The sequence below is a fragment of the Methanosarcina sp. DH2 genome, assembly GCF_020804225.1.
Classification (GTDB): Archaea; Halobacteriota; Methanosarcinia; order Methanosarcinales; family Methanosarcinaceae; genus Methanosarcina.
On the sequence record NZ_WJBI01000016.1, the window covers coordinates 1 to 115,343 of the forward strand.

95 protein-coding genes and 1 pseudogene (1 of these 96 running past the window's edge) are annotated in these 115,343 nt (G+C 42.3%); 50 read left to right on the forward strand and 46 right to left on the reverse strand.

What is annotated here, in order from left to right; all coding sequences use genetic code 11:
• The 7 genes from FXV91_RS15475 to FXV91_RS15505 form a co-directional block, all read left to right on the forward strand.
• Positions 1-472, forward strand: a 472-nt coding sequence (locus tag FXV91_RS15475) for a transposase (protein WP_229391583.1), incomplete at its 5' end; no start/stop codon positions are given.
• 101 nt (positions 473-573) lie between these two features.
• Entirely contained in the window at positions 574-1,593 is a 1,020-nt protein-coding gene (locus tag FXV91_RS15480) for an S-methyl-5-thioribose-1-phosphate isomerase (protein WP_229391696.1), read from the forward strand.
• Positions 1,594-2,109: 516 nt separating this feature from the next.
• A complete protein-coding gene (locus FXV91_RS15485) occupies positions 2,110-2,277 on the forward strand; it encodes a preprotein translocase subunit Sec61beta (protein ID WP_229391584.1) in 168 nt (55 codons plus the stop codon).
• 24 nt (positions 2,278-2,301) lie between these two features.
• The gene (locus FXV91_RS15490) at positions 2,302-3,276 is read left to right on the forward strand and encodes an acetylxylan esterase (protein ID WP_229391585.1); all 975 of its coding nucleotides are present in this window, start codon (positions 2,302-2,304) and stop codon (positions 3,274-3,276) included.
• Between the two features lie 62 nt (positions 3,277-3,338).
• The gene (locus FXV91_RS15495; protein ID WP_229391586.1) at positions 3,339-5,462 is read left to right on the forward strand and encodes an endonuclease MutS2; all 2,124 of its coding nucleotides are present in this window, start codon (positions 3,339-3,341) and stop codon (positions 5,460-5,462) included.
• A gap of 672 nt (positions 5,463-6,134) precedes the next feature.
• Positions 6,135-8,324, forward strand: a complete 2,190-nt coding sequence (ppk1, locus tag FXV91_RS15500; RefSeq protein ID WP_229391697.1) for a polyphosphate kinase 1 — start codon at positions 6,135-6,137, stop codon at positions 8,322-8,324.
• Positions 8,325-8,803: 479 nt separating this feature from the next.
• A complete protein-coding gene (locus tag FXV91_RS15505) occupies positions 8,804-10,435 on the forward strand; it encodes a Ppx/GppA phosphatase family protein (RefSeq protein WP_229391587.1) in 1,632 nt (543 codons plus the stop codon).
• Positions 10,436-10,572: 137 nt separating this feature from the next.
• Here the strand turns inward: FXV91_RS15505 and FXV91_RS20285 are convergent, their stop codons facing one another.
• On the reverse strand, positions 10,573-13,212 hold the full coding sequence (locus FXV91_RS20285) for a CHAD domain-containing protein (protein ID WP_229391588.1): 2,640 nt from the start codon (positions 13,210-13,212) through the stop codon (positions 10,573-10,575).
• Positions 13,213-13,953: 741 nt separating this feature from the next.
• On the opposite strand from FXV91_RS20285, the gene FXV91_RS15515 reads away from it, so the two are divergent.
• Complete coding sequence (locus FXV91_RS15515; protein ID WP_229391589.1) at positions 13,954-15,075, forward strand: ORC1-type DNA replication protein; 1,122 nt, start codon at positions 13,954-13,956, stop codon at positions 15,073-15,075.
• 296 nt (positions 15,076-15,371) lie between these two features.
• Here the strand turns inward: FXV91_RS15515 and thsB are convergent, their stop codons facing one another.
• On the reverse strand, positions 15,372-17,018 hold the full coding sequence (thsB, locus tag FXV91_RS15520) for a thermosome subunit beta (protein ID WP_229391590.1): 1,647 nt from the start codon (positions 17,016-17,018) through the stop codon (positions 15,372-15,374).
• An 889-nt stretch (positions 17,019-17,907) separates the two neighbouring features.
• Between thsB and FXV91_RS15525 the strand changes: the two genes are divergently transcribed.
• From FXV91_RS15525 to FXV91_RS15535, 3 genes are all read left to right on the forward strand, one after another.
• Positions 17,908-18,354, forward strand: a complete 447-nt coding sequence (locus FXV91_RS15525; protein WP_229389261.1) for a hypothetical protein — start codon at positions 17,908-17,910, stop codon at positions 18,352-18,354.
• Positions 18,351-19,052: an IS1 family transposase gene (locus FXV91_RS20290; protein ID WP_229391591.1), complete on the forward strand. Its 702-nt coding sequence runs from the start codon at positions 18,351-18,353 to the stop codon at positions 19,050-19,052. The genes FXV91_RS15525 and FXV91_RS20290 overlap by 4 nt, the downstream gene beginning before the upstream one ends.
• 252 nt (positions 19,053-19,304) lie before the next feature.
• Positions 19,305-20,603 (forward strand): TrpB-like pyridoxal phosphate-dependent enzyme, encoded by a 1,299-nt coding sequence (locus FXV91_RS15535; protein WP_229391698.1) that lies wholly within the window; start codon positions 19,305-19,307, stop codon positions 20,601-20,603.
• A 295-nt stretch (positions 20,604-20,898) separates the two neighbouring features.
• Here FXV91_RS15535 and FXV91_RS15540 read toward each other — a convergent pair whose 3' ends face one another.
• The 3 genes from FXV91_RS15540 to hisD form a co-directional block, all read right to left on the reverse strand.
• Positions 20,899-21,306 carry a DUF1699 family protein gene (locus FXV91_RS15540; protein WP_229391592.1) on the reverse strand — a complete coding sequence of 136 codons (408 nt, stop codon included), beginning with the start codon at positions 21,304-21,306 and terminating at the stop codon, positions 20,899-20,901.
• Positions 21,307-21,812: 506 nt separating this feature from the next.
• Complete coding sequence (locus FXV91_RS15545; RefSeq protein ID WP_229391593.1) at positions 21,813-22,226, reverse strand: DUF1699 family protein; 414 nt, start codon at positions 22,224-22,226, stop codon at positions 21,813-21,815.
• Between the two features lie 100 nt (positions 22,227-22,326).
• Complete coding sequence (gene hisD, locus FXV91_RS15550) at positions 22,327-23,628, reverse strand: histidinol dehydrogenase (protein ID WP_229391594.1); 1,302 nt, start codon at positions 23,626-23,628, stop codon at positions 22,327-22,329.
• Between the two features lie 558 nt (positions 23,629-24,186).
• On the opposite strand from hisD, the gene FXV91_RS15555 reads away from it, so the two are divergent.
• On the forward strand, positions 24,187-24,444 hold the full coding sequence (locus FXV91_RS15555) for a hypothetical protein (RefSeq protein WP_229391595.1): 258 nt from the start codon (positions 24,187-24,189) through the stop codon (positions 24,442-24,444).
• Here the strand turns inward: FXV91_RS15555 and FXV91_RS15560 are convergent.
• Together FXV91_RS15560 and FXV91_RS15565 are read right to left on the reverse strand one after the other, a co-directional pair.
• Positions 24,431-26,623, reverse strand: coding sequence for an ATP-dependent DNA helicase (locus FXV91_RS15560; protein ID WP_229391596.1), 2,193 nt, complete (start codon positions 26,621-26,623; stop codon positions 24,431-24,433). The genes FXV91_RS15555 and FXV91_RS15560 overlap by 14 nt on opposite strands.
• Positions 26,624-26,927: 304 nt before the next feature.
• Positions 26,928-28,694, reverse strand: coding sequence for a ribosome biogenesis/translation initiation ATPase RLI (locus FXV91_RS15565; protein ID WP_229391597.1), 1,767 nt, complete (start codon positions 28,692-28,694; stop codon positions 26,928-26,930).
• Between the two features lie 288 nt (positions 28,695-28,982).
• Between FXV91_RS15565 and FXV91_RS15570 the strand changes: the two genes are divergently transcribed.
• The gene (locus tag FXV91_RS15570) at positions 28,983-29,123 is read left to right on the forward strand and encodes a hypothetical protein (RefSeq protein ID WP_229391598.1); all 141 of its coding nucleotides are present in this window, start codon (positions 28,983-28,985) and stop codon (positions 29,121-29,123) included.
• Positions 29,124-29,270: 147 nt separating this feature from the next.
• Here the strand turns inward: FXV91_RS15570 and FXV91_RS15575 are convergent, their stop codons facing one another.
• Positions 29,271-29,684 (reverse strand): hypothetical protein, encoded by a 414-nt coding sequence (locus FXV91_RS15575; RefSeq protein ID WP_229391599.1) that lies wholly within the window; start codon positions 29,682-29,684, stop codon positions 29,271-29,273.
• Between the two features lie 354 nt (positions 29,685-30,038).
• Positions 30,039-31,058, reverse strand: a complete 1,020-nt coding sequence (locus FXV91_RS15580; protein ID WP_229391600.1) for an MBL fold metallo-hydrolase — start codon at positions 31,056-31,058, stop codon at positions 30,039-30,041.
• Positions 31,059-31,456: 398 nt separating this feature from the next.
• On the opposite strand from FXV91_RS15580, the gene FXV91_RS15585 reads away from it, so the two are divergent.
• From FXV91_RS15585 to FXV91_RS15595, 3 genes are read left to right on the forward strand one after another with little or no spacing between them, the layout of a single operon-like run.
• Positions 31,457-33,187: a class I SAM-dependent DNA methyltransferase gene (locus tag FXV91_RS15585; protein ID WP_229391601.1), complete on the forward strand. Its 1,731-nt coding sequence runs from the start codon at positions 31,457-31,459 to the stop codon at positions 33,185-33,187.
• Entirely contained in the window at positions 33,180-34,547 is a 1,368-nt protein-coding gene (locus FXV91_RS15590; protein WP_229391602.1) for a restriction endonuclease subunit S, read from the forward strand. The genes FXV91_RS15585 and FXV91_RS15590 overlap by 8 nt, the downstream gene beginning before the upstream one ends.
• A gap of 10 nt (positions 34,548-34,557) precedes the next feature.
• Positions 34,558-37,716: a type I restriction endonuclease subunit R gene (locus FXV91_RS15595; RefSeq protein ID WP_229391603.1), complete on the forward strand. Its 3,159-nt coding sequence runs from the start codon at positions 34,558-34,560 to the stop codon at positions 37,714-37,716.
• A 171-nt stretch (positions 37,717-37,887) separates the two neighbouring features.
• Here the strand turns inward: FXV91_RS15595 and FXV91_RS15600 are convergent, their stop codons facing one another.
• Both FXV91_RS15600 and FXV91_RS15605 read right to left on the reverse strand, forming a co-directional pair.
• Positions 37,888-38,064, reverse strand: coding sequence for a hypothetical protein (locus FXV91_RS15600; protein ID WP_229391604.1), 177 nt, complete (start codon positions 38,062-38,064; stop codon positions 37,888-37,890).
• Positions 38,065-38,148: 84 nt separating this feature from the next.
• Positions 38,149-38,397, reverse strand: coding sequence for a hypothetical protein (locus FXV91_RS15605; RefSeq protein ID WP_229391605.1), 249 nt, complete (start codon positions 38,395-38,397; stop codon positions 38,149-38,151).
• 862 nt (positions 38,398-39,259) lie between these two features.
• Here FXV91_RS15605 and FXV91_RS15610 point away from each other — a divergent pair.
• The 3 genes from FXV91_RS15610 to FXV91_RS15620 all read left to right on the forward strand — a co-directional run bounded on the left by FXV91_RS15610 (position 39,260) and on the right by FXV91_RS15620 (position 42,092).
• Positions 39,260-39,838: a TetR/AcrR family transcriptional regulator gene (locus FXV91_RS15610; RefSeq protein ID WP_229391606.1), complete on the forward strand. Its 579-nt coding sequence runs from the start codon at positions 39,260-39,262 to the stop codon at positions 39,836-39,838.
• 143 nt (positions 39,839-39,981) lie between these two features.
• The gene (locus FXV91_RS15615; protein WP_229391607.1) at positions 39,982-40,836 is read left to right on the forward strand and encodes a DUF1638 domain-containing protein; all 855 of its coding nucleotides are present in this window, start codon (positions 39,982-39,984) and stop codon (positions 40,834-40,836) included.
• A 374-nt stretch (positions 40,837-41,210) separates the two neighbouring features.
• Positions 41,211-42,092, forward strand: a complete 882-nt coding sequence (locus tag FXV91_RS15620) for a DUF1638 domain-containing protein (RefSeq protein ID WP_229391608.1) — start codon at positions 41,211-41,213, stop codon at positions 42,090-42,092.
• Positions 42,093-42,225: 133 nt separating this feature from the next.
• Here FXV91_RS15620 and FXV91_RS15625 read toward each other — a convergent pair whose 3' ends face one another.
• From FXV91_RS15625 to folP, 6 genes are all read right to left on the reverse strand, one after another.
• Complete coding sequence (locus tag FXV91_RS15625) at positions 42,226-42,633, reverse strand: DUF1699 family protein (protein WP_229391609.1); 408 nt, start codon at positions 42,631-42,633, stop codon at positions 42,226-42,228.
• A gap of 661 nt (positions 42,634-43,294) precedes the next feature.
• Positions 43,295-43,561 (reverse strand): thioredoxin, encoded by a 267-nt coding sequence (gene trxA / locus FXV91_RS15630; protein ID WP_048141242.1) that lies wholly within the window; start codon positions 43,559-43,561, stop codon positions 43,295-43,297.
• A 269-nt stretch (positions 43,562-43,830) separates the two neighbouring features.
• The gene (gene cofE / locus FXV91_RS15635) at positions 43,831-44,652 is read right to left on the reverse strand and encodes a coenzyme F420-0:L-glutamate ligase (protein WP_229391610.1); all 822 of its coding nucleotides are present in this window, start codon (positions 44,650-44,652) and stop codon (positions 43,831-43,833) included.
• 941 nt (positions 44,653-45,593) lie between these two features.
• Positions 45,594-46,472, reverse strand: a complete 879-nt coding sequence (locus FXV91_RS15640) for a methylenetetrahydrofolate reductase (protein WP_229391611.1) — start codon at positions 46,470-46,472, stop codon at positions 45,594-45,596.
• Positions 46,473-46,496: 24 nt separating this feature from the next.
• Positions 46,497-47,111, reverse strand: coding sequence for a methylenetetrahydrofolate reductase C-terminal domain-containing protein (locus FXV91_RS15645; protein WP_229391612.1), 615 nt, complete (start codon positions 47,109-47,111; stop codon positions 46,497-46,499).
• Between the two features lie 2 nt (positions 47,112-47,113).
• Positions 47,114-48,340, reverse strand: coding sequence for a dihydropteroate synthase (folP, locus tag FXV91_RS15650; RefSeq protein WP_229391613.1), 1,227 nt, complete (start codon positions 48,338-48,340; stop codon positions 47,114-47,116).
• Between the two features lie 340 nt (positions 48,341-48,680).
• Here folP and FXV91_RS15655 point away from each other — a divergent pair, with 340 nt between their 5' ends.
• Together FXV91_RS15655 and FXV91_RS15660 are read left to right on the forward strand one after the other, a co-directional pair.
• On the forward strand, positions 48,681-48,881 hold the full coding sequence (locus tag FXV91_RS15655; RefSeq protein WP_229391614.1) for a hypothetical protein: 201 nt from the start codon (positions 48,681-48,683) through the stop codon (positions 48,879-48,881).
• A gap of 1,076 nt (positions 48,882-49,957) precedes the next feature.
• Positions 49,958-50,197, forward strand: a complete 240-nt coding sequence (locus tag FXV91_RS15660; RefSeq protein WP_229391615.1) for a hypothetical protein — start codon at positions 49,958-49,960, stop codon at positions 50,195-50,197.
• Between the two features lie 330 nt (positions 50,198-50,527).
• On the opposite strand, the gene FXV91_RS15665 is transcribed toward FXV91_RS15660, so the two are convergent.
• The 4 genes from FXV91_RS15665 to FXV91_RS15680 form a co-directional block, all read right to left on the reverse strand.
• On the reverse strand, positions 50,528-51,391 hold the full coding sequence (locus FXV91_RS15665; RefSeq protein WP_229391616.1) for a bifunctional methylenetetrahydrofolate dehydrogenase/methenyltetrahydrofolate cyclohydrolase: 864 nt from the start codon (positions 51,389-51,391) through the stop codon (positions 50,528-50,530).
• A gap of 24 nt (positions 51,392-51,415) precedes the next feature.
• Entirely contained in the window at positions 51,416-52,654 is a 1,239-nt protein-coding gene (gene glyA / locus FXV91_RS15670; RefSeq protein WP_229391617.1) for a bifunctional serine hydroxymethyltransferase/L-allo-threonine aldolase, read from the reverse strand.
• 680 nt (positions 52,655-53,334) lie between these two features.
• Positions 53,335-53,943 (reverse strand): phosphoribosylglycinamide formyltransferase, encoded by a 609-nt coding sequence (purN, locus tag FXV91_RS15675; RefSeq protein WP_229391618.1) that lies wholly within the window; start codon positions 53,941-53,943, stop codon positions 53,335-53,337.
• A 374-nt stretch (positions 53,944-54,317) separates the two neighbouring features.
• Complete coding sequence (locus FXV91_RS15680) at positions 54,318-55,304, reverse strand: transcriptional regulator (protein WP_229391619.1); 987 nt, start codon at positions 55,302-55,304, stop codon at positions 54,318-54,320.
• 155 nt (positions 55,305-55,459) lie between these two features.
• Between FXV91_RS15680 and FXV91_RS15685 the strand changes: the two genes are divergently transcribed.
• Positions 55,460-56,752: a tRNA(Ile)(2)-agmatinylcytidine synthase gene (locus FXV91_RS15685; RefSeq protein WP_229391620.1), complete on the forward strand. Its 1,293-nt coding sequence runs from the start codon at positions 55,460-55,462 to the stop codon at positions 56,750-56,752.
• A gap of 159 nt (positions 56,753-56,911) precedes the next feature.
• On the opposite strand, the gene FXV91_RS15690 is transcribed toward FXV91_RS15685, so the two are convergent.
• A complete protein-coding gene (locus tag FXV91_RS15690; RefSeq protein ID WP_229391621.1) occupies positions 56,912-57,682 on the reverse strand; it encodes an NAD+ synthase in 771 nt (256 codons plus the stop codon).
• Positions 57,683-58,381: 699 nt separating this feature from the next.
• Between FXV91_RS15690 and FXV91_RS15695 the strand changes: the two genes are divergently transcribed.
• From FXV91_RS15695 to FXV91_RS19975, 6 genes are all read left to right on the forward strand, one after another.
• Positions 58,382-60,736, forward strand: coding sequence for a CDC48 family AAA ATPase (locus tag FXV91_RS15695; protein WP_229391622.1), 2,355 nt, complete (start codon positions 58,382-58,384; stop codon positions 60,734-60,736).
• A 147-nt stretch (positions 60,737-60,883) separates the two neighbouring features.
• Positions 60,884-61,138 carry a PRC-barrel domain-containing protein gene (locus FXV91_RS15700; protein WP_229391623.1) on the forward strand — a complete coding sequence of 85 codons (255 nt, stop codon included), beginning with the start codon at positions 60,884-60,886 and terminating at the stop codon, positions 61,136-61,138.
• 559 nt (positions 61,139-61,697) lie between these two features.
• A complete protein-coding gene (locus FXV91_RS19965) occupies positions 61,698-61,829 on the forward strand; it encodes a hypothetical protein (protein ID WP_255680659.1) in 132 nt (43 codons plus the stop codon).
• Entirely contained in the window at positions 61,816-62,406 is a 591-nt protein-coding gene (locus tag FXV91_RS15705) for a methyltransferase domain-containing protein (protein ID WP_229391624.1), read from the forward strand. Before FXV91_RS19965 ends, FXV91_RS15705 begins: the two co-directional genes overlap by 14 nt.
• Positions 62,390-62,749, forward strand: a complete 360-nt coding sequence (locus FXV91_RS19970; protein ID WP_345945530.1) for a GrpB family protein — start codon at positions 62,390-62,392, stop codon at positions 62,747-62,749. The genes FXV91_RS15705 and FXV91_RS19970 overlap by 17 nt, the downstream gene beginning before the upstream one ends.
• 62 nt (positions 62,750-62,811) lie before the next feature.
• A complete protein-coding gene (locus FXV91_RS19975; protein WP_345945531.1) occupies positions 62,812-62,889 on the forward strand; it encodes a hypothetical protein in 78 nt (25 codons plus the stop codon).
• 151 nt (positions 62,890-63,040) lie between these two features.
• Here FXV91_RS19975 and FXV91_RS15715 read toward each other — a convergent pair whose 3' ends face one another.
• The gene (locus FXV91_RS15715; protein ID WP_229391625.1) at positions 63,041-63,181 is read right to left on the reverse strand and encodes a hypothetical protein; all 141 of its coding nucleotides are present in this window, start codon (positions 63,179-63,181) and stop codon (positions 63,041-63,043) included.
• 270 nt (positions 63,182-63,451) lie between these two features.
• Between FXV91_RS15715 and FXV91_RS15720 the strand changes: the two genes are divergently transcribed.
• Positions 63,452-63,802, forward strand: coding sequence for a cupin (locus FXV91_RS15720; RefSeq protein ID WP_229391626.1), 351 nt, complete (start codon positions 63,452-63,454; stop codon positions 63,800-63,802).
• A gap of 541 nt (positions 63,803-64,343) precedes the next feature.
• The gene (locus FXV91_RS15725) at positions 64,344-69,299 is read left to right on the forward strand and encodes a PKD domain-containing protein (protein WP_229391627.1); all 4,956 of its coding nucleotides are present in this window, start codon (positions 64,344-64,346) and stop codon (positions 69,297-69,299) included.
• Between the two features lie 355 nt (positions 69,300-69,654).
• On the opposite strand, the gene FXV91_RS15730 is transcribed toward FXV91_RS15725, so the two are convergent.
• Entirely contained in the window at positions 69,655-70,179 is a 525-nt protein-coding gene (locus tag FXV91_RS15730) for a hypothetical protein (RefSeq protein WP_229391628.1), read from the reverse strand.
• A gap of 134 nt (positions 70,180-70,313) precedes the next feature.
• On the opposite strand from FXV91_RS15730, the gene FXV91_RS15735 reads away from it, so the two are divergent.
• Positions 70,314-70,943: a transglutaminase family protein gene (locus FXV91_RS15735; protein ID WP_229391629.1), complete on the forward strand. Its 630-nt coding sequence runs from the start codon at positions 70,314-70,316 to the stop codon at positions 70,941-70,943.
• A gap of 58 nt (positions 70,944-71,001) precedes the next feature.
• On the opposite strand, the gene FXV91_RS15740 is transcribed toward FXV91_RS15735, so the two are convergent.
• Positions 71,002-71,682, reverse strand: a complete 681-nt coding sequence (locus FXV91_RS15740; RefSeq protein WP_229391630.1) for a phosphoglycolate phosphatase — start codon at positions 71,680-71,682, stop codon at positions 71,002-71,004.
• A 176-nt stretch (positions 71,683-71,858) separates the two neighbouring features.
• A complete protein-coding gene (radA, locus tag FXV91_RS15745; RefSeq protein WP_229391631.1) occupies positions 71,859-72,836 on the reverse strand; it encodes a DNA repair and recombination protein RadA in 978 nt (325 codons plus the stop codon).
• A 286-nt stretch (positions 72,837-73,122) separates the two neighbouring features.
• Between radA and FXV91_RS15750 the strand changes: the two genes are divergently transcribed.
• From FXV91_RS15750 to FXV91_RS15760, 3 genes are all read left to right on the forward strand, one after another.
• Positions 73,123-73,587, forward strand: coding sequence for a phosphopantetheine adenylyltransferase (locus tag FXV91_RS15750; protein ID WP_229391632.1), 465 nt, complete (start codon positions 73,123-73,125; stop codon positions 73,585-73,587).
• 109 nt (positions 73,588-73,696) lie between these two features.
• On the forward strand, positions 73,697-74,029 hold the full coding sequence (locus FXV91_RS15755) for a hypothetical protein (RefSeq protein ID WP_229391633.1): 333 nt from the start codon (positions 73,697-73,699) through the stop codon (positions 74,027-74,029).
• Positions 74,030-74,197: 168 nt separating this feature from the next.
• Positions 74,198-75,031 carry a deoxyribonuclease IV gene (locus tag FXV91_RS15760; RefSeq protein WP_229391634.1) on the forward strand — a complete coding sequence of 278 codons (834 nt, stop codon included), beginning with the start codon at positions 74,198-74,200 and terminating at the stop codon, positions 75,029-75,031.
• 140 nt (positions 75,032-75,171) lie between these two features.
• Here FXV91_RS15760 and FXV91_RS15765 read toward each other — a convergent pair whose 3' ends face one another.
• The 9 genes from FXV91_RS15765 to FXV91_RS15805 form a co-directional block, all read right to left on the reverse strand.
• Positions 75,172-76,212: a methionine synthase gene (locus FXV91_RS15765; RefSeq protein ID WP_229391635.1), complete on the reverse strand. Its 1,041-nt coding sequence runs from the start codon at positions 76,210-76,212 to the stop codon at positions 75,172-75,174.
• Positions 76,213-76,698: 486 nt separating this feature from the next.
• Positions 76,699-76,998, reverse strand: a complete 300-nt coding sequence (locus tag FXV91_RS15770; RefSeq protein ID WP_229391636.1) for a DUF378 domain-containing protein — start codon at positions 76,996-76,998, stop codon at positions 76,699-76,701.
• A 318-nt stretch (positions 76,999-77,316) separates the two neighbouring features.
• Complete coding sequence (locus tag FXV91_RS15775) at positions 77,317-78,678, reverse strand: ATP-binding cassette domain-containing protein (protein WP_229391637.1); 1,362 nt, start codon at positions 78,676-78,678, stop codon at positions 77,317-77,319.
• An 11-nt stretch (positions 78,679-78,689) separates the two neighbouring features.
• Positions 78,690-79,472: a cobalt ECF transporter T component CbiQ gene (cbiQ, locus tag FXV91_RS15780; protein ID WP_229391638.1), complete on the reverse strand. Its 783-nt coding sequence runs from the start codon at positions 79,470-79,472 to the stop codon at positions 78,690-78,692.
• Positions 79,473-79,587: 115 nt separating this feature from the next.
• Positions 79,588-79,929 (reverse strand): energy-coupling factor ABC transporter substrate-binding protein, encoded by a 342-nt coding sequence (locus tag FXV91_RS15785; protein ID WP_229391639.1) that lies wholly within the window; start codon positions 79,927-79,929, stop codon positions 79,588-79,590.
• Positions 79,926-80,633, reverse strand: coding sequence for an energy-coupling factor ABC transporter permease (locus FXV91_RS15790; protein ID WP_229391640.1), 708 nt, complete (start codon positions 80,631-80,633; stop codon positions 79,926-79,928). Before FXV91_RS15790 ends, FXV91_RS15785 begins: the two co-directional genes overlap by 4 nt.
• A gap of 880 nt (positions 80,634-81,513) precedes the next feature.
• The gene (locus FXV91_RS15795) at positions 81,514-81,975 is read right to left on the reverse strand and encodes a YqaA family protein (RefSeq protein WP_229391641.1); all 462 of its coding nucleotides are present in this window, start codon (positions 81,973-81,975) and stop codon (positions 81,514-81,516) included.
• A gap of 534 nt (positions 81,976-82,509) precedes the next feature.
• Positions 82,510-85,119 carry an S-layer protein domain-containing protein gene (locus FXV91_RS15800; protein ID WP_229391642.1) on the reverse strand — a complete coding sequence of 870 codons (2,610 nt, stop codon included), beginning with the start codon at positions 85,117-85,119 and terminating at the stop codon, positions 82,510-82,512.
• Positions 85,120-85,474: 355 nt separating this feature from the next.
• Positions 85,475-86,194, reverse strand: a complete 720-nt coding sequence (locus FXV91_RS15805; RefSeq protein WP_229391643.1) for a queuosine precursor transporter — start codon at positions 86,192-86,194, stop codon at positions 85,475-85,477.
• 614 nt (positions 86,195-86,808) lie between these two features.
• On the opposite strand from FXV91_RS15805, the gene cca reads away from it, so the two are divergent.
• Together cca and FXV91_RS15815 are read left to right on the forward strand one after the other, a co-directional pair.
• A complete protein-coding gene (gene cca / locus FXV91_RS15810; RefSeq protein ID WP_229391644.1) occupies positions 86,809-88,173 on the forward strand; it encodes a CCA tRNA nucleotidyltransferase in 1,365 nt (454 codons plus the stop codon).
• Between the two features lie 160 nt (positions 88,174-88,333).
• The gene (locus FXV91_RS15815) at positions 88,334-91,672 is read left to right on the forward strand and encodes a HEAT repeat domain-containing protein (protein ID WP_229391645.1); all 3,339 of its coding nucleotides are present in this window, start codon (positions 88,334-88,336) and stop codon (positions 91,670-91,672) included.
• Positions 91,673-91,730: 58 nt separating this feature from the next.
• On the opposite strand, the gene FXV91_RS15820 is transcribed toward FXV91_RS15815, so the two are convergent.
• From FXV91_RS15820 to FXV91_RS15850, 7 genes are all read right to left on the reverse strand, one after another.
• Positions 91,731-92,579 (reverse strand): DNA-3-methyladenine glycosylase, encoded by an 849-nt coding sequence (locus FXV91_RS15820; protein ID WP_229391646.1) that lies wholly within the window; start codon positions 92,577-92,579, stop codon positions 91,731-91,733.
• The gene (locus tag FXV91_RS15825) at positions 92,566-94,050 is read right to left on the reverse strand and encodes an ADP-dependent glucokinase/phosphofructokinase (RefSeq protein ID WP_229391647.1); all 1,485 of its coding nucleotides are present in this window, start codon (positions 94,048-94,050) and stop codon (positions 92,566-92,568) included. Before FXV91_RS15825 ends, FXV91_RS15820 begins: the two co-directional genes overlap by 14 nt.
• 48 nt (positions 94,051-94,098) lie before the next feature.
• Complete coding sequence (pfkC, locus tag FXV91_RS15830; RefSeq protein ID WP_229391648.1) at positions 94,099-95,574, reverse strand: ADP-specific phosphofructokinase; 1,476 nt, start codon at positions 95,572-95,574, stop codon at positions 94,099-94,101.
• A gap of 379 nt (positions 95,575-95,953) precedes the next feature.
• Complete coding sequence (gene argJ, locus FXV91_RS15835; protein ID WP_229391649.1) at positions 95,954-97,141, reverse strand: bifunctional ornithine acetyltransferase/N-acetylglutamate synthase; 1,188 nt, start codon at positions 97,139-97,141, stop codon at positions 95,954-95,956.
• Positions 97,142-97,158: 17 nt separating this feature from the next.
• Positions 97,159-97,623 carry a CBS domain-containing protein gene (locus FXV91_RS15840; RefSeq protein ID WP_229391650.1) on the reverse strand — a complete coding sequence of 155 codons (465 nt, stop codon included), beginning with the start codon at positions 97,621-97,623 and terminating at the stop codon, positions 97,159-97,161.
• A 73-nt stretch (positions 97,624-97,696) separates the two neighbouring features.
• A complete protein-coding gene (argC, locus tag FXV91_RS15845) occupies positions 97,697-98,710 on the reverse strand; it encodes an N-acetyl-gamma-glutamyl-phosphate reductase (protein ID WP_229391651.1) in 1,014 nt (337 codons plus the stop codon).
• A 192-nt stretch (positions 98,711-98,902) separates the two neighbouring features.
• Entirely contained in the window at positions 98,903-99,403 is a 501-nt protein-coding gene (locus FXV91_RS15850; protein ID WP_229391652.1) for a type IV pilin, read from the reverse strand.
• 232 nt (positions 99,404-99,635) lie between these two features.
• Between FXV91_RS15850 and FXV91_RS15855 the strand changes: the two genes are divergently transcribed.
• The 9 genes and pseudogenes from FXV91_RS15855 to FXV91_RS15895 all read left to right on the forward strand — a co-directional run bounded on the left by FXV91_RS15855 (position 99,636) and on the right by FXV91_RS15895 (position 106,976).
• Positions 99,636-100,058, forward strand: a complete 423-nt coding sequence (locus tag FXV91_RS15855; RefSeq protein WP_229391653.1) for a nucleoside 2-deoxyribosyltransferase — start codon at positions 99,636-99,638, stop codon at positions 100,056-100,058.
• A gap of 444 nt (positions 100,059-100,502) precedes the next feature.
• Positions 100,503-100,670, forward strand: a complete 168-nt coding sequence (locus FXV91_RS15860) for a hypothetical protein (RefSeq protein ID WP_229391654.1) — start codon at positions 100,503-100,505, stop codon at positions 100,668-100,670.
• A gap of 374 nt (positions 100,671-101,044) precedes the next feature.
• Positions 101,045-101,470, forward strand: a complete 426-nt coding sequence (locus FXV91_RS15865) for an N-acetyltransferase (RefSeq protein WP_229391655.1) — start codon at positions 101,045-101,047, stop codon at positions 101,468-101,470.
• A 56-nt stretch (positions 101,471-101,526) separates the two neighbouring features.
• Positions 101,527-101,667: a hypothetical protein gene (locus FXV91_RS15870; RefSeq protein ID WP_229391656.1), complete on the forward strand. Its 141-nt coding sequence runs from the start codon at positions 101,527-101,529 to the stop codon at positions 101,665-101,667.
• Between the two features lie 39 nt (positions 101,668-101,706).
• Positions 101,707-102,735: a hypothetical protein gene (locus FXV91_RS15875; RefSeq protein WP_229391657.1), complete on the forward strand. Its 1,029-nt coding sequence runs from the start codon at positions 101,707-101,709 to the stop codon at positions 102,733-102,735.
• A gap of 558 nt (positions 102,736-103,293) precedes the next feature.
• Positions 103,294-104,348 (forward strand): annotated as a pseudogene (locus FXV91_RS15880) (DUF3387 domain-containing protein).
• A gap of 183 nt (positions 104,349-104,531) precedes the next feature.
• A complete protein-coding gene (locus FXV91_RS15885) occupies positions 104,532-104,816 on the forward strand; it encodes a 2'-5' RNA ligase family protein (protein ID WP_229391658.1) in 285 nt (94 codons plus the stop codon).
• A 94-nt stretch (positions 104,817-104,910) separates the two neighbouring features.
• Entirely contained in the window at positions 104,911-105,714 is an 804-nt protein-coding gene (locus tag FXV91_RS15890; RefSeq protein WP_229391659.1) for a metallophosphoesterase, read from the forward strand.
• 803 nt (positions 105,715-106,517) lie between these two features.
• The gene (locus FXV91_RS15895; protein ID WP_229391660.1) at positions 106,518-106,976 is read left to right on the forward strand and encodes an Hsp20/alpha crystallin family protein; all 459 of its coding nucleotides are present in this window, start codon (positions 106,518-106,520) and stop codon (positions 106,974-106,976) included.
• A gap of 665 nt (positions 106,977-107,641) precedes the next feature.
• On the opposite strand, the gene FXV91_RS15900 is transcribed toward FXV91_RS15895, so the two are convergent.
• The 3 genes from FXV91_RS15900 to pgk form a co-directional block, all read right to left on the reverse strand.
• A complete protein-coding gene (locus FXV91_RS15900; protein ID WP_229391661.1) occupies positions 107,642-108,877 on the reverse strand; it encodes an MFS transporter in 1,236 nt (411 codons plus the stop codon).
• Positions 108,878-109,146: 269 nt separating this feature from the next.
• Entirely contained in the window at positions 109,147-109,746 is a 600-nt protein-coding gene (locus FXV91_RS15905; protein ID WP_229391662.1) for a TIGR00296 family protein, read from the reverse strand.
• A gap of 403 nt (positions 109,747-110,149) precedes the next feature.
• The gene (gene pgk, locus FXV91_RS15910) at positions 110,150-111,400 is read right to left on the reverse strand and encodes a phosphoglycerate kinase (protein ID WP_229391663.1); all 1,251 of its coding nucleotides are present in this window, start codon (positions 111,398-111,400) and stop codon (positions 110,150-110,152) included.
• A gap of 318 nt (positions 111,401-111,718) precedes the next feature.
• On the opposite strand from pgk, the gene FXV91_RS15915 reads away from it, so the two are divergent.
• From FXV91_RS15915 to FXV91_RS15935, 5 genes are all read left to right on the forward strand, one after another.
• Positions 111,719-112,312, forward strand: coding sequence for a uracil-DNA glycosylase (locus tag FXV91_RS15915; protein WP_229391664.1), 594 nt, complete (start codon positions 111,719-111,721; stop codon positions 112,310-112,312).
• A 190-nt stretch (positions 112,313-112,502) separates the two neighbouring features.
• Positions 112,503-112,799 carry an Hsp20 family protein gene (locus tag FXV91_RS15920; RefSeq protein WP_229391665.1) on the forward strand — a complete coding sequence of 99 codons (297 nt, stop codon included), beginning with the start codon at positions 112,503-112,505 and terminating at the stop codon, positions 112,797-112,799.
• Positions 112,800-112,944: 145 nt separating this feature from the next.
• Entirely contained in the window at positions 112,945-113,139 is a 195-nt protein-coding gene (locus FXV91_RS15925) for a ferredoxin family protein (protein ID WP_229391666.1), read from the forward strand.
• A gap of 140 nt (positions 113,140-113,279) precedes the next feature.
• Positions 113,280-113,474: a ferredoxin family protein gene (locus FXV91_RS15930; protein ID WP_229391667.1), complete on the forward strand. Its 195-nt coding sequence runs from the start codon at positions 113,280-113,282 to the stop codon at positions 113,472-113,474.
• Positions 113,475-113,859: 385 nt separating this feature from the next.
• A complete protein-coding gene (locus FXV91_RS15935; protein ID WP_345945532.1) occupies positions 113,860-114,426 on the forward strand; it encodes a hypothetical protein in 567 nt (188 codons plus the stop codon).
• On the opposite strand, the gene FXV91_RS15940 is transcribed toward FXV91_RS15935, so the two are convergent.
• On the reverse strand, positions 114,416-115,343 hold the 3' portion of the coding sequence (locus tag FXV91_RS15940; protein ID WP_229391699.1) for a HEAT repeat domain-containing protein. Its footprint extends 554 nt past the window's final position; 928 of the gene's 1,482 nt are visible here — the last part of the coding sequence; its start codon lies beyond the right edge, outside the window — the gene reads right to left on this strand; the stop codon is at positions 114,416-114,418. The genes FXV91_RS15935 and FXV91_RS15940 overlap by 11 nt on opposite strands.

Sequence of the window (115,343 nt, forward strand, 5' to 3'; positions counted from 1 at the left end):
TAAGCTTGCTAAACTGCACGAACTAATCTCAACTCAAAGACATGACTTCCAACACAATGTCTCAAAAAAGCTCATAAGCRATAACCAAGCAATAGCTGTTGAGACATTGAATATCAAGGGAATGATGAAAAACCACAATCGTGCTCAATCAACCGGAGATGCAGGTTGGTATAGTTTTGTCCTGAAATTACAGTATAAAGCAGAATGGTTAGGAAAAACTATATTGAAGATAGGACAATGGGAACCTTCATCAAAGACCTGTAACATTTGTGGATACAAATATCAAGATCTAACTGAAGAAATAAGAGAGTGGCAGTGTCCCGATTGCCGAACTAACCACGATCGAGACATTAATGCCGCTATTAATATCAAAAAATTTGCACTCTTGGGACAAGAGGTAGAGCCTGTGGACTCGCAGAGGTTGCTCTGGAGAATGAAGCAGGAAGCAACTCCCAAAAGCTTGAGCCATTAGGCCAGAGCTTTAGGGAGGGGTAGTTCACCGGATGGGTTGCTTGAAATAGAAGTCGGAAGATTTTCCGGCAGAACCTGATGTTCACATCGGAAAGTGATTTAATGAGGACAATTGACTGGAACGAAGAGTCCAATTCTGTGGTTCTGGTAGACCAGACCTTACTCCCGCAAGAGTACAGAGTAATAGAGTGCAAAACCCTGAGTTCACTATGTGAGGCTATAAAATCTCTCAGGATCAGGGGTGCGCCTGCACTCGGTGCTGCAGGAGGCTTTGGAATTGCCCTGGCAGCTTCCCTTAGCGGGGCAAAAAATATCGAATCCATAACCAGAGACCTCGAGGCTGCGGCAAAAACACTTAAATTAACCCGCCCTACGGCCGTAAACCTTGCATGGGGTGTGGACAGGGTCTTAAAAGCAATTTCGGATGCCTTCGATGTTCAAGGAGTGCGGGATATCACGCTCCAGGAAGCCAGGGATATTGCAGAAGAGGATATCGAAACCAATAAGTTGATAGGCAAATACGGAGCAAAATTCCTGAAAGATGGAGATACCGTACTCACACACTGCAATGCAGGAAGGCTTGCCTGTGTTGATTGGGGTACAGCTCTCGGAGTTGTACGTTCGGCTATTGCCGATGGCAAAAATATCAAAGTTATTGCCTGCGAGACAAGACCTCTGAACCAGGGGAGCAGGATCACTGCCTGGGAACTCATGCAGGACAAAATCCCTGTAACCCTTATTGCAGATTCCATGGCTGGCTGGGCAATGCGCCAGGGACTTGTAAACAGCGTGCTCGTAGGAGCTGACAGAATTACCCAGGATGTTGTTTTTAACAAGATAGGTACCTATACCCACTCTATCCTTGCAAAAGAGCATGAAATTCCTTTTTACGTGGCAGCCCCGGTTTCTACATTCGATTTCAAAGGCTGGGAAGGAAGTGTAAAGATTGAAATGCGAAATCCTGACGAACTGCGGTTCTCAGGCTGTGAACAGCTTGCCCCGAGAGATGTTGAGGTTTACAACCCTGCTTTTGATGCAACTCCCATGGAAAACGTGACTGCAGTAATCACTGAAAGAGGCGTATTTTATCCGCCTTTCCTGCTGGATGAGGTTCTCGTCTGAGTCCTTCGTCCCTGATTTTTCGGATTCTTAAGATTACAGGCTTCATTTCCTGGCGCAGGACTTATCAGAATAAGACTTATCCTGAATAGCTCTGCAGGATTTATATATGAGAAATGTAAATTATATGAAAACTGTAAATTATCTGGTAACTATCTAATGAGTAATTCAAATTAATGAATAATTCAAAACAAGCGATAAATTTATAGTTAAGTTATATTTCCTAATCTCAAGATAATATTTCAAAAACAAATATTCCAAAAATAATATTCCGTATAATTATTACAGATTAATTATTACAGATTAATTATTACAGATTAATTATTACAGATTAATTATTACAGATTTACCAACAACGAATATTAATGTCGGACATTGAAACTTAATATTGATACCGAATATTGATATTGCGAATATAAATATTAAATCAAATTTCTAATTGAACTCAATTTCCAATCAAGAACGCAGCTTTTAATCAATTAATCAACATCACATTGCATTCGTAAAGGTGTTTTACTTATGGCTAAAAAATCAGGTTCCGGACTTCAGTCCTCAGCAGGGCTCATGCGCTACTACGAAGCTGACAAAAACGCGGTTCATATTCAGCCCAAAACAGTGCTGATTGTCGGCGCCCTTGCCGGCATAGCAGTATTATTCTTAAGTGCTGTAAACGGCTTCTGGCCGTAACTACAGTTTTCTGGCAGGGTTCCCTTGAGCAGTCATAGTTCTGGAAAAAAAGAGATCAAAAATACGAAGAGACTTTCTTCAGGCTCCAGAACTTCGAAACCCGCAATTTTTCTCCTGGGCTTTCTCCTGATAGTCGTGGGTATCTTCGGGGTCCTGTATAATCCTTCCAATTCCATAAAAGAAACTCTTCCGTGGGAGATTTCGGAGGCAGGCACATTATCTTTTTCCCAGAGAGAAGAGCCTGTTTTTACGGTTCAGGAAATTGAAGACCTCTATTCTCCTGAAGATCCGGATATTCTAAAAATGGTATCTTTTGAGAGCAATGGCGAAAAAGTCCAGGCGCTATTGAGGATTCCTGCAAGCCCTTCTCCCCCTGGCATCGTTCTGCTTCCGGGAGCAGGAGTTAGCAAAGAAGGTGAACAGGGACTGGCTGCAGAGCTCTCTAAAATGGGATATGCAACCCTTACCCTTGACCAGCGCAATCAGGGTTCAGTAAATGTTGAAAAAGACCTCGAACTTTTCAGGGCAGGTCTTGAACCTGTTGAATACCTTATGGTTTATGACGCCCTCAAAGCCGCAGACGTACTTTCCATCCAGCCGGAAATAGATTCCGAAAGACTTGCGATCCTCGGGGAAAGTAATGGCGGCAGATTTGCAATTATTGTCTGCGCCCTTGATCCTTCCCTTAGAGGAGTTATAGGAATCAGCACTTCAGGGTACGGCACTGAAGAGATTGGTTCTGCCGGGGTAGCTGACTCTGAAGCTTATCGGTTCTACCGTTCAATTGACCCGGACACTTATCTGAGTGCTCTGCCGCCTTCAAGGCTTGTGCTGATACACTCTTTTAATGATACTGTAATCTCCCACGAACTGGCACTCAGGACTTTTGACCTTGCAAAAGAGCCAAAGGCAATGTATAATGCTACTGAAGAAGCGCACGGATATACAGCTTCCATGCGTCTCTACCTTGAAAAAGAACTTGCTCTTCTCCTGAAATAAAAAAATACAAAAATACGGTTTTAACCCTGAACTCAATTAATCTGATTAAAAGTGTTTTGAATATGGCATCTTCTCAGCAACTCTCAGGATTACGGGAACTTCATGGAATAGGTGAGCGAGTAGCCGGCAGGCTTGTCGAGCACTTCGGGAGCGAGGACACAGCTCTCCAGGCAATCCTTGAAGGAGATATAGCTTCGCTTTCTGAGGTCAACGGGGTCAGTCATGCGTTTGCCCTTTCTCTTGCCAGGGATGTCAGGGCTCGGGCTGAAGGGTGTGCAATTTCAGATTTTCTGAAAACAAAAGAAGCCCTTGACCTGTACTCTCGCCTGCTTGAGCTGATAAAAACGTTTGCTCACACTTCGCATGCGAGGGACAAGCTGGACCTCTTTTACCCGTTTCCTGCATCCCGCATGGACCTTATTCAGGAGAGGAGGGCTTTTGTAGGAGAGTATCTGGAGCTGGCGGACGTCCTCTCTGCGGATACGGTGTTTCTGAATCTCCTTTCCAGTGTGAAAAAGCTCAGGTCGATACCTGGAAACTTGAGGGTAAGAGACAGGATTATCCTTTCCGGGGACCAGAAAATTCTGGACGCAGCTAAGGAAAGATTTCAGGCATTTTTACCTATCCAGGCAGTAGAGAATTTTTCCGAGTTCGTAGATCTCGCGAGAGGTTACTCTAACGTGATTGTTTTTGATGATACTTATCTTAGCTTTGACCTTCCTGAAGACCTTGAGCCCGAGTTCTTCCAGGACCCTTCAAGAGCGGAATTCTGGCAGATCCTGCCAGAAGTAGAGCTGGCTTTTTTTGCAAGAAACCTGGACTGCATTCTTGCATGTCTGAATATAGCATCAACTCTGCGGTCTGCAGGCTTCGATTTCTTTGAGGAACTCTCAGAAGAAGATCTTGAGGCTCTTAAAACAGCCCTCCTAAAAGTGGGAGATAATGAAAAGCCTGCTGAAGGTTTTGATCCCGAACTTGACAGGCTTGGGGCTGCCCTGAAAAACCTCGATCCCGTACTGACCTTTGCCTTAAACGAGGCAAACCAGCGTATGAACCGGACTCTCGAAGCAAGCTCCCTTACCCTGAGCGGGCAGGAACTCATAAAGCTTGTGAGTGGGGGAATGGAAATTAAAGATCTGCTTGCAAAAGAACTTCATAGGGTCTATACGGGTGAGATTGAAGCTGTGAAAGAGGAACTTGCAGAAAAGCTCAATTTCCAGAAACAGGAAAAACTGATGCTTGACTCCCTTTTTTCCGACGAAATCTCTTATCCCCTCAAGGCAGAACAGGCTCAGCTGCAGCTTTTCAGGCAAAAATTGAATATGTCCCTCGGAAAAGTAAGGCTTTCCCGCAAAAGGGAACTTGCAAAAGGTCTCTCAATCTTCCGCCAGCCTGTAGAAAGGCTTGTCAGGAAGGTCCTTGACTTTGACCTTGGTTTTTCCATAGCCTGCTTTGCCGCGCAATTCCGGCTAAACATGCCGGAGACAGTCCCTGAAGCCGGAATTGGTTTTGAAAAGGGAGAAAACCTTTTCCTGAAAGCCAGGTACGGAGAGATTGACCCTGTCAGTTATTCCATCGGGAGAACAAGCTTTTCACCGGAAGGTCTGGAAAGCCGGGTTGTGCTTTTGAGCGGTGTGAATTCTGGAGGCAAAACCTCCCTGCTTGAACTGTTAGCTCAGTGCGTAATCCTCGGGCATATGGGATTTCCTGTCCCTGCAAAAAGACTTGAGCTGGGGTCTGTAGAAGAGCTTTATTACTTCGGGAAGTCAAAAGGGACTCTTGATGCAGGAGCCTTTGAAACCACCCTCAAGCAATTTTCGGTGCTTTCCGAAGCTTCCGGAAAACTTGTGCTTGCCGATGAGCTGGAATCAATTACCGAACCAGGAGCTTCAGCCCGAATCATAGCAGGGATTCTTGAATACCTCGCCCGGAGCGAAGAGAGCCTTGGGGTTTTTGTCTCCCACCTTTCGGAACTGATTCTTGAAAATACCGGGACAGATATCAGGGTGGACGGAATAGAGGCCGAGGGTCTGGATTCCAGCCTGGAACTGATAGTAAACCGAAACCCTGTATACAATCGCGTGGCAAGAAGCACTCCCGAGTTAATTGTGGAAAGATTGCTGAGGAAGACCACGGGAAAAGAGCAGGAGTTTTATGCCCATTTAAAAGACAAATTTAAAAGTTAAAAAGCAATTTGAATCTTAACGGACTTTTAAATCTTAACGGACTTTTTTAAAGTTAAAATCTATAATTTATATAGATTTATATTTCATGTTCCACTATCAGGATAATTTCTAAATTTCTTTCAAAATAACTTGATCTCGAGCAAATGAAGCATTTTCTGCTATTTTTACGGCTTTTCCTGATAATATCTGTTATTTCCGTTTTTGTAAATACCCTATATTCTTTTTTTGTTTATTTTTTTCTGTTTTCTAAGAGATAATATTATAAATCTTTAGTACTATATATCAATAAATAGTAGTGAGTTGGCTAAGGTTTCGGACAGTTCTTACATTTCTGTTAATCCAAAAGTCTATATACGTCTTAGTGTCAATGCATCTCCGATCACTTTATAAGAAGATGTGCCCTACCTTGGATAGGAAACTGAAAACTCCAGCCGGCTAAATGGTTATTGAAAGGGTTGATACGCAGTTCAGGGAAAATTTTCCCGAAAACTGACTATTTTGGCTGTTGAGTGGATTCGAAGCTGTCTTCTTTTCAACCCTTATAATTATACTGAACAAACATCTGGTAATAATGTCAAATAATAAAACAGGCAAAAATCTTATATTTCGATCTTCTTATATTTTTGAGGATGGATCTGAACAAACACAAAACCCAGGCCACGCGTGATAGGAATGGAGCGGAACTTCCCAATTCAGTGTGCAGATTTTGATAGATTGGTTACGGATAGTGTTGATGGGCTCCGGGTTGAAATATCAGGCATGCCTGACCTGAGCGACCCGTGTCTTTATGCGGACCGGGAATACAGCTGGCTACAGTTCAACGACAGAGTACTTGAAGAAGCTCTGGATGAACGCAATCCTTTGCTTGAGAGAGTCAAGTTTCTTTCAATCTTTGGGAGCAACCTTGACGAGTTCTTCATGGTCAGGGTTTCCGGAGTCCAGAAACGTATTACAGAAGGGACGAAAGAAGACCGTACAGACATACTGGCTCAGGAACAGCTGCAGGTTATCCGGGAAGAACTTCTAAGGCAGCTTCCTCTCAATGATAGCTGCTGGAATGAAGTGCTCGAACCTGCCCTAAGGGAAAAAGGAATTCAAGTCCTTAATTACTTTGAGCTTTCCGGAGAAGATCGGGAAAAACTCAGGGACTATTTCGAAAGAAATATTTTTCCGCTACTGACTCCCCTTGGTTTCGATTCCGGACATCCTTTCCCCCATATTTCAAATCTCAGTCTTAACCTTGCCGTGCTTATCGACGACCCGGACTACGGAGAACGTTTTGCCAGGGTCAAGATTCCTCCTATGTTCACAAGGTTGATAGTAGTTCCCGAAGAAGGCCAGGAAAAAATAATTTCCAGTTTTGAAGAACTAAAATCAGGGCGCTTTGTATGGCTCGAACAGTTGATTGCTGCAAACCTTGATTTGCTGTTCCCCGGACAGCGCATCCTTGGAGCCTATCCATTCAGGATCACGCGGGATGCGGATCTTGGCTTTGATGAAGATGGGGATAAAGATCTTCTGACTGCTGTTAAGCAGAGGGTAGGCAGAAACTATTTCGGACCTGCTGTCAGGCTTGAAACCGATTATACGATGCCTGATAGAGTCTCTAATATCCTCCTTAAGAACCTGGAGCTAACCTCTCCTCTTATGTTCAGGTCAGCATCGCCTCTGGGCCTCTCAAGCCTTATGAAGCTTGCTCAAATTAACCGCCCTGAGCTTAAATACGAACCTTTTAAGCCGAGTAAACATTCTCGGATGGCTGATAAAGAAAACATTTTTGCAGCCTTAAAAAAGAAAGATATCCTTCTCTACCATCCTTATGACAGTTTTGAATCGGTAACCGATCTGGTGGAAGAAGCCGCTGATGATCCTGATGTCCTGGCGATCAAAATGACATTATACAGGGTAGATGATAATTCCAGGATTATCCAGGCTCTTATGAAAGCTGCGGACCGGAACAAGCAGGTTGTAGTCCTTGTTGAACTTAAAGCCCGTTTTGACGAAGAGAATAACATTGGCTGGGCAAAGGAACTCGAACGTAAAGGTGTTCATGTAGCCTACGGCTTTCCAGGACGCAAAACCCATGCCAAGATGTGCCTGATTGTAAGAGCCGAAAAAGAAGGAGGCATCAGGTACTACGTTCATATGAGCACGGGAAACTATAATGCTGTCACAGGAAAGCTCTATACCGACTTCGGCTACCTCACAAGCGACTCATTCATAGGCAAAGATATATCTGACCTTTTCAATGCCCTTACAGGGTATTCAAGGAAGGACCATTATATCAAGCTCCTGGTAGCTCCACAAAATATGAGGCATCAGATCCTTGAACGCATCAGGCGCGAGATTGATATGCACGAGAAATTTGGGGATGGTCACCTGCTCTTCAAGATGAATTCCCTTGTGGATTACCAGTGCATCAGGGAACTTTACAGGGCTTCACGGATTGGAGTAAAGGTAGACCTCATTGTCAGGGGCATCTGCTGCCTCAGGCCTGGCATTTACGGGTTGAGCGAAAATATCAGAGTCATTTCCATAGTCGGGCGTTTTCTCGAGCACTCAAGGGTATACTACTTCAGGAACGGTGGAAAAGAAGAGATCTTTATGGGCAGTGCTGACCTTATGCCCCGCAACCTTGACAACCGGGTTGAAGTCCTCTTTCCGGTATCCTCGGAATACATTCCTGTCGTTCGCGACATCATCCTCGGTACCCATCTGAAAGATAACATAAAAGCCCGCCTTCTCCTCCCTAACGGCAGGACTGAAAGGATTTACCCGCAGCCCGAAGAAGAAGAACTGGATTCTCAGCTCTGGATGCTTGAGAACAGAGAAGCCTGGGAGCTTAAAACGGAAAAAAGCTAAAGAAGACTTTCATTTTCTTTTTTCTTTTTCCTTCTTTTTTGATTTCCCTCCTCTTTTTCTCTTTATTTCTTCCTTTTCTCCTTTTTTAATTTCTCTCTTCTTTTTCTCTTTATTTCTTCCTTTTCTCCTTTTTATTTTCCTTCCTTTGTTGTTTTTCTCTTCTTTTTTCTCTTTATTTCTTCCTTTCCTCTCTTTTTTCTCTTTTCTTCCCCCTTTTTATTTTTCCTTTCTTTGGTTTGTTATGTTATCTTTTTCTACCTGAAGTTTTACTTAAAGCTTTTATACTGCTCTCCAGAGTTTCACATGGGCAGGGTTTTTGAACTTACAATTTTACATATATAGAAAGATAGAAATCAGAAAAATGAGAGACCGAAAAACAAATATCAAATAGAATAAAAATGTGAACTGATATGGTGAAGCTTATAAAGCTCTCGAATTCTTCTAGAAAAACGAAAGGCAGGGCTTTCAGGTGGTTGTGAATGGAACCCGAGAAAATTTCCGAAGGCAGGGTTGTCGCGTTTATTGATATAGGGACTAACTCGGTCAGGCTCCTTCTGGTCCGGATCAATCCCAACGGGTCTTACCAGCCCCTGACCAAGCAGAAGGAAACGGTGCGGCTTGGAGAAAAGGAGTTTATAGACAGGATCCTGCAGCCAAAAGCAATGGAGCGGGCAACGGTTGTCTGTAAAAAATTCATGGAGCTTGCAAGGGCTTACAGGGCAGAAGAGATTATAGCGGTGGCAACCTCTGCAACCCGGGACGCGAGCAATAAGGTCCAGTTTCTTGAAATGATTAAAAAGGAATCAAACCTTGAGGTCTGCACGATTTCAGGGTCCGAAGAAGCCCGTCTGATTTACCTGGGAGTCTCAAGCGGGCTCCGCCTTGGCTATTCAAAAGCTCTTTTTATTGATATCGGCGGCGGAAGCACTGAAGTATCCGTGGGGGACCAGAGCCAGTGTTATTTCCTTCACTCCCTTAATCTCGGGGCAATTCGCCTGACAAATATATTCCTTCCTGATGAAACAGGCCCTGTTTCCGAGGAGCGTTATGAGCAGATCAAGTCACATATCAAGCGCAAAAGTGCGGATATAATAAAAGAGCTTTCCAGGTACAGGGTAGGATGTGCGGTTGGAAGCTCGGGTACTATCGAAAATCTTGCAAAAATCGCTTTTGTTTATTTACATAAGACAACCCATGAAAGCTTCGAGAAGCTGGAATACGAAGACCTGAAGAAAATTGTCAGGGCAATGTGCGCTCTATCTCTCGAAGAAAGGCGCAAATTCCCGGGGATAAACTCTCAAAGGGCAGACATCATTCTTGCAGGCGCTGCAATTATCGAGACTCTCATGGAGGAGCTCGAACTTTCAGAGATTACGGTCAGCAAGCGCGGGCTCAGGGAAGGGCTGCTCGTAGATTATATTTCAAAGAGTGAGTTCTCTTACATGGTCACGCAAATGTCGGTAAGAAAACGCAGCATTATGCAGCTTGGCCTTGCCTGCAACTTTGATGAGGAGCATGCCCATATAGTTACCAGACTCGCCCTTGAACTCTTTGACAGCATTCAGGCTCTTGGGGTCTATGAGTTTCAGGAGAGTGAAAGAGAGCTTCTCGAATACGGCGCAACCCTGCATGACATAGGGACATTTCTCTCATACGATACACATCAGGCACACGCCTATCACCTCATAAGAGAGAGCAGTCTTCCTGGCTTCCAGCCTGAAGAGATCGAAATCATTTCAAACCTTGCGTATTTCCACAGGAAAAACACCCCTAAAAAGAAGCATCCCAACCTTGCAGGGCTCAGCAAAGAAGCTGTGAAAAGTGTGAGGCTGCTCAGTGCCCTGCTCCGTATTGCCGAAGGGCTTGACCGTTCCCATACAGGAGTTATCTCTCACGTCCGCTTTTATATTGCCTCCACTGAGAGCCTTGTGCTTGAGATGCATGCCCAGCGGGAATGTCAGCTCGAAATCTGGGAGGTTGAAAAACAGAAGAGGTACTTCAAAAAGATGTTTGGGTATTCTCTCCAATCCAAAGTTCTTATAGAACAGGCTGCGGGTGCCCCCTTAGTTTTTGAAGGAAGTGTCGAGGTTGAGGAAGTCCCACGGGACTGAAGTCCTTTAAAAATCAAATTCTTCTTTAAAAATCAAATTTTTCTTTAAAGATAATGTTTTCTTCAAGAGTTTTATCTCATTCAAAAATCGGAGCTTCTTCAAATTTAAATTGATTTTTAAAGCAAATTGAAAGTCTGTCAGAGGCTCTCATATAGGCTTCGGACTGAACTTTCAATTCTCTTTCTAAACTCTTCGGTTCGGACTTTTTCCCAGGCGTCCGGAAAAGTGTTGAGCAGGGTTAAGAGTTCTTCTTCCCTGTACTCAAGGTAGGCTTCCACTCCTCCAGGTCTTTGGGAAATTTGCGTTTCGCTCGATACCTTTTCATTTTCCGAAGGTTCCCAGGTCCCTGTCCTCAGGTAAGAACCCAGCATTCCGGTTGCAACTGCTGCATCATGGAGATCTCCAAGGTGGTCCTGCAAAACTTTGAAATCTTTGATTAAGGTCTCAGCATCTTTCCCGAGTACGCTCTCAAAGAACTCCAGAGTATAACGCAGCCCTTTGGCTGCAATTCTGAGCCTGTGTAACCTCTCAACCGAAACATATGGCCCTTCCACCCATTCTGAGTAAGCATTTATGTCGGCTAAACGGGCATATAGAATCGAAGGAAGCACATCCTTTACCCTGTGAGGCAGAGAGTCATGTTTCTCTGTAGTTGTGGGGAGAGCCCAGGTTTCCGGAAAATCAAGAAATTCCGAAAAGTCTTTCTTAAAACGGCTGTATTTTTCACTGTCAAGGTAATCAAGCATGTTTTCCCTGGCTTTTTCTCTCTCCTCTGAAAGTGTAATAAAAAGGGGGTCAAGGTCATGTTCATGCCCCGAAGGCAGGGTTTTCAGGTAATTTTCCGCTTTTTCGCGGAAAACGTCCAGGTCCCGGACTCCTCCCAGAGCACCAAGGGTTCTCCTGAGTCCTTTAAGGTGAGGTTCCAGTTTTTCGGATTCAAGGTATTCATCAAAAACTATTGCTGCCGCCCTCAGCCTGCGGACTGCAACGCGCATGTCATGCAATTCTTCGATGTCCCCTCCTTTTCGGGCTCCTTTTTCATGGGCGAGCATCTGGGAGAACTGGTATGCAAAGATCCTGTGCGCAACAAAAGCCATCGAATCTTCCGGGCTGACGGTGAATTTCTGAGTTTCTTTTCTTTTTTTCCTCTCAATTTTTTTTTCAACTTTGTCCTCAATTTTTTTCTGGGTTTTTCCCTCTCCCTTTTCTTCAGCTTCTTCTTGTTGTTGTGTTTTTTCTGAAGCTCTTTCTGAGCCTTCGGATTCGTGAGATTCCCTGGCCTGTGTAAACCGTAGTTCGGTGCTGAAGAGATATTCCCAGAGCTCGCTTCTTTTTTCCGCCTTTTTTGCAGTTTTTTCTGCATCAGGTCCCAGAAGTTCTATCTCAACTGATCCAGCAAGCTGTCTGAATCTGAAAGGCAAGAACCTTTGATTTTCGGTTTCTAAAGTACTGGCAGTCCGGAGAAAAGCCGCAAGAGTAAGGGCTTTGTTCTGGAAAGCAGGAGAAAGACACGTATTTATTTCTTCAAGCGCGAGATAGAGATTTTTCTCATTTATTGAGAAGTCCTGAAGTTCCGTGATCAGAGCCAGCATCTTCAATTCATTAAGTTTCAGGTCTTTCAATGGATGTGTGAGAATAATCTCCCTGCTGATCAGTGTTTTTTCTTCCCCTGATGCAGTACTTCCAATGTTCTGCAGGAGAGCTGCAAGCCCAAGCAGTTCTCTTTCCTCCTTTCCGAGCCCGTGATAGGCTGAAAGCCCATCAAAAAGGGCGAGAGCTCCTTTTTTTATATTTTCTGCCCTTTCTCTGTCAGCTCCATAGAACTTCAAAAGGGCTTCAGGAGTCCATTCCTCGTAACCGATTTCTGTCCAGCCCCTTTCCGGGCCTCCTCTTCCGGACTGGAAATAAAATACCATTTTCCCAGGAAGTTTTTCTTTAGTTTTTGTGAAAGGAAAGACTGAAAGCCTTTCTTTTTCAAACCGCGAGAGCAAAGCTTCAATCTCCGGTTCCGGAACTTTAAGTAAAAGGCTGAGTTCTGCAGGACTACTGCCTCTATCAATTAAAAGAAGAATCTTGGCATATTTGCCGTAGATGTTTTTGTGGTTTGCCAGCTGTGTACAGACAGCTCTTTCCCTCAGGTCCAAGAGAGTTTTTTCCGGAAGATTCTCCCTGAAAATACAGGCTCTTTCAAACTTGGAAAAAGGGCTCTCTACAAGTTTGTAATGACTGAGCAGGAAATCCCGGATATCCTCAAGTTCATCAATAGTCCCCCCGCTTTTAAGTTCAACTTCAAATTCATTGTACGTTTTTTTCCTGCTTTCGCTTTTGAGGTTTACCCTGTCCAGATAGAGGTCAGCTATTTGCTTTTCTTCAAGCTTTAACTGGCGAATTATTCTTTTCTGTTTAAGAGTAATAAATGGAGACAGGTTAAGCCCTGAAGTAAATTCGAAAATCATATTTCTGATCCGGAGGTCAGGGCACTCAAGTACGGAAAGCCCTTCGGGCAGAAAACTGACGTGTTCCTCTCTCCTGTGGGTTCCGCCTTCAAAACCTCCAAGGCTTTTGATGGTAACCCATTTACCTTTTTCTCCTGAGGCTTTTCTAACCCTCAGGTAGTACCCTGCAGCCATAATGTCTTTATTTTCAGTATCAAGAAAAGCGTCCTCGATTAGCTGGATCTGAGCTTCAGAAATTGTGTAAGAGGCAAGCCTGGAGAGATTTTCAAGCGCTTTAAAATCTGTCTCTTCCGGTACCAGAAATTTCGATTCTATTTCCACTTTTTTCCTCCCCACCCCACTATGAATATCGAGTATATCTTACTTATTTCAAATATAGCCTTATTTCAAATATAGCCTTATTTCAAACATGTAGACTTATTTCAAGTATGTAACCTTATTTCAAATATGTGGCCAACCTTCAAATATGTACTCAGGAATCTATTATATTTTTTAGTTGTCCTCTAATTATTCGTTCATTAATCTTATACTGCTCTTTAATTTAAAGCAACTTAATCTAAAGCAACTTAATCTAAAGCAACTTAATCTAAAGCGGCTTTAATATAAAGCGTCTTAAACACAATAACAGGGTTAAATCATAAGTTTTTTCTTTACCCGGGGATTGGTTCTATATTACCGGATTATTAATTTTCCCGGATGATGATCTGAACTGCAAAGTAATGGTTCAGGGTGAGCTTATTAAACCAGTAATAATTCAAAAAAGCTAAAACGTAATAAAACATATTTATTAAAAATTTAAACAGAACAATAGATATATTTAGCAAAATTTAACTTATTTATATCAAACCGGGAGTTTGACCTTTTAAAACCTGTGTTCAAACTTTAAAGCTCATAAATATTTAATTGCAGTATGCACTATTGAGATCCAACCATTCAAATACTTTTACAGATCAGCACTCAATCAATAGTATCCAGCAATTGTAAGAGATCGGGTAACGAAAATCCAGCAGCAAAAAGTGATACATCATAAAGGATACATCAATAAAAAAGGAGTAAGTTTCCTTGACAGGCAACGATATACTACTCTGGGATGAAACCCTATTTAAGGACCTTTCGGTACTTGAGCCGGATTATCTCCCGGAATATTTTCCCCACAGGGATTCACAGTTAAATGCGCTCAGGTTTGCGCTCAGGCCAGCCCTGCGTGGTATGCGGCCTTTAAATTGTTTGTTGGTTGGGCCTCCAGGAACAGGAAAAACCAGTGCGGTTATGAAGGTTTTCAGAGAAGTTGAGATCCATGCCCCGGGTGTTGTAGCTGTAAAGGTCAACTGCCAGATCGATTCCACGCGTTTTGCCGTAATTTCCAGGATTTACAGGCAGCTGTTTGGGATTTCCCCTCCTAATTCCGGGGTTGCTTTTCGGAAACTCTTTGAAACGGTTGTAAATTTCCTGATTTCGTCGGAAAAAGTTCTGATTGTGGCGCTGGATGACCTTAATTATCTCTGTTGTGAAGGACACGCCAATGAAGTAATGTATTCCCTGCTCAGAGCTCACGAGCAATACCCTGGAGCAAAGATAGGTGTTATCGGGATTGTAAATGATGCATCTGACCTTTATTGCCTGGACTCAAGAGTTAACTCTGTTTTCCTGCCTGAAGAAATATCCTTTCCGAGATATGGGGAGGCAGAGATTCTGGACATTCTTAAGGATAGGGTTAGATACGGCTTTTACCCGAAAGTAATTTCTGACGAAGTGCTGGAACTTATTGGATCGTATGTGGAAAAAACAGGAGATTTGAGGGTTGGGATCGACCTGCTCAGACGTTCAGGTTTCAATGCCGAGCGCAGGGGAAGCCGTATGGTCCTATCAGAAGATGTGGAAAAAGCCTACGAGGCTTCCAAGCTTCTCCATCTGTGCAGGGGCATAAGTCTCCTCTCAGACTCTGAAAAACAGCTGCTCGAACTGATAGCAAAGACAGATGATGTTAAGGCTGGAGAACTCTACAAATCCTTCCACGAGCTGACACAGCTCGGATACACCCGTTTCTATGGCATGGTCAACAGGCTTCAGGCTTTAAACTATGTAGATGCGGACTTTACAGGCAAAGGCAAGCGAGGCAGGACACGAATAATAAAAACAAAGTATGAAGCTGCTGATATCCTTAACTGCCTTAAAAAAGGCTGAATAATGATTTAATTCGAATACATTCTTTTATAAATTCTTTTATAAACTCATTTATAAATTCGTTTATAAATTCGTTTATAAGATTTTGTTGCAAAAATAGCCTGATTGCTCAAAAAAACCTGAAAAAGCCTGAAAGAAAAAAGAGAACGGAGATTCACATGGCTTTTCCGGTGAGAGGCCGGAAAACAGGCTTTCAGGCTTAAATATTTTCTGACTGAACTTTAAAAAAGGAGCAGTAAAAAACTGCCCCTTTCTCTGGATTCAATCAATGTTCGGTCTATCTATTTTTCAGGAACTTACATCATTCCTGGTGGCATTCCGCCCATTCCGCCCATTCCTGGTGGCATTCCGCCCATTTCTTCAGGGCCAGGGGCTGCACGGGTAGAAGCGATGATGTCATCGATCCTGAGGATCATGACTGCAGATTCTGTGGCTGCATTGATTACCTGGGTCTTGACTCTGAGAGGCTCAACTACAAACTCCTTCCACATGTCAACGACCTTACCTTCGTAAACATTGAGTCCTGCGGTCTTCATGCCTTTCTCGTGCTGGGAGCGCAGCTCCATGAGCATGTCGATAGGGTCAAGTCCTGCATTTTCTGCAAGGGTCCTGGGGATAACTTCGAGAGCTTCGGCATAGGCCTTAACTGCAAGCTGTTCCCTGCCTTCGAGTGTTGCTGCGTATTCCTGGAGTCTGAGAGCAACCTCAACTTCAGGGGAGCCGCCGCCTGCAACGAGTTTTTCGTCTTCGATTGCAACGCCTACAACACGGAGAGCATCTTCAAGGGCACTGTCGATGCTGTCAACCACATGTTCTGTGCCGCCGCGCAGGAGGATAGTAACAGCTTTCGGGTTGTTGCAACCTGTGACAAAGGTCATGTTGTCGCCGCCAACCTTCTTCTCTTCCACGAGCCCTGCATATCCGAGGTCTTCGGAGGTGACTTCGTCCAGGTTGGTGATAAGTTTGCCGCCTGTTGCTCTCGCGAGTTTTTCCATGTCGCTCTTCTTGACTCTGCGGATGGCAAAGATGCCTGCCTTTGCGAGGTAGTGCTGGGCAAGGTCTTCAATGCCCTTCTGGCAGAAGACGACGTTTGCACCGCTGCCGATTACCTTCTGAACAATCTTCTTGAGCATCTGTTCTTCCTGGTCTAGGAAGGACTGGAGCTGGTCAGGAGAGGTGATTGAGATTTCAGCGTCTACTTCAGTATCTTTGAGTTCGATTGCACTGTTAAGGAGGAGGAGCTTTGCGTCTTTGACTTTCTCAGGCATATTGGAGTGAATTCTTTCCTTGTCAATAATCATGCCCTGAATAAGCTCTGAATCTTCAACTCTGCCGCCTACTTTCTTGATAACGCTGATGTTTTCCCTGTCAACTGTCTTTTTACCGTTTGTGTCGACAACGCTTGTGACAGCGTCCACGGCAATTTCGGAGAGGAGTCTCTTGGAGGCCTCTGCACCTTTTCCGGTCATGGCGGTTTCGGCGATGCTGACCAGAAGGTCACGGTTAGACATATCCACATACATTGCCAGGGAGTTAAGGACTTCAACAGCTTTCTCGGCTGCCAGCCTGTACCCGGATGCAATGATTGTCGGGTGAATCTCCTGTTCTATTAAATCCTCAGCTTTCTTTAAGAGCTCGCCTGCGACCACGGCTGCACTGGTGGTTCCGTCGCCTACTTCATCGTCCTGGGTCTTGGCGACTTCTACAACCATCTTTGCTGCAGGGTGCTCGATGTCCATCTCTTTGAGAATGGTTGCCCCGTCGTTTGTGATAACCACATCCCCCATTGAGTCCACGAGCATCTTGTCCATACCTTTGGGACCAAGGGTGGTTCTGACTGCTTCGGCTACTGCCTTTGCAGCCATGATGTTGTTACTCTGGGCATCTCTGCCTCTGGTTCTCTTACTTCCTTCTTTCAAAATGAATATTGGCTGTCCTGCCATGATTTAAATCCTCCATTAGTGTGAATTTGGAATGTCTCTGTAATTAAAATCGCATTTTACATGTTTGTACTTCTATATAAACTCATCCCGCAGGTCTATCTAGAATAAATGTGCTTTGATGTTTGCTTCCCTTAAATAACAACCCGGAATGAACCCGTTTTATACCGGATTTCTTTAAGAGAAAAGGACAGATTAAAAAGGCTGGATATGCACTTAAAAGACTATGAACAGTTCAGCATTCGACCTTTTTTAGAACAACCTGAGCAAATAACCCGGAAAATTACATGGAAACAACGTGAAAAGTTAATTTCAGCTTATAACAGGAAAAGTAACATACAATCTGGCATAGAAATATTAGATGATACCAAGATGATATCTGTAATAATATCGGGTAAACATTAAAATTGTCAAGTTAAAGCTGTCAGGCAATTTAAGCAATTACTAAGGGATGTATCTAATGTATAACTCTTAAAACAAAATCATTTTTTTCCAGAGAACTCTATAATCCTTATTTCAACAGTGTCCTGAAATTTATTGTATTAGTTCTCTGGAGTTCCCTGAAATTATTTCATAGTCTTCTGAACTTCTCTGAAATTTATTTCATCAACTATAATAAATCTTACTCATCTACAATTATAAAATATTTCAATACTTCTTCGTATTTTTTTTTTAGTATTTTCTAGCTGTAATTCTGAATATAAGACTAATTCCATATAATCCCTTTTCTTTTCTGTAACTGTTAACATATTTCAGGATGCCGTGAACCGTGCCCGCCTACCCCTTTTATTTTTTATAATCTGTATAATTTCTCTTAATTCTCCACCTCTGTTTGTGATGGATTAAAATTTTGGGTCGTGTCCCCAAATCATTGACTTAATTTTATATAATTTTGAATCTATTATTATTTGGGGGTATTGAAATCACTTCTGAAATCGATTTTTCACAATTTTTTTGCTGGAACAAAGATTGCCCTGATTATGGGATTAAAAATCAGGGGAATATAGCCTTTAAAGAGAGATACGGTAAAAATAATCGTGTTCTTCTTAAATGTAAAACCTGTAATCGTTGCTTTAGTGAAACAAAAGGTACAATATTTTTTGGACTTGATACTCCTGAGGAAGAAGTTCTTAGGACATTAGGTATGCTTCCTGAAAAAGGAGGTATTCGTGGAGTTGCAAGAGCTACTGGGCATGATAAAGATACAATTTGTAGATGGCTCAAGATTGCAGGAACTCATTCAGAAGAAGTTACAACTTATTTCCTCAGAAATCTTAATCTTAAGAGAGTAGAAGTTGATGAGATCTGGTCATATATAAAAAAAAGCAAAAAAATGTGACCGAAGAGGATTCTGAAGAGTATGGTGACGTATACTCACTTACAGCAATCAAAAGTAACTCAAGATTGCTCCTTTTCCATCATGAAGGAAAACGTAGTACAGAGGATGCTATAGAGTTATTTAACGGAGTTGAGAAGATGCGTTCCGCATCTTCTCCTATTCCTGTATTTACCTCGGATGATTGGGATGCCTTTGAGGAAGGGCTTATAAACGTTTATGGTAAAATCGAGTTACCACAATACAAAGGTATTGGGAGAAGACCACTACCGAGATTGGTTCCGCTTGACGACTTAAAATATGTCAAGGTACTAAAGAAAAAGGTAAAAAGCTACGTAGTTGAAACAATTCAATGTATCATTTTTGGAGATCCTAAAGAAATATTCAAAATGCTTGGAACTAATTCGGAGAGTTATATTGGCACTTCATATGCAGAAAGGATAAATCTTACGATCAGGACATCTCTTGCAAGATTTATAAGAAAAGGGATGAATTTCAGTAAAACAATGAAGATGCATCAGAAAGCTTTTGATTTATTCCAGGCATGGTATAACTTTATAAAACCTCATAAGTCCCTAAGATTAGAAATAAACTCTGGAAATAGAAAATGGTTCCAAAGAACCCCAGCAATGGTAGAAGGAATAACCGATCACATATGGACTTTAAAGGAATTACTAACGTTTAGAGTTCCAGTTCAATAACTTGGGGACACGACCCTTTTTTCATTCTTTCTTTTTTCATTCTTTCTTTTTTATTCCCTCTTTTCTGTTTTCATTCACTTATTTCTATATTATTCCCCTTTCTGTTTTCATTCCTATAATTCTCGGCTTTAACAACTGTCCTAATTTCCGTAAAGTATAATGGTGGGGCTTGTAAGCCAGACATGCAAAACAGATAACACTTAAATACATCAAAGTTCGATTTTGTACAGAAATGACCTGAAGGAGATTTTCATGGAGCAGACAAAGATTATCCTTGACGAAAATGAGATGCCGAAGAGATGGTACAATGTCCTTTCCGACCTTCCCACTCCAATTGACCCGCCTCTGGACCCCAGAACCTGGCAGCCTATAAGCCCGGAAGCTCTTGAGCCCATTTTCCCAAAGGCACTGATCAGACAGGAAATGAGCAGTGATCGGTATATCGATATTCCCGAGGAAGTGCTTGATGTTTATAGGCTCTGGAGGCCAAGCCCTCTATTCAGAGCTCATCAGCTGGAAAAAGTCCTCAAGACTCCTGCAAAGATCTATTATAAGTACGAAGGGGTTAGTCCTGCAGGCAGCCATAAAACAAATACCTCTATTGCCCAGGCTTATTATAATATGAAAGAGGGCACAGAGAGGCTCACAACCGAGACAGGAGCGGGGCAGTGGGGAAGTGCACTTTCTCTTGCCTGTAACTACTTCGACCTTGAGTGCAAAGTCTATATGGTCCGTTCCAGTTACTACCAGAAACCTTACAGAAAATCCCTTATGACCCTCTGGGGAGGAAATGTCGTGCCTTCTCCAAGCCCGGATACGGAATTCGGAAGAAAGATCCTTCAAGAGCAGCCTGATACTCCCGGAAGCCTCGGGATCGCAATCAGTGAGGCTGTAGAGGATGCCGTAGCCCATGAGAGCACAAAGTATGCCCTTGGAAGTGTGCTTAACCACGTTGTGCTCCACCAGACCGTAATAGGGACTGAGTGCAAAAAGCAGCTTGAGCAGGTAGAAGAATATCCTGATGTGGTTATCGGGTGCTGCGGCGGTGGGAGCAACCTCGGGGGAATTGGGCTTGAGTTTATAAAAGACAGGCTTGAGGGAAAACACAACGCAAGAGTGGTAGCAGTCGAACCCTCGTCCTGCCCTTCCCTGACAAAAGGAGAGTACAGGTATGACTTCGGAGATACTGCCGAGATGACCCCGCTCCTTAAAATGTACACCCTCGGGCACAAGCACACACCACCTGCCATCCATGCAGGAGGGCTACGCTACCACGGCGACTCTCCGATTATAAGCAAGCTATGTGCAGAAGGGCTTATAGAAGCTGTTTCATATGACCAGTACAATGTTTTTGATGCAGCCGTACAGTTTGCCAGGACAGAAGGAATAGTGCCTGCACCAGAATCTGCCCACGCTATTCGCTATGCAATCGACGAAGCCATTGCAGCCAAACATACAGGGGAAGAAAAGACTATTCTCTTCAACCTGAGCGGGCACGGGCACTTTGACATGGCCTCTTATGACAAATATTTCAGCGGAGAACTTGTCTGACCCACAATGACAATAAGAAATCCAGTCTAAGAAACGTACAAAATAAGTATAGGCCGACAGGTCAAGCATGCAGACCAGGTTTTACAGGCTAAGCATAAAGGCTACGTTCAAAGGCTAAAAAATATAAATTAAAGAGAGAATAGAATAGGATAAGGGTGCTTTTCAGGCACCCTTTATATATAAGTAATTTTTTCCTTACTTTTTCCGTATTTTTTCTGCATTCTTTTCCGGATTTATTTTCCGGATTTATTTTCCGGATTTATTTTCCGGATTCCTTTTCCGAATTTCTTCTCCATTATTCAAACTGCTTCCTGTTCAGGATGTAAAGGATCATCGTCGGGTTGAGCTTGCTTTCTTTCGCCATTTTTTCTGCAATTTTTTCGCCTGGAATTCCCTCTGTTTTCATATTCTTTATTTTAGTCATTACTGAGGGAGGGACGGTATAATACTCGTTTATATCTTTTCTATGGCCCCATACATCTCCTTCAATCAGCTGGATTTTTTGCATCTCTAAAAACATCTCCATAGACTTTGAAATAGTCCTTTGATATGATTTAGGAAGCTGGACTATTTCGAGCTTAGGACAGGTTTCAACAAGCAGAAAAATATCTTTATTCGAAGGCCTGAATGCAAGGTGAATTACCTTTTCATTCGGGTTTAAAGAGAGAATTTCATCTCTGGAACTGACAACTCTTATTTTCATACCATTCCCCAGACCCTAGTTAAGTTCAAGTTAATAAAGTTCATTATACTGCAATATTTAAATATTTTTCTATGTTTCTCCGGGAGTTTTGTTCAGTTGAGTCAAAGAGATTTGAAAAAAAGATATATAGAAAAGTAAAATTAAAAGTCCATAGAGGAATAAACAAATTTCACACCGTCAGACTTAAAATCATTTTTCATATTGTTTTCATAAATATAAAAAATAAGTTATGTGTAAATTCAAGAGTTTCTTTAGAGATCGATCGTTAGAATATTCAGAGGTAAATTATTGGAAAAAGCGTAGAAATTAGAGAAAAATTTATCAAGGATGGAATTCCCAGACCGTAAACCCATCCAGAAATTAAGGTTTAAAATATATGAAAAACTTTTTAAGACCAGGTCTTAAAAAGTTGACTGCCCTCTTCAGTAAGACATCTTTCACGGGTACAGAACAAAAACCGATTTGCCCCGAAAAGTTGTGGTTGAAAGGGCAGGTAAGTCCATGCTTCAGGACAATTCCATACTTCTTTTACTGAGTATGTAAAGAATCATGTCAGAATTCAATTTACTTTCTCTTGAAAGCTTTTCTGCAATCACCTCATTGGAGAACCGGTCAGCTTTTAATTCCTGAATTTTCTCCAGGACATTCTGAGAGACATTGTAGTATTCGTTTATGTCCTTCCGGTGACCCCATACATCCCCTTCAAGGAGATTTATCTTCTGCATTTCCAGGAACATCTCTATTGACTTTGAAACAGTCCTTCTGTAAGATTTAGGAAGCTGTATAGCTTCTATTTTAGGACATGTTTCAGCAAGCATGAATACATCCCTGTTAGACGGCCTGAAAGCAAGGTGGATAACCTTCTCATTCGGGTTCAGGGTAGGAATCTCCTCCCGTGAACTAACTACTCTGATTTTCATATTAATCCCCACTCCTTATTAGAATCAAATTTTTATTTATTTAAAAATCAAATTTTGTTTATGCACTTACATTTTATATACATATCGATTAGCAGAAATATTATTTAGAGGGTCTGTACCCGAAACGAGTTCTAATAGCGTCAGCATGTGCCTGCAGACCTTCTTCCTCAGCTAATGAGATTACAGTTTCTTTCAGACTTTCAAGCCCACTCTTGCTGATTTTCTGGATACTCGAATACTTCAGGAAGTGATTAATATTCAGACCTGAATAAATCCTGGCATATCCCGCAGTGGGAAGCACATGATTGGTACCGGAGGCGTAGTCTCCAACCGGAACAGGAGCATAGTTCCCTATAAAAATAGATCCGGCATTTTTAATTCTGTCAAGCACGAAATCGGAGTCTTCAATCATAATTTCCAGGTGCTCAGGAGCGAATTTATTGCTGAAGTCAATACCCTGCTCAAGAGAGTCTGCAGTCAGGACTGCTGCATTTTCAAGAGAAGCTTTCACAATCTCACTTCTTGCAGTACTTTCAGCCTGAACAAGTACCTCCCGTTTAACAGCCTCTGCAAAAGTCTCTGAAGTTGTCACAAGCACCGAAACTGCACTCGGATCGTGTTCTGCCTGGGCTATGATATCTGAGGCAGCCATTACAGCATCTGCAGAATCGTCTGCTAAAATAAGAACTTCACTCGGACCTGCGGGGAAATCAATCTCGGCAACATCCCTTACCTGCATTTTGGCAGATGTCACAAAAACGTTTCCAGGACCTACAATTTTGTCCACCTTCGGGACAGTTTCGGTTCCGTACGCCATTGCTCCTATTGCCTGAACACCTCCAAGTTTGAAAACCTTCCCTGCCCCTGCAACTTTCGCAGCAGCAAGCGTAAGAGGGTGTACGGAGCCGTCAGCTCTCGGAGGAGTGCATACGATAACCTGCTCGACTCCTGCAACCCTTGCAGGGATTACCGTCATCAGCACTGTTGAAGGATAGGAAGCCCTGCCTCCTGGAGAGTAGGCACCTACACTTTCGAGCGGTGTTGCCTTCTGACCCAGGACAACTCCGGGCTGAAGTTCCATAAACCAGGTGGTTTCAGGCATCTGGGCTTTATGAAAAGCCATGATATTTGCAGCTGCAATTTTAAGGTGCCTCAGGAGTTCAGGACCGACCCCTGAAATGGCTTCTTTAAACTCTTCCTCACTTACCTCAAAATCGGCAAGCTCAACTTTATCAAACTTCTTTGTGTACTCTCTGAGTGCTGCATCTCCATTCATGCGCACATCAGAAAGTACGGAGGAAACGGTTTCTCCAACATCTGCAAGCCCGGACCCCCGGGAAATTAATTTCTGCATTTCAGCTTCCGAAACATCAGACAACTTTTTGAATAACATTGTGACCATCTCTGAAATTACCTGGTAAAACCTGATATAAACTAATCCCGGTAAGTTTGGAATAAGCCTGGTATAAATTAATAGAATTTGATATAATTTGATATAATTTGATATAATCCGATATAATCCGATATAATCTGCTCTCATTAAATCCCTGATCTCATTTAATATTTTACCTCAGGCTCCAGGCATAAAAGAACAGAAAAATAAGAAATGACCATAAATTTATCTGACCCGTACAACCTTATTAGCTATTCCGTGTCGTTTTTGTCACGCTCGACGAAGGAGAGCAGCCTTTCCCACGATAAAAAAGAGAAAAAGAAAATAGGTGGATAGTAACTCACTTTTGCTTTTATTGCTCATTATGGCTCTTCCAAGCTTTTCGTTCTACTTTTTCTTCTTTTAACTTTTATCCTTCAAGTTCTTTCTGCTTCTCTCTACTTCTTCCTTCTTTTTTAGAAGGGCCTCCAGACAGGCTGACGTAGGCTCTTATATTTAGCTATGAATTGAAAACCGGTTTCGGAGCAAAAGGTAAATATTACCTCAAGCCAGAGCACTTTTTTTAATATGTTATCCTTCGTAATTGCGGTACTGATTTACGGCTCTTTTTTTCTTGTCTTATATGCCGGCCTTTGCCCTGTGCGGTGCAGGGAGAGAAAACCAAAAGATGTCTTTCTGTATTCCAGGACAGATAAAACAAATAATTCAGAACCGCGAAGAATTGAAAATAAAAAAGGAAAGATTAAAAGATCAATAATCTTAAGGGAGAGATCAATAGTCTTAAGAGGAAGATCAATAGTCATGAGGGAGATCAATAATCACTGATTGTCCTCTGCCCTTCCAGAGAACTTTTTTCAAGGGGCTCAGTATCAAAGGCTTCAGGCACTCCCACTCTTTTTCCGATCTGCTTGAAGATCCTTTCAGCAATTTTGGGTCCTACAAGAGCAGCTATCTGTTCAAGGGAAGCCCCTGCAAGTTCTGCTGTGGATTTAAAGCCTGCCTCATAAAGTTTCCTTGCCCTTACACGCCCGATGCTCCTGATATCGAGTAAATCCATCAGTTCAGGACCTGCCCCGTAGTGGATCCGCTTTTCAAGTTCTGCAGCTTCTTTTGCCCCTTTCAGGTCAAGGAGTCTGGCAAGCTGGGTGGTCACGTGCATGATCCACTCGGCAATGTCTGCAGTTGCATGGATATCCCCTTCCCCTGTACCGAATTTTAAGCAGAGCTCATTTTCAGGCTTCTCATGGATCCAGTCCATAAGCAGGAGAGAGGTTTTTACCTCGCTCAGGAACCACTCGTATTCGACAATATTGAAGGGGCTTGGGACCTTTGAGAACTCTCCTGCGTGCGCCATTACGTAATCATTGACTTCCTGGTAGTCCTGGCTCCGCATATACATAAGGCGCATATCAGGAGTGCTGCAGACCAGGTGCAGCAGGGTAAGTTCGGTTAGGGTTCCGGCTTCTCTTAAGCCCTTTGCAATAAGGGCTGCGGAGAGAGGGTCAATGTAAAGCCGTGAGACAAGTTTTCCGAAAACCGTAGAAATAAGGACATCATGATCCTTTTCAAGCATTCCTTCTTGCCTCAAGAAATTAAGGCATTCGTCAACGACTGTGGAGATCCCGAAATTTGAGTACTGGAACGCGAAAAAAGTAGCCTCCAGAAAATCCATAAGCTCTTCCTTTGTCCGGGCAAATCCGTTCGAGATCGTTGAAAGCACGTGCGTCCTGAGGGCATTTTCTGTCCCGAGCTTGGACCAGATATCTTCAGCTCCGGCTTCAATATATTTCTCAAATAGGAAAACCAATTCCTCATAGGACTTTGCAAGCAGTACAGCTTCCCCGTAGGGGTCAAGCCTCGGCCTTCCGGCTCTTCCTGCCATCTGCTTATATTCGAGTACCGGAATTGGCTGCATGCCTGCTTCAGAAGAATATCGCCTATAACTCCTTATAACCACACGCCTGGCAGGCAGGTTCAGCCCTGCTGCAAGAGTTGGGGTACTTGAGATAAGCTTTATATGCCCCTCTCGAAAGCCGGATTCTACAAGTTCCCTTAAAGGCGAGGTAAGGCCTGCGTGGTGAAATGCAGTCCCTGAACGGACGCAGGTTGCAAGAACTGATGAGGTATCGGTTTCACTGTCTTCCAGGATCTCGTCTGCAATGCCTGCAAGAGCTTCCCTGTCTTCTGCGGAAAGAGTCTTTTTTACTGCAGAAGCAGCTTTCTTTGCAAAACCCATACAGTTTTTCCTGCTGCTTTCAAAAACAAGGCACTGACCGCCTTCCTTTATGGTATCAAGCACAAGGTTTATAGCTTCGTCTTTTGTGGGCTGCTCAACAGGCTTTTCCCTGTCCCTGCAGAAAAAAGTCCCGTTAAAAAGCACCCCTTCCATAAGTTCTGTGGGCCTCCATTCGCTTACCACAAGTTCGGCATCAAGCCAGGCAGCAAGCTCATCGGCATTCCCTACTGTTGCCGAAAGTGCGAGGATCTGACAGGAAGGGTTCATTTTCCTGAGCTTTGCAAGGGTAATCTCAAGGGTTGGTCCCCTGTCCGCAGAATCTATAAGATGGACTTCGTCTGCCACAACAACAGAGATCTCCTGCATCCAGGTAGTCTCGTTCCTGAGCAGGGAATCCGTTTTTTCCGACGTAGCTACAATGATATCATTTATCCCGAGCCCTTCGTCCCGCCGGTCGTAGTCCCCTGTTGAGATCCCGACCCTTAAGCCCAGTTCGGAGAACTCCTGAAACCGCCTGAACTTTTCGGAAGCCAGAGCTCTCAGAGGCACTATATAGAGTGCCTTTCCTCCTGCAAGCACGGACTTTAACATCGCAAGCTCTGCAAGCAGAGTCTTTCCCGAAGCCGTAGGGATTGCAGCAAGAAGATTTTTTCCTTCAAGCAGGCCCTTTTCAACGGCCTCTGCCTGGGGGGGATAAAGTTCAAGAATCCCGGAGTTTTCATAAAAACGCTTTATTTCATCGGGCAGGTCGAGACTTTCTATCTTCATTGAAAACCAGAAACTCACACATAAGATAAAAAACTATTTTGAAATCGCGATACAACTGCTAAAAACTAATCCTGCAAAAAAGTTGAGGCTCTCTTTTAAGGAACCCCTGAGTTTTTCATAATTTCGATGGAAAATTTAGAAAAACTCAGGCTTTTGCAGGGTTAGTCATTTGCTTAATCAGTCATTTGCTTAATCAGTCATTTGCTTAATCAGTCATTTGCTTAATCAGTCATTTGCTTAATCAGTCATTTGCTTAATCAGTCATTTGCTCAATCAGTCATTTGCTTAATCAGTCTTTTGGAAATTAGTCCTTAGCAGAATAGTAATAGTTTCCGCTATCCTTCTGTTCCCTATCAAGCCTTGAGTCGAGGTTGTTTACGCGGGGACGCCTGGTCTCTTCATCCCTGCGGAAGGTGATGCCGAGATTTTTCAGGAACCTGTTCATGCCGCTTTCCATGCTGAACGGGCCATGTGCTTCACCGTAGATTGAGGGCTTGCCTTCAAAAACCATGAGTCTCTGGCTGAGCAGATCTATCATGTAGATATCGTGGTCAACAACCATGGCCGTTTTCTGGTTGTTTTCGGCAAAACGGTTTATGACTCTGGTGACCATGGAACGCTGCTCCACATCGAGGTGGGCACTTGGCTCGTCCAGGATATAGAGATCTGCTTCCTGGGAAAGGCAGGCAGCAATTGCCACTCTCTGCAGTTCTCCGCCACTAAGGTCAGTGATCAGGCTGTCATAGATCTTCTCAAGCTGGAGAGGGTTTGAGATCTCAACCTCATAGTAACTGGTCCCGAACCGCTTTGTGATTCCCCTTAAAAAGTCCTGTACACTCACAGGGGTGTCTGCTTTGATGTACTGGGGCTTATAGGAGATTTTGACCTCGATCCCAGGGTTCCCTTCGTCTGGCTTTATTTCTCCTGCCAGGACTTTTACGAAAGTCGATTTTCCTATCCCGTTAGGACCTACTATCCCGAGCACCTCGCCTTCACGCAGGTTTCCGCCTGTTGCCTTGAGGGAGAAACCGTCCCCGAACTTCTTTGAAAAGCCATTGAAGGGAATCATGGACTTAAACTGTGTGTCCTCCTTTGGGGGATGGACTTCGAACCTGATGGCTTCAGGCCTGATCCTTATATTTTCTTCAGGGAGGTAACCTTTCAGGTACTGGTTGATACCGACACGCACACTTTTCGGAAGAGTTACCACACCAAAACCTGCAGGTTCACCGTAGGCTATGTGAATTACATCCGTGAGCATATCAAGGACTGCCAGATCATGCTCGACCACAAGCACTGCCCTGTCTTTTGAAATTTCCTGAACAAGGCGGGCTACGTTAATCCTCTGGTAGATATCGAGGTAAGGGCTTATTTCGTCAAAGAAATAAAACTGGGCATCCCTTGCCGCACAGGCAGCAATTGCAACTCTTTGCAGTTCCCCACCACTCAATTCCGTGATTTTCCTGTCTACCACACCTTTCAGGTCAAGGTAATCGACAAGCTCATCAAGAACTCCTCTTTCATCGGTTTTCTCAAGCAGTTCCGAGGTCTTGCCTTTGAAAGCTTTGGGGATAAGGTCAACGTACTGCGGCTTCTGGGAAACCTTTACCTTTCCGTCAATAACGGCTTTGAAATAGTCGTGAAGTGCCGTGCCTGAATAATGTTCGAGTACCGTATCCCAGTCTCCTTTTCCCTGCCCGAAATTAGGGACAAGGGCTCCTGAAAGGATCTGGACTGAAGTACTCTTCCCTATCCCGTTCGGTCCCAGGATACCGGTTACCTTACCTGTTCTCGGCACAGGGAGCCCGAAAAGTGCAAAACCGTTTGGCCCGTACCTGTGAGTGGGTTCCTGCAGGGCTTCAGGAAGCCCTATGATCATGATAGCATCAAAAGGACACTTATTAATGCAGATCCCGCAGCCCACACAGAGTTCTTCGGAGATGACCGGCTTTCCGTCGGCCTCAAAAACAATGGTCTCGTCTCCTGTCCTGACTCTGGGACAGTATTTTTCGCACTCCTTGCTGCACCTTCTGGGCTGGCACCTATCTTTGTTAAGTATAGCTATTCTCATATTAGTCCCCGAAAATTACGTTTTTTTGATTGGTTAAATTGTAAACGAATTTAGTAATATGGGCTATTCATGTAAATTCAGTTTGTGGATTTATTCATGTAAACCTGGTTGTATGAGTTCAGTAATGTGATATGGTTACCTGATTTCAGTTTTTGGAGTTATTTTGTTATTCAAGCACGATACTGAGATGCCTTCGACATTAAAGCAGACAAGCATCAAATATTCTACACTCGCTTTCGTCTAATTGTTTCAATAACTCAATAATCACACAAATCAGTAACGATAATTATGATCGAAGTTATAATGCATATAAATTATAACGCATATAAAGCAATCAAGCACATACAGCAGTTATCGGTTATGAAATACCCGCTCTGGTATATGAACCGTTGGAATGCCGCAGGCATGAAGGTTGTATGCGTGAAATGATATCATTGGTAAAGAGTATAATTGAAATGAAGATAAACTGAAATGAAGATAAACTAAAACGAAGATAAAAAACGATAGCAAAAGAGCCCGGGTAAAAGGCCTTCTTTTTTGGGAAAAGCCTTTTTTGAAGCCCAGGAAAAGAACTTTTTAATTCAAGAGCAGTGTCCAGGTCACAAGGAAAAAGTCCACAATTATGAACTCGACAAAAAGCCAGTCTTTGGCTTTGAATTCCTTGGTACTTATCTTAAGCGCGGGATAAATAAGCTTCTGGAGATAATATGTGATTCCAATAACGATCATTAGTATGACGTACCAGATCCTGTCTTCGCCTGCCCCATACTGGCTGAACATTACAACTCCGGCGATTATCCCAAGTATTGAAGCAACAATTGTTTTTATAATGCCTTCTCTGTGAGCTTTCTGCTTTTCTTCAGGGGTCTTTTGCTTGATAAAGCTCTTTTTTTCGGGAGCCTCAACATTTGCTGCAGCACTTTCTACAGAAGCCTCTGTAACTTTTGCGGGTTCCTTTCTGGATTTTGACTTAGGGGTTTGTTTACTCAACCTGCATTCTCTCCTGAACGATGATTATCTTTCCTGGGGAATATATAATTAAAAGCTTAAGATGATTAAAAATGGGATTATAGATTTCAATGATCATATTTGATTTGGTAATACTGGTTAAATTAGAATTTAGTTAAATTAGAGTTAAATTTGACCTTGTATATTTAAAATATAAGGCTGGAACTTAACTTATTAGACAAGATTATTAGACAAGATTATTAGACAAGATTATCAAACTGGAATCTGAAGTTTGAATTGAAACATATCAGACCGGAGTTATTAAATTAAAGTACCAGATTTAAATCATCATATTTAAATTTTTAGAATTAAATTATTAGGACTGATTTAAAGGGTTTAAATAAATTCATTGCTTAAAACATTGCCTATCTGATCTATAGATATCGAATCGATTCCTATTGAATTTAAATGTTTTGAAAATTTTGAGGGTCTGTGCCCTCCAGGGTGGTAGACAAGAGTGACTTCAGGGTTGAGTTTTCGGACCATATCCTCGAGCCCGCACGCATCAAGGTGGTCACTTATCTTAATAATTGGATAGGGATAATCTGCACGGCAGCTCAGAACGTACTTTTTCACATTCCACGGAAGCTTGTTAAGGTCCCAGGGAGCCACCACAAAAACATCATCCTCATTCCCGGAATCAAGCCCTGCAAGTTCTCCTGCATCTTCAAGCATGCTCCGCGTAAGTGCCCTTGTCCGTGCCTCCATACGGATTGCGCCGTCGTACCCGAAGCCTCTCATTAATTCAACCGCACGCTGGGCTTTTCCGAACTCATATGCCCCGAATGCAACAGGACCGCTCTCAAAAAGGGCGCATTTCATGCTTTCAAGATCATCCGCAAAATGACAGGAGGGGTCTTCAGGGTCCCCGTAATTAGCTTCAGTAATAAGAACATCGCAGGGAGGAAGCTTGCTTGCATCCTTGACATCCCCTGTGACCAGGATTCTTGTCCCGACATCATTTTCCCAGTAAAAAGAAGCCGCTCCGACAGTGTGCTCAGTAGGATAGGTCTTTACCGTGACTCCCTCAATGTCAATTTCATCTCCGAGCCTGCACATGTTTCCCACATATTTTTTATCATGCCTGATTTCAAGAGCAGTTGCAGTTTTTTCCGTACAAACTGCCCTGGGGGAGAGCATAGCCGATTTTCCGTGATGGTCGGAATGAGCATGAGTAATAAGATAGGCATCAGGTTGGGGCTGTTTTCCCGGAGTCCGGGTAGTATCAATGGAAAAGGTACGTAAATCTCCCTCATTGCCTCTGAAACGGAGTGAGACATGGGGTTTAAAGGTTCCTCGGGAGTTACGCTGCCTGAGCGCCAGCACACCAAGGTCAATTAGTTTTTTAGAAATCACGCCAATCCTTGAGGAGATTACACTTAAGGTATTTAAGTTTAGGTAAAACGAATAAACTTGTAATTACACTACTTTCTATAAAAAATAAAAGATAGTATATAAAATTTGGACGCTGCTGATTGAGCAGAGTTAGATAAATTTTAGCAAATGTTTTATATCAAAATCCATATTTTGAATTGCAAGGTTTATTAAATTATACGATTTTTAAGTCAGGTCATACAACGGTCAAGATACAAAATTTGGAGTGGAATTCAGCAAGTTTAAAGCGCTGAAAAACACGAACTTTAAGGGCCGAAGTGCCATTTATGGCTAATATCTCTACTTATAAATGTTGATAAACTAATTACTGCACTGTTTACTCAAATTGATTCACAATTCAATAACGGAAGGCATTAATAATGACTGATATTGAACAGGAATTTTTAAATGATCTAGATCACCAGCTCTGGAGGGCCGCCGATAAACTGCGCTCTAACCTGGATGCCGCCAATTACAAACATGTGGTGTTAGGGCTTATTTTCCTTAAATACGTGTCCGATGCCTTCGAAGAGCGTCAGCAAGAACTTACTGAGCTATTTCAAAAGGACGATGACGACAATATCTATTATCTACCCCGCGAAGATTATGACAGCGATGAAGCTTACCAGCAAGCCATAGCAGACGAGCTGGAAATTGGTGACTACTACACCGAAAAAAATGTCTTCTGGGTACCCAAAACTGCCCGCTGGAACAATTTGCGAGATGTAATAACTCTCCCTACTGGCAGCGTTGTCTGGCAAGATGAACAGGATGAAGGCGTTAAACTGAGATCCGTGTCATGGCTTATTGATAATGCATTCGACGATATCGAAAAAGCCAACCCAAAACTCAAAGGCATTCTCAACCGCATCAGCCAATACCAGCTGGATGCGGACAAGCTTATTGGCCTGATCAATGAATTTAGCCTTACCAGTTTTAATAACCCCGAGTATAACGGCGAAAAGCTTAACCTTAAGTCCAAAGATATTCTCGGCCATGTTTACGAATACTTTTTGGGTCAATTTGCTCTTGCAGAAGGTAAACAGGGAGGCCAGTATTACACACCTAAATCCATCGTTACCCTGATCGTGGAAATGCTGGAACCCTATAAAGGCCGTGTGTACGACCCAGCCATGGGCAGCGGTGGTTTTTTTGTTTCCAGTGACAAATTCATTGAAAACCATGCCAATGTAAAACATTACAATGCTTCCGAACAGAAAAAACAAATCTCGGTGTATGGGCAGGAATCAAACCCCACCACCTGGAAGCTCGCTGCCATGAACATGGTCATCCGTGGCATTGATTTTAATTTCGGCAAAAAGAACGCTGACTCCTTTTTAGACGATCAACATCCCGACTTGCGTGCCGACTTTGTAATGACCAACCCGCCCTTTAATATGAAGGATTGGTGGCATGAAAAGCTGGCCGACGATGCACGCTGGACCATTAATACAAACGGCCAAAAACACATTCTTACCCCGCCTACAGGTAACGCCAACTTTGCATGGATGTTGCATATGCTGTACCACCTGGCTCCCACAGGCAGCATGGCGCTTTTATTGGCCAACGGTTCCATGAGCAGTAACACCAACAATGAAGGGGAGATTCGCAAGACTCTCGTTGAGCAAGACCTGGTGGAATGTATGGTGGCGCTACCGGGACAACTATTTACCAACACCCAAATTCCCGCATGTATATGGTTTTTAACCAAGGATAAAAGTGCTAAGAACGGCAAGCGTGACCGCCACGGCCAGGTGCTGTTTATCGATGCCCGTAACCTGGGTTATATGAAAGACCGTGTAATGCGAGATTTTAAAGATGAAGATATTCAGCAAATCGCAAACACATTCCATAATTGGCAAAAAGAATGGTCAGAAGAAAATAACCAAGCTGGCTTTAGTTTTTCGGCAGATTTAGCGGCTATTAAAAAGCACGATTTTGTACTAACTCCTGGACGCTATGTGGGCGCAAAATCTGAGGAAGACGATGGAACCTCATTTGCTGACAAGGTAGTCATGCTCACCAGCCAATTGAAAGCACAGTTTGAAGAGAGTGACAAGTTGCAAGATCAGATTAAACAGAGCATGGCAGGGTTGGGTTTCAATGTCTGATTCTATTTATGAAGCTTGTTTAGCAGATGTTGTTGAATTTATTGTCGATAATAGGGGGCGCACTGCACCGACAGAAGAACATGGTATACCGTTAATAGCAACCAACTGTGTCAGTAACGAACACCTATATCCCTTAAAAGAGAGATTAAGGTACGTTTCTCAGGAAACATATGAGAGTTGGTTTAGGTCACACCCAATCCCTGGCGATATTTTACTAACGAATAAAGGTAGCCAAAATGGTGCCATATGCCTTGTTCCAGATCCAGTCGATTTTTGTATAGCTCAAGACATGGTGGCTTTAAGAGCTGATCATAATAAAATATATCCTTTATATTTGTTTGCTGTATTGCGTTCAAAGCTTGTTCAAAATAGAATTAAAGAACTGAATGTTGACGCTGTTATACCGCACTTTAAGAAAACGGATTTTAACAAGCTCTATTTTCCTTTACTGGGAGAGAAAGAACAAAAGTTCATCGGTGATTTGTATTTTAAACTATCACACAAAATAGAACTCAACCATCAAATAAATCAAACACTCGAAGAAATAGCTCAAACCATTTTTAAGAGTTGGTTTGTAAATTTCGACCCTGTCAAAGCCAAAATATCTGCCATTGAAGCAGGTGAAGATGCCGAGGGTGTAATTCGCGCCGCCATGAGTACCATCTCTGGCAAGACCAATGAAGAGTTAGACCAATTACAGGCCGAGCAGCCAGAACACTACACACAACTCAAAACCACCGCCGAACTCTTTCCCGCCGCCATGCAGGATTCGGAATTGGGGGAGATTCCAGAGGGGTGGGTTGTTTCAAATTTTGGAGAAGTGTCTGCATGCTTTGACAAAAATCGGATACCACTTTCGAAAAGACAGAGAGAGCAAAAAAAAGGCTCGATTCCATATTATGGTGCTACGTCCATAATGGATCATGTAGATAAACATATATTTGACGGTATTTACCTTTTGCTTGGTGAAGATGGTTCAGTTCTGAAAGATGACGGTTCACCATTTATTCAATATATTTGGGGAAAATCCTGGGTAAATAACCATGCTCATGTGTTGCAAGGGACAAATGGTGTATCTACTGAGCATCTGATGCTGTTTATGCAAGATCAGAATATAACTGCTTATGTAACAGGTGCAGTTCAGTTGAAGTTGAACCAAAAGAATATGAATAGCATTCCGTTTATTAATGCTGGCAAATCTATTAATGACGCCTTTTATGCCTCGATAGCTCCATTGTATGCTTATAAGAGAAATGCTGAGGAAGAGATTAAAAGTTTAAGTAATACTCGTGACACTTTGCTCCCCAAACTCCTCTCCGGTGAAATATCTGTTGAAGCCGCCGAGTTCGCGGAGGAATAGGGGTTAAACTATGAATGAAGACCAACTAGAACAACTCTGTCTCGAATGGTTCCGAGATAACAAATGGGAAGTGGAGTATGGTCCTGACATTGCCCCTGATTCAAACAGACCCGAACGCAGAGATTACCGCGAGGTAATTTTAAAGCGTTATCTACAAGAATCGCTGGAGGAAATTAATCCCCATCTCCCCTTTAATGCCATTGAGCAAGCCATATCCCTTGTTTTAAAATCTGAAAGTTTGGATTTGATAACCAATAATCGCGCCTTTCACCGCTTGTTATTGGAAGGTGTACCGGTTGAATATCGTAAAGATGACAAGACGATTCACGACCGCGCTTTTTTAATCGACTTTGAAAACATTGCTAATAACACTTTTTTGGCAGTAAATCAGTTCACAATTAAGGGAATAAAACGACCGCGCCGCCTTGATGTTGTCTGTTTTATTAATGGCTTGCCCATTGCAGTTTTAGAGCTTAAAAGTCCTGACGATGAGAACGTTGATATCTGGGATGCCTTTAATCAGCTGCAAACCTACAAAGATGAGATCAGCGACCTTTTTGTGTTTAATGAAGCATTGATTGTGAGTGATGGTTATAACGCCCGTATTGGTGCGCTAACGGCGAACCAGGAACGCTTTTCACCCTGGCGTGCTGTCAAGAATGAAGATGATAAGCCACTGCTGGAATGGCAGCTGGAAACCCTGGTGCGGGGTTTTTTCGACCGCGAGATGTTGCTTGATTACATCCGCTTTTTTGTGCTTTTTGAAAACGACGGTGGAGCAATCATTAAAAAAATTGCCGGTTATCACCAGTTCCATGCAGTCCGAGAAGCGGTAAAAGCCACAATCATTGCTGCACAGGAGCCGAAAGGTGTGGCAGAAAAGCGCGCAAAATATGGGGATGAGGTGGTGCCCGGCAGCAAAAAGGCTGGTGTGGTGTGGCATACCCAGGGTTCGGGCAAGAGTATTTCTATGTGTTGTTATGCCGGGAAGTTGTTGCAGCAACCAGAGATGAATAACCCGACCCTGTTAGTGGTAACGGATCGCAACGACCTGGACGGCCAGCTGTTCCAAACATTCTCCAACGCCCAGGAGCTGTTTAAGCAAACACCGGTGCAAGCCAATGATCGAGATGAACTGCGCCAGTTGCTCTCTGAGCGAGAATCGGGCGGCATTATTTTTACCACAGTACAAAAGTTCTCACCTTTAGATGGCGAAGATGTCCACCCAATCTTAAACGGCCGCCATAATATTGTGGTTATTTCCGATGAGGCACACCGCAGCCAGTATGGCCATAAAGGCCGCTTTGTAAAAGTGAAAGATAAAGACGGCAATGTTACAGGTAACAGGCTGGTATTCGGCTTTTCCCAATACATGCGTGATGCCTTGCCCAATGCTTCTTTCATTGGTTTTACAGGTACACCGATTGCCCTTGAAGACAAAGACACACGCTCGGTATTTGGGGATTATGTTTCTATTTACGATATTCAAGATGCTGTCGATGATGGTGCAACCGTACCTATATATTACGAGTCTCGCCTGGCCAAGCTCGATTTAAATCATGCCGAAATCGAAGCTTTGTCTGCTCAAGTTGAAGACATCGTGGAAGACGAAGAAGACGCATCTAACCGCGAGAAAACTAAAGGGGAATGGAGCCGCTTAGAAAAACTGGTCGGGGCTGAACCGCGCATTCGGCAAGTAGCTGCCGATCTGGTGGAACATTTTGAAGCACGCACGGAGTCGATAGACGGCAAAGCCATGATTGTGGCCATGAGCCGTGAGATTTGCGTGCATTTATATGACGCCATTGTAGAATTGCGCCCTGATTGGCATGATAATGACCCCAACAAAGGCGCGATTAAAATTGTGATGACCGGCTCGGCATCCGATCGTGAGTTGTTACAGCCACATATCTACAACAAGCAGACCAAAAAAAGATTGGAAAAGCGTTTTAAAGATAATAACGATCCTCTCAAGCTGGTGATCGTGCGGGATATGTGGCTCACAGGTTTTGATGTGCCCTGCTGTCATACCATGTATATCGACAAACCGATGAAAGGCCACAACCTGATGCAGGCCATTGCACGCGTAAACCGGGTATTTAAAAACAAACCAGGTGGCCTGGTAGTGGATTACATCGGCATTGCAAATGAATTAAAGCAAGCACTGAAAACCTATACCGATGCCAAAGGGAGAGGCGAGCCCACTCTACGCGCCGAAGAAGCGTTTTCGGTCTTGCTGGAAAAAATGGATGTCGTACACGGGCTTTTCCATGGTTTTGATTACAGTGACTTTGCAGACCAATCTTACAAACTGCTGGTGCCAGCATCGAACCATATATTGGGGCTTGATGACGGTAAAAAACGCTTTTTAGATGCAGTGCTGGCGATTAACAAAGCATATTCATTGTGCGGCACCCTGGATGAAGCAAAAGAACTACGTGCCGAAATCGCTTTTTTTTCGGCCATTAAAGCCGCCATCAGTAAATTCACATACGTCGATAAAAAGCGCACTCAGGAAGAGATAAACTCAGCTCTCAAGCAGATTCTGGATAATGCCGTGATTGCCGAAGGTGTTGTCGATGTGTTCAAGCTGGCCGGGTTAGAGAAGCCTAATATTGGCCTGCTGTCTGATGAGTTTTTGGAAGACGTTCGGCAGATGCCCTACCGTAATCTGGCAGTGGAGCTGCTGGAAAAATTGCTGAAAGACAACATAAAATCGAAAACCAGTAATAACGTAGTGCAGGAGAAGAAGTACAGCGATCGTTTGGAGGAAACCCTGCGTAAGTACAACAACCGTGCCATTGAAACCGCCCAGGTGATTGAAGAACTGATTCAAATGGCTAAAGAGTTTCAAGAAGCACTCAAACGCAATGATGAACTTGGCCTCCAACCGGATGAAGTGGCTTTTTATGACGCCTTAGCGAATAACGAAAGTGCAGTTCGTGAGTTAGGTGATGAAATCCTCAAAAAGATTGCTGTAGAAATTACCGAGAAACTGCGTAAATCCACCACGGTAGACTGGCAGGTGCGCGATAGTGTAAGAGCTAGATTACGCATTCTTGTCCGCCGTACGTTGCAGCGCTACAAGTATCCGCCGGATAAGGCCGCAGATGCCATTGAATTAGTACTGAAACAAGCTGAAGCACTTTCAAATTCGTGGACAAATTAATGAATACTGAAAATGGTAATAACGGCTACTTAGAACCTATCCGAAAAGTCAGAATACACGTTGAAAAGCTATAACAGGCTTATAATGTCTAAGTATCTACTCCATGTGTATATCCCTTACCGTAAATGTTACAATGAGTCAAACATTTTTTGGATAGGCTCTTAACCCACCCTAAAAAAATGAAGAGCCATCTTCTTTGTTTATATCCCCAATATACTCACGGTATATTACGTACTTGCCATTTGCTTTCTTTATGCATCTAACCCCAAGTCCACTCTTCTTCAACATCGCTTTTCTCTTCTCGGCATCGGGTTTATCAAGTCCAAAATAACTGAGTTCATCGAGCATATAGGTTTTACCGTTAAAGTTCCTAAAAGTTTTATGCATAGCGACACCGAAGCTATATATTTTTTGAATGGAGAGTAAAGGCTGTCACTTACTTTCTTTAACCTGATATACAATCTCGCTTCCATCTTCCCCTGTTTTCTGAATACCGTCACTACTTATTATGTAATCATCAGTTTCAGAAATGTCAGAAGCGTGATCTTGTATTTCTTTAATTGCCTCACCAATTGTAATAGGTTCATTTGTACTATTTGGTATCTGGATCAGTGTATCTAGTCCTTTTTTCGTGATTAATGCAAGTTTTTTCAGTGCTTCGATTAGAGTCATTTCTGTCATGGTTTTTATTCCTCCTCCCTGAAGTTCTTTTCTTATTCTACATATAATATAGTTTCATTGGTCATCGGTTAAGATATTTTATCACCTTTGTGCTATCGATTTTATAGCAGAAATTGGCCTCAAATTTTAACATATTTGCCTGAAATCGATATCCGGTTCCAGTTCAAACACCTTTTAAATTTTGGAAATTTATCCTGGGAATGGATACAATCTATCATGATTCCTTACTTAGAGCCTATCCGAAAAGTGGTTACCTGCTATAACTTTTACAATATGCAATATGCAAAACCGGAACGGATACTCTGACATTATAGACCTATTGTGACTTTTCAACATGCATTACTGACTTTTCGGATAGGCTCTTAACCGAAGACGCATGAATATAGTTTAGGTCTCTTCTTCTATGTCTTTTATCTTCACAATTTCTTTTATGATATCATTACACTTAAGATTAGCACAAGAGTGACCTATCTTTTTCCAGTTATTCCCTTTCTTTCTTCCAGATGTCTCTAAGACTCTTTACCACACTTAGGATATACTATTGTATGTTTCGTACCACCATGTCCCTGTTGATATCTTTCACCTACTTTAGAGCCTATCCGAAAAGTGGTTACCTGCTATAACTTTTACAATATGCAATATGCAAAACCGGAATGGATACTCTGATATTATAGATCTATTGTGACTTTTCAACATGCATTACTGACTTTTCGGATAGGCTCTTAACCACGACAAAACAAAACATTCCTATAGCCTTCTCTTTAACTGAACATAATGAGTTATTGTAAATATTCAGCTCGAGAAACTAACATTTATATGATAGGACATCCTTTTTTACTTACTAGTAAGTAAGTGTGCTGTTATGAAAGAGATGAACAAGACCAATCAACAGATACTACATTACACAGGGAACTTTTTGCAGTGCCGGGGTTACAATGGATTCAGCTATAGCGACATTTCCCGGAAACTGGGCATAAAGAATGCAGCAATTCATCATTACTATCCCCAGAAAGAAGACCTGGTTGCGACTTTTCTGGAGGTCAGCAGACATAAATTTGCTGCAAATATTGCTCAAGTAGCGGAATCCGGAGGTTCAGCCCGTGAGCAGCTCCAATATTATTTTGATTACGCCCTGAAAGAATTTGATGAAGGCAAAAGTATCTGCCCGCCAGGTTCGGTAATGCTTGATTTTGAAGAGCTTCCGGAAAAGGTAAAAAAGCAGCACCTTCTGTTGCTGGATGAAATCCTGACCTGGCTTTCCAGAGTCCTGAAAACCGGCCTGGAGCAGGGCGAACTCAATTTCTCTGATCCTGTGGATGTACGTGCGGATGCAATATTTGAAACCTTGCTGGGTGCCAGACAGTTATCCAGCATAAAGGGAAGAAAAACGCTTGTCAGGTCAATTTCTCTAATAAAATCGGATCTTGGATGGAGAGACTAATTTTTATGGAGAACTGATTTTATAGATGACTGATTTTATGGATGACTGATTTTATGGATGACTGATTTTTTCCGAACCACCACTTACTTATATGTAAGTAAGTAGAATCTTTTAATATATTGATTTTATAGAGGAGAAATTTGATGCCTGTTATGAGTATTATTTCATGCAAGATAATGCAGGATGAGATCGTCTGGATTCTTGAAAATGACTCTTCGGTCGATGAGGTCATTGTAGTTGAAAATGAAAACATCCGGGAATTCTCAGGAAAACTAAATAAAGTAAACCTTCAGCACAAAATACTCCCCATTGAGAATATCCCCTTGCTTTCTGAGAGAAATAATGAATCTGATGAAAACAATGAACGTGCTAAAATCAGTGAACGCGATAAATATACAGTTCTGATCTACCTGATGGAACTGGGTCTGCACAAAAACCCAAAAGAGCTGAAAAACAAGGTATACAAGACCGTAGAGATCCTCAAGCCATTTTCGTCCGGGATTCTGGTTTTTTATGGCTTATGTGGAAACGTGCTTGGAAATATCGAAAAAGACTTCGAAGGAAATTCATTCGCGTGCCCGGTTCATATCCTTAAAGACGGGAAGCATAGAATAGTGGATGACTGCATAGGAGCGACTGTAGGAGGAACGGATAACTATCTGAGATTACTCAAAAGTGTCAGTGATGCTGGAACTTATCTTTTTACACCCATGTACAGTAAGGGCTGGAGAGAATTGATTGAACTGGATAAACTGCACAAAGACCCGGCTAAAGCATTGAAAATGATGAAAAAAACCCATGAAATGATTGGATATAAAAGGGTTGCAAAAATTAATACCGGGCTTGGGTATACTGAAAATTTCGATGACGCTATAAGAGAATTTGCAGAATTGTTTGATTTTGAAATATTAGAATTTAATAATGGCAACCAGGAAGTTTTCGAAGATTGTTATGGGAAAATGAAAGTGGAAATCGAGAATGGTGGAAGCGTAAATTAAAAATAATGAAAGTAGAAATCAAAAATAAAGAAAAATGATTCAAAAAAGAATTTTGTGTCGCCCTCTGCTACAAGAATAATATTTATTTTTATATTTGTTATTTAATTTAGTATTAGAGTTTTCAGTGCGGCAATGCTTCCGCTTTGATATTGCGTACAGGCGGGCTCAGGCTTTATCAGGAGCATGTCAAGAAATAACTGGAATGTCATGGCTGGAAATACTATATTGTAGATGTGATAGCTGGAAACATAATAACTGGCGATTTCATAACTGGAGGTCCCGGTTTAATTGTTTTGTGCAATACCAACCGTTAACCAGATAGCACCATATTTTTAATTTCCCAAAAATAACAGAACGTAAGAGATGGTTCACTGATGCCTGTACTTAGCATAATTGCCTGTGAAATGCTTGAAGACGAACTTGTCTATGTCCTCTCAAAAGATCAGAACACAGCACGATTGGTCCTGGTTGAAAACAGGCAATGTTTCAGGTTTGTTCGAAAGCTTAAATCCGAAAATTGCCAGGCAAGGCTTTTCCCTCTTGACAGGATACCTTTTATTTTAAAACAGATGAACAGTCCTGTATCCGTGAAAATTCCGGATTTCCTACTGAAGTTTCCATTTTTTGGGAAAATGCATGATAGCATACAGGAAAAGAATAGAGAAACAATTACCGTAGTGGTAAATATTCTCAGGCTTGGCCTGCATGTAGATTGTGACCTTTTAAAATCTGAAATTTACCGAAATATGAAAGAAATGGCAGATTTTTCAGATGGAATCCTTCTGTTTTACGGAAACTGCGGACGCTCTTTGAGGAGTCTGGAAGCTGATTTTAAAGATTTTGATTGCTCACTCTATTTTCTTAAAGATGAAAAAGAAGATATTGTGGACGACTGTATCAGTGTAGCCCTTGGAGGTAACGATGCCTATGCTGAAGTTATGCAGAGTGGAAATGGCACAGGCATGTTCTACCTGACCCCAATGTGGGCCTCCAGCTGGAAGGAAATGAAAAAGACATCAGTAGGCACTTCTGATATCAATGAAAGTTTTTTGAAAAGTCCTTTATATAAAAGAGTCGTCAAAATCAGCAATGAGATCTCCAGAGGAGAAGAATTCGACAAAAATGTCTCAAATTTTGCCCGGGCTTTTGATATGAGCATTATTGAAATGAAGGGCAGTATGAAAATTGCAAGGAATTCCTACCTTAATGCCAGGAACAATGTCTGTAAAAAACATCAGAATCAGGAAAGAAGTTGAGTGAATTCTACTTATGTCAAAATTTACCGGTTAGATTTAAAAAATTAAACTGGAGATTAGATGATAAATGTGGAATCGATGAGGTGTACGATCTATCTCCAGTACGGTCTTAAGGGCATACCCCTGCGAGAAATCAGGCAGAAGCTTCCTTATTCAGGATATAAGCGACCATTTCAGGGTTCAGTTTGCTTTCCCTTGCAACCTTTTTCTCAATCTCCTCGGTAGGTTTTCCTTCGTTTTTCATTTCCTTAATCTTTTCGATCACCGAAGATGGAATGCTGTAGTATTCGTTTATATCCTTCCTGTGTCCCCAGACATCTCCTTCGATAAGCTGGACTCTTTGCATCTGGAGAAACATTTCTATGGACTTTGAGACCGTACGCATGTAAGATTTAGGTAACTGGATTACCTCAATCTTGGGGCAGGTTTCAACCAGTCCAAAGATGTCTTTGTTCGAAGGCCTGAAGGCCAGGTGGACGATACGCTCATTCGGATTAAGTGTAAAGATTTCTTCTCTGGAACTAACTACTCTTATTCTCATGTTTTTCCCCCACTGTAAAGTTTTGTTACATTTTAAGTTGTTTTAGTTTGTTTAAAGCTGTTTTATGTTTTTACTATATTAGAAAGTACTTATACTTATTATAAATAGTTATCTCATTGCACTAACATTATTTAGATAGTATATCGGATAATCCTCTTTAATTCTGGCTCTGGGAAAAAACCTTAAAAAGCCCGAAAAAAGATTAAAGCCACTATATACAGGTAAGCTTTTTGATTTCACTCCAGCTTTTACCCCTTTTCCTACTAAAAATATTTTCAGATACTAATTGAATAATTCTGATCATTAGTCTCTGGATTTCTTATTTTCAACTTGAATTTTAACTGAGATTTTGCAGAAAGAAAGAATAATTAAGCTCCGATAGGGATTGATAAAAAACTATTGGGTTTAGAGCATCAGATGGAAAGATTTTCAGAGAAAATGTAAGGAGAAATGTAAGGAGAAATGTAAGGAGAAATGTAAGGAAAAATGTAAAGAGAAATGTAAAGAGAAATGTAAAGAGAAATGTAAAGAGAAATACCGGGAATAAAAACCTCCGGTCGCGTGGCTGTGAAGAAACCTTCTAAAAAGAAATCGGTTAAAAAGTTACGCGCCCTCAGGTTCCCTGAACCCCGGGCGGCTTTCTTCAGAAAAAATACAGAGATCAGAGAAGTTTATCGAGTTCAGATGCCAGTACACTGCCCTGGGTTACACCCATAAAGCGCTTTACTTCAGTCCCATCCTTCTGAATGATCAGGGTCGGGACAGCATGTATGCCGTACTTTGAGGCAAGCTCCTGGTTTTCATCCACATCGACAACTTTGAACTCAACCTTATCCCCGTACTTTTTTTCGAGCTCTTCAAGAATAGGTTTTTGCATCCTGCAAGGTCCACACCATGTTGCGGAAAAGTCCAATAACATCGGTTTCATAAAATCACCTGCAATACTTGAAGCGACTGAGACTTTTGCTGTTTTTAGTTTATTTACTCTGGTCAGCGTGCAGAGGAATCTTATATGTCCGTACGGCACGGCTGCTGGACCCCAATCCTGAATGATAGATGACCTGAAGGTGGAATTACCGGATACAGGGTCGGGACTCAATTTATTGTATATATTATCGCCGAGAATATATAACGCTTATCTCAATCCTGCGGGCTTGTATTTAAACGTATTCCGAAAAGGGAGTTATGGCAAGCTTATTACTGATTCCCGGTTTCCGGATTCTCTTTTTCCGGAAATTCTTTCCGACCTTTAATAATATTGCCGAAGTACATACACCCTTCCATTGAGATCGTTGGCATTTCCGGAGACTCGTCAACCATTTTTACCGGAGCGCCACGGATAAGCACGCAGGGAACTCTCTCCCCGGCTTCCCCCATAAGGAGCTCAGCAGCTGAAACCAGATTATCTGCCGCTGCTTTGTAAGTCAGGCGCAGGGGCTTTCCGTAGATATCAAAAGTGCCCCTTGCGTCCTCCACAGGCACAAAACCCGAAACCCCGAGTGCGATCCCTGTGCAGCCAAGCCTCAAAGGCTGAGTCCTGCTGTCCCCTATAATCACTCCCAGCCTGCAGGAGTATCGCTGCTCAAGCCTTTTCCGAATATTCTCCGAACTTTCTCTCGGGTCTTCAGGAAGCAGGACTACATGACCGTCTGGAGCGTTCGAAGCATCTATTCCGGCATTAGGAGAAAGGATCCCCTTTGTGATCGTAAGTGCGGCTCCGGGAACGCCACCGAAAAGTTCGTCACATTCCTGAAGCACAAGCTCCATTTCCCTCGCGTCTATCCCATATTTTTCCCCGAGGGATAATGCCCTTTCCCCTGGTTTGACGCTGGCAAGCTCAACAATTCTATTTTCCGCTGTGGCAACAGCAGATTCAGCCAGCACGAAAACATCCCCCTCAACTGGAACGATGCCTGCGCCCTGCAACGAAGCTTCAAGAATCTGCACGATGTCGTCCCCTGCTCTGATAACAGGGGTCTTAATCCCGAACATCTGGATGGAAGTGATTTCTGGACTCATTTTGATGCCTTTAGAAAACTGTGATTAATCTCGGTTTTAGAGAAAATAAAATCAATATAGACAGAATCAAACCGTAAAATACCGAAAGGTATTGATAAATGTATCCACAGCCTCAAGAAAACTTATTCAGAGAATAAAAGAGTTTTAAAATGAGAAATACGCTGAAAGCGATTCTAGATTCAGGTGATATTCCAGCGCACCCAGAAATGGCATTTCCCATCCTTCATCCCCTGAGCCCCACAGATCTGCAGCCGCCTTCCAGCCTGATAAAAACAACATATTGAATGATGCTGTTCCGAAATAAGATAGAATATGAGAAAAAACTCCATCCGGTTAGAAAATACTTTTCCTGACCCAAAAAGCAGCTTTTCAACTCAAAGATTATACGACACCTCTCCGGTTTGTCTGAAATCCGTCAAAAAAAGCAGAAAGAAAGATAGAATTTGAATAATAAATATGAAAACAATTAAAAAGAGGCTTGAAAAAGAATGTTTTGCAGGTAGTATTTATTTTTATTTCATTTGTATTAATATATTTTGTCAGTTGCCTTTTGATAATTATTTGATAATTATTTGATAATTATTTGATGGTTTCTAAAGGTGACATCACTCTTTCTTACCTGCTGGCTTCTGTCCCTTTTCATCTCCAAGTCCGCTTACTGCGTCGAGAACTGTACCAGTACTTAAAAATTAGTCCTCTTGAGCGGAGCGAAAAGGACCTCGTGCTGTTGTACTTGCAGTGCAACTCCCAGGAAATATTCGATTTCCTGTGCTCCCGACGCGAAACTCAGGAAATAAAATCTGTTATTTTTATAAATTAGTCTGCTTGAGCGAGCGAAGCGAGTGAAACAGACCTCGTGCTCCCGAAGCGAAACTCGGGAAGCGAAACTCGGGAAGCGAAAAGATATTGCAGTTACACTGGATTTCTTAATATAACACAAATCATTTTTCAGAAATTCCTGCCATGGAAAGCAATCTCGGAGTGTTTTTATGAGACCCGATTGGCATAACATGGACCCCTCGTGAAAGTTTTATTAGTTCCTTTATCGTTTCGGAAGCTATCAAAAGGCCTTCCTCCAGAGGGGAAGATGCATCTTTCATTCGAAGCATGATTTCTTCAGGCACATGAATTCCCGAGATGTTTTTATTCATATATTCAGCCATACCCAGGGATTTGAGAGGAATCAAACCTGCAATTACAGGCACCTCAAGGTGATTTACTGCTTCCATAAATTCCTCGAATATGCCCACATCATACACAGCCTGTGTCTGGATAAAATCGGCTCCGCCTCTTACCTTTTTTTCAAGCTTTATTAACTGCATTGTCTTTTCAGGGTCTATGCCTGAGACTGCACCTGCACAAAAAGAAGTGCCTCCATCAAGCCTGTTTCCTGCAAAATCAATGCCTGAATCGAGTTTCCTGACAAGTTCAATGAGCTGTACGGAGTCAAGGTCATAAACGGGTTTTGAGCCTGGATGATCCCCACAGGTAGGAAAATCCCCGGTCATCAAGCAGATGTTCCTGATTCCCAGGGCGTATGCTCCCAGAAGGTCGGATTGAAGCCCGATTCTGTTCCTGTCGCGACAGGTAAGCTGCATGATAGGCTCATGTCCCTGATCGAGCAGAAGCTTGCTGAAAGCCAGAGAACTCATGTGCATAATTGAACACTGATTATCCGTAACGTTCAGAGCATCTGCAACACCTTTTAACTGGCGGGCATCTTCCAGGGGAGCTGAAAACCTGGTCCCCTTGGGCGGAGAAACTTCAGCAGTAACCAGAAATTTCCTGGAGTTCAGTTTTTCACGAAAATTAAAAAGCATTAAATAAGAATATTAGAAATGAAATTATTTAAAACCATGCTCCTGGGGGGCATGGGAAACATAAAGAAGGTCAAGCCTGTTAATCCTTTTCAAACGCTCATAAATAAGGGTCCATACACAATTCTTCTCCCTGTTGACCTCGCACATCCCATCCACAGATCCTCCACAGGGCCCGTTAAGAAGCGCTTTAGGGCATTGGGATTTGGGGCAGAGACCACCATACTCGCTTATGGTACAGTCGCCACACATAACGCACTGATCAGAAAGAAGTTTGCCTCCACCGGAACCTCCAAGAGAAAGAGTATTGTTCGAACCATATATAGGCAAATTGACAACACTCGCAACAGAAGAAACTCCACTGCCGCAACCCATAACAAGAATACAACTAGCTTCGTTTATTTTCTCATTTTTCTCGGCAAGAGATTCAAAAGACCGAATGCTACAGGCCGCAGTTGGAAGAGCCCAGCCCACTACATGCTTTCCACTCTCTTCAAGACGCCTGCACATCTCAAGGACTTCAGGTTCTCCTCCGGTCTTCAGTTTTGCAGCGCATACATTGCATCCGATAACAAAGATATTATCTTCGTTTTTTAACAGGTTCAGAATTTCTTCAAAGGGTTTTGCTGAAGTTATGATCATAATTACCTCAAATATCGGTATTCCAGATTAGTCCGATTTGCAATACATTCACGGATCATTTCTGCAATTCGTGGGAGGGAACGAGCCTGTCCATCCAGTTTTCGAGCAAGGCGTCCAAATTGCAACAGGGTACCCATAACAAGCACATCGGTAGTTTCCGTTTCATGGGAAACTGCATCCCTCGCAAGGGCTGCATCTCCTCCCCTTGCGAGCATCTCCTGTTTTATTATCAGAGCTTCTGTGGTTGTAAGATTCCTTATCTTTAACATAATATGGATGCTTTTTCCCTGCATCACCTGCGAACCGACTTTTGTAGCTCCAATGTTTCTCATTGCAATGCCTGCGTCCTGAGGAGTTTTTACTTCCAGAACCGAAACCTCATACCTGCCCTCCTTCACAACACTTGTCCGGCTTCTCAGGGCTCCTGAAATCTTAATAGCGTCAGAAGTCTCGGGGACATCATGTGTACGGATAATATGTGCGCCTTTGTGAACAGCAATTGCTGCTGCAGCCAGGCTGCCGTAGAGCCTTTCGGTTGCAGATTTTCCAAGCACATCTCCTATGAAGGACTTCCTTGAGAGGGCTGCGAGCAGAGGTTTTTCAAAAATCTTCAGACGTTCGAAATCGTCAAGGGTTTCAAAATCATACATGGGCAGCTTTTCTTCTGTCCACCTGCCTATTGCAGGGTCAAGGATAAGGCTGTCAGGTGCTATACCTCCAGCCTCAGCAGCCTGTATGATAGAATCGAGTGCATCAATAATGGAATCCATGCCCAGAGGATCTCCGGGAATTTCTTTAGAGGCCATGACCACAGCCGGACAGCCATGGTCTGCCACCACTTCTATCATTCGAGGGTCTGCTGTAAAACCGGAAACATCATTTATGACCTCAGCCCCTCTTTTGAGAGCCTCTTCTGCGATTTCGGAAAACATCGTATCAACGGAAATTACCGCATCTACATTGCCTTCCAATACTTCAAGTACAGGAATTAAACGCTCAAGTTCTTCCTTTCTGCTTATATGTTCTGCAAAGAGCCATGTTGATCGCGCACCGAGATCCAGAAAAGCTGCTCCGTCCTCAACCATTTTCCGAGCGACCTCAAGTGCAGATTCCGGGCTTGAAATCGAACCTTTGTAAAAAGACTCAGGGCTCACATTAATAATGCCCATTACATGTGCAGGATATTGATCTCCTACTTTTATACCGCAGATATCAGTATCAACGACCATTTTTTTGACAACCAGGCTATATAGCTTTTAACTCAGTTGGCGCAACAGCGCTCGATAAATGTGACAAGACAACAACGCACGTAAGCAATAATATATGTGAGCAAGCAGTTATAATTCTTTACACTGCTCTTGAATAGCAATGAATTTTAAGCCATCCGGAGATTCCTTTTTCAGTTATGAAATCCTTTCAGCGATATTTCCTTAAATTGAAACTGCAGACGCACCTTATTCAGTCGTCCGCAAATATTCCCTGAAAATCCTTCCACTTCGCCACCTGAAAGGCTTCCTGCAGGCAAGAAAAAAATAATTTTTCCGACTGCGAAACCGGGCACTGGAGGATTTGAAAGGAAAACGGGGTGAATGTTCGGTTAAGTTTGCAAATTTAAGGAGTGTCGGATTCCCGGAGACCTGCGATATGAAACTGACAGGATTTAGGGATATCGACATTCTTTTGGGTTATTATACTGAAACAGGGCAGACTAACGACGGAACCAGTACACCATCAATATATCAGGTAGATTTGCTTAGGGTTTACAAATAACTCATTTTAGCGCCCGAACATTTTATCAAAGCCGGACTATCAATTCAAGATTCCATAAATTATTTGACTATTTATTGATGGCAAACAAGACTATAATGAAATAGGCTTCAATAATACATAAAAATATTGATGTGTAAAATTAGTTTATCACAAGAAGGATAAGTATACTGCAGCTATATAAATAGCATTTATAAGACCAGAACCCAGTAACCGTAAATGGCAGGTCTCAAAAAAGAAGGTTAAATTTCCACATGTAAGAGACAAAAAAACAAATTTACTTGTTTTGGCATGACACTTGAAGACTGTATGCCTAAATTGATAATAAGACTGATAGTTATCTACCTTAATCTCAAGGAAGCACAGGCAATCGACCCATGAATTAGCATATGATGTTATTGGATATTCAGGGAAAGAAGAGTGATGTTCAGGGAAAGAAGAGATAAATATATGTGAAACAGCTGTACGTGTAAAAGCACTAAAAAATAAACTAGTTTATTTTTATCTTTTTACTGGGCTTTACATTTGGCTTGTTACAAAATAACATTAATAATTCTTATTTCAATGCACTTTTAAGAATATCTCTACTTTTTTTAGTTCATAATCTACTCTTTCTCTATTATGCATATCAGTACGTTTCCAAAATTTATTTAATAATCTATTCCTTCTCTATTATGCATACCAAAATCAATACATTTCGGAAAATAGTGCAGAAGAACTGATACACCCGACTCACCCTCATTCTTCGTTCAATAAAGAAAATAACATGGTGCTTTTCAGATCATAATTTTACCAACGCGCAAGCCTATCAAATATTTTGCATTGTTAAGAATCAAAAGTTAGTTACACAGAATAAACTTTATAATAGAGTTAATATAAAAAATAACGATGTAAGCTATTTAAAATTGTATACTTGTAATTGATGGCTGAAAAACAAAAGCTTGACAAGGACTCATCAGTTAATACACCTAAAAATCAAATGATTTCGAGGAAAATAAAAAGATGAAGTTAGAGAGAACTTAGAGGAATCTCATGACGGCTTAAATGCTATCAGTAAGGTATAATAGGAAGGAATAAAAATGGTTTGTGAAAGTTTAAACACCTGTCTTTTTTATAATGACAAGATGCCAATTGAAAGTGCTCTGGGTAGAATACATAAGAAAAAGTACTGTGAAGGGGATAAAAATCTGTGCGCTAGATACAAGGTAGCATCTTCAATCGGAAAAGAAAACGTGCCTATCGATCTATTTCCAATTATGATGGAAGAAGCAAATCAAATAATACAAAAATATAAGGGTAAGATAACAAAGAAATTTTGACGGTTTCAACAATGTGAGAAGAGCTAAAATTGTGAGAAGAGCTAAAATTGTGAGAAGGGCTAAAAATGTGAAAAGGCTACAAGCTTCTTAAGTTTGCAAGGAGCCTGATAAATTACAAAAATCTATTTTCTGATGACGAAAAAGCATGAGAGGTCTGTAATAAATATCCTGACTTAGACCGTTTTAAGTCTCATGCTGCTTATTTTTCATTTCAACCGTATGAGTCCCATTATTGAGCAGTTTACTTGGATTTTTTTCACATCCAAGTTTGCTGCCGTGCATGGGTTTTTCCATCAAAACCCATGGAAAAAGACTTTAACGGATAAAGTTTCAGAAGTTTTTCTCCGCGCACATAAGCACGTGCTTCATGAGCATGGCAATTGTCATGGGACCCACACCGCCAGGGACAGGAGTTACGAGGGAAGCTTTTTTGATTACGTTTTCAAAGTCAACATCCCCGTATACACCGTCTTCTTCTTTAGTGATTCCCACGTCAAAGATTACAGCGCCCTCTTTAATCATATCGGCTTTAATAAGGTGCTTAACCCCAGCTGCAACCACTATGATATCGGCACCAAGGGTATACTTCTTCAGGTCGTCGGTGAAGATATGACAGACTGAAACAGTTGCGTTTCGATTCAGAAGCATTGCGGCCATAGGTTTTCCTACAACATTGCTGTGCCCGACAATAACCGCATTTTTGCCCTTGACAGGCACATCGTATTCCTCGAGTGCTCTTATTACTCCGTGTGGGGTGCAGGGAACAAGCCCTTCATCCCCGATCATGAGTTTCCCCATATTATAGGGGTGAAAACCATCCGCATCCTTTGCAGGAGATATGGCTTCCATTGCTTCCTGCGGAGAGAAGTGCTTCGGCAGCGGAAGTTGAAGCAGGATTGCGTGCACGTCCCTGTTCTTGTTAAGGGAATCGATCAGGGCAAGAAGTTCTTCCTGAGTGGCTTCTGCAGGAAGAAGGTAGTCTTCTGCGCTGATACCCACACGCTCGCATGCCCTGTGCTTCAGGCGGACGTACATCTTTGATGCTGGGTCGTCCCCTACAAGGATGGTAGCAAGTCCGGGAGTGACTCCCCGGTTGCTCTCAAGGTCCTCTACTCCTGACCTCACTTCTTCTTCAACCTGCTGTGCAAGGACTTTTCCATCTATGGTCCGTGACTCATAGCTTTCATCTGACAAGTGGTAAACCCCCTATCTCCTCAATTAATCGTAAATCGGGAACCTTGAACAGAGATCCCTTACCTTATCATTGATTTCCGACAGCAGAACATCGTTTCCTGCATTCTTGATTGCGGCCTCGATATAGTCGGCAATAAGCTCCATTTCTTTTTCTTTCATACCCCTTGTGGTACAGGCAGGAGTCCCAAGCCTTACACCGCTGGTTACAAAGGGGCTACGGGTCTCGAAAGGAACCGTATTTTTGTTGGCAATGATCCCGGCCTTGCTCATTGCAGCTTCTGCATCCTTGCCTGTAATGTTCATATTATTGAGGTTTACAAGCATAAGGTGGTTGTCAGTGCCGCCGGAAACAATATCAAAACCCTTCTGCCTTAAAGAAGAACAGAGAATCTTTGCATTCTTTACGGTCCGGGCCTGGTCCTGCCTGAACTCTTCGCTCATGGCTTCCTTGAAGGCGACTGCTTTTGCGGCTATGATATGCATGAGGGGGCCGCCCTGAATACCCGGGAAAACTGCCTTGTTTACCCCTATTGCAAGCTCTTCGGTCCTGGATATAATCATTCCGCCCCTGGGTCCCCGGAGGGTCTTGTGGGTAGTTGTGGTAACAAAGTCTGCATAAGGCACAGGGCTCGGATGTACACCTGCAACTACAAGCCCTGCAATATGGGCAATATCTGCAAGAAGGTAAGCTCCGACTTCATCGGCAATTTCCCTGAACTTCTTGAAATCAATCTCACGGGGATAGGCTGAAGCTCCGCATACGATCATTTTCGGTTTGCATTCTTTTGCCATTTTCATGAGTTCGTCGTAGTCCAGGGCTTCTGTCTCTTTGCTTACACCATAGGGCACGATGTTATAGAGCTTTCCTGAGAAACTTACAGGGCTGCCGTGAGAAAGGTGTCCGCCGTGAGAGAGGTCCATGGACATGATGGTATCTCCGGGCTGCAGTACAGAGAAGTAGACTGCCATATTGGCGCCTGAACCGGAGTGGGGCTGGACATTTACATACTTTGCCCCGAATAATTCCTTTGCCCTGGCAATAGCGAGGTTTTCGGCAACATCAACGAAATCACAGCCGCCATAGTAGCGCTTGCCGGAATATCCTTCGGCATACTTGTTGGTCATGATTGAGCCCTGGGCTTCCATAACAGCCCTGCTCGCATAATTTTCTGACGCAATCAGGTTCAGTTTGTATTCCTGACGTTCGGCTTCCTTTTCGATAGCCTCGAACAATTCCGGATCGATTTTTTCAATATAAGACATTACTGTCACCTTGTAGTCCATGCATTTAAAACTTATTCGAATAAGGGGTTTCTTGCTAGCGTGATTGATTAACTGTTAGGTACTCACATTCTAGTTTGCTTACGTTCTGGGATTTTTACTTACATAAATAAGTTTGCTAAAACCTGTAAGAACTGCCTGACAAGCTGAAAAGCCAGATAGGCTGAAAGTTCTAAACAGTTGCGGGTTTCTCAATAAGCTGGAATTATCAAATGTCTTGGGATCTTCCAGACTGAAAGTAATATAACTGAATGGAGCTCCAATGAAGAGTTCTAATTGAAAGGGGGTCCTGTACAAAGGTAAAGACCCATGAAATATTTCCCGAGCATTTAATAACTCAGGAAGTTCTGGAACATAGTAAGTCTTCGGTTGACCAATATATTCGCGTGAGTATTATATTCAAATACTTATAACTGTCAGAGTATTAATGAGGATACTAATGGGTGAAATCTATTCCGGTTTGGGACTATCTTCTACTTTTGAGCAAGTTATTACCTATCTGCCGGAAATTGCCCAACATTTAACATTTAACATTTAACATTTAATATACTATTGAACACTTTATTTTTTGATCTGGACCTGTATTTTCTCGGTTCAGCCATGCCTGATTAGACTGATACGACCCGTGAGCTCCTTCAAAGAATCTGCTTGTGTAAGGGCCATTAATCAAGGGCTATTACGCTTCTGCCCTCAACTTTAAGTTTACCCTCGACAAAGAGCCTGACAGCTTCGGGATAGATAATATGTTCCTGCTCGAGAATTCTGGCAGTAAGAGTTTCTTCGGTGTCTTCTGGAAGCACAGAAACGCATTTCTGGATAATAATGGGCCCGGAATCGAGTCCTTCATCTACAAAATGTACAGTACAGCCTGCAACTTTTACTCCATACTCAAAAGCCTGTTTCTGGGCATGAAGCCCTTTGAAAGCCGGAAGAAGAGAAGGATGTATGTTCAGAATCCTGTGCCTGTATGCTCCGATAATTTCGCTTCCCAGGATCCTGAAATAGCCTGCAAGCAGGAGAAGGTCCGTATTATACTCTTTGAGGACATTCAGGATTTCCCTATCGTATCCGGCTCTGTCACGCCCTACTGGATCAAGAAAAACAGCACTGATCCCGTGTTTTCCTGCACGTTCGAGCGCATAAGCATCGGCTTTGTTGGAGATAACAACATTAACTGCCGCGTTTTTTATGTAGCCCTTTTCAATGCTATCTATGATCGCCTGGAGATTTGAGCCCCGTCCAGAGACCAGCACTGCAATCTTTACCGTCATTGAAGCTTTTAGATTGAAACAGTGATATATTAGGTTTTTGCATCTTTGTGGCATCGGTGACAGATTAAGAGAAGAGGTTCCAAATATAATTAGGCAGTCGAAGAAAAGGGCATAATTAACTGGAAAAGAAGAAGGAAGAGAAGAAAGTAAGAAGGAAGGAGAAGAAAAGAAGAGGAGAAAGAAGAGGGAAGAGGAAAAAGAAGAAGAGGAAAAAGAAGAAGAGGAAAAAGACGGGAAGAGAAGGAAAGAGAAGAAAAGAAGAGAAGAAAGAAGAAAAAGAGGAAAAAAATAGAAGGAGAAGAGGGGAAAATAAGGGGAAAAAAGAAAAAAGTTATTTCAGGCTCCGGTTAGTTAAGAGAAGAGAAAAGAGAAGCTTAAGCGCCACTCCGGGTTTCCTTGCGCTCCTCTATGAAATCAAGAAGTTCCTGAGAATCACTTATATTGTCTAATTCTTTCTTTTCTATCAGTACCGTATTTTCGACTGATTTCAGCTTGGAACGCCCGTTAATGATGAACACGGACTGAGTTTCCGTAATGCAGGAAATGCTGCTCATCAAATGAGCCCGTTTGATTACTGTTGTGTTGAACTCGCTGACTCCTGTAAGAATAACTGAAGACTTGTCCCGTGAGATAGCCTTGAAAGGTGCCTGCGCAGTGTGAAGGACGTCATATCCGAGCATTGAAATCGTATTCAGGATCAGCTCTTCAGGCAAAAGCATATTATGTTTTACCTGTGATTCTTCCTTTTCAGGCTCTGCCTTCTTTCTCGGTTTTCTGCTCCCGCAGGATTTCAAGATATTTATGGGCCTTGCCAGTTCAACTCCGAAAATGTCCTCAAGCTGGAGTACGACATCAATGGACGCGTCCATACCTTCTTCTTCGTATTTGCTGATAGTCCTTCTTGAAACCCCTACCATGGAAGCCAGGGTTCCCAAGGACATGGACTGATCTGTCCTTGCCTTTTTAAGGAGATCTCCTTCTATTGAAACATAAAGCCCTCCGGGTGCTGCTGAAACCAGAGGCTGGATATTTTCGACAAAATAATCATGGAGAGTCTGGACACTCAGGGCAAGGATATCGTAGCGCATGTAGACAACACTGTCTTCAAGCAGCTGGTCTCTTGTCTTAGCTCCAACAACAATAGCGGAACCTCCGAGATACTCAGCAAGATATTTCATTTCCCTTGCTGTTTCTTCATTCAGGCCGTCAATATTAAATAAAACCTTGCAAAGTAATAGTGTTTCATCTTTACGTGCGGCAACGTCAAAGCTCCTGGGACGTATATTACATCTGTCAGAGAGTGCAAAACCCGCACGCGACAATACATCAATAATTTGATGTATGAGAACCTCTTTTGTCATTCCAACATCAATCTCTGATTGAACATCTATATATACGTTTCTCCAACATAGATAATGTTTACGGGGAGAAAACAAGCCGGAGAATCCCGAAAACTAAGGTATCCCCGCTCCGGAATTGCAGAAATATCAAGGTAGAAAACTGGATACGGAAAAAAATGATCATCGGAATTGACGATACGGACTCAAACGAAGGCATGTGCACTACATATCTGGGAGCACTGCTGCTGGAAGAACTGCAGGAATACGGTACTGTAGAAGCTTTACCCCTCCTTGTGCGCCTGAACCCTACCATTCCCTATAAGACAAGAGGGAACGCAGCAGTAGCCCTGAAACTTAAAACTGCCTGCCCTGAAAGGGTGATTGCACATGTAACATCCAGAATAGAAGAGCTTGCACGCATGGAATGCGAAAAAACCAATCCGGGAGCCGTATTTATTCAGGAAAAAGATTACGAAAACCTGAAGTCCGTCCTCATGAGTTTTCTGGAAGAGGCTGTAAAGGAAGTAATCGAAATAGAGAAAGCAAAGAACCTGATCGCTGAACTGGGGATTATCTCGAGAAGCTTCAAGAACGGAAGGGGACTTATAGGCGCTCTTGCAGCCTGCGGGGCAATGCTGAACCCTGAGGGGTGGGACTGTACTTTCGAGCATCTGGCGTACAGACAGAAGGAAAAATGGGGAACTCCACGCGATGTTGATAAGGAAAGTTTTTTTGAGGCTGACAGGCAGACGTACCCAGAAACCTGGGATACGGTAGATCTTACAAACAGGCTCGTAGTCTGCGTGCCTCACTCAGCAGACCCGGTATTATTCGGGATAAGAGGAGAAAGCCCTGAGATAGTTAATAAAGCTGCAGCCCTGATCCGGGCAGAGCCTGTTGAGCGCTTTACCGTATACAGGACAAACCAGGGAACGGACATGCACCTCCTGACAGCACAGAAGATTGCTGAAATCAGGGATATGCATTCTTATAGACTTGAAAGTACAGTCTCGGCAGTCCCGAAGACCATTGAAGGAGGACACGTTATTTTTGCTGTCCGTGACCTGGAGGAAGGCGAAATCGACTGTGCAGCCTTCGAGCCAACAAAGAATTTCAGGTCACTTATCCGAAAACTGGTGCCTGGAGACCGGGTCGTCCTTTCAGGAAGTGTCACTACCGGAACCCTGAATATTGAAAAAATAGAGATTAAAGCTCTTGCTCCCCTTTACACGGAAGAGAACCCAAAGTGCCCTGAATGCGGAAAACACATGAAATCCGCAGGGCAGGGACAGGGGTTCCGTTGCAAAAAATGCAGGACGCAGGCTCAATCTCTTTTAAAAATCAGGTGTGAAGCAGAAAGAGACCTTGAACCAGGACTCTATGAAGTACCCCCCTGTGCCAGGAGACACCTCGCAAAGCCGCTGGCAAGAGAAAAACACCTGGATATAAGGCTTTATCCTGCCCGATAAAGGAAAAAGCTGCAGACTTAAATTTCCCGGATGCTACAGACTTAAACTGCTCAGATGCTACAGACTTAAACTGCTCAGGTTTGTAAAGCCAGCCCGCAGGTTCTACTATACTCCATACTTATTTCAGCACCTGTGCCTGTTTCCCTCAATCCGGTAAGTTCAGTACAGTTCCGGCACAGGCGGAGCTTTTCTTTTATGTTCGTTTCTCTCGATGCGTCTGTTAACAGAGCTGAGCTGTTCAGCAGAAATTCCGATATTATTCAAAATTTTATCCGGTTCTGCGCCTTCTTCAAGCATTCTGAGCACCTCATCGACCTTCACGTAAGAAATACCAAGTTCTGCTTCATCGGTCTGACCTGCCCACAATCCCGCAGACGGTTTTTTAGTAATGAGAGGTTCCGGAATCCCAAGCCTGCCGGAAAGCTCCCATACCTTGGTCTTATAAAGCCCGCCTATAGGTTCAAGGTCGACCCCTCCGTCCCCATACTTCGTGTAGTAGCCAAGAAGGATTTCGGTTTTGTTTCCGGTCCCGATGACCATGCGGTTCAGCTGGTTTGCGTGGAAATAAAGAAGGGCCATCCGGGTTCTTGCTTTCAGGTTGCCTCTGGTTAACCGGTCTGCAGATTCACTCTCCGGAACTGCAGCCATGAAAGCTGAAATAACGCCTGAGATGTCAATTGTCCTGTACTCAATCCCGAGCCAGTCTGCAAGAGTTTTCGCATCTTCACTATCAGCTGCAGGAGTAAGGCTACTTTCTGGCATATGAATGCCAAGAACCCTGTCTTTTCCGAGAGCTTTTACAGCAAGCGTTGCGGTAAGCGCGGAGTCGATTCCCCCGCTAATGCCAACAACTACTCCGTTTACACCTGCTTTACCAGTTTCATTCCGGATAAAATCAATAATCCCGTTCTGTGCTTTTTCAAGGTCCATGCTCTCAGTTCCTGAAATTATGAATTAGATGGAATTCGGTTATAAATTCTGTTAGAAACTCTGTTATAAATTAAGTTATCTTAGTTAGGGATTTAATTTGAATTATGGTTCATAAGAATGCCTGAATAATAAGATCAATAAGATCTATAAGGTCTGAAAGCTTAATTCAGGTCGTGTTAAACAGTTTTATACACAGAAGCTGTAAATATATTAACCTTCCAGAGAAAACATAGAGAAGGGCAAACTTATTAAATAAATGGAGAATATAAGAAACTTACCTTCCGGACATTACAATATAAATACTTGAGTGTAAAAATATGATAGGGAATTGTCCGGCGCCTGAATATTCAGACATTTGAACATTAAAGCGCCTAAAACTCGCAAAAGTGCACTTTCCGGAAGGGTAAAAACGAAAATAGCTCTATATTGCCAGATTGAGAGCTTACGGACAGTAGATGCTATTTCTGGTATGTTCCAGGGTAAATTCATATACGGGACAAATTTTCCCGGATGACAGGCATTAAAATAAAAAGAGCATCTAATATAGAAAGCAGATAATTAAGAATTACTCGATCCATAAAAAACAGGCAGTTAAGGACTATTCGATCCGGAAATTTCGGGAAAAACCCGATATCCTTTCATTTTATGTCATTACAGATAAAATTACAATCAAAAAGACAACTATTTTCGGGATGATCCATGGAAGAAATACAGTTGAAGGTTGAAAAGGCATATCCTATTGACCTTGGAAGAGGAATTATCCGGCTTGACCCTACGGCACTACTGAAACTTCAGCTCTCTCCCGGTGACATTGTGGAGATAAGGGGGAAGAAAAAGACCACAGCAAAGGTGTGGAGAGCAGACAGGCAGGATTGGGAACAGGGAATCGTGCGCATTGATAACTTTATCCGGCAAAACGCCGGGGTTTCCATAGGGGAGAAAGTGACCATTAAAAAGGTCGAAGCCCCGGAAGCAAAAAAGCTAATTCTAGCGCTTCCGGAAAGCATGACTCAGGGTGGACCTGAACTACAGTTTGGGGAACATGCAAATGAGATCATAAAACGGCATATCCTGAAAAGGCCTGTGTTCAGGGGAGACATAATTCCGATTATAAACTCAATGTCTCAGCCAATGACCGAGTCTCTGACAACAAGCCAGGTAATTCCCCTGGTTGCTGTTGAGACTGACCCTGCAAACACCATTGTCCTGATCACGGAATCCACAAATATTGAGCTCCGGAAAAAGCCGGTACAGGGCTACGAAAAAGCAACTAGAGGCGTCACCACCTACGAAGACATCGGAGGTCTTGGACAGGAAATCATGCGTGTCCGGGAAATGATAGAGATGCCCATGAAACATCCTGAGCTCTTTGCCCACCTTAACATAGAGCCTCCAAAGGGAGTTATTCTCTACGGCCCACCCGGAACCGGAAAGACCCTGATTGCAAAAGCCGTGGCAAACGAATCCGGGGCAAGCTTCCATTACATTGCCGGCCCCGAAATAGTAGGAAAGTTCTACGGGGAAAGTGAGGAAAGGTTAAGAAAGATTTTCGAAGAAGCAACCCAGGACGCACCATCGGTTATTTTCATTGATGAAATCGACTCCATTGCCCCTAAAAGGGAAAACGTAACAGGGGAAGTGGAAAGGCGAGTGGTTGCCCAGCTCCTGACCCTTCTTGACGGGATGGAGGAAAGAGGGCAAGTCGTGGTAATTGGGGCTACCAACCGTGTGGATGCAATCGACCCCGCACTCAGGAGGCCCGGCCGTTTTGATCGGGAAATCCATATTGGAGTGCCGGACACCAAAGACAGGTACGAGATCCTGCAGATTCACACACGGGGTATGCCAATTGAGAAAGACGAAGAAACCAGGATAACAGGGACCGAAACTGAAGCAGGAACTGGAATCGAAGCTGAAATCGAAGTCGATGAAGGTGCCATAGAGAGAGAAAAGAAAGAGAAGCAAAACCTGTACCTTATGTACCTGGCTGAGAGGACGCAGGGCTTTGTGGGTGCAGATCTCCTGGCTCTCGTGCAGGAAGCGGCAATGCGCTGCCTGAGAGAAAGCCTGCCTGACCTTGACCTCGAAAAAGAAACAATTCCTCCTGAACGGCTGGAAAAGATTGTTGTAACTAAAAAGAACTTTGAAGACGCCCTGATGGAAGCCGAACCTTCAGCTCTGAGAGAAATCTTTGTTGAGGTACCTTCGGTTAGCTGGGACGATGTAGGAGGCCTGGCCGAAGCGAAGCATTCGATCATTGAAGCCGTCGAATGGCCTATTAAAAACCCGGAGAAGTTTGTCCAGATGGGCATAAAAGCTCCAAAGGGAATCCTACTTTACGGCCCGCCCGGGACGGGAAAAACCCTGATAGCGCAGGCTGTTGCCAAGGAATCACACGCCAATTTCATAAGCGTTAAAGGGCCGGAAATGTTTTCAAAGTGGCTTGGAGAATCGGAAAAAGCAATACGGGAAACCTTTAAGAAAGCAAGGCAGGTTGCTCCCTGTGTTGTCTTCTTTGATGAGATCGACTCCATCGCTGCTATGCAGGGCATGGAATCTACGGACAGCCGGACTTCGGAAAGAGTACTTAACCAGCTACTGGCCGAAATGGACGGGCTTGAGACTCTCAAAGATGTGGTCATAATTGCCGCAACCAACCGCCCTAATCTACTTGACCCTGCAATCCTGCGACCAGGACGTTTTGACAGGCTGGTTTACGTTGGGTCACCTGACCGTAATGGCAGGATAAGGATCTTTAAGATCCACACAAAGAATACGCCTCTTGCAGAGGACGTAGATCTTGAGAACCTTGCCGGCATAACAGAAGGATATGTGGGTGCCGATATAGAAGCGGTATGCAGAGAAGCTGTCATGTTTGCCCTCAGAGAGAACTTCGATGTAGAAACGATTGAAATGAGGCACTTCAGAGAAGCCCTTAAGAAAGTAAAACCCACAATTAACGAAAACATCGCTCAGTTCTATGAGAAGATAGAGGAGCAGTTTAAAGGAGGTCAGAGACCGGTCGAGACAGCTGGACTTGTGGGATACAGGTAAGAATTTAAATGAGTAACTCTTAAAAGGGAAGAGTTTATAAAGAAGATAGCTTCAAATTGAATAAAATATTAAAAGTAAAAGTATTTAAACTGAAAAGCCAGCTTTACCCAAATCCCGCATAACACTGAGCACGGAGACAAGATCAGAATGTCTAAAGTATTTGCAAGAAACCTCCTCTTCAATAAGCAGGTGATGGCTACCGACGGAACGGAGATAGGAACGCTGAGCAATATTGTAGTCGAAATCAAAGGAGGGCATATTATTGACCTTATGGTTACTCCCAATCCAACCTTTGATGTATCGAGATACAAAAAAGAGGATAACTATATCCTGATTCCTTTTGATTCCGTAAGCGCCATTAAAGACTATATTATTGTAGACAAAATGAAAGCAAGGTCATAATTGAAAAATGGAAGGAAAGATCTTTTACTTTCCTTTCAGTCTATTTACTCTCCGAATTTCGCTTCGGGGTCACAGGAAATCAGAGATTTTCTGGGAGTTACGATGTAATCGCAGCAGTACGAGGTCCTTTTAGCTCCACTTCGTTCTGCTCAAGAGGACTAATTTATGGTTTATAGTAGTGATCCTTGCTGAAAATGACTGAATTCTAAATATTTCTAACCAGTACAGCCTATTCGCTGTAACTAACTATTTTTATCACGGCAGAGTTACGACTCTACAGTGCGTGGTCCTTTTCGCTCCACTTTGTTTCGCTCAAGAAGACTGATTCTGATTTTTAGTATTGAGTTTTCTCAAAAAGGCTGGATTCCGGATTTTTATGACCCATATAGAGTCATTCTCTATATCGAGTCGTTCTTGTCATGCTCGACGAAAGAGAGCGGTTTTTTTCGTAAGGAATAAGAGAAATGAGCAAAAATAAAGAAAGAGAAATGAGCAAAAATAAAGACCAGATATATAGAATAATATTATATTTAGTCCAATAATAGTCATTGTGGTATTTATGAAATCCAGTAAGTATGATGCTGCTTTTGTTAAAAAAAACGTGATAGGACCGAATTCAATGAAAATTGTTGAAGAGATGGCAGAATCATTAAAGCTTGAAAAAGGCATGCGGGTACTTGACCCTGACTGAGAGAGGATTAACTTCAATCTTTTTAGCAAAAGAGTACGGGGTTACTGTTTTTGCTGCTGACCTCTGGATCAGTGCAACAGATAATTATGAAAGGATCAAGTCAATGGGTCTGGAAGATAAAATAATACCAATACATGCAGGAGCATATGATTTGCCATTTGCACACGAGTGTTTTGATGTCGCTGTATGTGCGGATGCCTATCACTATTTTGGAGTTGAAGGGAGTTACTTAAAAAACTATTTAGCCCCACTTGTAAAAAAAGGAGGACAAATAGCAGTTGCAGTCCTGGAGTTGAAAAAGGAATTTACACATGGGGCTCCGGCAGAATTATTGCCATACTGGTTTGAGGATATGAATTATCACTCATGCGACTGGTGGTATAATTTATGGAAAACTTCTGATTCATTTAGTATAAAAGAATGCAAGGAATTAAAGTGGTTAGAAGAAGCCTGGAAGGACTGGCTTTCGTGTGATAATGACTATGCCCGTAGAGATATTGGAGTGATGGAGCTGAGGGTGGAAATTACTTTAATCTGGTTTCAATCACAGCTACTAAGCTGTGAATTGGATTTTTAAAGAAGCCTTTTCCGTGGCTATCTCGGATTCAGGAACGGTAAGTATGGATGCGAAAATGAAAGGCATTGTAAGAGTTGTGCCATACGACCCTAGATGGAAAAACGAATTTTTAAAAATAAAAGCAATGATTGTTGATTGTGCTGGCGACCTTGTAAATAGTGTAGATCACGTTGGAAGCACAGCGGTTGATGGTCTTGCCTCAAAGCCTATTATTGATATTGATGTAGTCATTGATTCGGATGACATTTTTCCTGCTGTAAAAGACAGGCTTTCAAAAATTGGGTTTGAACACGAAGGAAATCTGGGTGTTGAAGGCAGAGAGGCTTTTAAAAGAACTTTTTAGATGACTTTATACCCTACCACCTTTACGTATGTCCGCAAGATGGCAAAAGTTATCTTGAGCATATTGCTTTTCGCAATTATTTAAGGGATCATCTGGAAGCTGTGAAAGCTTATGGAGAACTCAAAATGGGATTAAGCTGAACAGTTCAGAACTGATGTTACGGCTTATGTAAATGCTAAGCGCGAATTTGTACAAAATGTTCTTAAAAAAATTAATAGCTCCTGAATAAAAATTTGCTTGTTGGTCAAATAAAGTTCATGTATTTTTTGACGTTAATTTGTAACATACTGTTTATTTAGGCCTTTTACTTTCATCGGGTTCCTCTTCTATGTTTATTTGTTCTGCTGTATCTTCTCTTTTTTCTTTTATTGATTCTAGTTTTTCCATTAGTTCTTTTTCTTTATTATCATTCTTTACTTTTCTTGCTGGCATTTGTTCACCTCAATAGTTTGATGTCTGCTAAAGTAATAAATATACTGAAATGCTTACTGAACTGTTTTTGTTAATACAAACCTGCGTTTATGTTAAATAGAAAATCAATAGCATAAAATATTAAGATATTCTTGCAATTACTGCTTTATGTTACCTCAACCTGCGAACAAGGAATAAAAGTTCTCTATGAGTTGTTTTTTGATTTGACATTACAATTCATGCATTGATTTGATATTATGTAGATTACTTAAATGCTGGGAGGTTTTAGACATGAAAGATTTTCCGGAGTTTATGAAAAGTAAAAGTAATCACATCAGCAGTAAAGAGCAAAATACTGAAGATATTGATGGTTACTTTTACGAAGGTGCAGATGGCAGTCAGATGGCTTTCTGGACCTGTTATTCAGACAGAATTTCCAGGAAACATGCTCACGAATTTGATGAGTACATGGTTTGCGTTAGTGGGCAATATACAACAGTATTAAATGATAAGGAGTTTATTCTTAATCCCGGGGACGAATTATTCATTTCAAAGGGGACAGAACAATGGGGAAAATGCATTGCCGGAACAAGAACTATTCATGCGTTTGGGGGAAAACGCATTCATAGAGCTGAAGAATAATGGATTTGTAAGAGCAAAAAACACCAGACTCCTTATTGACGGTATAAAAAATATAATTGAATCTGCTCTGTGGGGAAGAAAAATAAGAGTCACTTTTACAGTCTAATTTTTATAAAATTTTTGAGAAAAAACAGAATTTAGAGGATTTGTAAAACCAACAGAAGAAAGATTATTATCATTTAAGTTATAATTATTTTACACGTTATGGCGAAATATTCTTCACCTAATCATTTAAATAGTCGCACTCGGTTGCGATAATCAACTTAACCCGATAAAGCTCTAACTTCATGGATTATTATATTGTTCGTTATAAAAATCGTTCAAATATCAAGATTTTTCAAAATTCTCAACAAATTTAATAATCCAATCTAATAATCCAATCTATAATCCAGTCTAATAATCCAATCCAATAATCCAATCTAATAATCCAATCTAATAATCCAATCTAATAATCCAATCTAGTAATCCATATACTTAGGGGTCTAAAATGAAAGGAACAAAATGTAATAAAATATTTAGGGGGCAGGCCTTAAATAAGACTTTGGGGGTAACGGCACTTGCTTTTTTAATGTTGGTGAGTATTGCAGGTGCCTCCCCATTTGCATACGTTACAAATGGAGAGAGTGACAATATCTCTGTAATTGACACAACTACAGATAAAGTTACAGCTACGATATCTGTAGGATCTAATCCTATGGGAGCTGTAATTAATCCGAATGGGACAAAAGTATACGTGGTAAATTCTCATAGCAACGATGTATCTATAATTGACACGGCAACAAATAATGTTATAGCCACTGTACCTGTAGGAAGTTCTCCTCAGGGGGTTGCAGTCAGCCCGAATGGGAAACAGGTATATGTGACAAAACCAACCAGTAACAATATTTCTGTAATTGATACCACTAAAAATACTGTTGTAAGTACAGTGAAAACAGGAAGAGGTCCTACTGGAGTAGCAGTAAGTGCGGATGGAAAAAAGATATATGTAACAAATTACGGAGACAAAACTGTCTCTATAATTGACACTGCCACAAAAGCTGTTATAACTACGGTATCAGTAGGAAAAGGTCCTAAAGAAATTACGATTACACCAGATGGAACTAAGGTGTACGTAGCGAACTCCGATAGCGGCAGCATCTCTGTAATTGACACGGCAACAAACAATATTACAGACACAGTGAAGGTAGAGGGAGCTCCTTTTGGAGTTGCAGTCAACTCGGAGGGAACAAAGGTATATGTGACTAATAATGGTAAATATTTCAGCACTGTCTCTGTAATTGACATTTCTACAAATAAAGTTACAGCCACGATACCTGTAGGACCCAATCCTATGGGAGTTGCAGTTACACCTGACGGAACAAAAGTATATGTAGCGATTAACCCCTATAACGCTGTCTCTGTAATTGACACTGAGACCAACACTGTTACAGCCACGATGCTCGTAGGAAACAGTCCTTATGCTTCAGGCCAGTTTATAGGTTCTATCCCTGTACAACCAGCTTATCCTTTAGCGAACTTCAGCAGCAATATCACATCAGATTATGTTTTTCTTTCTGCACCTGTGCAGTTTATAGATTTATCGGAGAATGCAACCAAATGGAACTGGGACTTTGGAGACGGATCCGGTTCAACAAAGCAGAATCCCACGCATACCTATTCTGCAACAGGAATCTATACTGTTAGGTTGACAGTAAGCAATTCAAACGGCACAGATTCAAAGCTTGCCACAGTAAATATTGTACCAAAAGGTTCTCCTGCGCCTTCATATGCGTATATTGCGAACTTCAACAGCAACACTGTTTCTGTAATTAACACAGCAAATAACACTGTTGAAGCAACTGTAAATGTCAGAAAAAATCCTTACGGAATTGCAGTCAGCCCGGATGGAACAAGGATATATGTGACGAACACCAACTACGGCTACAGTGGTACTGTTTCTGTAATTGACACAGCCATAAACGAGGTTACAGCCACAGTGGATGTGGGACAGAAATACAGTCCTTGTGGAGTTGCAGTCACATCGGATGGAACAAAAGTATATGTGGCGAATCGTGACGTCAACAGCGTCTCTGTAATTGACACAGGCACAAACACCGTTACAGCCAGGGTGCCTGTAGGAGCCAATCCTCTGGGGGTTACAGTCACACCGGATGGAACAAAAGTATATGTGACGAACCGCTACAGTAATAATGTTTCTGTAATTGACACAGTCACAAACACTGTTACGGCGACTGTGAAAGTTGGACTTGGTCCTTGTGGAGTTACATTCAATCCAGCGGGAACAAAATTGTACGTGGCGAATTGCGAAAATAATGCTATTTCTGTAATTGACACGGGTTCAAACGCTGTCACAGCCACAGTGCCTGTAGGAAAATGGCCTATGGGAATTGCAGTCAGCCCGGATGGAACAAAAGTATATGTGGCAAACTCAGGCAGCAATAATGTCTCTGTGATTGATACGGCAAACAACACTGTTGCAGCAACTGTTAGTGTCAGAAAAAATCCTTACGGAATTGCAGTTACACCGGATGGAACAAAAGTATATGTAGCGAACTCCGGCAACGACGATAGTCTCGGAAAAACTGTCTCTGTAATTGACGTAGCCACAAATAAGGTTGCAGCCACGGTACAAACAGGTTCCAGTCCTATTGCTTTCGGTCAGTTTATAAGTCATCCCCCAGCACAACCAGCTCTTCCTGTTGCAAACTTCAGCAGCAATCCCACATCCGGTTATGCTCCTCTTTCTGTCCAGTTTACGGATTTCTCGAAGAATGCGGATGGGTGGAACTGGAACTTTGGAGATGGATCCGGTTCAACACAGCAAAATCAGGCACATACTTACTCCAGAGCAGGGAATTACAACATAACGCTTACAGTGAACAATACAAACGGTACTGATTCGAAATTTGCCACAGTAACTGTTCTGGCACAGCCAGTGTTTTCTGCATCCCCGACTTCAGGAAAAACGCCGCTTAGTGTTAGTTTTACTGATCAGAGCACAGGATCTCCAACGTCATGGAACTGGACTTTCGGAGATGGAACTTATTCAACGGAAAAGAGCCCTCAGCATATATATAAAAAATCAGGAAAATATTCTGTTACGTTGACATTAAACGAAACTGGGAACAGGAGTGCAGTAACAAAATCCAGCTATATTACTGTTTCAAATGGTTTTGAAGCCCCTGTTGCTGCTTTTTCTGCGTCTCCAGCTTCAGGAAAAGCGCCTTTAACTGTTAGTTTTACTGACCAGAGTACAGGATCTCCAACGTCATGGAAGTGGACTTTTGGAGACGACACACATTCAACAGGGAAGAACCCTGTACACACATACAGTAAAGCAGGATTATATTCTGTTAGATTAACAGCAAGTAATGCAGACGGCAGCAATACATTGACAAAATCCAGCTATATTATTGTTTCAAACGTTTTAGATGGGCCTGTCACCAGCTTCTCTGCCTCTCCTACTTCAGGAAAAGCGCCTCTTATTGTTGATTTTACAGGCCAGGGCAAAGGATCTCCAACGTCATGGAAATGGTCTTTCGGAGATGGAAACGATTCAGCAGATAAAAATTCTGTACACACATTCAATAAATCAGGGCTTTATTCCGTTAAATTGACAGCAAGTAATGAAAAAGGCAGTAATACGTTGACAAAATCAAACTATATTGCCGTCTCAAGCGTTTTAGCTATTCCTGTTTCCAAATTCACTGCGTCTCAGACTTCAGGAAGAGCACCACTCACCGTTAGTTTTACTGACCAGAGTACAGGGGCACCAACTGCATGGAAATGGACTTTTGGAGATGGAAGTAATTCAACAACAGATAAAAATCCTGTACACACATACAATGAATCAGGACTATACTCTGTTACATTGACAACGAGTAGTGCAAACGGCAGTAATGCATTGACAAAAACCAGCTATATTGCTGTCTCAAGCGTTTTAAATGCTCCTGTTACTAATTTCTCTGCGTCTCAGACTTCAGGAAAAGCGCCTCTTACCGTTAGTTTTACTGATCAGAGCACAGGGGCACCAACTGCATGGAAATGGACTTTTGGAGATGGAAGTAATTCAACAGAAAAGAATCCTGTGCACACATACAATAAAACAGGGAACTATACTGTTGCTTTAACGACAACTAATGAGGGAGGCAGTGATAGGGTGCAAAAATCAAACTATATAAAAGTAATTTCTGAAAGCGGCATTGTGATGTCGAATCCAGACTATATTGTCCCTGTCACCGCCTTTTTAGCAACTCCAACTATAGGAAGTATGCCTCTTACTGTTAGTTTTACTGACCAGAGCACAGGGGCACCAACTGCATGGAAATGGACTTTTGGAGATGGAAGTAATTCAACAGAAAAGAATCCCGAACACACATACAATAAATCAGGACGATACACTGTTACATTGACAGCAAGCAATGCAAACGGCAGTAATACGTTGACAAAATCCAGCTATGTTGCTGTCTCAAGTGTTTTAGATGCCCCGGTTTCCAAATTCTCTGCATCTCCAGCTTCAGGAAAAGCGCCTTTAACTGTTAGTTTCACTGACCAGAGCACAGGGGCACCAACTGCATGGAAATGGACTTTCGGAGACGGAAGTAATTCAACAACAGATAAAAATCCTGCACACACATACAATAAATCAGGACGATACACTGTTGCATTGACAGCAAGCAATGCAAACGGCAGTAATACGTTGACAAAATCCAGCTATGTTGCTGTCTCAAGCGTTTTAGTTTCTCCTGTCATCAACTTCTCTGCGTCTCCTACTTCAGGAAAAGCGCCTCTTACCGTTAGTTTTACTGATCAGAGTAAAGGGGCGCCAACTGCATGGAAATGGACTTTTGGAGATGGAAGTAATTCAACAACAGATAAAAATCCTGTACACACATTCAATAAACCAGGACTATATTCTGTTACATTGACAGCAAGTGATGAAAACGGCAGTAATGCATTGACAAAAACCAGCTATATTGCGGTCTCAGGTGTTCTGAATACTCCTGTTACTAATTTCTCTGCGTCTCATACTTCAGGAAAAGCGCCTCTCACCGTTAGTTTTACTGATCAGAGCACAGGGGCACCAACTGCATGGAAATGGACTTTTGGAGATGGAAGTAATTCAACAACAGAAAAGAATCCTGTACACACATACAATAAATCAGGACTATATTCTGTTACATTGACAACAAGTAATGCAAACGGCAGTAATACGTTGGCAAAAACCGGCTATATTGCTGTTTCAAACTCCCTTGTCGCTGCTTTTTCCGCATCTCCGACTTCAGGGTCTGTACCGCTTAATGTCAGTTTTACTGACAACAGCACCGGATCACCAGCTTCATGGACATGGGCTTTTGGAGACGGAAATACTTCAACAGAAAAGAATCCCGTACATGTATACAATAAAACAGGACAATTTACTGTTAGTTTAACAGTAAATAATTCAGAAAGCATGAGTACTGAAACCAGGTCTAGATATATCACAGTTAATAAGTAAATATCTTAGATCGGAAAAAGCGGCTTTGTAGAAACCATCTATACCAGCTTCAAGAGGCTAAAAATAGATAAGAAGACATCAGACATCCAGTTTAAATTAATGGGAATTAGTCATTCATGAGGATTTCTACAAAGCCGAACTTTTAATGCCTTAATGCAAGCTCCTTAAAAGTAGTTCCCGTCGTATTAAACTTAAATTTCATAGAAAAAGCGGTAGAACAGTGGGAAAAAAGTAACCTCTTACTCACTCCAGCAACTTTAAATCCTCCTTTTTTTCCTTTTTTTTCCTTTTTTTTCCTTTTTTCACCTTCTTGTGATTTCCCGATATATTATATTGATTAATCTTTGTTGTGTAATTAGGATAGATACTTACGAGAATTGCGTATTAGCAGCATTACTATTAAAACAAATCCCGAAGTAAGCGTAATGGATATTCCACGATGCTGTGCAAAGTGATTGAGGAAGGATGTAAATCCAAGTCCAATAAGAGCAATTGCAATTACATAGTAATTTTTTTGCCTTGCAATAGAGAGATATAATACCAAATTATTATTTATCAGTTCATTACCCTCTCTATATCCTATCATGTAATCCTTTTTTACTAGCCTTCTGTGGTGAAATATTGCTAGCACGTTAGTAATTGAAATTAAAAAAGCCAGAAATAGACAAAAAAAAGAAAAACCGATATGATAAGCACGAAGAGCTCCCTGGATGTGAGGAAGTCCTCTCCCGAAAAAAAAACTAAGGGCTGTAATAGTGAAACCAAATGTTGTAAATGTCAGAGTTATCAGTGAATAAAATCGATCCAGAATTTTGCTTTGTTCATCGAACAAATCTTTTTCAATATTTTTTTGTATAGTCTGGATTTCGTCTTCTTCCATACCATTGCCCCCATTTTCAATTGTAGAAGAATAGCAGTATTTTATATCTATTATATATCCAGATCAATAAAAAGTAATTTCCTATCAGATTAAATCTCATATAGAATTTGTAGTATTATTGACAGGTGGGTAATATGCACGCTGAAAGCAATAATATTCAGGACTACCTCAAAAAGAGTGAAGCTATAAACTACGACCATGAGCTGATCGTTAGTAAGTGCCTTGAATTAAAGAAAGGCATGGAGGAAGAAGATGAGATTAGCCTGATCAAGAAAATCTATGAGTTTGTCCGGGATGATATAGATCATTCAGGGGATATAGGTGCACAGGAAGTTACCTGTAAGGCATCAGAGGTTTTGGAGTCCGGGCATGGAATCTGCTGTGCAAAATCTCATCTGCTTGCAGCCATGCTAAGATTTTTCGGTATACCGGCTGGATTCTGTTATCAGAAACTTTGTTCAGGTCAGGAGGGAGTTAACAGGAAAGTCCTGCACGGCTTGAACGCTATATATTTAAAGGACTTAGATAGATGGGTAAAATTGGATTCAAGAGGCAATAAACCGGGTGTGGACGCTCAGTTTTCCATATACGAAGAAAAAATTGCCTGGCCGGTTAATAAAGAGCGTGGGGAAGAGGATCATCCGGTAATATTCAAAGAGCCCAATCCGACTGTTGTTGAAGTATTAAAGAGAAGCAATAATAGGAAAGAAATGTGGGCACAATGGGACCTTGGGCTGAGAGATTTGTTTAGTAACTACGAGTAATACCAATATGTGTAAAATATCTAAGAGTTAAATCAAGAATTTCCATATTTGGTGATTTTTAAATCCAGCCGTTTGATTCAAGAAATTCAATAGCTTCTACAGCCCCATCCCCAAACGGTGCTTCTGTCACGTAATTGGCAGCTTCTCTAATTTGTTCGTCCCCGTTTGCAACAGCGATCCCGAAACCTGAAACTTCAAACATTTCTACGTCATTTGCTGAGTCCCCTATTGCTACAAAGTCTTCAGCTTCGAGTCCCATCATTTCTGCAAGTTTCTGGAGCCCTATTCCTTTGTTGATTCTGATACTTTTGACATGGATTGCGTATTTGGTATCAACAAGTTCGACCTCGAAGGGCTGAGTCTCCAGAAGAGCTCTGGCTTTTTCAATGTCGAAGTTCCGCCGGAGAGCAATTTCGGTTTTGCGGTACATGGGATCGAGCTTTGTAAGCTTGAAATACTCGGAAAGGAAAGAGAAGGCTTTTTCACACTCTTCAAGGCTTTCTTCAAAAGTGCCGTTCAAATCATAGCGGACAGTAATAGCGCCTCCGTTCTCAGCAATCACAGCTCCGTCCAGACCGATAAGCCTTGATGTTGTCCTTGCATAACATAGGATGTTGCCTGTGGCAAGAACTACCGGAACTTTTAAGGAACGGATTTTTTTGACGGCTTCCAGATGGAGTTCTCTGTTCTCGCAGGTAATTGTCCCGTCAATGTCAACAACAATAGCTTTGAATTTCATTGAAAAAAGATGGGAATGGGGGGATAAAATGCTTCCCCCATTAATCGCTCTTTGAGTATATGTCTGGATGTATAAGGCTATTTTTACCTTAATTTACATCCTTAACTTAATTCTGTTTATCTTAATTCAACCGACCTTAGCTTTTACTGAATTTTCAATAAATTTTCAATGAACTTTCACTGATCAGTAATTCCGGCTGTGGTGACTGCAACGACAGCTTCCCCTTCTGGCAGGTTGGGTGAGTCTACCAGGCGGATAATTCTCTTTTCTCCTTTGGACTTCCGCAGGTAAAGCCTGAAAGTTGCCGTGTGCCCGACTATATGCCCTCCGACAGGCCTTGTGGGATCACCGAAGAAGGCATCGGGTTTTGACATTACCTGGTTTGTTACAATTATACAGGCATTGAATAAGTCCCCGAAACGAAGCAAGCCGTGCATGTGTTTATTGAGTTTCTGCTGTCTGTCTGCCAGAGTTCCCCTTCCTACATATTCAGCCCTGAAGTGAGCCATAAGAGAGTCAACTATCAGCAGGCGAACAGGTTTGCCCATTTCCCTTAGCTCGTTTGCCAGGTCGGTTGCAGAGTCTACAAGAAGTATCTGGTGATTGGAATTGTATGCTCTGGCGACATGGATATTCTGCAGAAATTCTTCAGGATTAAGTTCCATTCCGTACTTCTCGGAAAGCCCCTTTACCATCTGGGTAATCCTTTCCGGCCTGAAGGTGTTTTCAGTGTCGATTATAATGACGGAACCGCCGAGGCCCCCGTGTTCCTTGTCCATCTGGACGTTCACTGCGAGCTGGTGAGCCACCTGGGTCTTTCCGGAACCGAATTCTCCATACAGTTCGGTAATAGCCTGTGTTTCTATGCCCCCGCCCATCATTTCGTCAAATTCCGTACAACCGGTAGTCAGTTTGCCTACCATTTTCCTTCTTTCAAGCACAATATCTCCGGTCTCAAATCCCCCAATATCAGCAGCCTGTCTTGCAGCATTGATGATTTTTGCGGCAGTTGATTCCCCAATCTCGGCTGTATTTGCAAGTTCAGCAGGCGAGGCTACCGCCACTGCTTCAATGGTATTAAATCCGGCTTCTTTGAGTTTTTCTGCAGTTGCAGGGCCAACTCCTGGCAGATCTTCAAGTGCTATTTCGCTCATTACAAATTCTCCTGGATGCACATGTTTGTATAAGGTGCATAACGGTGGCTTCACTATGTTTCACAGGTATATATATCTAGAGGAGGCGGAGTGAAAGTATTCAGAAGAGCCTGTAGAACGAAGTCAGAACGTTACAGAACCTGGCAAAAAGGAGGAGAAATAAGAGGTCTTTTCCGACAGCTACACTTACAAAAAAAAGGAGAAAAAATGAAGAAATTTTCTAGAAATTCTCTGGAAAACCGAAAAAAACCAAAACTTCTTTTTACTTAGTAGATTATCACCCATCATGCCAAAAGTCGCCGTAGGCGGTACGTTTCAGTATCTTCATGACGGACACGCCAAACTAATTGAAAAAGCTTTTGAGATAGCAGGGAGCGGAAAAGTCCACATAGGGCTTACTTCGGACGAAATGTTGCGAAAAAGCCACGATGTAGACAGTTATGAAAACAGGAGGTTCCGGCTGCTTGAATACATAAAAGAAATGGGGATTCCGGAAGAAAAATATGAAGTCACCAGTCTGAATGATCCCTGCGGCCCAACTCTGGAAGAGGATTTCGACTACATAATTGTCTCCCCTGAGACCTATCCGGTCGCCCTTAAGATTAACAGCATCAGAGAGAAAAAAGAAAAGAAACCTCTGGAAATTGTATACGTCGAATATGTGATGGCTGAAGACGGAACCCCGATTTCTTCTACGAGGATTGCACAAGGAGAAATTGACAGGCACGGAAGGTTAAAAAAAGAGGCTTGAAAAATAGGTTCGAATCCTGAAATACCTGTAATTTTCCGGAAACCCCCTCTTCAATAGGTATAAATCAGGACACAATCATAAAGTGAAGACACAATTATAAAGTGATTACATGCCCAGAGAATTTACAGAAAAAGATATCGAGATTTTTAATAAGCTCGCCCCGGAAGCAGGAGGAAAAACGATGTCAAGGGAAGCAGGACATCATTTCCCCTTTATACTGCGTCCGGTCTCACACAAATTTGCCGAATCTCCTGAAGACTTCAGGGAAAGGCTCGAAAGGTTGAACGCGGATGAACTTGACTATCTTGTAGGGCTCGCCCTTGAAGGAAAAGAGGATGTCCAGTCTCTTGACGAGGACCTTGAAGAACTGGTTGCGGTAGTCACAGAAAAAGTGTCTCCTGAAAGGGCAAAGCAATTAAAGGATTTTGTGGGAATTTTCTAAACAGATGAAAATATTTTAAAGTCTTTCTGGAAAAAGGGTATCCTGAAAAAAGGTATCCTGAAAAAAGGTATCCTGAAAAAAGGTATCCTGGAAAAAGGTACCCTGGAAAAAGGTACCCTGAAAAGAAGGCACTCTAAAAAAGAGAAATAAAGAGCAATTTTGAAAAACATGTCATCAGAAAAACTTATTTTTGGGACTGCAGGGGTTCCCAGAAGCACAAAAGCCAGCAACAGTACCGCAGGAATTGCGCGTGTCAGAGAACTGGGTCTCGACTGCATGGAACTGGAGTTCGTGCAGGGAGTACGTATGGGTGAAAAAGGGGCAGGAAATGTTCTGGAAACAGCCAGAAAAGAAAACATAGCCCTGAGTGTACATGCGCCTTATTACATCAACCTGAACTCCCCGGAAGAAGAGAAATTAAAAGCCAGCATGGAAAGGATCTATCAGGCTGCAAGGATAGGCAGCCTCTGCGGAGCAGAGTCAATAATACTGCATGCAGCCTTTTACCAGAAGAGCAGCAAACAGGCTGTCTATGAAAATGTCTCAAAAGCCCTCAGAGAGCTCACAGGGCAGCTCAGAGATGAAGGGATACCCGCAGTCCTTCGCCCGGAGACTATGGGCAAACGTACGCAGTTTGGAACCCTTGAGGAAGTGATTGCCTTAAGCGAAGAAATCGAAGGGGTTATGCCCTGTCTGGACTTTTCCCATATGCATGCAAGAGAAGGAAAGGAAAATTCCTATCCGGAATTTATGGCAATTCTTTCGAAAGTAGAGGATGCTCTTGGAAAGGAAGGACTTACAAACATGCACATGCACGTGTCGGGAATAGAATATGACAGGAATGGGGAAAAAAGACATCTGACCCTTAAAGAATCAGACTTTAATTATCCTGAACTTTTAAAAGCCCTTAAAGAATTCGAGGTTCGGGGACGGGTCATTTGCGAAAGCCCGATCCTGGAAGAAGATGCGCTTCTGCTAAAGAAGACTTACATGGAACTATAATGTTATAATTCTTAGCTGATAAGTTTATAAGGTTTACCTGGCACTCACAATCCAAACAAAAAAGGATCTGATGGCCGGGGTAAAAGTAAAACCCACAGCAGGTTATAATACTTTTCAGATAGACTCTTAGTCTAATCTATTCACTGATCCTTCTTTTCTGCATTAAATTGATTGATACCTTTTGCTGTATTCTTAAGCAGCTTGAAAGCAAGGTCCGGATCAGGCCAGAATGCCAGCCCACAGTCCGGATTCGCATACTTTATGCGATCTCCAAGAATGGAAAAAGCCGTTTCAAGCCTCTTTTTTATAATATCTGGAGTCTCTAACTCAGTCACTATTTTTTGCACGTACTCCTTTTCCTTCCAGGCATTAATTCCGTACTTTTCATTGATAATACTTATAAGACTGAAAATGTCGGTTCTTGATACTCCGACTCCTACATAAGTATTTGAATCCTCCAGTACTTTTCGGTCCAGAAGATCAAGATAGGAAGGAGTTCCCGCATACTCAAATCCTATGACATTGATAGGGGTCTCACATATAAGCTTATACTTCAATGGGGAATATACATGAATCTCCATATCCGCTCCCTGTTGCCGAGCATAGGTAGAGGCAACCGTAAGAGCCGATATGATGTCAGCGTCAGAAAACTGAATCTTATCGTTTAATCCCAGGCTGATTTCATCCAGAGCTATAACTTTGATTTTGAAATTTTTTGCTGTTTTAAATGCCTGTTTAATGAATTTCTCAATATCCAGTGCAAGGATATGATATGCGTCCGCAAAAGCTGTTGCCCCGAAAGCCTGAAGATACATATCTGTAGGGCCTGCAATACAAACCCTAACTTCAAGAGTCTTTCCTGTCTCTTTTTTATATTTTTTTGCGACTTCATCGATTATTTCCAGCTCAAGGATCTTTGCATTCTCCTCTTTCAATACATAAGGCTCATAACAGTTTTTTTCGTCTTTTATGATATCAAGAAACTGACCTATCATATCCCTAAACTGAGGATATGTGGGAACTTGCACTCCCACATTAATTTTTCTCTGGAAAGCCTCCCTTATTATTGAAAAGAGTTTTTCGTCTTCATTTCGATTTTCAGCTGCAGCCTTTATCCACTCCCTTGTGACACCTTCAGGTGTGGGAAGGCTGCCTTCATCGATAAAAATAATCTCCTGCATACCTGGTATTAAGAAAGGGGAGTTTTTATAGATTTTGAAATTGTTCTGGCATTACAATGTGAATTTTCTAAATTTTGCGCCGCTGACCACTAAAAAAGAAGTAGCAAACCAGTTTATGTTTGTTTAGATGTGATACACCTTTAAAGGTGACCTCTAATTAAAAAAGTGCCTGGAAGTAAGTAAATTACTTTTTTTTGTTTTAGCCCTGTTTTGTGATTTGATTATAATTTGTAAAAATGACTTACTGCCTATACTTTCTAATAGATATAAGATTAAATATACCTTATATGATTCAATACACATTTCAAACCCTGGCACTCTTGTGCCACTATGCTATACTAAAAAGTCATTTCGTTGATATAAGGTCAATAAAATGTCCAATAATCAAACATTATTGTCTTATAGTGGCAGGGTTCGAAATGTGCATTCAAGACAATATTCAAGGAAGTATTCTAGCAAATCCGGTTGAAAAGGAAATTCCATTATTTATGGAATTCCACTCCAGCTGTATTGCTTGCCACTATACTTCTTCTCGCCTTTTGTATGCCAGTACTTTTTCAAGTATGAATATTTTTCCTTATAAATCATTATCAAGTAGACTCCAGACAGGCCCACCAGAATGTAGACCAGCTTCGAGATGACTGATTTCTTCCCAAAAAGAGTTGCTACCAGATCGAAGTTCAGGAGCCCTACAAGACCCCAGTTCAAAGCACCTATTATTACTAACAGTTTGGATAGAATCTTCATATTAGACTGATTCTTCTTTACCAGACCTTTCGCATGCATCTTTACCAAACCTCACATGATAAAGCATTGAGAAAGGACAGATTGTTTTTTAACTGGAAAATTTTTACTGGAAAATTTCTACTGGAAAACTTCGGTCTTTTAATTCCCAATTCCCTGCCCTCTCAAACAATGTTGGAGCTAAGATATTATTAATTTATTCCTCAACCCGGCCAGATTTTTTTCTGGGGAGAAGTATACTCAAAAGGACTTGACGAGTGTTCAAAAGAAGCCAACGGGCATTCAAAAGAATCTAAAGAAAAATGGAAAATAAACAGAAAAATAGTTGCAAAAAGAAAAAGAAAAAGAAAAAGAAAAAAATTATATTTTAAGCGCTCCAGACTTTTCATCGGTCTCTTCGAGCCACTTGCACCCGCCTTCCCTGTTAACCACACCCACGGTAAATTCTATCCCGCTTTTTTCCACATACTCGCGGGTTCTTTTCAGGGCATGGTCTACCATTCCGCCTGCTGTCAGGATAAGGCAGCGTTTTCCACAGAGTGCCATAAGGATCGACTTATCTATAACGCCTGTGGTAACATCCAGGCGGATCCCGTCCTGTTCTGCAAGAGTCTTGCTTTTCTTGCCCATTGCCCCCACGAAGGCAATTTCTCCTTCTGTAATGATTTGCCTGACTTCTGGCAGGGAATAATTGTCAGTATCGTAAAGTAGCACCCCACCGGCTTTAATACCTTTGCGCTTGAGCTCAACAATAGCCCTGCCGTCAGGGTGGATGTGCAGAACAGTTGCATTAATCGCTTCGTAAGGAGACTGAGTCGCATACTCCCCGTACATGACCCCGAGGTTCAGGTTATCACCTTCCCGGACTCCGGGAGGGACCTCAACCCACATCAGGTCGAGAGGCTTTAAAGTATTGACAAGGTCAGGTATGGTTTTAGGGGAGTTTTTGCCGTATGCGAGCCCTCTTCTCTCAATTTCATGATAAATCTCAAGGGTAGTTGGCTGGCGCAGACCTGCTTTTTTAAGAAGCTCCTGCTCTTTGAAGACCTCTGCAGGTGTCCCCTGCCCTATTAGTTTGCTGTTCGACATGAGGTACACATAGTCAGACCAGCGGTAAGCCAGATCCACATCGTGGGTGGATATGATGATCGTACTGCCAAAGTGATTAAATTCGTTGAGCAGATCCATGATCTCGTCTGCTCCAACAGGATCAAGATTTGAAAGGGGCTCGTCAAGGATGATCACTTCAGGCTCCATAGCCATCACCCCCGCAATTGCAACCCTCTTTTTCTGCCCTCCGCTCAGGTGATGTGGAGGCTTGTCCTTCAGGCGGGAGAGCCCGACATGCTCAAGGGCATGCTGCACACAGGCATCGACTCTTTCTTTTGAATAACCCAGGTTTGCCGGCCCGAAAGCTACGTCCTGATACACTGTGGGGGCAAAGATCTGGTCATCGGAGTTCTGAAAAACGATTCCTACGGATTTCCGGATTTCCCTGAGGGACTTCGAATCATACTTAAAAGGTGCTCCATGGAAGAGGATTTCACCTTCTTGTGGCTTTAAGGTCCCGTTCAGGAGCAGGAAAAGAGTGGACTTCCCGGAGCCGTTCTGCCCTACAAAGGCAATCTTTTTTCCTTTTTTGATCTCGATATTTATGCCCTGGACAGCTGCAGTCCCGTCCGGGTAGGTGTATTTAAGGCTCCTGGTCTCAAGAATAATCATAATCTTTTACCTCAAACAATGGATATGTTTTTTGTAAAATAAAAAAGTGCAAGAGCTGAAAGGAAATAAGCAGAAGTTAGCAGAAGTTCTACTGCCCTTACCGGCCTGTTTACTTCGAAGAGGGTCATTTTTCCGTCGTAACACCTGGAATTCATCGCAAGAAAGAGTTTGTCTCCCTGCTCCCAGGACCTTATAAAAAGTGTACTTCCAAGCATGCCAATTGAACTGAGGGAGCGCCTGAAGTTGGAGTAGCCTAACCTTACAGTCTGGGCATACTTAATAGACATAGCCATATCCAGGAAAACAAAGATGTACCGGTAAATCAGCATGGAAAGCTCTATAAGTGATTCCGGAAGCCTGGAAGCCTTGAGCACGGCAAAAAGTTCTATCATTGGAGTTGTAAGCGAAAGGAAGTAAAGGCAGCACATCCCGCTTAAGGACCGTGAAAGCACGAGGAGAGCAAGCTCAAGCCCGTCTGCCTTTACCGAGAAAGGATAACCTGCAAGTTCAAAGGACAGGATCTCCTGCCCTGATCCGGAGAAGAAGGCTATGATAACCACACCCGTAAATGCAAAACCTACAGGGGCGAGCAGGAGTTTCAGGTATAATTTAAGTGGAGCCCTGCCGAGAGCAACTGTTGTAAAGCTCATGCACAGGGCTATGAAAAGAGGAGTTATAGGGGAAGTGGATGAAACTCCTACAAGCAGCCCGAAAAGAACTATTGTCAGCTTTAACCAGTTGTTTTTGTGCCTGAGAGGGCTCATAAGGGCGTAATCGTCAAGGATATTGGTCATGTGGAGAACCCGCAGATAGGTAAATGAAATCAGAAATCAAAGGTTAAAAATAAAAGGCAAAAGATAAAAACTTTCCTCCCTGGAAAGAAGGAGAATAAAAGGGCAGAAGAAGAAATTATAGAGACTGTCGGTCGCCATCGGAATTACTTTTGTCTTTGTATCCAAGATCTTTTTTATAGCGGCTTTTAGCCCTGTAATAGCCAAGGAAGTAGCCGATAACCCCTGCACCGATAGCTGCCTGAAGGCCAAAGAGAAGACTTTCGATTTCCCCGCTTGGAGGCTCCCAAAAAGGTTCTGCATTTGGTTCGTAGGTTCCGCCAGTGATTTCGTTTATTACGTCTTCAGCCTGTCCGTCAGCTCCTCCATATTCAGCGTCCGTTGTGGACGACATATAAATGAACTGTACTGCAAAGATAAGGATAATTGCGAGTACGATAAGTTCCAGTTTTTTGCTCATGCGGAAGTCCCTCTCAGTTTTCTTACGACAGCATCTTCAAGAACTTTCATTTCAACCAGGATATCACTCTTGACATTGACCACATACTTGAAGAGCAGAGCACTGACAGCTCCTTCCATGATTGCAAGAGGCAGCTGGGTAATTGCAAAGACTGCAGCAAATTTGCCGAATGAACTCATAAAGCCTGCAAAGGTGAGTGCTCCTCCTGCAGGATATGCAAGAGCAAGTTCTACAGAGGTGGTTACATAAGTTGCCCAGTCCCCAAAAGCTGTTGCAAGGAAAACCACGGCATAGAAATTGAGCTTTGTTTTCATCCCTGCCTTATAAACCAGGTATACTGCCACAGGGCCAACGATGCCCATGGAAAAAACATTTGCTCCAAGGGTTGTAAATCCTCCATGCGCAAGGAAAAGTGCCTGGTATAAAAGCACGATAGTCCCGAGCACTGCAGATATTGCCGGACCGAATATAATTGCTGCAATCCCGGTTCCTGTAGGATGAGAACAGCTTCCTGTTACCGAAGGCAGTTTAAGGGAAGATAGCACAAAAATAAACGCACCTGCGACAGCAAGGAGAGGCAATATTTCGCGTTTTTCGTTCACCAGCCGATTCATTTTATGAATGCCATACAGTATCACTGGAATGGACACTGCAAACCAGGCCTGCCACCAGGGAGTCGGTAAAAAACCTTCCATTATATGCATCGGATCACCGCAAGGATATCAAGTAAATATTAGTGGGATTAAGTCAAGTTAAATTGAGTTAATAAATACATAAAGGTTACGGTGAGAGAGAAGCAGGTGCGCGGGAACCTATAAAATTAGTTCAAAGGTGGTAGGGCTCTTAATATTTCGAGAAAATAGGACAGAACAAGCAAACTTGAGTAATCGGAGGTATAAACCAGTAGATAAATTATGCCCCATAAAGAATAATTTAAAGGAAATTAGCGTCTATAGAAATTGTTAAGCTAATGTGAAGAAATAGACAATCAATTTCACTAGCAGGAAACGGAGAAACTAGCTGAAAGAAAGTAAAATTGTCCAGGATTGAAAAAAATAGAAGTAAAAAAGAAAAGATAGAAAAAAATAAAAGTGGAGGTTATAACAGTAGATAGTTTCCGTTTTAAGAACCTGGAAGACAGGTCGAAATGGCAAGCAAAGCAAATAAAAATCAACTAAAATTGCTTTAGCAAAAAAGTATTGTATCCTTAAATATATAAGTATATCTATTTGCTTCTTTTAGAAAAGAAGTCTTGAAATAAGATCGCCAGACAGGGTGTACAGTAGAAGAAAAATAAGAAGATTTAAAAGGAAGATCTACCTGGATGATGAAAAATCCATTTGAAAATGAGAGAAAAATAAAAGTAAAAAAAGAAAAAGCAAAAAATGAGAAATCCGTATGATAAAATCAAACCCGCCCGCAACAGGAACAGTTAATCGAATTTAGAAGGGCAAAAATTTAAAAGCTAATTTTAAAAATTTAAAAGCGGCTTCTACAATTTAAAACCGATTTTTACAATATATAAGCCTTAAATTTCGTTTTTCATCGAATAAACTCTTATATTCATTTAATAGATGACAGACCTTAAAATCCGTTACTAAAAAACACTACAGAATAAGCAACTGCAAGATAGCGCCCGAATTTACCAAGAAAAACCAGGACTGAGAAAGACCTGAAGGGAAGCTGCATAAGCCCTGCAACCATGGTAATCACATCCCCTATACCCGGAACCCAGGTAAAAAGCAGAGTGTAGACTCCATATTTATTAAAAAGCCTTTCACTTTTCTCGAGCTTTTCAGGTGAAGGAGAGAGATATCTTTCAAGTACATGCCGCCCTTTTAAACCCAGGTAATAAGTGGTGCATGATCCAAGAAAGTTGCCAGCAGTAGCTACCATAACTACAGTAAAAGGACTGAAACCCTGATAAACGAGAGCGATTACCAGAGCCTCCGACCCAAAAGGAAAAACCGTAGAAGCCAGAAAACTCAGAATAAAAAGATTCAGATAACCGTAGTCGGTAATAAAGGCACTCAGGGATTCAAGCATGGTACTCCTTCTCTTACATTCCTGCTTACTATTCCATTTATATTATATTATCTCTGCGTAACAACACTTTTTTTGTTACGTTCGACAAAAGAGAGCGGTTATTTCCACGAAAAAAGATAGAGAAACCAAAAAGTAAAGATTTGAAACGACATCGAAAACCGGAAAATGTGTAAACAAAATAGAATTGGGTCCTGCTTGATAGTTGCTTACAGATACTCTTTTTCCGTTTTTTATTTTTTACAGCTTTTTTCTCTTTACGGAACGCAAGACAGCCTATTGGGTATCGTTATAATATCGGAATTGAAAAAATGGCCCCAGGGTCAAAAGAAGCAGTCTCAAGACAGATATAAAGGGAAAGCAAAGGGAAAGCCTCCGGTGAAATATCAGAGAAAGTATTCAATTAAGATTCTGGGGACTATCAAATTAAGGTCCAGAAAGTATCAGGTTGAAGTGTACTAAGAAAAAAGAGGAAAAAGACCGGAATCAAAAAATTAATTTCCGGTCCCTGCTACAGAAGAAATGTCCAAATCGGGTTTAGTTCCTTCTTTTCCGAAGCAGTATAAATGCCGTGGCGAGTATTCCCAGGGTTGCAATGCCGCTGAAGAAGGGAGTCGATTCCGTTACATCGTAACTTCCGCTCAAATCTCCGACCTCAACGGTATATGTTCCCGCTTCTTCCTCAGTATGGGAGAACTCAACCAATGTACTCTCACCAGCTCCCAGGCTCACGGTTTCAGAGTCCACGGACTCACCGTTGATCAGGAGTTCCACTTCTGTTTCTCCTGCAATGTTCCCTGCGTTTGTAACGTTCACCTGGATAGTAACTGCGTCTCCGCCTTCAACAGAAGCAGGTTCAATTGAGAGGTCCGAGAATTCAAAACTGGCTCTGTCTTCAGAAACCTCAACAATAGTTTCTCCTTCCTCATAACCTGCCTTTGTAGCATTTACCGTAAATGTACCTGGAGCAGTTACCCAGTAAGACACAATACCGTTTGCACCCGTCTGTCCTTCAATTTTCTGTCCGCCAAAGAAAACATCTGCCCCGGAAACAGGTTGGTTTTCTGCCGAGTCGGTAACCATTATACTTATCTGGTCTCCTTCTCTGACGGTTTCAGGAGAAACTGAGAGAAGCAGTTTCAGGACGCCTGTTCCGACAATGTCTACATCTTTACTTCCGGAGATATATCCGGCCTTGTTTGCGGTCAGGGTAAAGTCACCTTCCTGGCTGGGGGTGTACGTGAGAATTCCATCGTCTCCCGTGGATCCGATGCTCTGATTTCCAAGAAGGAGTTCAACATCACTCACTGCAGCGTCTCTTGCCGTCACCGAGATTTCTGCCGCCTGTCCGACCACAAAGACATCTGGAACTTCAATTACCAGCTGATCCTGTGCAGCACTTTCGATTTCTACAAAGGGATAGAAGCGCAGAACAGACGAATCATCAGCAACCCTGAACTTAACGTTGCCCATCAGGTTAATGGTATTACCCCTTGAGAGGGAAATCGAGTCCTCATTTCTCATCGTAATTCCTGAGCTGGAAATCGTGCTTATTTCCATCCTGCCGAAAGAGTCGCCCTGGGAAAGCTCAAGGTAATCGTCCGAGATCTGGAAGATTCCTTCTATAAACACAGCATCCGTTTCCCGCGACCTGAAGACAGTGCTTACATGGACTGCAATCATAGGGACATCTTCAGCCCCACCGATATCTGCTTCATAAATGTAGTCCCCGTTACTGGGAACTATTCCCGAATCCAGCAGCCGCCCATCTTTGTACAGCTCAACGAGTACTCTGTTTCCGTTAACGTCAACTTCCGAAGCCTTGAGGGAGTAACCGTTCTCAAGAGCTATTGAAGAGCCGGTAAACATAGATTTTCTGTTATCGTCATCAATCAGGACTTTTGAGAGGATATCATCCGAAAGCACACTCACATTTCTTGAGTTTCCAAAAGTATTAGCCGGATAACCCGCAAAATACTTCTCGGCCATGAACCCTATAACTTCATAGCTTCCCCAACTTTCCTGCTCGAATTTTACAAGTGCCGGGCTTGTGGAATAAACAAGCGCATCGTCATTAATTGACCTTCCGCTTATTCCTTCTCTGAGAGTCAGGCTTTCGGTGGAAACGTTTTCATCGATGCTGTAATAGAATCCTTCGAAGTTGTAAGGCGTCCAGACAGTGGTGTTGAACACTTCGTCGTAGACAGTGCCCCTCAGCTCATAGGTTCCGGGCTCTGAAGTCTCAACTATGGGGGCAAAACGGAGTTCGCTGGCATCAGCCACAATAAAACTGAGTTTTCCCATAATATCGACTGTATCTCCCCTGCTGAGGGAAATAGAATCACGGTTTCTCATTGTGATCCCGGAACTTGAAGTGGAACTTATTTCCATTTTCCCGAATCTGTCCCCATTCTCAATCTGGACATATTCATCCGAGATCTGGAAAATCCCTTCTACAAAAACCGCATTGGTCTCTCTACCACTGAAGATCTGAGCTAAATGGACTGCGATAAGGGGTACATCGTCCGCATCTCCAAGCTCGGTTTCATAAACATAATTACTGTTGGAAGAGAGGAAGCCATCATCTATCACGTCCCCGTCCTTTTCGAGCTGTACCCATACGGTATCCCCATTAATGTCCACTTCCACAATATTCAGGGAATAACCTTCTTCAAGTATGAGGGAAGAGCCCGAATACAGGGATTTCCTATCGTCACTATCAATCAGTATCTTCGAAAGCTGTCCATCTGAGATTACACTGACATCGTCATCTACAAAGCTGGAGTTTGCTGTGTACCCTGCAAAATACCGCTCTGCCATAAACCCTATAACCTGATATGAGCCCCAATTCCCATATTCGAATTCCGTCTCAATGAGTCGGGTTTCATACCGCAATCCATTTCTCTCGACGCTCCGACTGCCCGAGGTAAGCTGGATTGTCATATTCTCGGAGCCTTCCCCGGTATCAAGGTCATAATAAAAACCTGAGTACGTCTGGGGCGTCCAGGTATAGGTAAGGTTCTGGCCTGCGTTTTCATCCCAGATGCGGTTGCCTGTTGAACCTGAAACCTGTGCAGCTGCAGTTTCACATAGCAATCCGAGCACCAGAAAAAGACATAGTATTTTTATATATTTTTTAATCCCCAAGTTAGACCTCCTTTTGATATAATGGAGAAGCGGGTGAAGCCATCTGGAAGCCCGGGAGAAAATAGAAACAGAAAAGTTTCCTGAACACTCCCTGGACATTTCCCTTGACCCGAATACCCCTGTTTACTTTTAAAGATATTAAAATATTAAAATATTCAACTATATGCATTTCTAGATATTAGACTAATCAGATAAAAGTTTTTGGGCAATTCTGACTGTATAAAGTGAAAAAACGGAACATATAGAAGGCGAAAGATGGGCTAAAAATAAGAAATAAGAGATTATAACGGCTTAAAAAATAAAACGGGAAGAGATATAAATGTATATTATATTTTTACCAGTTAGAGGTCATATATTACTTTTTAAGCAGTTTTTTGTAGAGCACAAACCAGGGATTATCCAGAAAACCTATTACATTTTTACTGATAAGCTGCCCTATAACCAGAGGAAGAACAGGCATAACTCCGTAAAAAGCAATAAAGACAAAGATAAGGGAATCCAGAGTGAGATTAACAATGTCACTTGCACCTGAGCGCAACCAGATGTAAGGATTTATCATGGTATCATGCTTGAAGTTCGTTTCTTTTTCAAAAAAGCGTTTTTTAAGGGATGCAAAGATCCAGGCATCAAGGTTCGAGCAGACCAGAAAAGAGACCCAGCTTGCAATCGTAATTCTTATGCTCAGCCCAAAGAGGCTCCTCCAGGCATCTTCCAGTTCAAAGAAAGGAGCAGGGGTTAGATTTGTGACCATACCTATGAAAAGCACGAACAATACCTGGGTCGCAAAAGCGATAAGAATAGAAATATGCGTCCTCCGTTCCCCGTAGACCTCGTTAATCATATCCACTACCTGGGCAATAAAAGGATAGATAAAAACTGCTGCAGGAGCAAAGAAAGAGTAAAATCCAAGGTCAAATACGATGATACGCGTGGCAAGGACCTGTGAAGCCACAAGATAAACCACATAGAAAGCGGTGAGTACCGTAAAACCGTTTTCAGGCATTTTTTTAATAACATACACGGATGCATAGGTAGCAATTGTAAGAGTGATAATCCAGTACAGCCAGACGAACATTTTTTCACAACCGGGTTTTATGGAGCTTGAAATGGACCGATGAAACTTGGGCGGACTAATAATATTTGAATAAAGGGCGATAAGATTTGAATAAAGGGCGATAGGATTTGAATAAAGGGCGATAAGATTTGAATAAAAAGCGATAAGATTTGAATGATGAAACTGAAAATTAAAGAGAAGGTAAATCTTCAAAACTGCCAGATTCGGGAAATAGGAATACTGCTCATTTTATTTAAAGTGTACATATTTTTCTTACCACAGGATTCTCTGAAGAATACTTATGAAAACCAGGATTCATTCCCATATAAGAGAATCCTGTATGGGCCTCATCCTCCAGTCAGGAAAAGAGACTTCTTTTTAAAATTCTACTTGTAGATCCACAAATTATAAGTTAAAAGAGAAGGTTTCTGATCTGTAAACCGCAAATTCTGTAAAATCATAAATTAACTGTACCAATAATTAATCTTAGAATTGTTACTAATCTAAGATGTATTACCAGTCTAATAATCAATAATCAGTTTGAGCATCACTACTAATCTGAGAATGAAGATCAATCTGCAGGATCAAAAATTGACCTTCAGGATCGAGAAATAATATGTGGAGCCGTCCCGGGCATGGAAACAAATACCAGCATTCCAGAAGACCTGAAGCTTGCCGTACTTGAAAGGATTAAACCTACGGAAGCCGAAAGAAAAAAACTCACAGCAGTTCAGGAGGAGCTTGCCGAGAAAGTACGGGCTGCATCAGAGAAACTTTGTGTACCGGACATTTTTGTAAAAATGGTCGGTTCTGCTGCAAGAGGCACCTGGCTCTCAGGCACCCATGATATTGATGTATTTATCAGCTTTCCTGAAGAAACACCCAGAAGAGAACTGGAAATCAGGGGAATGAAGATTGCCAGGGAAGTTGCAAAACACGCAGAATATGCCGAAGATCGCCATGCCGAACATCCTTACCTGAATATCATCTACAAAGGCTTTGACGTGGATCTTGTCCCCTGTTTCAGGGTTGCCTCGGCATGTCAGCTCAAATCCGCAGTTGACAGGACTCCTTTCCACAACGAATTCGTAAAAGCCCGTATAAAAGGGCATGAGGACGAGGTTCTGCTCATGAAACAGTTCATGCGCGGAGGCGGAGTCTACGGTTCAGAATTAAGAACACAGGGCTTTTCAGGCTACCTGACCGAGCTACTTATCATTTACTACGGCTCTTTCGAAAATTCCGTAAAAGCAGCCTCTTCCTGGAAGCCCGGAAAGAAAATAGATATTATGCAGCACTCGGAAATGGAACACACCGAGCCTCTGGTAATAGTAGACCCGACCGACCCCAGGCGAAATGTTGCAGCAGCTCTTTCCCTTAACAAATTCTGCATGTTTATAGACCACTGCCGGGAGTTTCTGAAAAACCCGGAACTCAAATTCTTCTTCCCTGCCTCCCCCCTGCCCCTCGAGGACAGAGAAATCCTTGAAAAGCTGGAAATACGGAAAAGCTCACAATTTGCAATTGTCTTCGAAACCCCTGATGTTGTGGACGACGTGCTCTACCCGCAGCTGTATAAAATGGAACAGGCTGCAGCTTCCCTCCTGAACGAGTACGATTTTTCAGTGATAAAAACCGGAGTATGGTCAGGAAAACCCGAAACCGTAATCATGCTCGAGCTTATCTCAGGCACCCTCCCCAACGTCAAAAAAAGAATTGGTCCTCCGGTATGGGTAAGAGAGCACGCTGAGAAGTTCAAAGCCAAGTACGAAGGGGCTGAAAACGTTTTCGGAGGCTATATAGAAGACGGAAAGTACGTCTATGAAATCCGGCGTAAATACCCCACGGCAAAAGGTCTCCTTGAAGAACTGCTTGTAAACTCCTCCCTCGGGAAACAGGTACATCAGAGCGTGAGTGAGGGATTTGAGGTCGTTGAAAACGCAGAGATTTGCAGGCTGAAAGACCCGGATTTCAGGGTTTTTTTGAGGAAATGGGTGTAAATCTACCATCAAGTACAGGTAATTTCTCATTACTTGGTTATTTACACAAAGCGGAATTTTCCGCAAAAATCTTTTTTTAGTGGCTATTATTTGATAATCCTATCTAAAAAAGAAACCGTTTTAAGCTTTAAGTTTTATCGGGACTTATGGTGTTGGGCAGTTGATAAATCAAGAGGAGATTCACAAGCAATCTTTTAGCGAAGATTTAAAAGGACTTGCTAAAGAGTTGAAGCAATTACAGTCTAATTTTTCATTGATGCCCAACAGAGAACAGGTATGGAATATCTTAATTAAATTGCTCAGTTGTGAAGACATTTATGTAAGGTATAAGGCCGTTTCTGCTCTTGGTTCTGTATTTTTCTACTTACCAGATAAACAAAAAGCTTGGAACGACTTACATAAACTGACCAGTGATAAAGACAGTAATGTGAGATCTGCAGCCGCTTCTGCTCTTGGCGTTATATTTCCCCAAATACCTGATAAACAACAGGCGTGGATTGATTTACATAAGTTGACAAGTGATAAAGACAGTAATGTGAGGCATGAGACCGCTTCTACTCTTTATTCTGTGTTTTCCTATGTGCCAGATAAACAGCAGGCATGGAATGATTTATACAAACTGGTCACTGATGAAAATAACGGTGTGAGGTTTGCGGCCTCTACTCTTGGTTCTGTATTTTCAGAAGTGCCAGATAAAAAACAAGCATGGAGTGACTTAATAAAACTCATTAATTATGAAGATAGCTTTGTGAGACATATATGTACTTCTGCTCTTCGGTCTGCATTTTTCCACGTGCCAGATAAACAGCAAGCATGGAATGATTTACATATACTTACCAATGATGAAGACAGCGAAGTAAGATCTGTATCTACTTCAGTCCTTGGTTCTGTCTTTTCCCAAGTGCCAGATGAAGAAAGGGCACAAAACGACTTACATAGACTGACCAATGACAAAGAAAAAAAGATCCGATTTAGTGCCGCCTCTGCCCTTGGTTCTTCATTTTCCCAAGTTCCAGATAAACAACAAGCGTGGAACGACTTACATAGATTGATCAGTGATAAAGACAGTAATGTGAGATCTGCAGCCGCTTCTGCTCTTGGTACTATATTTTTTCAAGTGCCCGATAAGCAACAAGCATTGAATGACTTACATAAATTGATTAATGATGAGGATAGTTTTGTGAGGCAGAAGGCCGCTCATGCTCTAGGTTTCGCTTTTTCTCAAGAGCCAGATAAGCAAAAAGCTTGGAATGACTTGTATAGACTAACCAGCAATGGAGAAGATGTTGTGAGATCGGAGGCCACTTCTGCTCTTGATACTATATTTTTTCAAGTGCCTGATAAGCAACAAGCATGGAATGACTTACATATACTAACCAAGGATCAAAACAGTTCAGTTAGGAAATCAGCCGCTTCAGTCATTGGTTTTTCGTTTTCCTATATGCCAGATAAAGAGCAAGCACAGAATGACTTACACAGACTGACCGATGATGAAGACAGCGAAGTAAGGGATAGGGTCGCTTCTGCTCTACGTACTATATTTTTACAAGCTCCAGATAAACAACAGGCGTGGAACGACTTACATAAACTGACTAATGACCAAAACAGTTCTGTTAGAATGTCGGCCATCTGTTCCCTTGGTTCTGTATTTTCTCAATTATCAGATAAACAAAAAGCTTGGAACGATTTACATAGACTGACTAATGATCAAGATGGCATTGTAAGGGCTGGTGCCGTCTTTGCCCTTGGTTTTTCATTTTCACAATTTCCAGATCAACAACAAGCTTGGGACGACCTACATAGACTGACCAACGATGAAGACACTAGCGTAAGGAGTGTGGCCGCTTCTGCCCTTGGGTCTGCATTTTTACAAGTTCCAGATAAACAACAGGCAAGGGACGACTTAATTAGATTGACAACCGATGGAGACAAATATGTAAGGCATAGAGCCGCCTCTGCTCTTGGGTTTGCGTTCTTTCAAATTTCCGATAAGCAACAGGCATGGAATGACTTACAAAACCTGATCAATAATGAGGATAGTTTTGTGAGGTGGGGAGCTGCTTCTGCCCTAGGTTCTGCGTTTTCCCAAATACCAGATAAACAGCAGGCATGGAACTATTTATACAGTCTGGCAAGTGATGAAAGCGGTTTTGTGAATCATACTGCCTCCCTTGCCCTTGGTTCTGTTTTTTCCCAAGTGCCAGACAAGCATCTAGCATGGAACGATTTGCAGAAACTCGCCACTGGAAAAGAATGGCATTTGAGGCGTGGAGCCGCCTCTGCTCTTGGATCTGCTTTTTCTCAAGTTCCAGATAAACAGCAGGCTTGGAACGACTTATGCACGCTGGCAAATGATCAAAACAGTAGTGTAAGAGCATATGCAAATCATTCTCTCGGAAAAGTTTCTATATTCAGAGCTTCTCAGGCAGAAAAAGAAGATGAGTATAAAAAAGAATTAGAACTAGCAATTAAGTTTTTCGAAATCGCAACACAAAAATCACCTGTTTGGTCGAATCCATCTAAATTTTGCCTTCCTTTTTACCGTTCTTTCCATACGATTATTTTCAAAAAACAGGAAGCGAAAGAAGAGGTAGACAAATATCTGGTAGAAGCAAAAGGAGCAATTCGTGGATCAAAAAGCAAGGAGTTGCTTTTTGAAGCAGTTAATAACCTTGCAAATGCATTAAAAGAAGTCCAAGATCTGGGAAATCTAGACTTAGAGGCAAAAAAAGGTGAACTTAATTTCTATAGAAAATACTGTGATCGTGCAGCAGAACTCATGAGAGAAACAGAAGAAACAGTACCTTTTGCAACAATAGCAATGAGAAAAGGGCTGCCTATACTGGACAGAAATCTAAAAGAGCTTCTCGAAGAGATTCAAAAGAAAGCAAAGATCGCGTGCAAGGAGTTTCAAGGAACTCCTAAAGCAGAAATTGCATGCACTATTAATAGAGAAATTCAAGACCTAGAAATCGGTAGCCAAGAAGAAATGAAGCAAAAGATACAGGATCTTGCATATGTCTTACGAAAGAAAGTAATAGCCTATCCCGATAACGAATACCTATTAAGTAAGATTGAAATGATGAAAACCGAAAAAATTCTGACAAAACAATACGAAATCTTACTTTTTGTGATAGAAAACATCGATACTATGAATGTTATTTCTGAAGATATTGCATTAAAGGCCATTGGAGAAGTAGGGAAAAATCTGGAGAAAAAACTGGATGAATTTTGTCAAGAAATAACAATTTCTCTAAATTCAGGAATAAGAGAGGAAATTGTTATTTCAACCGGTTTTCAACTTGCTGGTTCTGGAGTTCAGCATACTGTTACTATTCCCTTACAGGAAATCTCATACACAGAACTACAAGAAGACCTTGAAAAGATAACGGGAATAAAAATTGATAAATTATCTAAAGTGCCAAAAAAGTTAGCTAATAAAATTAAGGGCTATTTACTCCTGCATGACAAAGAAGATGTTCTTGAAAAGTTAACCTGATACCTCGATTTTTCTAATTTTACATCAAATCCACTGAGACCATCGCTAAAAATCAAATTTAATAAAGAGAGACAAAACCTTCAACCCTTTTCTGGTAATAAAGATACTCCTGGGCATACCCGCAGTAGTGTCCGAAGTATTCCCGTCCCCATTCTCCCATACAGCTCAGGTTTTTGCAGGTTTCAAAGTAACTGTCATCAATGTGATAATGCTGGATGATCTGCCTGATGTGGGTATCTACGGGAAAGGCTTCCATTTTCTCAAAGGCGAAAAGGAGGACGCAGTCCGCAACTTTTTCCCCTATACCGCGAAGCCTCATAAGGCGTTCCCTTGCATACCTGTGCTCAAGGCGGAAGATAGCATCAAAGTCCAGTTCTCCTGAACATACTTCTGCTGCTGCTGCTTGTATGCGTTCTGTCCTGAAGCCGAGCTTGCACCTGTCAAGCAGGGACATATCCGCATTTGCAAGAGCTTCAGGGCCCGGAAAACTGAAATACCCTTCTTCAAGTTCCTCCCCTAAAAACCGGCTCAGAAGGCAGATCCTTTTCTGTATGGTGGGGATGCTTGAAGCTGTGGCAAGCATGTAGGAAATCAGGCATTCCCATGGGTCCTGCCGGATCAGGCGAAGGCCTCTGTAGTTGTTTATTGCCCTGTTTATCAAAAGGTCTTTGTTTATGCTTTCATAAATTGAGGACAGGTTATCGTCCAGACGAAAGTAATCAGTGAAAAACTCAGGCGGGAGTTTTGAGTCAATCAGCAGTTCCCCGCTGTCCACTTCCTGGGAAAGCCGGATAACCTGGTCTTTTACAACTCCTGTCCACCAGTCTCCATCCCTTTTCCAGCGGAAGACCTGTCCGCAGTCGAGGGTATAGTCAAGGTTAAAGATTACGGGTTTAAGTCTGTACATCCAGTTCAAGCCCCCTCAAAAAAGTTCCTGCAGTTAGTGTGTCCCCGAGCCCCACAGTAGTGATTGGAGATTTGGAAAGCAGTGTAGGAAGTATACAGACCAGGTGGCCCCCCATTAAAGCAAAAGCTCCCTGCCCGCAGGCAACTCCACCGAAGGCTTTGAGGAAAAGCTGCAGCTGCTCCCTTCCAAACCTGCTCTCCTGCAGTTTTGAAGCCTCTTTTTCTACAAATTCCCGCCCTTCAAGCCTGCCTGAAGCCGCATATGCTCCTGCACACCTGAGCCCGAAACCCATGGCTTCAAGGTTTTTTTCAGCTGCTTTGAATAGAGACGGGCTTTCTTTGTCATCACACTTTCCTTCATCACACTTTCCTTCATCATATTTTTCTGAAATCCCGGAAGCGCCAGAAAACCCGACTCCATTCGAGTCTCCGGAATCCGGCTTAAAGACAGCCAGGATGAACTCCCTGGTGTGAATGAAAAGTTTTCCGAGCCCGTAGAGGGAAGCAAGTTTACAGGCTGCCTTTCCTGTAGCTTCGGCTTCCATATGTAAGAGCCCTTCAGCAGGGATTTCGTGCAGGTTATTAAACATTGCAAGCTCGTCCTCGTTCATTCCTATGCTGTCTGAGATTTCGGCAGACTTTAAAAAGACAGAATTTGCAATCTCCCTGCTTGCAAAATGCCCGAACTCCACATGGACTCTGAGCTTTTCGTTCTTCGCCTTCCATTCCCTTAGCCGGGAAAAAGAATTTTCAATGACTTCTTTGTATGTGCTGCCGTCAGGATAGGTATCAAGCAGGAGGTGGAAACCTGAGATAAGTGCGCCGTCCATCTCTCCGGCGTGCTTCATGGCATAGCTCTCAAAGGCAGGACTGGTAAATAGCCTGAAATTTAAGTGATCGCAGGTTGCAATGAAACGGTTTTCCCTCGGGACCCTGACCTCGGTGCCGTAAAGGGAAAAGGTCTCACCTTCGGAAAAATCAAACACAAAATGTATGGGGTCCTGATTGTTTAAAGAGGCAGATATGCTATTTCCAGATTCTGCCCTCTGATCTCCCTCTTTTTGCAGGGGAGCATCAGGGAAATATACTGCTTTTTCGGAAAATAGAGAAAGCTGGGTCTTTGAAGGAACTGCAACATTCGGGACTACTCGCGAAGCCCCTAGTTCTGAAAGAGCATTTGCCATTATCCCGGCATTTCCCCCCATTCTCACAAGGGATTTTTCAAAATAGCGGTCCTTCAGAAACTCAAAGACCCCCTGTTCAAAGACAAGCCATTCTGCTCCACACCCATTTTTCATGCAGTAGGCGAGCCCTGCCGTGAAATCGGATTCGGAAAGTATTTTTCCTGGAGGGTTTTTTATTTTCTCAAGGATTTCATCCCTTTCAAAAGTTCTCAGCAGTTCAGAGATTTCGGCTCCGCTTATCCTGTATACGGAATCTATATTTACGTTGTAACCGCAAAGTATGTTCATCTGACCGGTTCCTTTATTCAGACAACTTATTTTTAATTTTCAAATAGCTTATTTCCCTGCCTGTCTCTGTTTCATCCTTGCAAGCATAGCAGCAAAAGCTCCCGCAGAAATCGTATCTCCTATCCCTACTGTAGCTTTTGGTCTGTCTACCACCTTGGAAGGGATGAGAATAGCATCATGGTCCGGCCCATAGATATATCCGTATTCAAATTCATCTGGAGTGCAGAGCTTTCTGCCTGTGCAGTATAGCTGGAAGGTCTCCAGATCTTCTATCCCTTTAGCTGAGACAGGTACTTCCAGTCCGGCTTCGGCTTCCGTAAGGTTATCGATTTTTCCATTGAGGGCCTGGGCAGCTGCCAGAACCGAAGAAAAGAGCAGAGCATCCCTCTGTTCTTTCAGGGTTAAAGGGTGACCTTTCGCCAGAATACAGATATAAAAGCCAAGCGAGTGTACGTGTACCCTCTCAAGTTTAAGATCTTTCATTAGCTGGACAGCCCCCTGGTAAAGGGACATAATTCCATTTTCTCCTTTCCGGATCACGGAATATGAAAGTTCCTCATACCCAAGCACGTTCAGGGCATTTGCCACTTCCACGGTATCAAGGCCCAGGGAATGGACGTGCCTTGCAACAATCTCTGTCAGGATAGCCTTTCTTATAACCCGGTTCTGAATGGATGTAAGTTCTACGTGGATGCGGAGGTCAGGGTTCAGGGACTTAAGTTTGTCAATGACCTTTACGGAATGTTCGACGTAATCGTTATAGGTGGACCCGTCCTCGTATTCTTCTTTTATCATCTGATAACCCGAAAGCATTGCCCCGTCAATCGGGAGGAGGGAGTCAAGCTGCTCGTAGATCTCTTTGTCCATGTCCAGACGGATCCATTTAGGGCGAGAGGAGATGATCAGACGGTTATCCCTCGGTACCCTGAAGGTACTGCCTGCACAGGTTACTTTCAGATCTTTGGAAAATTCAAGTATCCAGTTTACTTTTGACCCGGTCCCTGGCTTGAAGGCTTCCCCAGGAGGTTTCAGGAGGACTTGTCCGTTTTCTACCTTCGGGTGCAGGATATTGCCAGAATCCGCAAAGTATTCTGCCTGTTCCTCAGAAAGCCAGGGGACATAAGCCACCACTTTTTTCAGGCCTAATCGCGCAAGGAGATTTGAAATGATCCCTGCCTGACCACCCATGCGGGCATAATCGAAACCCAGGTGCTCTTTCAGCCACTCGTGGGTCTCTGCAGTATATGCAGGAACTTCCGCGGCTTTCCCTTCCCGCATGGAGATAAGCAGGCGGGCAACAAAATCCAGAGGTTCCGCAATTTCTCTCGGGTATACCGCAACCCTGTCCTGAATTTCAGCCTCATCGAAAAGCCCGACAAGTCTGGACAGGTCTTCTTCGGTAAGGTGTCTGATAGCATCGATATTGCTATTATAAGCTACAAACATCCCATCCAGATAAGGAAGGGCTTCTTTTGCATCGTAAAAAGCTTCTGTATGGCGCTGTTCCCATTCTTCTATGTCCACTTCCGTAAACCCCCTGGGAATAAAATAAAATCCAGAATTAAGAAGTTTAATTGACCTTGAATAACGGAGAATAAAGGAAAATAAAGGGAATAAATCAAAATAAATCCGGGTTTTTGAGTACCAGGGATTATCTTATCCATATTTCCTTTATTTCTCATTTTACGTTTATTTTATTTAACTTTGTGTAGATTGGAGACCTGAGACCAGGCCAGTTGATCTGATGCCAGCTGTGTGAATCTAACAACAGATACCAGGACCATTTCAGGTCGTAAATCAGGCATTAAACTGTATTATTCAGCTACGCTGTATATTCAATCGAGCTACGCTGTATATTCAATCGAGCAGCCAATCCGATTAATGTTGTGTTTTCAGCATTGATTTACGTTGTATATTCGGCATTGATCCTGACATAATCATAAGTCAGGTCGCAGCCCCAGGCAGTTGCCGATTCTTCTCCCATTCCAAGGTCAAGGGCAATGATGATTTCTTCATTTGCCATTATCCTCTTCAGGAGTGAAAGATCAGAAGCCCTGGAAATCTCCCCGGACTTCACAAGTTCAACCTCTTCTCCCCCACCTGAGAATGAGAGGGAAAGCCTTTCCTGCTCAAGCTCGGCACCCGAGTACCCTGCAGCTGCAACAACCCTGCCCCAGTTGGGATCTTTTCCGAAAATGGCAGATTTGACCAGAGGAGAGCGGACAATAGATTTTGCAGCAAGCATAGCGTCTTCATGTGTTTTTGCGCCGACAACCTTGACTTCTATGAGTTTGGTGGCCCCTTCTCCATCCTTTGCCATTTTTTTTGCAAGATCTGTGAACACGTAAATAAGCCCTTCCTCAAACTCATCAAGGCATTCCAGACAGGGCTTGACTCCGGATTTACAGGTGGAAGTGAAAAGCACCATATCATTCGTACTTGTGTCGCCGTCAACAACAACCATGTTAAAGGTTTTATCGACCGCTCTTCTCAGAGCCGCATCCAAGACATCTGCAGGCACATTTGCGTCTGTGTATGCAAAACAGAGCATGGTTGCCATATTTGGTTCGATCATGCCTGAACCCTTTGCAATTGCCCCTATCCTTATCCCGCACTCGAGTTCCACAGCAGATTCTTTTAAGGCTTTATCTGTGGTCATAATTGCCTTTGCAGCTGCGCGGCTGCACTCCGGAGAACTGCCCAACCCTTGAAGGACTTCAGGGAGGTGCTCCCTTATCCAGGAGACATCAAGCCTTCTGCCAATTACTCCTGTTGAGGCAACTGCGACGGTATTAGGGTCGAGGTCAAGCTTTTCAGAAAGTGCCGCTGCCATTTCCATTGCATCCAGAAAACCATCATCACCTGTAAAGGCATTGGCATTTCCGCTGTTTGCAATTATAGCAGAAAGCCGTTGCTGGGTCTCAATCACTCCTTTGCTCAGAGTAACAGGAGCTGCAACTACCTTATTTTTTGTAAAAACACCTGCGGCAGGGCCTTCTGCACGAATGACCGCAATTCCCATTTTTCCGGGTTTTATCCCGTTTGCAGATACGCCCTTTACTGCACATATTCCACCCTCTATTTGCTTCATGAAAACTCACCTTTCACTCAAAGCTTTGCAAGGCCTTCGATAATATCTCCGCGAGTGACAATTCCGACCACACGACTATTCTCCATTACTGGAAGCCTGTTGATCCTGTGCCTGACCATAAGTTCGGAGGCTTCTTCAACAGATGCCTCGGAAGAAATTGTGTGCACGTCCTTTGTCATCATCTCTTCAACTTTTGTAGAACCGACATCAGAAAGCATTTTTTTCGTCTCTTCCCAGCTGAGGAGTTCCCTTATTGGTACCTCTATAACTTCAAAAGGACTTGGAAGCCAGAGGTTTCCCTTTTCTGGAATTACGAGCAACTCAAGCAGGTCAGCCTCGCTTACCACCCCTACAAGCTGTCCATCCTCAAGGACAGGAGCTCCACTAATATTGTTTTCCTTAAGGACTTTTGCAGCTTCCCTGACTGTATCATCAGGCTTGCAGAAGACAACATCAGGGTTCATGACATCTTTTACTTTCATAGGACTACCCCAAGATATATTCCATTCATTACTTTAATCCGTCACCGGTTATATGTTCTCGCCTGCTCTACCTTTAAGGTGCAGCCGCAGGCATCCAGAGTCCGCAGGTCTCAGCCAGCCCGAACATAAGGTTCATGTTCTGGATAGCCTGCCCTGATGCACCTTTAACAAGGTTATCGATTGCTGAAAGCACGACGATCCTGTTATTTTCTTTATCCGCCTCAAAACCTATGTCACAGAAGTTAGATCCCCTGACTGCAGTGAGAGATGGGACTCCTCCCGGAAGCCGGACAAAGGGTTTGCCCCGGTAAAATTCTTCATAAATCCCCCGAACATCTTCAGTCGAAAGAGGCTCTTTTGTAAAAAGATGAGCAGTTGTAAAGATTCCTCTGATGGACGGGATCACATGGGGGGTGAAGTTGATGTTCCTGAGCTTTCCGTCCAGTCTTGTCAATTCCTGGAATATCTCAACCCTGTGCCTGTGAGCTGTAAGCTTATAAGAGATGATGTTCTCTGCGAGGTTCGGGTAATGAGACGTTTCCGTAGGTGAGATCCCGGCTCCTGAAATCCCTGTTTTGGAATCAAAGACTGCAATATCTATTAACCCTGCTGCTGCAAGTGGTGCTGCTGCAAGGGTTGCTCCAGTAGGAAAGCAGCCCGGGTTTGCCACAAGGTCTTCCTTTGCAGCTTCAGGGTGGAGCTCTACCAGCCCGTACACTGTTTTCCTGGGGTCTTTGTGCTTCATTCCATAAATCTTTTCAAATACAGGGACATCAAGCCTGTAGTCTGCGCTGAGGTCGATCACCTTTGTACTGCCATCGAGAAGTTCAGGTACATAATTCATAGCAGTCCCGTGAGGCACTGCCACAAAAATCACATCACAGCGCTCCCTGATTTCTTCAGGCCCCGGATTTTCGTACTTTAAGTCCAGAAAACCTTCGAGGTGCCTGTGGGTACCTGTAACGGGTTTCCCTGCAAGACTCCGGGAAGTTGCCAGTTCAAGCCTAACATCGGGATGGCTTACAAGTAAGCGCAGGAGTTCTCCTCCTGTGTATCCGGAAGCTCCTATAATTCCTGCCTTGATCATAAGTATTCACTGACAGTGTAATGTCAATACAAGATAATTAAGCTTGTTATCGAAAAAAACCAGAGAGAAGGCTCTAAGGGTTGTTGACCGCGCACAAGCATAAGCTTAGCAGACCATTCCAGCTCTGGACCATTTTGGCTCTGGATCGCTTTGGCTCTGAATCGTTCTATCTCTGAATAATTTCTGTTCAGATCATTCTTCAGGCACTATAACTATCTGTCCTTTAACCTCAAGTTCACTCTTTGCAATAAGGGCACCGCTTTCATAATCAACTACCTTTACAGATACCTTATCTCCCTGTCCCAGTTCTATTGCAGGCAGTTCACTCTTTACACTCTCATTCAGGCTAAGAACCTTTTTTTCCCCGGCTTCGAGCGTGCCAAGTGCAGAGTCATTCAGTCTGTATGAAGCATCATTAATATCCATAATAACCGATAGTGAAGAGCTGTCAAAAAAGAGCTGAGCTCCTCCACCATGTTCGAACTCGAGCGAATTTAGATCTTCAGTAAATCGGATCTGAAGTTTTGCTGCTGATGATCCCATATGGGAGGAATCCCCATATTCCTCAAAAAAGACTGAAGAGACCAGACCTGCAAGAATAAAAACAATGAATATTGTGACTGCCGTTCCAACAACAGGAGCGATTCCGTTTTCGTCTGAGACTTTCGACATTGAAGAATTCCTGACCGTCATATTACCCCCGGAATAGAAAAGTCATACAATTAATATTAAGACAGTACAGTTTAAATTTTTAGATATATAAGTGTATTCCAGACATTTATGGACGGGTTTATATCAGCTTCGATCAAGCATACATCTCTGATAAAATTTCAGTATAAGGTAAACTATTTTACCTTTATCATCCTTCTTTCCTGCAAGAAAACTCTTATGAGTGATGACTTCCGGAGTAACAGGAGGAAAAAACTTGAGCAAAAAAAAATTAATTTACCTTGCAGGCCCACTCTTCACGCATGCCGAACTCGAATACAACCGAAAACTGAAGGATATGCTGCTCAACAATGGCTTTTCCGTTTTTTTGCCCCAGGAAGATGCAGAAGATGTGGCACAGGAACGCGAAAGACAGAACCAGGAACGTATATTCATAAGGTGCGTGGAGGGCGTGGATGCCTCAGACCTTATTGTCGCAGTTCTTGACGGTGTGGATGTGGACTCCGGGACAGCCTGGGAGATAGGTTATGCCTATGCAAAAGAAAAACCTGTTATAGGGCTCAGGACTGATTTCAGGGAGCTTGCAGACGGGATAGTGAACCTGATGGTGGAGATGGCCATCGTTTCTCTTGCAAGAGATGAGGAAGAACTGTTGAAAGTACTGGAAAAGTTCCGATAATCTTTTTCTCTCCTGTTTATGTGTTTATAACTTAGTGTGCATCTTATTTTTCTCATTTGTCTTATTTGCCTTATTTATCTTATTTGCTTTATTTGCATTGTCTGTCTTATTTGTCATATTTGCCCCATTTGCCTATTTGCTTCATTAATCTATTTATTTCCCTACTTATCTACCCGGTTCACCATTCAGGATAAATGCCTTTACTTTTTTCCTGAACCACTTAGCAAAAAAAATTTGATGTAAAGCCTGTGAACTGAGTCTTAAAAATGACCTTTGTGTTTCCAAAAAACTCATAAATACTTTTTTTGTCGAATATATATTATCTCCCAAATGAGATAAATATCAAAAGAAATTCAACGCTAGTAGCCATAAAACATAATGATTATTAGTTTTAAAAATGTTTATATGGCAGACCGGATATATTAACTATTGGAGGTTAAGGAAATGACCCTTTCAATGGGATACACTTTTACGAAAGTGAAAACCTCACACGGGCCCGAAGTGTACGTGACCCAGTTCGGAAAACTGGTAAAGGTTGTACCCTGCAGCCCGCAGGTGAAAATATCCGAAGGATATGCAAGGGACTTGATCAGGCAAATCGAGTCAGATTAAAAGATAAGAAATTATCCGACTTTTTCTTTTTGATTCGGACCATTTTCATTAAAATCCTTTTTTTCGGCCGAACCATTTTCGGTGTATTTTTTATTCATGATCACTACATAGTGTACTAAGCCTTTTTTCAACAATATCCTGAACCTGAGTTCTCCAGTCTGGTACTTAGTGAACTTAACTTTCCATGTAGAGACTGTTGATCAGATACTTATCCTCAATCGAATACTTATCCAGCAGGAGCTTCTTAATCGGAGACGAATATATAGCCCGATAATTTAACATATTGCCCAATCGATTCCATTATCCTAGATATAAAGGATAATTTAATTTTAGATCAATAAAATAACCTTAACAAAAGAGAGGAATCGGATAAATTGATCAGAACTTACAGGGAAACAGATCTTGAAGAGATAGTAAGGATCTGGTATGATGCTTCCGTTATTGCTCATCCCTTTATGCCAGCCTCTTTCTGGGCTTCGCATAAATCTGTGATGAAGGAAAAGTACCTGCCTCTTGCCGAAAACTATGTTTTTGAACAGGAAGGAAAGGTAATGGGCTTTATTTCACTTGTCGGAGAAAAGGTATGTGCCCTGTTCATAGCTCCAGAAGCGCAGGAAAGGGGGACAGGCAAAGCGCTTCTAGAGCATGCGAAAGTCCTGAAAGGAAGGCTCTCCCTTAAGGTCTATAGGGATAACAGAAGAGCTATTATCTTTTATGAAAAAAGCGGGTTTAAAGCAGTCGGAAAAGAGATTGATGATCATACGGGCTGTGTGCAGGTTTTGATGGAGTGGGGAATCTAATTTTGAGCCTCAAGATTCTGATGCATATTCAGTTTTAAGTGCACTTACTGAACGCAATGGGTTATCACGAAAGTAAAGATAGAAGAAGAAAGAGAGACGGGAAAGAAGAAAGAGAGAAAAATAGGGAAGAAAAGAGAAGAGAGAAGAAGAGAGAGAGAAAGATGGAAAAAGATGAAAGGAAAGATGGAAAAAGATGAAAGGAAAGAAGGAAGGCAGGGAGTAAAGGAGAGAAAGCAATGAATCATGAAACCGGAGATAGATCCATTAAAGAGGACGAAGATTCACTTTTCCGGCACCTCATACCCGATACGCCAGAAGTGAAGAAAATAAGAAGCCTGCAGGGTAGAGAATATGAATATGCCGAGCTTATCGGAATAGTCGAATATTCGATTGCCAGGCATTTTTATGAGGTTGACAGAAAAATAAAGGACAGGGATGCAGTATCAGCATTAAAGAATATCAAAAGAAACTGTAACAAAAATGTTTCTTATTTTAAACAGGATTTTGAAAAAGAGATTGTCAAAGACCTGATAGAACTCCTTGAAGAAAAACAGGTAACTCACCATGAATTGAAACTGGCAATAGATTATGTTCTGGAGGTTATCGATAACAGGTCCTGGATGGAAGATGAACAGGCATACATAAAATGGGTAGCCTATATTATGGACCTTTTCACAGAAGAGGAGAACGAAGAGTATGAGGAGAGCATAAAAAAGCTTGCTTCCAAGCTGGGCCTATCCGGTAAACACGCAGATCTCATGCTCATGAAAGGGGACGAGGAAGATTATTTTGAATTTATAGAAGAATATGGAGATGTAGAAGAGTATGGAGAAGAAAATGAGGGAGATGAAGGAAAAGAAAGAGATAAAAGAGGAGAATTGACTGAAGAAGGGCTGACTGAAGAAAAATTGATAGCAGAATTGGAAAGCAAGTTCCTTTTGATGGAAGATAACGAAAAATTTGATTTTCTGCTGGAAAATGGTCCGGAATTCTACGAACTTGCAGGACTTTACATATCCGAACTGGCAGAAAAAGGCGAATTTGACAGGATTCAAGAACTTTACAGCAAACTCACCGAGAAATACGACGACTTCCTCTACCTGTATGTTTTTATGGGAGCAACCTACCTTGAGATAGACCCTGCCCTTGCAAAATCCTATTTTAAACTGGCACTAAAAGCTCTCGATAAACTTAATGACCTTTCGGACTCCACAAAAGAAAGATTGAGAGACAGCTTCCTTTCCCTGATCGAGAAAATTGACTGAACTTCACGCCCGATAGATCCTTTATCGTCAGGAAAATTTCATTCACTGCCCGAGAAAGGATCTTTTGTCTGCACTTTGCCTGTATTTTGCCTGTAAATACAGCAGTTGCCTGAAAAATTGCCACAACTAGGTAAAGCGCTGAGCGCTGCTACGCTGACCACTGCTTAGAATCAGCAATTTCATAACAGTTCACGGATTATCTAAGCCATCATTACAGTGCTGGTAATCCATGGCAAAAAACACAGAAGGCTAAAACAGCGCAAACCTCGGTTTTGAAGAAAAACTCTGGCAGACAGCGGATAAGCTAAGAAACAATATGGACGCAGCGGATTAGGGACAGGATGCAGGACCCGGCTGATCCCATGAGGCTTTTAATTGTCTGCGACATGTGGCTTACCGGTTTTGATGCACTCTGCCCTGCACACCATGTATTTCCTGAAATGGCTTCAAGGGCACAACCTCATGCAGGCAATTGCCCACGTAAACCGTGTATTCAGGGATAAGCCTGGAGGGCTTATAGTCGACTATGTGGGGTTCCTTTACGACCTCAAGTATGCTATGGCAAACTACACGCGAAGCGGAGGCCGGGGCAGTCCCGCTGACTACAAGGCCGAAGCCATTGCATTAATACTCGAAAAATACGAAATAGTACAGGACATGTTTTATGGCTTTGATTACAGGCGTATCTTTTCATCATCCCCGAAAGAAAAACTTACAATTGTAAGAGAGGGAGCGGATTTTATCCTTTCGCAGGGCTAGACGGAAGATGAAAGAACGCAGGAAAGAAAGCGCTTCATCCAGCACGTAACCGAACTTTCCAAAGCCTTCACCCTATCAGTCTCACATCTGGATGCAGACCGGATAAGGGATAAACTTGCATATCTCCAGGCTGTAAGATCCCTTCTTGTAAAGGTGGACAGAAAGCCTACAAAATCAAAGTATGGAATGAATTCGGCAATAAAAGAGCTTGTCTCAAAATCGATTGCAAATGAAGAAAGCATCGATGTCTTTGACGCAGTTGAGATAAAAAGGCCTGATATCTCGATCCTTTCTGAGGATTTACTCACCGAAGTTAGAGACCTCCCACAAAAAAATCTTGCATATGAAGTCCTGAGAAAACTGTTGTATGACGAAATCAAGATCAGGTCGCGCAGAAACCTTATCAAGGGAAAGTCTTTTGCTGAAATGCTTGAGCGGGCAATCAACGAATACAAAAACCGGGGCATTGATACCGTTCAGGTCATAGAAGAACTCCTCAACCTGGCAAAAAAGATAAGCGAAGCCGATAAAAGAGGTGAAGAGATTGGCCTCAGTGAAGAGGAGGTCGCATTTTACGACGCCCTCGCAGACAATGAAAGCGCTGTGGATGTTCTGGGCAACGAGACATTAAAGCTCATGGCTGCAAAACTTGTAAAAATCATCAGGCAAAATGCAGGGGTTGACTGGACCCTCCGGAAAACATCCAGGCAAAGATAAAAGTCAGTGTAAAACGACTGCTAAAAAAATACGGCTACCCTCCTGACAAACAGAAACTCGCTACTGAAAGCATCCTTAAACAGGCTGAACTGCTCTGCAGGGATGCGGGTGTCTCAACAGCAGTTTCAGCGGCATAAACTCATATATAATTTTTTGTATAAATTTAGCTTATTCAGTGCAGACTTTATTCCCAATCATTCTCTTTTTTCAGGACGAATTTATTTGTTGAATTCAAGGGTTCTGCAACGAATGAAAAACTAGGCAGAACTCAAAACTATGTTCAACAATGTATATAACTCTTAAAGGTTTTTTATTACTAGATGGTACATTACCTGATTGAATTTAGATTCTATGGTAGTGCAAAATATGAAATTAAGAAGTTGATAGATGAAATCAATCAGAAGTTTGGATTAAAATCTAAAAGAGCGATTCCTCACATCACTTTGGTAGGTCCATTCAGTACAAATGATGAGACAAAATTAATTAGAGATTTTAACCAGTTGTGTTCCAACCACTCTCTAATGGGTTTCGAAGTAAAAGGGTTCAGCACATTTGAGGATAGTAAAGTTGTATTTCTTGATGTCAACCCAGCAAGAAATGGATGAGTTTAGGTGGAATCTTGCTCAAGCACTTGAACCATATTGCCAGCTTAATCAATTCGATCATGAAAGAAGATAAGAGTTTCATACAACGATAGCGATGAAATTATCGAATGACAAATTTGAAGGAATAAGAAAATACGTTGAAAGAAAAAATAGTCTGAAATTCAAACATAAAATGGTCAGAGCAACTCTTGTGAAAGATCAATTAATACTAAGGGAGTATGACTTTCTTTTAAGGCGGCCATTAAGAAGGGAATTGGCACTGGTTAGGGATGTCTATACTCACACATTGCATCTATTAAATGCATATTTTGAAGGTAGTTATAATCCGGGTGAGTATGTAAGCGAGAGAATTGAGATTCCACAAAGAAGCATGGCTGAGAATATCAAAAGTGTATTTCGAAGATCAAAGGTCTTTGTAACTTCTGATTTACATTTAGATCATGAGAATATTATAAAGTATTGCAAAAGACCGTTTCTAGATGCTGCTGATATGAATCAAACACTCGTGCAAAATTGGAATAACACAATTGGTAATAAAGACACTGTTTATTTTTTGGGAGATTTAGCTTATGGAAAAGAGAGGAGATCAACAGATTATTGGCTAAAACAGCTAAACGGAAATGTTTTTTTCATCAAAGGAAATCATGATGAATCAAATGAAATAAAATTTTATGTTAATTTTATCCTTGAATATGCAAATCACAAATTCTTTTTAACACATCGACCTGAGAATGTTCCTTTCAATTGGAATGATTGGGCTATTTGTGGCCATAACCACAACAATAACCTCCGCAAGTACCCTTTTATTGATAAAGAAAATAAAAGGATAAATATCTCTGTTGAACTGACAAAATATAAGCCGGTTGACATGGATTATATTATTAAACAAATAAATTAGTGATGCTTCTCATTAAGGACATTTTTTAATTGAACTAAACCGGTCTTTTGCGCCTAAACTCAACTTTTTGCCCTGCAAATATCCGATTTTTACTGATTAATAAGGCAAAGTTGCATAAACCTGTTTTCTTTAGTGCAGACTTTATTCCCAATCCCCCCCTTACAGGATAAATTAATTAAGGGAACTCCAGAGCCCTGCATCGCCCGAAAAAAACTTATTCTGCATGCAAATTATACGGTTTTCCCGAGAAACATCCGATTTTGAGCAGTCTGAGGGCAGGGGCATGGACAAAAAATTTAAATATAATGAATACTAACTAGATGTTAGTAACTGAGAACCAATAACACCCTCACAGTAACCATAATATAGTAACTGTAGGGCAAGACCACCAGTTACCTTCCCAAAGACCCGTAAACAAAAACCTGCGAACAGACTAAAGGTGAACCTGTACCACCTTTAAAAACGGATTCTCCCCTCCACGAGAAAGAGATGAGAGCCTGGAACTCTCATCTATCCTGCCTGTAAGATATGGACAGAGAAATAAAACAAAAATCTCCACTCTTAAATCTCCACCCCTGGCAGGGTTTTCACATCTTACAGGCAGCTTCCTACGGAGAAAAAAAGAAGCTGTTCCACACCTCCAGAACCACTTACAGATCAGATAAGAGTTCAAGTTACAGATCATTAACCAACCGAAGTAAAATATTAGATAAGAAATAATACAAAACCAGGGAGATTCGAAAAGATTCCAGCAGAACTGGGATCTGAGGATTCCCCGGAGTCAAGTAAGGAGGAATTTGTACATGAAACTGCCAGTAAAGAGACCGTCCCGTGACATGCAGAGCTGGGACCCGTTTGATGAGATAAGAAGGATGCAGGAATATATGGAACAGATGATGAGGGCATTTCCTGCACTGGAAAACAGGTATATGGGCGAGACTTTATCCCCGCTGACAGATGTTGCGGAAGAAGATAGTAAAGTAATTGTTACAACCGACCTGCCGGGCATTGACAGAGAAAATGTAGAGCTGAGCCTGAAGGAGAACTTCCTTGTTATCAGTGCATCTAAAGGAAAGGAAGAGGAGACAGAAAAGGAAGGCTATCTCAGAAAAGAGAGGTCTTTAATGCGTTATTACCGTGAAATTCCACTTCCGGAAGGTGTAACCGAAGAAGGAGCAACTGCCCAGCTCAAGAACGGCGTTTTAACAGTCACCCTACCAAAAACAAAATTCGTGGCCGGAAAAAAGATCTTGATCGAATGATCGGGATGCTACCATAGCCAGATTCACCGCTAAGAAAATTTCTGCCTTACTCACACAAAACGATGAAAACAATAAAACCAGCAAAACCGATAAAACCTACACCGATAGAGCCTATAAAGCCACAAAAACCAGGTTTGCCGACAGGACCTGCAGGTTATCAAGCCTGCAGGCAAACCTTCCTTGCCAATCCATTAAATGTAAGTCCAGAGCTATATTCGAGTCCATTTAACTAAACCGCGAATCATCAAGCAAAAGTAAAATTCACTGAAAAATTCCTTCATTATAAAGACACCTTCCCTCAACCAATGTTCATCTCCGTTTTTTCGTTAACTTATTTTTCACTAACTTATTTTTCACTAACTCATTTTTCACTAACTCATTTTCACTAACTCATTTTCACTAACTCATTTTCACTAACTCATTTTCACTAACCCATTTTTCATAAGATTTTTCATAAAATTTTCTATTTTTTAATGCAGCCCTGGAAAACCTGGAAAAGAGTAACGCCTTTTTGGAATTTATTAAGAATCTAAAAAGTGGAGCAAGGGACTGGATATCGAGAAGAGGTTCTTAAGAGGGAATCAGGAAAGCCAGATACCGGCTTGAAAACAGTAGGTATCGGGAAAAGAAATTAAGGTTCTTCCCGGACGTTCGTCCTCAGAGGCTTATGCAGCTTCCCGACTTTGGTTACCTTCTGGCTCTTCTACTTTTTTGATCACCAGAAAGCCTGCCAGAAGCATCAGCAGGGCGCAGGCGTAAAAGGGCGTTACAAAGGTCACATATCCCGCAAGAAAGCCTCCGAAGATAGGGCCAAAAGCCATTCCTGCTGCCTGTGCAGTTGTTATTATGCTGAGCCTTGAGCTTAAGGAAGCCCCGTCCGAGAGGTCAGCTGCAAGCGCCATTGCAGGCGTGTCTATTGAGGCTACAAGAAGCCCCTGAAAAGCCCTGAAAAAAATAAGCTGGCTTATACTTGTGATGTAACCCATCCCGACAACCAGAGGAACGCTCAGGAAAAGACCGCCGACAATCAGTTTTTTCCTGCCAATCCTATCCGAAAGGCTGCCGAGAGGAGCCTGGAAAAGCAGCCTTGCGAAAATGTAGGCTGAGACAGCAACTCCAAGGGAAAGCTCGGATGCTTCGAGCCGGACTTCATATTCAGGAATAAGGGCAACAACCATCATTATCCCGACCATCATCATTAGCATGGCGCCTGCAAGGGAATAAACTGAAGCGTAGCTTTTTTTTCCTCCTTTTTTTTCGGGAACTGGCTCATGAGGGCGTTTAGTTTCTTTTACAAAAAAACTCACAAGAACCAGGCTTACCACCCCGAGAAGGGCGCAGGCATAAAACCCGGCATCAAAACCCCAGTACCTGGCTATTGCTCCCCCTATAACGGGCCCGAGGCCGAATCCGACACCCCTGATAGTTGTGTAGACTCCCACGGCTTTTCCCCGGGTCTCGGAGGTTGAGATGTGTGTAACCATTGCGATAACTGCAGGTATGGTTGCCCCTACGGTAATTCCCTGGAGCAGCCGGATAAAGAGAAGCTGCTCATAGTTTGTTACCTGCGAATAAAAGAAAGAAAAGAAGGTATATCCAATCAGCCCAAAAAGGATGAAAGGTCTCCTGCAATCAAGCCTGTCCGAGAGCCTGCCCATAAGAGGCTGAGTAAAGGCACTGAAGAGTCCGAAAACCGTCATTACAAGTCCTGCCCGGGCAACAAGCGGAAGCCCGGAAAAAAAGGATGCCCCAAGGTCAGAGATGTATAAAGGAATCAAGGCAACGAGCATCCCTGAACCAAGATCTTCGAAAAACCTCGAAAGGGAGAGGACATAGAGTTCAGGATTAATATTACCAAAAGATCCCGGAAGCGCGTTTTTCTGCAGGTTACAGGTATTCATGTTTGCTCAACTTAACTTAAAAGTGAGTGATATCCAAAAAAAGTGATATCCAAAAATAACAAATATCTTACAATATAAAACAGTGTTGAAATCGTTCTGCTCGAACGCAAGGAAGAGAATATAAAAATAAGTGGTAAATGGGGGAAATATTTCATTTAACCTTACAGAAGATGGTTTTCAATCCACATTATGTAAAGTGCCTCCGCCAGCCTGTCTGGAAAGCCGTCGGAAGAAAAAAGAAATCAGAAAAGAAATAAAAGTAAAAGAACTCAAAACTTTTCTTCTATGACTTCGCCCCCAGGCTCCTTTTCCTTGAAAATCTGTCCTTCGAAACAATAGACCTCTGCTCCTTTAACCCAGGCATCAGGAGAAAGGCCGGCTTTCATACATGTATGGCTCAGGAAATCTATAGAATCCATTTTGTTCTCAGGAGCGACCTGGGGGAGCAGCAGTCCCTGGCAGTAGCCCTGTTTTACAATGAGCCCGTGCTTGCCGATCTCTACCTTATCCGGAAGGTCTTTTGGAGATGCATTGATTTTTTCGGGTTGAGTAAGGATCGTAACCTCAACAGTTATGCTGTCCAGCTCTTCCTCCTCAACAGGTGGAAAGCGCGGGTCACGGGTTGCCGCAGAGACCGCGGAGTCCAGAATTGCTTCTTTAAGAGTTGAGTCAGGGTAAGGATGGCCTATACAGCCTCTTAATAGCCCATCTTCGGTCAATGTGACAAAAACGCCTCTATTTTCCCCAAAAACAGGAGGAAGGTCAATTTCTTCTGCCTGATGATGTGGAAGCACTTCCCCCAAGATAAATGATTCAATGGTTTTCCTTGCAAGCTTGACTGCAGCCCTGCCTTCTGTTTCTGTAAGCATGCCTAAACCAACACCTGTAAACTGCATTTAATCTGTTCATTTAATCTGTTCATTTAATCTGTTAATTATATGTTTAAGCTGTAAATACCAGCCAGTAATAACCTATGCTTAGTATGATGGTATGTCCGGAAACTGGTATAACAGTATGTTATTGGCGCTGGTTAAAGTACATTTCTGGTATTGCCTGAAGTCTTGAAAAGGTAAAGAGGAATGAAAAATGGATTGGAGAATAAATTAGAAAAAGAATGAAGAGAAATTGAAAAAAGAATAGAAAAAGATTAAAAAAATAATAGCAGAAAAGTAGAGGAAAAATAAATTAATTGAAATAAAAATAAGGAAATTCCTGCAGAAAATACCAGACAGAAATCCGTTCTTATTGCCGGAACTCGCAGGAAAAAAACCCTTAAAGCTTTTTAGCTTCCTGATATTTTTTGTAGGCAGCCTTCAGAGCCTCGACTCCGGGCAGCTTTTCTCCTGCAAGGTAATCAATACAGGCTCCTCCACCTGTGCTGATATGAGAGAAGCGATGTTCAAGGCCGAGGTGTGCAACCTCAACTGAAATATGCCCACCGCCTATGATCGAAAAATCGGATTTAATGGCAGCTTTTATAATTTCATGAGTACCAAGGGCAAAATCGTCAATTTCGGAAACTCCGGCAGGACCATTCAGGACAACAGTTTTGGAATTCTGGATTTCGTTAGTATAATTGACGATGGTTTCGAGCCCTATATCGTTAATGGGTAGAGAATCGGAATTAAGCTCAGAGATAGGTACTTCGACCCGTTTTTTGTTATCGTTTAAAGCTACATCCTTTGGAAGGCCAATTTTATCTTTGAACTTCGCAAGCAAGCCTCTTGCCCTTTCGATCTGGTTCTCATATCCCTGAGACTTGATGAAATCCATGCTGGCCTTTCCGATGTCTACTCCCGACGCAGCAAGAGCAACATTTGCAACCACACCCGTAAGGAGTACCCTGTCAGCCCCTCCATTTGTGAGAACGTTTTCGGTAACCCTAAGGGAATCATCCACCTTTGCCCCACCCAGCACAAAAACGCTTGGTCTTTCCCCTCCTTTGACCCCTATGTCGAGAGATATAAGCTCTTTTTCCATTACCCTTCCGGCTCCCGAAGGAAGGATCTCGGTAAAACCTACAACAGAAAGGTGAGACCTGTGAGATACTGCAAATGCATCGTTCAGGAAAATATCGACAAAAGGTGACAGTTTTTTAACCAGATAGGTATTGGCCTGCTCTGCTGGTGTTCTCTCAATGCTTTCTTCCGAATAAAATCGGACATTTTCGAGCATGATAACATCCCCATCCTCCATAGAGGCAATCTGGGTTTTTGCAAATGTCCCGAAAATATCATCCACGTAAGTAACTTGCCTGCCCAGATACCTGGACAGCAGGTGGGCGTGAGGTTTCATTATAGTGAAATCGTTTTTTCCGGGCCTGCTCTGGTGCGCAAGCAGAACGACTTTTGCGCTCTCAAGGTCTTTTAAGGTCGCAATGTGGCTCCTGATCCTCATATCATCCAGAATGTGGCCCTGGGTGTCCATAGGAGAGTTCATATCGACCCTTACAAGAATCGTCTTTCCGCGTATGTCAAAATCATCGATCGTAAGAAAGTTTCTGGAAGTCATTACCCTCAGCACACCTGTAACAAGATTTTATATATATCAGAGAATAAAGCTTAAAATATAAAATTTTAGAGAATCTTATCCTTTCAGTATTGGTTATCTTTGTCATGGAATTTTTTCCATAAATAAGTTTGTTCTGGTTTGCATGTTAAGAGATGGATTACTATTTTTATATGAAAAACAAGAAAAAAAAGGCAATTAATGTAAAAGAAGAAAACAACTATACAAGAGTAAAAGGCAGCTAGCATTAGAATAAAAAATGTACTGATTCAGTGCCAGTTTTAGGAAAAAGATGTAATCTCAGGATAAGGAAAAATGAAGGAGCTAAAAGATATGGCAGCAGAAGAGGAGAATTGCGGAAACCTTGAAGAAAGAGTTCGAAAATTGGTGGAAGCCGGATATGAGACTGTCACAAGGGAGGCAATAGCCTGCATACGATGCCCTCTCCATAAAAGTGCAATTAAAAGAGTAGTAGGAAAAGGGTCCTGCAATCCGAAAGTGTTCTTTATAGGAGAAGCTCCGGGAGAATCCGAAAACAAATCAGGGATTCCCTTCTATGGAAGGGCAGGAAAGCAGCTGGACAAAATGGTCGAGTATATGGAGCTCTCAAAAGAAGATTGGTTCGTAACAAATACTGTCAAATGCCATCCTCCTGAAAACAGAAAACCGAGAGTGCATGAGATTGAATGCTGCAAACCCTTCCTTACTGCCCAGATAACCCTGCTTAACCCTAAAATCATAATCCTCCTTGGTAACACAGCTGAAAAGTCATTCTGCCCGGAAAGAAAACTGGAATGGGGCGTTCCTGTAGAACAAGAAGGAAGAACAATTCTGAAACTCTACCACCCTGCAGCGCTGATTTATACGTCTTCGAAAATAGAAGTCCAGAAGGCTTTTATAGACAAAAACAGGGAGCTGTGGCAGTAAAAAGTAAAAATCCGATAACCAGGAGAGATAAAACCGGGCAGAAAAAGATTCGGAAGGAGCAGCGACCGGAAGCTGTAAAAAGGCTATTGTTCATAAAATATAAATAAAACGATCCAGCTATTATTATTTGAATTCGTTTATATTCGGATTTGTTTTATAATTGTTTTATAACTCTCTGGGGAGGGATAGTATGGCAATGGTAAAAATGACACCTGATATGTTTTCGTGTTCGGATGAAGAGGGAAACCTGTACATCGAAGTCGATATGGTTGGGGTAAAGAAAGAGAATATCGAATTGAAAATGGTCGAGGACGGCTTTTTTGTAAGAGCAAAAAGAGAAGAAACCGGACTTGAATATGCTGGAACTTACGCATTCTGCTGCGGGGTAATCCCTGAAAAGGCTATTGCAAGATATACTGATGGGAAACTCTATGTGAAGGTGCCTTACAGGGAAGCTACAGAAACAGTTGATGTTGAAATTCAGTAAAATCCTGTAATTGAACAGGACCAGTGAAATCCTGTAATTGAACAGGAGTACGGGACTGACAATTGTCATAACTATGAGCATCAGGAAACTATGGAATAAGAAATCCAACTTTCGAATTCAGAAAGTCTGACAAGATGGAGAAAATATGCATCCAGTAATTGATTATCACAGATGTAACGGAGCTCTCGCCTGCTATGAAGTCTGCCCTGCAGAAGTTTTTGATATCGACGAAATAGATCAGGTAAAGAAAGCAGTTGTAGCTCGCCCGGAGAATTGCATAGAGTGCGAACAATGTATGGAAGCCTGTCCGGCAGATGCTATCGAACTTGTTGAGGACTGAGTTCAAAGTCCTCTGTCAGTATCGCCCGGAGTAAAGGAGTGGAGTAACCGGTTAAGTCCCGGAGATTCAAAAAAACAAACTAAAATTTCAGAAAGAAGTAGAAACTCCAGAAACAAATCAGAACTCCGGGAGAGGTAAAAATGCATCCCAGAATTGACTATAAGAAATGTGTTGGTTCACTTGAATGCTATGACATCTGTCCTGTAGACGTGTTTGACGCTGAAGAGATAGAAGAAGGAAAAAGGGCAGTAGTAGCACGTCCTGAGGACTGCGTAGAGTGCGAGCTGTGTGTACAGGTATGCCCGACAGATGCAATAAAGATGATAGAGGATTAAATAGGCAAGAGAAACAAAGACGGAATTATATCGAAAAATATCAGTATATACCCAAAAAATTGGTTAAAAAGTCTATAAGAAAGTCAATTAAAGAACTCTTCAGTGAATTCCTTTTTTAGTTTCCGGAATAAGCAGCCATTGATTTCAAATTTTTATTATTTTCAAGAGTTATTTTTAAGGTTCTTTTGAAATTCGGAGAAAGAAAAAGATGGATTTGCCTGCTGCAACAATATTTTTTGTCATCTTCACTGCCTTAATAGGTGTTGCAGGAACCAGGCTTAGTAAAACCACAGACTAGCTTGCAGATCTTACCGGACTCGGAGAAGCTATGGTGGGGGGAGTACTAATAGGTAGTATTAATTCCCGTGCATGAACCATAACTTCGATTACAGCCGCCTACCAGAACCACCCTGAACTTGCAGTCAGTAATGCAGTGGGAGGTATCCTTGCCCAGACAACTTTTCTTGCTTTTGCCGATATCAGCTACAAGAAAGCAAATCTCGAGCATGCAGCTGCGTCTTATCCCAACCTGATGCACGGCACCCTTCTCATAATTATGCTTTCCTTTATTTTTCTGATAACATTTTTTCTCGAATTTTCAGTTAAGGGAACAAATCCCGCTTCTATTCTCATGATAATCGGATATATTGCTGGAGTACGTATGATATGGAAAGCAAAGAGGAGAGCCATGTGGGTTCCGAAAAGTACGGCGTCAACAGATGAAGATCTGGTTCTGTATGTGGAAGATGGAGATCTAAGCAAAAAGAGTGTTACAATAAAATTTTCTATACTGGCTGCAATTGTAGCTTTTTCAGGATATGTGGTGGCAGAGACAGGCATAGTAATTGCTGCAGAGAAAAGGCTTTCCGAGACCATTATAGGAGGGCTTTTTACCGGAGTAGCTTCGTATTATTCATATTTTTACAATCCAAACAATCAAATCAAGAAGTAGAGTAGACATTAGCCGCCTCACCTCCTTCTATTTTTTTGAGTAACTCCTCTGCAGCGGTCCTGACATTCCAGTATTCTTCCATATCCTTGCTGATCCGGCGCAAACCTTCGGTAGCTTCGGGACCTCCAAGTTCCCCAAGAGCACGAACTTCCGCAGCCCGGACATCCCTTTCCCTCTCAGTATCCAGAGCTTTGAGGAGAGGTTCAACGGCTCTATTGTCTCCAAGTTCTCCCAGACCGTCTGCAGCACCTTTCCTTACTCTATAGTTTTCATCTCCAAGAGAAGAAATAAGAGGATCAACAGCTTGAGAATCTCCGATTTTCACAAGGGAATCTACAATACTCTTTCTTAGCAGCCATGAATCATCTCCAAGAAGGGCAGTAAGAGAATCCACAGCCTCAGTGTCTCCAATATTTCCCAGAGCTGTGACGGCCGCAATCTGAACATTCTGGTTTTTGGCTTGAAGGAGCTCCTCAAGATAAGGGATCGAATCTTTGCTCTCAATCCTTCCAAGAGAACGAGCAGCGACTTCCTGTATCTCGGGATCGCTGTCCCCAAGAGCAGCAATAAGAGGTTGCTCTGTTTGGACAACTTCCTCAGGCTCTTTAAAAAAGCCCAGAGCAAAAGCAGCCTCCTTTCGCACCTCCGGGACCCTATCGTCCAGCATTTCAATCAGGTAAGGAATAGAGACAGGGTCCTGGAGACCATAACACACCTTTACAGCGTTAGCTCGAGTTGTGGGATTACTACTGCGCAGAAATTTAGTAAGTTTTCCAAAAACCTCTTCACTTTCAAAGTGGCCAAGGGCATTAGCTGCCCTAGATCCAACGTCTTTGTCATCCAAAAGATCCAGAAGGGGATCAACTGCTCTAGGATCTCCGATTTCTTCTAAAGCAAGTATAATGTCCATGTGCATA

Bases quoted from the DNA above. Each gene is read 5' to 3' on its own strand.
- FXV91_RS15480 (WP_229391696.1), top strand. From the start codon at position 574: ATGAGGACAATTGACTGGAACGAAGAGTCCAATTCTGTGGTTCTGGTA.
- FXV91_RS15485 (WP_229391584.1), top strand. From the start codon at position 2,110: ATGGCTAAAAAATCAGGTTCCGGACTTCAGTCCTCAGCAGGGCTCATG.
- FXV91_RS15495 (WP_229391586.1), top strand. From the start codon at position 3,339: ATGGCATCTTCTCAGCAACTCTCAGGATTACGGGAACTTCATGGAATA.
- ppk1 (WP_229391697.1), top strand. From the start codon at position 6,135: ATGGAGCGGAACTTCCCAATTCAGTGTGCAGATTTTGATAGATTGGTT.
- FXV91_RS15505 (WP_229391587.1), top strand. From the start codon at position 8,804: ATGGAACCCGAGAAAATTTCCGAAGGCAGGGTTGTCGCGTTTATTGAT.
- thsB (WP_229391590.1), bottom strand. From the start codon at position 17,018: ATGGCAGGACAGCCAATATTCATTTTGAAAGAAGGAAGTAAGAGAACC.
- FXV91_RS15535 (WP_229391698.1), top strand. From the start codon at position 19,305: ATGGAGCAGACAAAGATTATCCTTGACGAAAATGAGATGCCGAAGAGA.
- FXV91_RS15540 (WP_229391592.1), bottom strand. From the start codon at position 21,306: ATGAAAATAAGAGTTGTCAGTTCCAGAGATGAAATTCTCTCTTTAAAC.
- FXV91_RS15545 (WP_229391593.1), bottom strand. From the start codon at position 22,226: ATGAAAATCAGAGTAGTTAGTTCACGGGAGGAGATTCCTACCCTGAAC.
- hisD (WP_229391594.1), bottom strand. From the start codon at position 23,628: ATGGTCACAATGTTATTCAAAAAGTTGTCTGATGTTTCGGAAGCTGAA.
- FXV91_RS15555 (WP_229391595.1), top strand. From the start codon at position 24,187: ATGTTATCCTTCGTAATTGCGGTACTGATTTACGGCTCTTTTTTTCTT.
- FXV91_RS15560 (WP_229391596.1), bottom strand. From the start codon at position 26,623: ATGAAGATAGAAAGTCTCGACCTGCCCGATGAAATAAAGCGTTTTTAT.
- FXV91_RS15565 (WP_229391597.1), bottom strand. From the start codon at position 28,694: ATGAGAATAGCTATACTTAACAAAGATAGGTGCCAGCCCAGAAGGTGC.
- FXV91_RS15570 (WP_229391598.1), top strand. From the start codon at position 28,983: ATGATCGAAGTTATAATGCATATAAATTATAACGCATATAAAGCAATC.
- FXV91_RS15585 (WP_229391601.1), top strand. From the start codon at position 31,457: ATGACTGATATTGAACAGGAATTTTTAAATGATCTAGATCACCAGCTC.
- FXV91_RS15590 (WP_229391602.1), top strand. From the start codon at position 33,180: ATGTCTGATTCTATTTATGAAGCTTGTTTAGCAGATGTTGTTGAATTT.
- FXV91_RS15595 (WP_229391603.1), top strand. From the start codon at position 34,558: ATGAATGAAGACCAACTAGAACAACTCTGTCTCGAATGGTTCCGAGAT.
- FXV91_RS15600 (WP_229391604.1), bottom strand. From the start codon at position 38,064: ATGCTCGATGAACTCAGTTATTTTGGACTTGATAAACCCGATGCCGAG.
- FXV91_RS15605 (WP_229391605.1), bottom strand. From the start codon at position 38,397: ATGACAGAAATGACTCTAATCGAAGCACTGAAAAAACTTGCATTAATC.
- FXV91_RS15610 (WP_229391606.1), top strand. From the start codon at position 39,260: ATGAAAGAGATGAACAAGACCAATCAACAGATACTACATTACACAGGG.
- FXV91_RS15615 (WP_229391607.1), top strand. From the start codon at position 39,982: ATGCCTGTTATGAGTATTATTTCATGCAAGATAATGCAGGATGAGATC.
- FXV91_RS15620 (WP_229391608.1), top strand. From the start codon at position 41,211: ATGCCTGTACTTAGCATAATTGCCTGTGAAATGCTTGAAGACGAACTT.
- FXV91_RS15625 (WP_229391609.1), bottom strand. From the start codon at position 42,633: ATGAGAATAAGAGTAGTTAGTTCCAGAGAAGAAATCTTTACACTTAAT.
- trxA (WP_048141242.1), bottom strand. From the start codon at position 43,561: ATGAAACCGATGTTATTGGACTTTTCCGCAACATGGTGTGGACCTTGC.
- cofE (WP_229391610.1), bottom strand. From the start codon at position 44,652: ATGAGTCCAGAAATCACTTCCATCCAGATGTTCGGGATTAAGACCCCT.
- FXV91_RS15640 (WP_229391611.1), bottom strand. From the start codon at position 46,472: ATGCTTTTTAATTTTCGTGAAAAACTGAACTCCAGGAAATTTCTGGTT.
- FXV91_RS15645 (WP_229391612.1), bottom strand. From the start codon at position 47,111: ATGATCATAACTTCAGCAAAACCCTTTGAAGAAATTCTGAACCTGTTA.
- folP (WP_229391613.1), bottom strand. From the start codon at position 48,340: ATGGTCGTTGATACTGATATCTGCGGTATAAAAGTAGGAGATCAATAT.
- FXV91_RS15660 (WP_229391615.1), top strand. From the start codon at position 49,958: ATGGTTTGTGAAAGTTTAAACACCTGTCTTTTTTATAATGACAAGATG.
- glyA (WP_229391617.1), bottom strand. From the start codon at position 52,654: ATGTCTTATATTGAAAAAATCGATCCGGAATTGTTCGAGGCTATCGAA.
- purN (WP_229391618.1), bottom strand. From the start codon at position 53,943: ATGACGGTAAAGATTGCAGTGCTGGTCTCTGGACGGGGCTCAAATCTC.
- FXV91_RS15680 (WP_229391619.1), bottom strand. From the start codon at position 55,304: ATGACAAAAGAGGTTCTCATACATCAAATTATTGATGTATTGTCGCGT.
- FXV91_RS15685 (WP_229391620.1), top strand. From the start codon at position 55,460: ATGATCATCGGAATTGACGATACGGACTCAAACGAAGGCATGTGCACT.
- FXV91_RS15690 (WP_229391621.1), bottom strand. From the start codon at position 57,682: ATGGACCTTGAAAAAGCACAGAACGGGATTATTGATTTTATCCGGAAT.
- FXV91_RS15695 (WP_229391622.1), top strand. From the start codon at position 58,382: ATGGAAGAAATACAGTTGAAGGTTGAAAAGGCATATCCTATTGACCTT.
- FXV91_RS15700 (WP_229391623.1), top strand. From the start codon at position 60,884: ATGTCTAAAGTATTTGCAAGAAACCTCCTCTTCAATAAGCAGGTGATG.
- FXV91_RS19965 (WP_255680659.1), top strand. From the start codon at position 61,698: ATGAAATCCAGTAAGTATGATGCTGCTTTTGTTAAAAAAAACGTGATA.
- FXV91_RS15715 (WP_229391625.1), bottom strand. From the start codon at position 63,181: ATGCCAGCAAGAAAAGTAAAGAATGATAATAAAGAAAAAGAACTAATG.
- FXV91_RS15720 (WP_229391626.1), top strand. From the start codon at position 63,452: ATGAAAGATTTTCCGGAGTTTATGAAAAGTAAAAGTAATCACATCAGC.
- FXV91_RS15730 (WP_229391628.1), bottom strand. From the start codon at position 70,179: ATGGAAGAAGACGAAATCCAGACTATACAAAAAAATATTGAAAAAGAT.
- FXV91_RS15735 (WP_229391629.1), top strand. From the start codon at position 70,314: ATGCACGCTGAAAGCAATAATATTCAGGACTACCTCAAAAAGAGTGAA.
- FXV91_RS15740 (WP_229391630.1), bottom strand. From the start codon at position 71,682: ATGAAATTCAAAGCTATTGTTGTTGACATTGACGGGACAATTACCTGC.
- radA (WP_229391631.1), bottom strand. From the start codon at position 72,836: ATGAGCGAAATAGCACTTGAAGATCTGCCAGGAGTTGGCCCTGCAACT.
- FXV91_RS15750 (WP_229391632.1), top strand. From the start codon at position 73,123: ATGCCAAAAGTCGCCGTAGGCGGTACGTTTCAGTATCTTCATGACGGA.
- FXV91_RS15755 (WP_229391633.1), top strand. From the start codon at position 73,697: ATGCCCAGAGAATTTACAGAAAAAGATATCGAGATTTTTAATAAGCTC.
- FXV91_RS15760 (WP_229391634.1), top strand. From the start codon at position 74,198: ATGTCATCAGAAAAACTTATTTTTGGGACTGCAGGGGTTCCCAGAAGC.
- FXV91_RS15765 (WP_229391635.1), bottom strand. From the start codon at position 76,212: ATGCAGGAGATTATTTTTATCGATGAAGGCAGCCTTCCCACACCTGAA.
- FXV91_RS15770 (WP_229391636.1), bottom strand. From the start codon at position 76,998: ATGCATGCGAAAGGTCTGGTAAAGAAGAATCAGTCTAATATGAAGATT.
- FXV91_RS15775 (WP_229391637.1), bottom strand. From the start codon at position 78,678: ATGATTATTCTTGAGACCAGGAGCCTTAAATACACCTACCCGGACGGG.
- cbiQ (WP_229391638.1), bottom strand. From the start codon at position 79,472: ATGACCAATATCCTTGACGATTACGCCCTTATGAGCCCTCTCAGGCAC.
- FXV91_RS15785 (WP_229391639.1), bottom strand. From the start codon at position 79,929: ATGAGCAAAAAACTGGAACTTATCGTACTCGCAATTATCCTTATCTTT.
- FXV91_RS15790 (WP_229391640.1), bottom strand. From the start codon at position 80,633: ATGCATATAATGGAAGGTTTTTTACCGACTCCCTGGTGGCAGGCCTGG.
- FXV91_RS15795 (WP_229391641.1), bottom strand. From the start codon at position 81,975: ATGCTTGAATCCCTGAGTGCCTTTATTACCGACTACGGTTATCTGAAT.
- FXV91_RS15805 (WP_229391643.1), bottom strand. From the start codon at position 86,194: ATGTTCGTCTGGCTGTACTGGATTATCACTCTTACAATTGCTACCTAT.
- cca (WP_229391644.1), top strand. From the start codon at position 86,809: ATGGAAACAAATACCAGCATTCCAGAAGACCTGAAGCTTGCCGTACTT.
- FXV91_RS15820 (WP_229391646.1), bottom strand. From the start codon at position 92,579: ATGTACAGACTTAAACCCGTAATCTTTAACCTTGACTATACCCTCGAC.
- FXV91_RS15825 (WP_229391647.1), bottom strand. From the start codon at position 94,050: ATGAACATACTTTGCGGTTACAACGTAAATATAGATTCCGTATACAGG.
- argJ (WP_229391649.1), bottom strand. From the start codon at position 97,141: ATGAAGCAAATAGAGGGTGGAATATGTGCAGTAAAGGGCGTATCTGCA.
- FXV91_RS15840 (WP_229391650.1), bottom strand. From the start codon at position 97,623: ATGAAAGTAAAAGATGTCATGAACCCTGATGTTGTCTTCTGCAAGCCT.
- argC (WP_229391651.1), bottom strand. From the start codon at position 98,710: ATGATCAAGGCAGGAATTATAGGAGCTTCCGGATACACAGGAGGAGAA.
- FXV91_RS15850 (WP_229391652.1), bottom strand. From the start codon at position 99,403: ATGACGGTCAGGAATTCTTCAATGTCGAAAGTCTCAGACGAAAACGGA.
- FXV91_RS15860 (WP_229391654.1), top strand. From the start codon at position 100,503: ATGACCCTTTCAATGGGATACACTTTTACGAAAGTGAAAACCTCACAC.
- FXV91_RS15870 (WP_229391656.1), top strand. From the start codon at position 101,527: ATGGGTTATCACGAAAGTAAAGATAGAAGAAGAAAGAGAGACGGGAAA.
- FXV91_RS15875 (WP_229391657.1), top strand. From the start codon at position 101,707: ATGAATCATGAAACCGGAGATAGATCCATTAAAGAGGACGAAGATTCA.
- FXV91_RS15885 (WP_229391658.1), top strand. From the start codon at position 104,532: ATGGTACATTACCTGATTGAATTTAGATTCTATGGTAGTGCAAAATAT.
- FXV91_RS15890 (WP_229391659.1), top strand. From the start codon at position 104,911: ATGAAATTATCGAATGACAAATTTGAAGGAATAAGAAAATACGTTGAA.
- FXV91_RS15895 (WP_229391660.1), top strand. From the start codon at position 106,518: ATGAAACTGCCAGTAAAGAGACCGTCCCGTGACATGCAGAGCTGGGAC.
- FXV91_RS15900 (WP_229391661.1), bottom strand. From the start codon at position 108,877: ATGAATACCTGTAACCTGCAGAAAAACGCGCTTCCGGGATCTTTTGGT.
- FXV91_RS15905 (WP_229391662.1), bottom strand. From the start codon at position 109,746: ATGCTTACAGAAACAGAAGGCAGGGCTGCAGTCAAGCTTGCAAGGAAA.
- FXV91_RS15915 (WP_229391664.1), top strand. From the start codon at position 111,719: ATGGCAGCAGAAGAGGAGAATTGCGGAAACCTTGAAGAAAGAGTTCGA.
- FXV91_RS15920 (WP_229391665.1), top strand. From the start codon at position 112,503: ATGGCAATGGTAAAAATGACACCTGATATGTTTTCGTGTTCGGATGAA.
- FXV91_RS15925 (WP_229391666.1), top strand. From the start codon at position 112,945: ATGCATCCAGTAATTGATTATCACAGATGTAACGGAGCTCTCGCCTGC.
- FXV91_RS15930 (WP_229391667.1), top strand. From the start codon at position 113,280: ATGCATCCCAGAATTGACTATAAGAAATGTGTTGGTTCACTTGAATGC.